Source organism: Pantoea sp. GM_Pan_3 (assembly GCF_026541045.1).
GTDB classification, from domain to species: Bacteria; Pseudomonadota; Gammaproteobacteria; order Enterobacterales; family Enterobacteriaceae; genus Pantoea; species Pantoea anthophila.
The window spans coordinates 230,383-345,725 of the sequence record NZ_JALNVA010000001.1 but is presented as its reverse complement, the minus strand read 5'-3'; the positions used below and the strand labels follow the sequence as shown (position 1 = coordinate 345,725).

97 protein-coding genes, 1 tRNA gene, 3 pseudogenes and 1 other annotated feature (2 of these 102 only partly in view) are annotated in these 115,343 nt (G+C 54.8%); of the genes and pseudogenes, 47 read left to right on the top strand and 54 right to left on the bottom strand.

The genetic code is table 11. From position 1 onward, the window contains the following. Together OXR04_RS01445 and OXR04_RS01440 are read left to right on the top strand one after the other, a co-directional pair. Positions 1–1,032, top strand: partial view of an amidohydrolase gene (locus tag OXR04_RS01445; RefSeq protein WP_009089385.1) — the 3' portion only. The gene continues 123 nt to the left of window position 1, outside the view; only the last 1,032 of its 1,155 coding nucleotides appear in the window; its start codon lies beyond the left edge, outside the window; it ends in the stop codon at positions 1,030–1,032. Next, positions 1,029–2,333, top strand: coding sequence for an MmgE/PrpD family protein (locus OXR04_RS01440; RefSeq protein ID WP_267371440.1), 1,305 nt, complete (start codon positions 1,029–1,031; stop codon positions 2,331–2,333). Before OXR04_RS01445 ends, OXR04_RS01440 begins: the two co-directional genes overlap by 4 nt. Here OXR04_RS01440 and OXR04_RS01435 read toward each other — a convergent pair. From OXR04_RS01435 to OXR04_RS01420, 4 genes are read right to left on the bottom strand one after another with little or no spacing between them, the layout of a single operon-like run. Beyond that, on the bottom strand, positions 2,315–4,624 hold the full coding sequence (locus OXR04_RS01435; protein WP_267371442.1) for a molybdopterin-dependent oxidoreductase: 2,310 nt from the start codon (positions 4,622–4,624) through the stop codon (positions 2,315–2,317). The two genes, OXR04_RS01440 and OXR04_RS01435, sit on opposite strands and share 19 nt — an antisense overlap. A 32-nt stretch (positions 4,625–4,656) precedes the next feature. Beyond that, positions 4,657–5,418: an amino acid ABC transporter ATP-binding protein gene (locus OXR04_RS01430; protein WP_046102157.1), complete on the bottom strand. Its 762-nt coding sequence runs from the start codon at positions 5,416–5,418 to the stop codon at positions 4,657–4,659. Beyond that, positions 5,411–6,334, bottom strand: a complete 924-nt coding sequence (locus OXR04_RS01425; protein ID WP_009089381.1) for an amino acid ABC transporter permease — start codon at positions 6,332–6,334, stop codon at positions 5,411–5,413. Before OXR04_RS01425 ends, OXR04_RS01430 begins: the two co-directional genes overlap by 8 nt. After that, positions 6,331–7,227 (bottom strand): ABC transporter substrate-binding protein, encoded by an 897-nt coding sequence (locus OXR04_RS01420; protein ID WP_009089380.1) that lies wholly within the window; start codon positions 7,225–7,227, stop codon positions 6,331–6,333. The genes OXR04_RS01425 and OXR04_RS01420 overlap by 4 nt, the downstream gene beginning before the upstream one ends. A gap of 643 nt (positions 7,228–7,870) precedes the next feature. Between OXR04_RS01420 and OXR04_RS01415 the strand changes: the two genes are divergently transcribed. Further along, entirely contained in the window at positions 7,871–9,793 is a 1,923-nt protein-coding gene (locus tag OXR04_RS01415; protein ID WP_267371448.1) for a methyl-accepting chemotaxis protein, read from the top strand. A 210-nt stretch (positions 9,794–10,003) separates the two neighbouring features. Here the strand turns inward: OXR04_RS01415 and OXR04_RS01410 are convergent, their stop codons facing one another. Further along, a complete protein-coding gene (locus tag OXR04_RS01410) occupies positions 10,004–10,264 on the bottom strand; it encodes a hypothetical protein (protein WP_009089378.1) in 261 nt (86 codons plus the stop codon). A gap of 224 nt (positions 10,265–10,488) precedes the next feature. On the opposite strand from OXR04_RS01410, the gene OXR04_RS01405 reads away from it, so the two are divergent. Further along, a complete protein-coding gene (locus OXR04_RS01405) occupies positions 10,489–11,187 on the top strand; it encodes an RluA family pseudouridine synthase (RefSeq protein ID WP_267371451.1) in 699 nt (232 codons plus the stop codon). Positions 11,188–11,203: 16 nt separating this feature from the next. Here OXR04_RS01405 and OXR04_RS01400 read toward each other — a convergent pair whose 3' ends face one another. Next, positions 11,204–11,743 carry a DUF2058 domain-containing protein gene (locus tag OXR04_RS01400; protein ID WP_267371454.1) on the bottom strand — a complete coding sequence of 180 codons (540 nt, stop codon included), beginning with the start codon at positions 11,741–11,743 and terminating at the stop codon, positions 11,204–11,206. Positions 11,744–11,882: 139 nt separating this feature from the next. Between OXR04_RS01400 and OXR04_RS01395 the strand changes: the two genes are divergently transcribed. From OXR04_RS01395 to OXR04_RS01385, 3 genes are all read left to right on the top strand, one after another. After that, the gene (locus tag OXR04_RS01395; RefSeq protein ID WP_009089375.1) at positions 11,883–12,515 is read left to right on the top strand and encodes a TetR family transcriptional regulator; all 633 of its coding nucleotides are present in this window, start codon (positions 11,883–11,885) and stop codon (positions 12,513–12,515) included. Positions 12,516–12,598: 83 nt separating this feature from the next. Further along, positions 12,599–13,981, top strand: a complete 1,383-nt coding sequence (locus tag OXR04_RS01390) for a D-arabinono-1,4-lactone oxidase (protein ID WP_267371457.1) — start codon at positions 12,599–12,601, stop codon at positions 13,979–13,981. A gap of 8 nt (positions 13,982–13,989) precedes the next feature. Further along, positions 13,990–14,820, top strand: coding sequence for a glycosyltransferase family 8 protein (locus OXR04_RS01385; protein ID WP_009089371.1), 831 nt, complete (start codon positions 13,990–13,992; stop codon positions 14,818–14,820). A gap of 68 nt (positions 14,821–14,888) precedes the next feature. On the opposite strand, the gene OXR04_RS01380 is transcribed toward OXR04_RS01385, so the two are convergent. Continuing rightward, the gene (locus OXR04_RS01380; RefSeq protein ID WP_267371460.1) at positions 14,889–16,010 is read right to left on the bottom strand and encodes a Gfo/Idh/MocA family oxidoreductase; all 1,122 of its coding nucleotides are present in this window, start codon (positions 16,008–16,010) and stop codon (positions 14,889–14,891) included. A gap of 333 nt (positions 16,011–16,343) precedes the next feature. Here OXR04_RS01380 and OXR04_RS01375 point away from each other — a divergent pair. Beyond that, a tRNA-Asn gene (locus OXR04_RS01375) sits at positions 16,344–16,419 on the top strand. 162 nt (positions 16,420–16,581) lie between these two features. Here the strand turns inward: OXR04_RS01375 and OXR04_RS01370 are convergent. Further along, positions 16,582–17,547 carry a helix-turn-helix domain-containing protein gene (locus OXR04_RS01370; RefSeq protein ID WP_267371463.1) on the bottom strand — a complete coding sequence of 322 codons (966 nt, stop codon included), beginning with the start codon at positions 17,545–17,547 and terminating at the stop codon, positions 16,582–16,584. Between the two features lie 903 nt (positions 17,548–18,450). Here OXR04_RS01370 and OXR04_RS01365 point away from each other — a divergent pair. The 5 genes from OXR04_RS01365 to OXR04_RS01345 are packed head-to-tail and all read left to right on the top strand — an operon-like array spanning position 18,451 to position 23,957. Beyond that, positions 18,451–20,058 carry an ABC transporter substrate-binding protein gene (locus OXR04_RS01365; protein ID WP_267371466.1) on the top strand — a complete coding sequence of 536 codons (1,608 nt, stop codon included), beginning with the start codon at positions 18,451–18,453 and terminating at the stop codon, positions 20,056–20,058. A gap of 53 nt (positions 20,059–20,111) precedes the next feature. Next, complete coding sequence (locus tag OXR04_RS01360; protein WP_267371469.1) at positions 20,112–21,071, top strand: ABC transporter permease; 960 nt, start codon at positions 20,112–20,114, stop codon at positions 21,069–21,071. Further along, positions 21,071–22,018 carry an oligopeptide ABC transporter permease gene (gene opp4C, locus OXR04_RS01355; protein WP_181405400.1) on the top strand — a complete coding sequence of 316 codons (948 nt, stop codon included), beginning with the start codon at positions 21,071–21,073 and terminating at the stop codon, positions 22,016–22,018. The genes OXR04_RS01360 and opp4C overlap by 1 nt, the downstream gene beginning before the upstream one ends. Further along, positions 22,015–22,995: an ABC transporter ATP-binding protein gene (locus OXR04_RS01350; RefSeq protein ID WP_267371472.1), complete on the top strand. Its 981-nt coding sequence runs from the start codon at positions 22,015–22,017 to the stop codon at positions 22,993–22,995. The genes opp4C and OXR04_RS01350 overlap by 4 nt, the downstream gene beginning before the upstream one ends. After that, positions 22,992–23,957, top strand: coding sequence for an oligopeptide/dipeptide ABC transporter ATP-binding protein (locus OXR04_RS01345; RefSeq protein ID WP_140925563.1), 966 nt, complete (start codon positions 22,992–22,994; stop codon positions 23,955–23,957). Before OXR04_RS01350 ends, OXR04_RS01345 begins: the two co-directional genes overlap by 4 nt. A gap of 18 nt (positions 23,958–23,975) precedes the next feature. Here OXR04_RS01345 and OXR04_RS01340 read toward each other — a convergent pair whose 3' ends face one another. The 6 genes from OXR04_RS01340 to OXR04_RS01315 all read right to left on the bottom strand — a co-directional run bounded on the left by OXR04_RS01340 (position 23,976) and on the right by OXR04_RS01315 (position 31,699). Beyond that, positions 23,976–25,184: an MFS transporter gene (locus tag OXR04_RS01340; protein WP_267371477.1), complete on the bottom strand. Its 1,209-nt coding sequence runs from the start codon at positions 25,182–25,184 to the stop codon at positions 23,976–23,978. Continuing rightward, entirely contained in the window at positions 25,181–26,131 is a 951-nt protein-coding gene (locus OXR04_RS01335; RefSeq protein WP_267371479.1) for an aminotransferase class V-fold PLP-dependent enzyme, read from the bottom strand. The genes OXR04_RS01340 and OXR04_RS01335 overlap by 4 nt, the downstream gene beginning before the upstream one ends. Then, positions 26,082–26,531, bottom strand: a complete 450-nt coding sequence (locus tag OXR04_RS01330; RefSeq protein WP_267371482.1) for a hypothetical protein — start codon at positions 26,529–26,531, stop codon at positions 26,082–26,084. Before OXR04_RS01330 ends, OXR04_RS01335 begins: the two co-directional genes overlap by 50 nt. Positions 26,532–26,784: 253 nt before the next feature. Beyond that, a complete protein-coding gene (locus OXR04_RS01325) occupies positions 26,785–27,792 on the bottom strand; it encodes an NADP-dependent oxidoreductase (RefSeq protein ID WP_267371484.1) in 1,008 nt (335 codons plus the stop codon). A 239-nt stretch (positions 27,793–28,031) separates the two neighbouring features. After that, positions 28,032–30,263: a catalase/peroxidase HPI gene (gene katG, locus OXR04_RS01320; RefSeq protein WP_261766077.1), complete on the bottom strand. Its 2,232-nt coding sequence runs from the start codon at positions 30,261–30,263 to the stop codon at positions 28,032–28,034. A gap of 413 nt (positions 30,264–30,676) precedes the next feature. Then, positions 30,677–31,699 carry an LLM class flavin-dependent oxidoreductase gene (locus OXR04_RS01315; protein WP_046102167.1) on the bottom strand — a complete coding sequence of 341 codons (1,023 nt, stop codon included), beginning with the start codon at positions 31,697–31,699 and terminating at the stop codon, positions 30,677–30,679. A 219-nt stretch (positions 31,700–31,918) separates the two neighbouring features. On the opposite strand from OXR04_RS01315, the gene OXR04_RS01310 reads away from it, so the two are divergent. The 3 genes from OXR04_RS01310 to OXR04_RS01300 all read left to right on the top strand — a co-directional run bounded on the left by OXR04_RS01310 (position 31,919) and on the right by OXR04_RS01300 (position 34,954). Then, complete coding sequence (locus tag OXR04_RS01310) at positions 31,919–32,692, top strand: PhnD/SsuA/transferrin family substrate-binding protein (RefSeq protein WP_267371491.1); 774 nt, start codon at positions 31,919–31,921, stop codon at positions 32,690–32,692. A gap of 153 nt (positions 32,693–32,845) precedes the next feature. Beyond that, positions 32,846–33,760, top strand: a complete 915-nt coding sequence (locus tag OXR04_RS01305; RefSeq protein WP_267371494.1) for a ketopantoate reductase family protein — start codon at positions 32,846–32,848, stop codon at positions 33,758–33,760. A gap of 132 nt (positions 33,761–33,892) precedes the next feature. Next, positions 33,893–34,954 (top strand): LacI family DNA-binding transcriptional regulator, encoded by a 1,062-nt coding sequence (locus OXR04_RS01300; protein WP_267371496.1) that lies wholly within the window; start codon positions 33,893–33,895, stop codon positions 34,952–34,954. A gap of 98 nt (positions 34,955–35,052) precedes the next feature. On the opposite strand, the gene tmaR is transcribed toward OXR04_RS01300, so the two are convergent. From tmaR to dacD, 3 genes are all read right to left on the bottom strand, one after another. Then, positions 35,053–35,379, bottom strand: a complete 327-nt coding sequence (tmaR, locus tag OXR04_RS01295; RefSeq protein ID WP_004571340.1) for a PTS system regulator TmaR — start codon at positions 35,377–35,379, stop codon at positions 35,053–35,055. 160 nt (positions 35,380–35,539) lie between these two features. Then, positions 35,540–36,598, bottom strand: a complete 1,059-nt coding sequence (locus tag OXR04_RS01290) for an FUSC family protein (RefSeq protein ID WP_009089353.1) — start codon at positions 36,596–36,598, stop codon at positions 35,540–35,542. A gap of 261 nt (positions 36,599–36,859) precedes the next feature. Beyond that, the gene (gene dacD, locus OXR04_RS01285) at positions 36,860–38,023 is read right to left on the bottom strand and encodes a serine-type D-Ala-D-Ala carboxypeptidase DacD (protein WP_009089351.1); all 1,164 of its coding nucleotides are present in this window, start codon (positions 38,021–38,023) and stop codon (positions 36,860–36,862) included. A 528-nt stretch (positions 38,024–38,551) separates the two neighbouring features. On the opposite strand from dacD, the gene OXR04_RS01280 reads away from it, so the two are divergent. The 5 genes and pseudogenes from OXR04_RS01280 (at position 38,552) to tssD (ending at position 42,262) form a co-directional block, all read left to right on the top strand. Further along, positions 38,552–39,073, top strand: coding sequence for a DUF2778 domain-containing protein (locus OXR04_RS01280; protein ID WP_267371515.1), 522 nt, complete (start codon positions 38,552–38,554; stop codon positions 39,071–39,073). A gap of 242 nt (positions 39,074–39,315) precedes the next feature. Continuing rightward, positions 39,316–39,534 (top strand): annotated as a pseudogene (locus OXR04_RS01275) (type VI secretion system tube protein Hcp); the annotation flags it as partial. Positions 39,535–39,824: 290 nt separating this feature from the next. Further along, positions 39,825–40,517: a hypothetical protein gene (locus OXR04_RS01270; protein ID WP_267371518.1), complete on the top strand. Its 693-nt coding sequence runs from the start codon at positions 39,825–39,827 to the stop codon at positions 40,515–40,517. Positions 40,518–40,880: 363 nt separating this feature from the next. Then, on the top strand, positions 40,881–41,570 hold the full coding sequence (locus OXR04_RS01265) for a hypothetical protein (RefSeq protein ID WP_267371521.1): 690 nt from the start codon (positions 40,881–40,883) through the stop codon (positions 41,568–41,570). A gap of 215 nt (positions 41,571–41,785) precedes the next feature. Next, positions 41,786–42,262 (top strand): type VI secretion system tube protein TssD, encoded by a 477-nt coding sequence (tssD, locus tag OXR04_RS01260; protein ID WP_267371523.1) that lies wholly within the window; start codon positions 41,786–41,788, stop codon positions 42,260–42,262. 55 nt (positions 42,263–42,317) lie between these two features. Here tssD and OXR04_RS01255 read toward each other — a convergent pair whose 3' ends face one another. Further along, complete coding sequence (locus OXR04_RS01255; RefSeq protein ID WP_195910796.1) at positions 42,318–42,467, bottom strand: hypothetical protein; 150 nt, start codon at positions 42,465–42,467, stop codon at positions 42,318–42,320. Positions 42,468–42,534: 67 nt separating this feature from the next. On the opposite strand from OXR04_RS01255, the pseudogene OXR04_RS01250 reads away from it, so the two are divergent. Continuing rightward, a pseudogene (locus OXR04_RS01250) lies at positions 42,535–42,647 on the top strand (enterohemolysin); the annotation flags it as partial. Here the strand turns inward: OXR04_RS01250 and OXR04_RS01245 are convergent. After that, a pseudogene (locus OXR04_RS01245) lies at positions 42,644–42,863 on the bottom strand (Arm DNA-binding domain-containing protein); the annotation flags it as partial. The pseudogenes OXR04_RS01250 and OXR04_RS01245 sit on opposite strands and share 4 nt — an antisense overlap. 130 nt (positions 42,864–42,993) lie before the next feature. Between OXR04_RS01245 and sbcB the strand changes: the two are divergent. Continuing rightward, complete coding sequence (sbcB, locus tag OXR04_RS01240) at positions 42,994–44,421, top strand: exodeoxyribonuclease I (RefSeq protein WP_265138937.1); 1,428 nt, start codon at positions 42,994–42,996, stop codon at positions 44,419–44,421. A 56-nt stretch (positions 44,422–44,477) separates the two neighbouring features. Here sbcB and OXR04_RS01235 read toward each other — a convergent pair whose 3' ends face one another. The 5 genes from OXR04_RS01235 to ltnD all read right to left on the bottom strand — a co-directional run bounded on the left by OXR04_RS01235 (position 44,478) and on the right by ltnD (position 49,549). Further along, positions 44,478–45,833, bottom strand: a complete 1,356-nt coding sequence (locus tag OXR04_RS01235; RefSeq protein WP_267371528.1) for a GntP family transporter — start codon at positions 45,831–45,833, stop codon at positions 44,478–44,480. 126 nt (positions 45,834–45,959) lie between these two features. Then, complete coding sequence (locus OXR04_RS01230) at positions 45,960–46,745, bottom strand: HPr family phosphocarrier protein (RefSeq protein WP_265138934.1); 786 nt, start codon at positions 46,743–46,745, stop codon at positions 45,960–45,962. Next, positions 46,745–47,389 (bottom strand): aldolase, encoded by a 645-nt coding sequence (locus OXR04_RS01225; RefSeq protein ID WP_267371531.1) that lies wholly within the window; start codon positions 47,387–47,389, stop codon positions 46,745–46,747. Before OXR04_RS01225 ends, OXR04_RS01230 begins: the two co-directional genes overlap by 1 nt. After that, on the bottom strand, positions 47,382–48,644 hold the full coding sequence (gene otnK, locus OXR04_RS01220) for a 3-oxo-tetronate kinase (RefSeq protein WP_276047068.1): 1,263 nt from the start codon (positions 48,642–48,644) through the stop codon (positions 47,382–47,384). Before otnK ends, OXR04_RS01225 begins: the two co-directional genes overlap by 8 nt. Next, entirely contained in the window at positions 48,644–49,549 is a 906-nt protein-coding gene (gene ltnD / locus OXR04_RS01215; protein WP_267371536.1) for an L-threonate dehydrogenase, read from the bottom strand. Before ltnD ends, otnK begins: the two co-directional genes overlap by 1 nt. 253 nt (positions 49,550–49,802) lie before the next feature. Between ltnD and ygbI the strand changes: the two genes are divergently transcribed. Continuing rightward, entirely contained in the window at positions 49,803–50,564 is a 762-nt protein-coding gene (gene ygbI, locus OXR04_RS01210; protein WP_267371538.1) for a DNA-binding transcriptional repressor YgbI, read from the top strand. Positions 50,565–50,614: 50 nt separating this feature from the next. Here ygbI and OXR04_RS01205 read toward each other — a convergent pair whose 3' ends face one another. After that, on the bottom strand, positions 50,615–51,973 hold the full coding sequence (locus tag OXR04_RS01205) for an APC family permease (protein WP_009089331.1): 1,359 nt from the start codon (positions 51,971–51,973) through the stop codon (positions 50,615–50,617). A 402-nt stretch (positions 51,974–52,375) separates the two neighbouring features. After that, a complete protein-coding gene (locus OXR04_RS01200; RefSeq protein ID WP_181161925.1) occupies positions 52,376–53,794 on the bottom strand; it encodes a glutamine synthetase family protein in 1,419 nt (472 codons plus the stop codon). Positions 53,795–53,995: 201 nt separating this feature from the next. On the opposite strand from OXR04_RS01200, the gene puuD reads away from it, so the two are divergent. Genes puuD through OXR04_RS01185 form a run of 3 tightly spaced genes read left to right on the top strand, consistent with a single transcriptional unit; the run spans position 53,996 to position 56,607 of the window. Then, a complete protein-coding gene (puuD, locus tag OXR04_RS01195) occupies positions 53,996–54,760 on the top strand; it encodes a gamma-glutamyl-gamma-aminobutyrate hydrolase (RefSeq protein WP_267371543.1) in 765 nt (254 codons plus the stop codon). Further along, positions 54,753–55,310: an HTH-type transcriptional regulator PuuR gene (gene puuR, locus OXR04_RS01190; RefSeq protein ID WP_267371546.1), complete on the top strand. Its 558-nt coding sequence runs from the start codon at positions 54,753–54,755 to the stop codon at positions 55,308–55,310. Before puuD ends, puuR begins: the two co-directional genes overlap by 8 nt. A 19-nt stretch (positions 55,311–55,329) precedes the next feature. Then, positions 55,330–56,607 carry an FAD-binding oxidoreductase gene (locus tag OXR04_RS01185; RefSeq protein WP_140029014.1) on the top strand — a complete coding sequence of 426 codons (1,278 nt, stop codon included), beginning with the start codon at positions 55,330–55,332 and terminating at the stop codon, positions 56,605–56,607. 164 nt (positions 56,608–56,771) lie between these two features. On the opposite strand, the gene OXR04_RS01180 is transcribed toward OXR04_RS01185, so the two are convergent. Continuing rightward, on the bottom strand, positions 56,772–57,599 hold the full coding sequence (locus OXR04_RS01180; protein WP_140925580.1) for an NAD-dependent epimerase/dehydratase family protein: 828 nt from the start codon (positions 57,597–57,599) through the stop codon (positions 56,772–56,774). A gap of 179 nt (positions 57,600–57,778) precedes the next feature. Here OXR04_RS01180 and hisL point away from each other — a divergent pair, with 179 nt between their 5' ends. The 12 genes from hisL (at position 57,779) to OXR04_RS01120 (ending at position 67,858) form a co-directional block, all read left to right on the top strand. Further along, positions 57,779–57,826, top strand: a complete 48-nt coding sequence (gene hisL / locus OXR04_RS01175; protein WP_100396937.1) for a his operon leader peptide — start codon at positions 57,779–57,781, stop codon at positions 57,824–57,826. Then, positions 57,802–57,922, top strand: a sequence feature (His leader region). Its footprint overlaps the gene before it by 25 nt. A gap of 48 nt (positions 57,923–57,970) precedes the next feature. Beyond that, positions 57,971–58,870: an ATP phosphoribosyltransferase gene (gene hisG / locus OXR04_RS01170; protein ID WP_009089318.1), complete on the top strand. Its 900-nt coding sequence runs from the start codon at positions 57,971–57,973 to the stop codon at positions 58,868–58,870. A 3-nt stretch (positions 58,871–58,873) separates the two neighbouring features. Further along, on the top strand, positions 58,874–60,178 hold the full coding sequence (hisD, locus tag OXR04_RS01165) for a histidinol dehydrogenase (RefSeq protein WP_267371552.1): 1,305 nt from the start codon (positions 58,874–58,876) through the stop codon (positions 60,176–60,178). Then, on the top strand, positions 60,175–61,251 hold the full coding sequence (gene hisC / locus OXR04_RS01160; protein ID WP_267371555.1) for a histidinol-phosphate transaminase: 1,077 nt from the start codon (positions 60,175–60,177) through the stop codon (positions 61,249–61,251). Before hisD ends, hisC begins: the two co-directional genes overlap by 4 nt. Continuing rightward, positions 61,248–62,315, top strand: a complete 1,068-nt coding sequence (hisB, locus tag OXR04_RS01155; protein ID WP_009089312.1) for a bifunctional histidinol-phosphatase/imidazoleglycerol-phosphate dehydratase HisB — start codon at positions 61,248–61,250, stop codon at positions 62,313–62,315. Before hisC ends, hisB begins: the two co-directional genes overlap by 4 nt. Then, complete coding sequence (gene hisH / locus OXR04_RS01150) at positions 62,315–62,905, top strand: imidazole glycerol phosphate synthase subunit HisH (protein WP_111208232.1); 591 nt, start codon at positions 62,315–62,317, stop codon at positions 62,903–62,905. Before hisB ends, hisH begins: the two co-directional genes overlap by 1 nt. Then, positions 62,905–63,642, top strand: coding sequence for a 1-(5-phosphoribosyl)-5-[(5-phosphoribosylamino)methylideneamino]imidazole-4-carboxamide isomerase (hisA, locus tag OXR04_RS01145; RefSeq protein WP_267371558.1), 738 nt, complete (start codon positions 62,905–62,907; stop codon positions 63,640–63,642). Before hisH ends, hisA begins: the two co-directional genes overlap by 1 nt. Continuing rightward, a complete protein-coding gene (gene hisF / locus OXR04_RS01140; protein ID WP_009089307.1) occupies positions 63,624–64,400 on the top strand; it encodes an imidazole glycerol phosphate synthase subunit HisF in 777 nt (258 codons plus the stop codon). The genes hisA and hisF overlap by 19 nt, the downstream gene beginning before the upstream one ends. Further along, positions 64,394–65,005, top strand: a complete 612-nt coding sequence (gene hisIE, locus OXR04_RS01135) for a bifunctional phosphoribosyl-AMP cyclohydrolase/phosphoribosyl-ATP diphosphatase HisIE (protein WP_009089305.1) — start codon at positions 64,394–64,396, stop codon at positions 65,003–65,005. Before hisF ends, hisIE begins: the two co-directional genes overlap by 7 nt. Before the next feature lie 114 nt (positions 65,006–65,119). Then, on the top strand, positions 65,120–65,596 hold the full coding sequence (locus OXR04_RS01130; RefSeq protein ID WP_058956675.1) for a YbaK/prolyl-tRNA synthetase associated domain-containing protein: 477 nt from the start codon (positions 65,120–65,122) through the stop codon (positions 65,594–65,596). Positions 65,597–65,662: 66 nt separating this feature from the next. Then, entirely contained in the window at positions 65,663–66,454 is a 792-nt protein-coding gene (locus OXR04_RS01125) for an ABC transporter substrate-binding protein (protein WP_267371565.1), read from the top strand. Positions 66,455–66,559: 105 nt separating this feature from the next. Then, positions 66,560–67,858 carry a succinylglutamate desuccinylase/aspartoacylase family protein gene (locus OXR04_RS01120; RefSeq protein WP_267371568.1) on the top strand — a complete coding sequence of 433 codons (1,299 nt, stop codon included), beginning with the start codon at positions 66,560–66,562 and terminating at the stop codon, positions 67,856–67,858. Between the two features lie 35 nt (positions 67,859–67,893). Here the strand turns inward: OXR04_RS01120 and gndA are convergent, their stop codons facing one another. From gndA to wbaP, 22 genes are all read right to left on the bottom strand, one after another. Beyond that, entirely contained in the window at positions 67,894–69,303 is a 1,410-nt protein-coding gene (gndA, locus tag OXR04_RS01115; protein WP_009089298.1) for an NADP-dependent phosphogluconate dehydrogenase, read from the bottom strand. Between the two features lie 153 nt (positions 69,304–69,456). Continuing rightward, the gene (locus tag OXR04_RS01110; RefSeq protein WP_181161919.1) at positions 69,457–70,671 is read right to left on the bottom strand and encodes a hypothetical protein; all 1,215 of its coding nucleotides are present in this window, start codon (positions 70,669–70,671) and stop codon (positions 69,457–69,459) included. A 16-nt stretch (positions 70,672–70,687) separates the two neighbouring features. Then, complete coding sequence (locus tag OXR04_RS01105; protein WP_140029025.1) at positions 70,688–71,812, bottom strand: glycosyltransferase family 4 protein; 1,125 nt, start codon at positions 71,810–71,812, stop codon at positions 70,688–70,690. Further along, positions 71,812–72,714, bottom strand: coding sequence for a glycosyltransferase (locus OXR04_RS01100; RefSeq protein WP_140029026.1), 903 nt, complete (start codon positions 72,712–72,714; stop codon positions 71,812–71,814). The genes OXR04_RS01105 and OXR04_RS01100 overlap by 1 nt, the downstream gene beginning before the upstream one ends. Then, the gene (glf, locus tag OXR04_RS01095; protein WP_140029027.1) at positions 72,711–73,865 is read right to left on the bottom strand and encodes a UDP-galactopyranose mutase; all 1,155 of its coding nucleotides are present in this window, start codon (positions 73,863–73,865) and stop codon (positions 72,711–72,713) included. Before glf ends, OXR04_RS01100 begins: the two co-directional genes overlap by 4 nt. Next, positions 73,865–75,769, bottom strand: coding sequence for a DUF4422 domain-containing protein (locus OXR04_RS01090; protein ID WP_267371576.1), 1,905 nt, complete (start codon positions 75,767–75,769; stop codon positions 73,865–73,867). Before OXR04_RS01090 ends, glf begins: the two co-directional genes overlap by 1 nt. 11 nt (positions 75,770–75,780) lie before the next feature. Continuing rightward, on the bottom strand, positions 75,781–76,518 hold the full coding sequence (locus tag OXR04_RS01085) for an ABC transporter ATP-binding protein (RefSeq protein ID WP_140029029.1): 738 nt from the start codon (positions 76,516–76,518) through the stop codon (positions 75,781–75,783). Further along, positions 76,518–77,285, bottom strand: a complete 768-nt coding sequence (locus OXR04_RS01080) for an ABC transporter permease (RefSeq protein WP_140029030.1) — start codon at positions 77,283–77,285, stop codon at positions 76,518–76,520. Before OXR04_RS01080 ends, OXR04_RS01085 begins: the two co-directional genes overlap by 1 nt. A gap of 305 nt (positions 77,286–77,590) precedes the next feature. Continuing rightward, complete coding sequence (galE, locus tag OXR04_RS01075; RefSeq protein WP_140029031.1) at positions 77,591–78,604, bottom strand: UDP-glucose 4-epimerase GalE; 1,014 nt, start codon at positions 78,602–78,604, stop codon at positions 77,591–77,593. A gap of 42 nt (positions 78,605–78,646) precedes the next feature. Further along, a complete protein-coding gene (gene galF / locus OXR04_RS01070; RefSeq protein WP_140029032.1) occupies positions 78,647–79,549 on the bottom strand; it encodes a UTP--glucose-1-phosphate uridylyltransferase GalF in 903 nt (300 codons plus the stop codon). Between the two features lie 279 nt (positions 79,550–79,828). Continuing rightward, positions 79,829–81,169: a lipopolysaccharide biosynthesis protein gene (locus OXR04_RS01065; RefSeq protein WP_009089269.1), complete on the bottom strand. Its 1,341-nt coding sequence runs from the start codon at positions 81,167–81,169 to the stop codon at positions 79,829–79,831. Next, entirely contained in the window at positions 81,166–82,389 is a 1,224-nt protein-coding gene (locus tag OXR04_RS01060; protein ID WP_267371587.1) for a glycosyltransferase, read from the bottom strand. The genes OXR04_RS01065 and OXR04_RS01060 overlap by 4 nt, the downstream gene beginning before the upstream one ends. A 4-nt stretch (positions 82,390–82,393) precedes the next feature. Next, entirely contained in the window at positions 82,394–83,656 is a 1,263-nt protein-coding gene (gene wcaK / locus OXR04_RS01055) for a colanic acid biosynthesis pyruvyl transferase WcaK (RefSeq protein WP_033736181.1), read from the bottom strand. A 157-nt stretch (positions 83,657–83,813) separates the two neighbouring features. Beyond that, complete coding sequence (locus OXR04_RS01050) at positions 83,814–86,030, bottom strand: phage tailspike protein (RefSeq protein WP_267371591.1); 2,217 nt, start codon at positions 86,028–86,030, stop codon at positions 83,814–83,816. An 82-nt stretch (positions 86,031–86,112) separates the two neighbouring features. Further along, entirely contained in the window at positions 86,113–87,147 is a 1,035-nt protein-coding gene (locus OXR04_RS01045) for a glycosyltransferase (protein ID WP_009089262.1), read from the bottom strand. A 46-nt stretch (positions 87,148–87,193) separates the two neighbouring features. Beyond that, entirely contained in the window at positions 87,194–87,946 is a 753-nt protein-coding gene (locus tag OXR04_RS01040; RefSeq protein WP_046102193.1) for a glycosyltransferase family 2 protein, read from the bottom strand. Positions 87,947–88,015: 69 nt separating this feature from the next. After that, positions 88,016–88,933 (bottom strand): glycosyltransferase family 2 protein, encoded by a 918-nt coding sequence (locus OXR04_RS01035; RefSeq protein ID WP_009089259.1) that lies wholly within the window; start codon positions 88,931–88,933, stop codon positions 88,016–88,018. Between the two features lie 114 nt (positions 88,934–89,047). Next, complete coding sequence (locus OXR04_RS01030) at positions 89,048–90,184, bottom strand: EpsG family protein (RefSeq protein WP_009089257.1); 1,137 nt, start codon at positions 90,182–90,184, stop codon at positions 89,048–89,050. A 277-nt stretch (positions 90,185–90,461) separates the two neighbouring features. Beyond that, positions 90,462–92,639, bottom strand: coding sequence for a tyrosine-protein kinase Wzc (gene wzc, locus OXR04_RS01025; RefSeq protein ID WP_009089255.1), 2,178 nt, complete (start codon positions 92,637–92,639; stop codon positions 90,462–90,464). A 12-nt stretch (positions 92,640–92,651) separates the two neighbouring features. Then, positions 92,652–93,086 (bottom strand): protein-tyrosine-phosphatase, encoded by a 435-nt coding sequence (locus tag OXR04_RS01020; protein WP_009089253.1) that lies wholly within the window; start codon positions 93,084–93,086, stop codon positions 92,652–92,654. 9 nt (positions 93,087–93,095) lie between these two features. Next, positions 93,096–94,235, bottom strand: a complete 1,140-nt coding sequence (locus OXR04_RS01015; RefSeq protein ID WP_009089251.1) for a polysaccharide export protein — start codon at positions 94,233–94,235, stop codon at positions 93,096–93,098. 287 nt (positions 94,236–94,522) lie between these two features. Then, entirely contained in the window at positions 94,523–95,956 is a 1,434-nt protein-coding gene (wbaP, locus tag OXR04_RS01010) for an undecaprenyl-phosphate galactose phosphotransferase WbaP (protein ID WP_009089249.1), read from the bottom strand. 797 nt (positions 95,957–96,753) lie between these two features. Here wbaP and OXR04_RS01005 point away from each other — a divergent pair. Then, entirely contained in the window at positions 96,754–98,325 is a 1,572-nt protein-coding gene (locus OXR04_RS01005; RefSeq protein ID WP_267371599.1) for a TerC family protein, read from the top strand. A 13-nt stretch (positions 98,326–98,338) separates the two neighbouring features. Here OXR04_RS01005 and asmA read toward each other — a convergent pair whose 3' ends face one another. The 3 genes from asmA to udk form a co-directional block, all read right to left on the bottom strand. Continuing rightward, positions 98,339–100,162 carry an outer membrane assembly protein AsmA gene (gene asmA, locus OXR04_RS01000; RefSeq protein ID WP_058956687.1) on the bottom strand — a complete coding sequence of 608 codons (1,824 nt, stop codon included), beginning with the start codon at positions 100,160–100,162 and terminating at the stop codon, positions 98,339–98,341. Between the two features lie 12 nt (positions 100,163–100,174). Beyond that, positions 100,175–100,756, bottom strand: coding sequence for a dCTP deaminase (dcd, locus tag OXR04_RS00995; protein ID WP_009089244.1), 582 nt, complete (start codon positions 100,754–100,756; stop codon positions 100,175–100,177). An 81-nt stretch (positions 100,757–100,837) separates the two neighbouring features. Beyond that, the gene (udk, locus tag OXR04_RS00990) at positions 100,838–101,479 is read right to left on the bottom strand and encodes a uridine kinase (RefSeq protein WP_009089240.1); all 642 of its coding nucleotides are present in this window, start codon (positions 101,477–101,479) and stop codon (positions 100,838–100,840) included. A 284-nt stretch (positions 101,480–101,763) separates the two neighbouring features. Between udk and OXR04_RS00985 the strand changes: the two genes are divergently transcribed. From OXR04_RS00985 to OXR04_RS00965, 5 genes are all read left to right on the top strand, one after another. Next, a complete protein-coding gene (locus OXR04_RS00985) occupies positions 101,764–102,378 on the top strand; it encodes a phosphatase PAP2 family protein (protein WP_009089238.1) in 615 nt (204 codons plus the stop codon). A 163-nt stretch (positions 102,379–102,541) separates the two neighbouring features. Beyond that, entirely contained in the window at positions 102,542–105,877 is a 3,336-nt protein-coding gene (locus tag OXR04_RS00980; RefSeq protein WP_267371604.1) for a diguanylate cyclase, read from the top strand. A 75-nt stretch (positions 105,878–105,952) separates the two neighbouring features. Next, positions 105,953–107,305, top strand: coding sequence for a molecular chaperone (gene yegD / locus OXR04_RS00975; RefSeq protein WP_111208251.1), 1,353 nt, complete (start codon positions 105,953–105,955; stop codon positions 107,303–107,305). A 377-nt stretch (positions 107,306–107,682) separates the two neighbouring features. Further along, the gene (locus tag OXR04_RS00970; RefSeq protein WP_140029038.1) at positions 107,683–108,387 is read left to right on the top strand and encodes a hypothetical protein; all 705 of its coding nucleotides are present in this window, start codon (positions 107,683–107,685) and stop codon (positions 108,385–108,387) included. Further along, positions 108,384–108,815, top strand: a complete 432-nt coding sequence (locus OXR04_RS00965; RefSeq protein ID WP_267371607.1) for a hypothetical protein — start codon at positions 108,384–108,386, stop codon at positions 108,813–108,815. The genes OXR04_RS00970 and OXR04_RS00965 overlap by 4 nt, the downstream gene beginning before the upstream one ends. A 164-nt stretch (positions 108,816–108,979) precedes the next feature. Here the strand turns inward: OXR04_RS00965 and OXR04_RS00960 are convergent, their stop codons facing one another. Continuing rightward, a complete protein-coding gene (locus tag OXR04_RS00960; RefSeq protein ID WP_167428794.1) occupies positions 108,980–110,323 on the bottom strand; it encodes a carbohydrate porin in 1,344 nt (447 codons plus the stop codon). 208 nt (positions 110,324–110,531) lie between these two features. Next, the gene (locus tag OXR04_RS00955; RefSeq protein WP_267371611.1) at positions 110,532–111,491 is read right to left on the bottom strand and encodes an aldo/keto reductase; all 960 of its coding nucleotides are present in this window, start codon (positions 111,489–111,491) and stop codon (positions 110,532–110,534) included. A 240-nt stretch (positions 111,492–111,731) separates the two neighbouring features. Between OXR04_RS00955 and OXR04_RS00950 the strand changes: the two genes are divergently transcribed. Both OXR04_RS00950 and OXR04_RS00945 read left to right on the top strand, forming a co-directional pair. After that, positions 111,732–112,964 (top strand): MdtA/MuxA family multidrug efflux RND transporter periplasmic adaptor subunit, encoded by a 1,233-nt coding sequence (locus OXR04_RS00950; RefSeq protein ID WP_267371614.1) that lies wholly within the window; start codon positions 111,732–111,734, stop codon positions 112,962–112,964. Then, positions 112,964–115,343: the 5' portion of an MdtB/MuxB family multidrug efflux RND transporter permease subunit gene (locus tag OXR04_RS00945; RefSeq protein WP_267371616.1), read on the top strand. It continues 743 nt past the right edge of the window; only the first 2,380 of its 3,123 coding nucleotides appear in the window; its start codon is at positions 112,964–112,966; its stop codon lies beyond the right edge, outside the window. Before OXR04_RS00950 ends, OXR04_RS00945 begins: the two co-directional genes overlap by 1 nt.

Below are 115,343 nucleotides of genomic sequence, written 5' to 3'. Positions count from 1 at the left end.
GAGCAACATCAGATACGTATTGTTAACCTGCCGCTGAAAACCGGGCTGGTCGCAGAGATTGGTCAATCGCCAGGACCGTTAATCGTGCTGCGGGCCGATATCGATGCGCTGCCGATCGAAGAGCAATCAGGCGTCAGCTATCAATCCGAACGTCCCGGCGTAATGCACGCCTGCGGTCACGATTTTCACAGCGCGGCGGCGCTGGGCGCGGCGATCCTGTTAAAACAGCAGGAATCCGCGCTGCCGGGCCGGGTACGGATTCTTTTTCAGCCTGCAGAGGAGACTGGTCAGGGCGCACCTGAAGTGATTGCCAGCGGCGCACTGCACAATGCCGTCGCAATTTTTGGTCTTCACAACGATCCCTCACTGCCGGCGGGCGCAGTCGGCACCCGACCCGGACCGCTGACCGCTGCGGTGGATCGTTTTGACATCGCCATTACCGGGACGGGCAGCCATGCCGCTAAACCCGACCAGGGTAACGATCCGATTGTTATCGCTGCACAGATCATCTCAGCCGCGCAGACCCTGATCAGCCGCAATGCCCCCTCTGCCGATAACGCTGTGGTCTCCATTACCCAGATACACAGCGGCAGTACCTGGAATGTCATTCCGGAGAGTGCCTGGCTGGAGGGCACGGTGCGTACATTCTCACAACAGACGCGTGAGCAGCTTGAGCAGCGCTTCAGGCGTATTGTAGCGGGTATCGCTTCGGCCTTTGATGCTCAGGTCCGCTTTAACTGGCATGCCGGGCCACCCTCAGTGGTGAATGATGCCCACTGGGCGGCATTTGCATTACGGCAGGCGGAGGAAAGCGGACTCAGCGCACGCGTGGTGGAAGCCAGTCCGATCGGCGAAGACTTTGCCTTTTATCAGCAGCAACTGCCGGGCGCCTTCATCATGGTGGGCACCGGTGAACCTTATGCACTGCATCATCCCGCTTTTCGCGTCAATGATGCGGTATTGCTGCCGACAGCACATTATCTCGCCGACCTGGCAGTGGCAGCACTGATCTCCCCGGAGCGATCACAATGAATCTGAGTGCGGCACTGGCGGACCAACTGCTTGACAGCCAGCCTGATGCGACTGCGCGCAGGCACGCACGTGAAGGCGTGCAGGATTTTCTGGCGGTAAGCTGGCCGGTATTACAGGGTGACGTGCCGGATAGCGGCCTGCCAGCCCTGCGCGCCCTGTATCATGACGGAAGCGTGCGCTCGCAGGCGCTGCTGCTGGGCTATGCCGGGCATGCGCTGGACTACGATGATTTTCATGTCGATTTTCGCGGTCATCCCAGCGTAGTGATCCTGCCAGCCCTTTTCGCCTGGCAGCACGACCAGCCGACAAGCCTGAACGCGTTTCTGGATGCTTATGTCAGCGGCGTGGAGATGGCGGGCCGTCTCGGACTGGCTGTCAGCCAGCAGCACTATGCGCTGGGCTACCACAATACAGCGACACTGGGCACCGTGGCCGCGGCAGCGGCACTGGCTCGTTTGCTGGCGCTGGATAGCGTTGCCACCATGACTCTGCTGGGCATTGCCACGACGCAGGCGAGTGGCTTGCGTGCGCAGTTTGGCTCCGCGGTTAAACCGCTGCACGCTGGCTTCGCGGCAGAGCGCGCAGTGGTAGCGGCTCAGCTGACGCTGGCCGGCATCGATGGCCGTAAAGAGGGAGTGCTGGAGGCCTTTCTGACCGCCACCAGTGCCGGTCAGGCACAACCGGAGAAACTGCTGGAGAACTGGGGTATGCCCTGGCGGATTAGCTCGCCCGGCCTGGAATTTAAACCTTTTCCGACCTGCGCGGGAACGCACAGCGCGGCAGAGGCCGCACGGATACTGCGTCAGCAGTGGCTGGAAGCCGGAAACCCGCTCGATAGCCTGCTGAATCAGATTGAAGCGATCACCGTTGCCTTTCCCCCGGGAGGTGATATCGCCGCGTCGATTCAGCATCCCCTTAACGGCCTTGAAGCGCGGTTCAGCCTGGAATATGTGATTGCCGCTATGCTGATCTATGGCGATCTGCGTCTGTCAGATTTTGCCGAAGGCGCGCTCAATCATCAGATTATGCCACTGGCCGCCCGGGTTCGCCGCGCCCCGGATAACAATGCGCCGCCCGATGCGATCAATCCTGCTCTGCGCTTTCATGACGTCACACTAACACTCAGGGATGGCACCCGGCTTCATCAGCGCCGCACGCGCCAGCAGTCACTGGCGGAGGGCGTCGATGTTAACCGTAAACTGCAACGGGCATTAAAAAGGCGCTCGCCTGACCTGCTGGCCGCCAGTGAACTGCGTTCAACGGCAGATCTGCAGCAACTGGCTCAGGCACTGACTCGCTGAACCGACCCATGTGGTGGGATGAAAGCCTGCACCGGTGTCACCTCTCCGGCATATTTACGCACCTGAACCACCGTAATCTGCCCGCTGCACCCCTGCGTGAGTGATGATGTCCCGACATCCAGGGTGAGGACATTAGGATTACCATGACGACAAAGCGGACGGGCCGCCGTGGGATCGATCGGATCGTACCAGGCGCCGGTTGGCAGCTGAACTACGCCGGTCAGGAGGCCATCCGTGAGGCGTGCGCTGGCCAGCACATGGCCCCGTTCGTTGTAGAGTTCAATGATGTCATCCTCCGCGATGCCCAGCGCGGCGGCATCCTGGCGATTCAGGCTGCAGACCTCCCGCCCGCCCCGTTTGGCCCCCTGACTGTAATCGCCAAAGTCGAGCTGGCTGTGCAGGCGTGTCGCAGGCTGATTGGCTATCAGCCAGAAGGGATAGTCGGTACTGGGTTTTTGCTGCGGTTCGCGCCACACCGGATGGCCAGGGCAGTTTTCATAACCAAAGCTGGCAATCTTCGCCGAAAAAATCTCAATCTTACCGCTGGGTGTTGGCAACGGCGCGCCGTCGGGATTGGCGCGAAACGCATTGATCATTCGTCCCCCGTCTTTGAGCTGAGGTAACGTCAGCATGCCCTGCTGCCAGAACTCACTGAATTCAGGGGTCTGCACCGGGTGAGCAGCCAGTTTCTCCCGGAGCTGTTGATAAAGATGCTGCAGCCAGCCACGCGCATCCCGTCCTTCGCTGAACGCCTCTTCCCTGCCGAGTTGCCGGGCCAGCTCACGAAAAATTGTGTAATCATCGCGCGCTTCACCATAAGGCTCAGCAACCGGATGCATGGCGATTAAATGGCGATCGGTGGGGGCGCCGCCAATATCCTCGCGCTCCAGCGTCATGGTAGCGGGCAGAACGATATCCGCGTGACGCGCACTGGCGGTCCAGGCACTTTCATGCACGATCAGCGTATCCAGCTGGCAAAATGCCTGACGCAGCCGGGCCAGATCCTGATGATGATGAAAAGGATTGCCACCCGCCCAATAAGCCAGACGGATATGTGGATAGGTCAGCCGCTGGCCATTGTAATCAAACGATGCGCCGGGATTGAGCAGCATATCGGCGATACGGGCCACCGGAATAAAGAGGTCGATGCCATTTTTTCCCTGTGGCAGGGCCGGGAAACTGACCAGGTTATGGTGTTTGCCATAGTGACCCAACGCCCCCAGTGCATAGGTAAAGCCACCACCAGGCAGCCCAGGCTGCCCCAGCGCCGCTGCCAGCACCAGACCCAGCCAGACCGGCTGTTCGCCATGCTCGGCGCGTTGCAAGGCATGGGCCACCGTCACCAGAACGCGCTTACCTGCTAGCTGTCGCGCGAACTGCGCTATCCGGTCACTGCTGATGCCACAGATGCTGGCTGCCCACTGCGCGTCACGCACCACGCCATCCTCTCTGCCGCAGAGGTAAGCCACCATCTGCGGCCAGCCGACACAGTAGCGAGCCAGGAAAGCCTCATCGGTTAATCCCCCGGCGATCAGCACCGACAGCACACCGAGCATAAATGCGGCATCCGTGCCAGGCCGTAGTGCCAGCCACTCGCCCTGCGCCTCCTCAGGCAGATCGCTTTGCAATGGGCTGACTGAGATAAACCGTGTGCCGCGCCGGGCCGCCTGCTGCATAAACCCACGCTCGGTATGTTCACTCAGACCGCCGCTGGCCACCTGCGCATTTTTCAGCGCCAGCCCGCCAAATGCCACCACCACCTCGCTGTGATGCGCAATTTCCTCCCAGCTTACGCCACGTCGCGCGATTTCATTCATGTCGCCGACAATGTGGGGTAACAGTACCGAGGCCGCTCCGGAACTGTAGCTATTCACCGAGCGCACATAGCCGCCCAGTGTTGTGTTCAGAAAACGATGCACCTGACTTTGCGCATGATGAAAGCGCCCTGCACTTGACCAGCCGTAGGAGCCGCCAAAAATCCCTGCAGGCCCATACGCATTTCCGACCCGTTTAAGTTCCTGTGCTACACGTTGCGTCGCCTCTTCCCAGCTGACCGTCACATACTCGTCTGCCCCACGGCGCCGATCCGGGCCGGGTCCGTTTTCCAGCCAGCCGCGTCGAATCATCGGCCGGGCCACCCGTGCCGGGTGGTTCAGCGCACGATGAAAGTTTTGCAACAGAGGACTCGGATCGGGATCGCTCCGGAACGGCTCAATCAGCAGATGCTCGCCACTGCGCTTTGCCTGAAAAGCCCCCCAGTGGGCGCTGTGCATAACCGATTTCTGCGTCATCCTGATTTCTGCCTTTGTAAAAGAAACGGTGCTCAGAGCACCGTTGCAATAAAGTTTCTGACACGTCCATTGTCCGGATCGTCGAGTACCTGCTGCGTCGGGCCAGCCGCCACAATTTTGCCGCCCTCCATAAAGACAATATTGTCTGCAACCTCCCGGGCAAAGCCGATTTCATGCGTGACCACGACCATGGTGATCCCGGAATGCGCCAGCTGCTTAATCACCTGCAGGACCTCTCCCACCAGTTCAGGATCAAGCGCGGATGTCGGTTCATCAAACAACATCACGCCCGGATCCATCGCCAGCGCACGGGCAATCGCCACACGCTGCTGCTGACCGCCAGAGAGATTCTGCGGCCACTCCGCTTCGCGCCCCGCCAACCCTACCTGCTTCAGCAGCGCCAGTGCTTTACTGGTCGCCTGCTGGCGGGACTGCTTTTTCACCCGCATCGGTGCATCAATGATGTTCTGCAATACGGTGCGATGCGGGAAGAGATTGAACTGCTGGAACACCATGCCAATCCCGGCACGCTGGCGCGCAATCGCACGGCTGCTGAGTTCATGCAGCGCCTGGTCTTTCTGTCGGTAACCCACCATCTCGCCATCAATGCGGATAGTGCCGCCATCCAGTTTTTCAAGATGATTAATGCAGCGCAGCAGGGTGGATTTACCGGAGCCGGAAGGTCCCAGAATCACCGTGACCGATCCGGCAGGAATATCCAGATTTACATCGTCGAGGATGGTCACACCGGAGAAACGCTTGGTGACCCTGCGCAGGGCGATTGCTTCAGCCATTGCTTACGCTCCTTTGCGTTTTCGGCAGTGAAAAGCGCGGCATAGCCAGCCACGCACGGCGCTTTTCACGCCGCGTGACGCTACGCCCAAAGTAACGCTCCACATAGTACTGGCCCACCGACAGCACCGAAGTCATCAGCAGATACCACAGCGTCGCGACCAGCAGGAGCGGAATCACTTCATAGGTGCGCTGATAGATAATCTGCGCTGAAAACAGCACATCCTGCAGAGAGATAACGGACACCACTGCGGTGGTTTTCAGCTGGCCGATGATTTCGTTGCCCGCGGGAGGCAGAATGGCACGCATCGCCTGCGGTAACACGGTGTGACGAAAAATCTGTGCCGGGCGATAGCCCAGCGCGCGCGCAGCTTCAATCTGGCCATTGCCTACGCTCTGGATACCGGCACGCACAATTTCTGCGGCATAAGCGGATTGATGCATCACCAGGGCGATGACCGCCGCACTGAAGGGGCTGACCAGCGCGTTAGACTGCGCGCTCCAGATCTCTCCCAGCCCCGGAATGGCGAGTGCGATTCGGGGGTAGAGTGCGGCAATGTTGTACCAGAGAAACAGCTGCACCAGCATCGGAACGCCGCGGAAAAACCAGGTGTAAGCCCAGCTCACTGCGACCAGCACCGGATTGGATGAGAGGCGCATCAGCGCCAGCAGCGTGCCAAATGCAAATCCCAGCACCACCGAAATTGCGGTAAGCTGCAGTGTCATCAGCACCCCCTGCAGAATAGAGGGAGCCGTAAAGTTTTCTGCTATCACGCCCCACTCAAAACGGGGATTGTTCACCATAGAATGCGCCATCGCCGCCAGGCATAACAGCACGACCAGCGCACTCAGCCAGCGTCCGTAGTAGCGTTTACCGACGATTTTCAGTTCGTTGGTATGGTCCTGAATTTCACTCATTTAAAAATCTCTTCGTTGCGACGGGCTTCGGTCACGGCACCAAAACCGATGCCCCACTTATCGAGGATTTTCCGGTAGCTGCCATCTTTAATTAAGGAGTTCAGTGCGGCCTGCACGGCGGGTTCCAGCGGCGAAGCTTTTGGAAACGCGACAGAGACCGGGGCATCGCTGACGGTGATTTCTCCGCTCATGGTCAGCGGTTTGATGACGTTAACCTGCCACAGCAGTCCTTCATAAGGCCCCAGGAACATCGGAACACGCCCGCTGACTACGGCCTGCACGCCCGCCGGGCGATCCGGGAAAATCGCTACTTTGATCGGCTGTTTACCGGCCGCCTCGCAGGCCTTGCTGGCTTCCTCCAGCCGCGTGACCTGCGTGGTGCCGGATCCCGCCCCCACCTCTTTCCCGCAGACATCGCTGAGCGATTTGAAAGGCGTAATGCCGGCATCTTTTCGCGCAATAATGCCGAGCAGGCTGGCGTTGTAATAACCGACAAAATCGATCTGTTTCAGACGGGTCGGCGTGGCGTTGATGTTTGACAGTGCCACGTCGTATCGTCCGGTTTTCAGACCGGGAATAATATTGTCAAACCCACCAGTGTCACGCCACTGCACGGCAATGCCCAGACGCTCCCCTACCGCATTCATGATGTCAATTTCGCGACCGGCGAGGGTTTTGTTGTCTTCTTTGTAAAATGTTGTCGGCGGTGTATTGGGGTTAGTGCCTGCGATGATGTAGCCACGTTTAAGGAAATCATCAGGTATCAGGCTTTTCAACGCCGGATCGGCGCTGACATGCAGACTGATTTCGGTCGGAACCGAAGGTTCGGCAGCAAAGCTGGTGTGTGCACCGATCGCGAACGCGAAAAGGGTTATGCCTTTTGTAATTTTCACTGGAACCTTTCTCCTGATAATTAAAATGTTCCCCCAGAGGGAAAAATCATCGTGATTTATTGTCAGTCCTGAAGAGCGGATTAACTCTGCTCTTCAGCACTATTATCATCCTCTTAACCTTCTGTTCTCATTCTCAGTGAAGACAGACAGCGATCACAAATGCTTAAAACGGCAATATTTTGCTGAAATCCGGCAATGCAGAGAGTCGGGTGGGTGTGCAGAAAGTGACAGGCAAGGAATAATGGTCAACCGTGAATACCGTAGTGAGTCAGACAGTCAAAAGAGTGAGCATGAATAGCATTGCATTGATCACTGCAGTGCAACAGATTCACCTCTGCTGGTGACTGATACTTTTTAAGGTTTAAATAAATTGATCTTAATCAATAAAGTCTTCTTCAGTTAACGTAAAGAAATTTTGCTCAAACAATTCCGTTTTTAATAATGAAATCAATATTTTTTACAAGCAACCCCAAATTAGCAGGCTTATTATTCCCTTTAAAAACAATGGAACTCTAATTAAGAAGATAAACTGAAATATATAATTTTTATTAAAGCTTCACCCCACCCTGACGATAAGAAGAAGATGCAGAGATTATTTAATCGCCTCTCTCCCGCTTCAGAAACCTCATTAAAGGTGAAACTTATGGGCCTTGCTCAACACATCTCCGGTATTAAAATTGGGAAAAAACTGGGTGCCGGTTTTATCATCGTCATCGCCGCCTCTCTGGCTATTACCTGGCTCGCTTTCGATTGCTTCAGCCGTATCAAAGATAACTCGGCACGACGCACCATCACTGTTCAGATGGTAAACACCTTAAGTAATGCGCGCCTTAACCGCACACTCTACCAGTACACTAAAGATCCGGAATTTGCCGCCCGTAACGTACAGGCGCTGAAGGAGTTGGATACGCTGTATCAACGCCTCAGTGGCTTTCAGTGGGACGAACTCGGTCAGCAGAAAGTCGCGCTGATGGGGCAGTTGCTTAACGATTATCAGAAGCAGCGACAGAAATTTGTCACCGCCGCACAGACCACTTCTCACGCCTTTGATGCCATTAAACCGGACGCCCTGATTGCCCTTGCGCATCAGTCGGAGTCGCTGGATCTGGCACTGACCCCTGATGCCGGATTACCGGTCATGCGTCTGGCCGCCGCGCTGTTTGATGCCGCAAACATTGAACAGGCGTTCCTGGAAAAACCGTCTGAGGCCAGCAGAGCGTCGGTTGTTGAGGAGTTCACGGCGATCACCACGCTGAGTGAGCAGCTGGACAGCTTTGCACAGCCTGCAATTAACGAGGTGTCCCGCACGGTTCTCAGCACCCTGGCGCAGCAGCGCGAGGCGTTAACGCGCTATGTCGATGCTGCAGAGAAAGAGAAAAGTGAGTCGGCGGGTCTGACCACCAGCGCTGAGCGTCTTAATGCGGCGGTTTCCGATACATTCGCTTTCCAGTCACAGCTCTCTGCGGAATTTATTAAACAGGCAGAGTGGCGCATTGCCTTTGCCGCACTGATTTGTGTGGTACTGAGTCTGCTGATCGCCTGGCGGATCACCCGCAGCATTACCCAGCCTCTGAAAGAGACGCTGAGCGCCGCGCAGCGTATTGCCGGGGGAGATTTAACCACCTCGCTGACCACAACACGTGGCGATGAATTCGGTCAGCTGATGCTGGCGGTCGATGCCATGAACAGCAGCCTGCAGAACATCATCACCAACGTGCGTGACGGCGTCAGCAGCGTGGCACGTGCCTCAGCGGAAATCGCAGCAGGCAATACCGATCTCTCCTCCCGTACAGAACAGCAGTCTGCGGCCGTGGTCCAGACCGCAGCCAGTATGGAAGAGCTGTCGTCGACGGTTAAACAGAATGCGGAAAATGCGCATCATGCGAGTCAGCTGGCGACAGAGGCGTCAGTGAATGCCGGTCGTGGTGGCGAGATCATCCGTGATGTGACGGTGACAATGAACAACATCAGCCAGAGTTCGGGCAAAATTGGTGAAATCATTCACGTCATCAACAGCATCTCCTTCCAGACCAATATCCTGGCGCTCAACGCCGCGGTCGAAGCCGCACGTGCCGGTGAACAGGGACGCGGGTTTGCGGTGGTCGCGGGTGAAGTGAGAAATCTGGCACAGCGCAGCGCGCTGGCGGCCAAAGAGATTGAGACGCTGATCCGTGAGTCACTGGACCGGGTCAGTGAAGGGTCCGGATTTGTAGAACGCGCAGGGTCCACCATGGATGATATCGTCCGCTCCGTCAGTCAGGTGAAAGATATCATGGGCGAAATCGCTGCGGCCTCGGACGAGCAGAACCGGGGGATCTCCCAGATCGCCGTGGCGATGGCCGAGATGGACACGACGACCCAGCAGAACGCCGCACTGGTTGAAGAGTCCTCGGCCGCAGCGAGTTCACTGGAAGCACAGGCAGAGGAGCTGGAAAAAACGGTGGCGGTCTTCCGCCTCTCTGGTGCTCAGCACGCCGTCAGCCGCCCCGCGCCGGCTTCAGCGCCTCGCCTTGTTCCGGCCGTGCCGCTTAAGGCTTCTGCAGAGAGCAGCTGGGAAAGTTTTTAACAGGGTATCGTCTGGCCAGTCCTGATCAACAGGGCTGGCTGCGCGATGATCGTTCAGGCTGAGGGGAGATCAAAAGGGTCTGGCGAGAGGAGTGTCGTCCATGACAGTTTCTCCGGCCGGTATACGCTTTCGCGCAACCTGTGAGGTTATTCGCTTCGTCGTTTTCCGGCCGGAGCCGGACTACGTCCACTGGTGTCAGTTCAGTTACAGCTAGTTCAGTTCGTCGTTCAGGCCTGTAAGTGTCTGCAGATACGGCACCTGTTGCTGGGCAATCGCCGGAGACGTAAAACTGCTCAGCCAGCTTCTGGCCTCGGAGATTTGCGTCAGCCGGTCGGGGTTGCTCTCGGATTTCGCCATGTATCCCAGTTGAGTAAAGAGTGATGCGATACTGATTTCTTTCTCACCCAGGGCAAGGCTCAGTGCCGCTTCGCCAATAATTACGTGGCCTTTCTCGTCGTTTTGAATTAACACAGAAAATCCTCCATTGGTACGAATTGAAAACAACCTCACCAGAGACTGTAGTCGTAAAAGGGAGAACTGCCCGAATTTATCACTAAAAATCGCGCAAGTTGCTGAACAAAATACTAAATGTTTTTTTGGCATCCCTTCAGTTTGTCTCTGCCCTGCCAGGCCGGGAGTCGTCACTCAACACGCAATCGGTTATGATCCTCTGCCCTTCATCGTCCGGTTTCACTATGTCTGCCATTATCGATACGTTTATTGCTCCGCCCTGCCATGACGAGATCACCCTTCTGTTTCAGGATGATCATCTGCTGGTGGTGAATAAACCCAGCGGGCTGCTCAGCCTTTCCGGTAAGAATCCGCAAAACCTCGATTCAGTGCATCACCGGCTGGTCAGACTGTTTCCGGGCTGTACGCTGGTGCACCGGCTCGATTTTGGCACCTCGGGACTGATGGTCGTCGCGCTGAATAAAGCGATCAACGCGGCGCTCAGTCAGCAGTTCAGCCAGCGCAGCGTGAGCAAAACGTATCAGGCGCTGCTGTGCGGCCATCTGGCTGAGGATGAAGGTGTGATTGATGCCGCCATCGCGAAAGATCCGGCGCAGTTTCCCCGCATGACAATCTGCCCGCTGCAGGGCAAGCCTGCGCGATCGCGCTTCCGGGTTATCGCGCGCAGCCACTGGCAGGGACGAGAAGGGATGGAAGTGGCGGTTACACGGGTTGAGCTGATGCCGGAAACGGGGCGTACCCATCAGCTGCGCATTCACTGTCAGCAGCTGGGGCACCCGATTCTGGGCTGTGATCTCTATGGCGGGCAGGTGCTGCCGGGCGCTGAGCAGGCGGAGAGGCTGATGCTGCACGCCAGTGGATTAGCGTTTACACATCCGGTCAGCGGTGAGCCTCTACACGTCTCAGCCGCCAGCCCCTTCTGACTGCCTCAGTCCGCGGTTACCACATCAAGTCGTCCGGTACTTTGAAATCGGCATAGGGATCATCTTCGTCCTGCACGTCTTCGCTCAATGCGCTGTTCAGGACGATAGCACTGGCATCACGCTGGGCAATTTTATCCGCCACGCTGGCCGGGATAATGGCGTACTGGCTTTCGCCATTTTTGTCAGCAGTCAGGCGGGCAATGGCGAGACGGCCATTAATCAGCTGGGTCTGCGTCAGCTTATCCACCACGATTTTTTTAATCAGGTTGTTGTCGGTAAAGTTAAAGCTGATGTCGCCTTTTGCCACCTCGATTTTATTCATTTCAATCAGCTGTTTGACCTGTGCTTTGTACTCTTTCGACAGGACGACCAGTTTCTGCTGCTCGTTAAGTTGCTTATCGCGCTCAAGCTGCGCTTTTTTGTTGTCTTCGACCGCCGCTCTGGCTTCACGCGCCTGAACCCGGGATTTCTTCGCTGTGCGCTGAACCTTATCCATTTTTTTGCTGGATACCAGACCTGCTTTCAGCATCTGCTCTTGTAAGGTGAGTTTTGTCATTGTCGTCTCTGAATCTGTTAAATATTGTCCGGGATTATACCTGTAATCTTTCGGGCTGTGCCAGGCTGACGCCGCGATTGCGGGCTACGCCTCAACACTGTGCTACCATTCCCCGGTCAGAATCACCTTATTGAGCACCATGTCCGAAATTACGAAACGCAAAAATGACCCGGAAGGGCTGAAAAAACGCATCATCGCAGGCGCACTGAAAACCTTCGCAGAGTTTGGTATGCAGGGTGCCAGACTGGAGCAGATCGCCGAACACGCTCAGACCACTAAACGCATGGTGGTCTATCACTTCGGCAGCAAGGAGCAGCTCTACATCGAAGTGCTGGAGCAGGTCTATCAGCAGATACGCGCGCATGAAACCGATCTGAACCTGGCCGCAATGACGCCGGAGCTGGCCATGACCCGCCTGGTGGAAGCGAGCTTCGATTACCACGTTGCCCATCCCGACTTTATGCGGCTGGTCTGCAGTGAGAACCTGCTGCGCGGTCGCTACATCACGCAGTCACCGCAGATTAAAGCGCTTAACCGCAGCGCGCTGGATCTGCTGGATGACATCCTGGCCCGCGGTCAGCAGGAGGGCGTGTTTATCGCCGATGTGCAGACCATCGACGTTCATCGTCTGATCAGCAGTATCTGTGTTCATCACGTCTCAAACCGCTACACCTTCAATGCCCTCTTCAGTCCGGATAACAGCGAAGAAGAGAGTATCCGGCGCAATCGTCAGCTCGCTGTCACCGCCACACTGCGCTATATCCGCAAATAATTGCTCACCGCTCTGGCTCCGCTTACTCATGGTCTACGCTTAGTAAACATTCGTCATTAAATTGCCATAAAAGGAACGCTGTTGTGAGCAGAGACGCACGCCTCTATCCGCTTCGCCAGACTCATGTTGAACCCGATGATGATGCGCTCTGGAACTGGGCGCAGAACGCTAAAATCGGCAGCCGTCATCAGGTTCAGCGCCCTGCCAGCGAAGCGGAATTACAGACGCTTATCCGGGAGTCACGCGGCCAGATTCGGGTCATCGGCAGCAAGCTCTCCCCCGGACGGATGCTGCACGTCAGTGAAGATGATTTACTGCTCGACCTCAGCGCGCTCAGCGGTCAGCTCGCCAGCGATGAGGATAGCGTGACCTTTGGGGGTGCCACCCCGCTGGAACAGGTTTATCGCACCCTGACCCGCATGAACCGCATGCTGGCGTCGTCGCCGGGTGTGATTGCCATTCAGACCCTGGCAGGGGCGATGGCCACCGGCACGCACGGCCAGGGATTGCAGCAGAGTTCGATTGCCGATGAAGCACTGGCCATCCGCATGGTGCTGGCCGACGGCAGCGTGCGCGAGTTTGTCCGGGGCGACGCGGATTTCCCGGCAGCTCAGGTCTCTCTGGGGGCGCTGGGTATTGTCACCGCCGTGACGCTGCGCACCGGGCCATACCGCATCTTCACCTGCCATAAGAACGCGGTCTCTGCCGATACGCTGGAAGAGGATCTGCTGCGCTGGAACAACGACTACCCTCTCAGCAAAGCCTGGTGGTTCGTTGACGACAATCTGATGCATGTCTGGAACGCCCATGAAGCCAGCGAGGAGGAGTGCCAGCGCTATGAGCAGCAGGGGCGCAAAGTGGTGGAACATGAGGGCGAAGCGGATGACAGTCTGAACGAGACGATCGATCAGACCCTGGCGCATATGCACCGCGATACTCAGATTCAGGGGAAAGGCGGCAAGCAGTTTCGCACCGTGACCCGTTTTCGCGACTTCACGGATGTTACCGGTGACATCTATCAGCTCTTCTGCCGGGGCATTGCGGTGCCACAGATCAACGTGGAGATCGGCGTCCCGCTGGCAAAAACGCCAGCCATTATCCGCCGGATAAAGCAGTGGTACGCAGAGAACCGGCCGCATATGCACTACCCGATTATCCTCCGCTGCACCGGCGCCTCCTCGGCCTGGCTCAGTCCGGCCGCCGATCAGCCCACCTGCTTTTTCGGCTTTGTCGTCTATTACGCCGACGATGGTTCGCTGTCGCAGGAGGGACTGCATTTCCTGACGGAGGTGGAGAAACTGCTGGCCGAAGAGGGAGGACGCCCACACTGGGGCAAATATTACGATGAAGAACGCTACAACTGGCGTGAGATCTATCCGCAATGGGACGCCTTCCGCGCCCTGCGCAGCCAGCTCGATCCACAGGGACGACTGGGTAACGACTACATCACGCCACTTTTTGACTGAGGAAAGCCATGTTTGCCTGGGTAACGCTGTTAACACAACCCGATTATCTGGTGGGCGTACAAGCGCTGCACCGTTCGCTGCAACAGAGCCACAGCCAGTGGCCACTGGTGGTGATGACGACTCCCGCCATTTCTGAGGCGGACTGTCAGCGTCTGCAGGATGCAGGCTGCGTGATTGAGCCGGTTGAGCCACTCTATCCGCGTGAAGATCTGGATCAGCACTACGCCTCGGCGCAGTTCGGCGAGGTCTGGACCAAGCTGCGCGCCTGGCAACTGACGGACTATGAGCGCGTCGTTTTTCTGGATGCGGACATGCTGGTGCTGCAGAACATGGATGAGCTGTTTACCCTGGATCTGGGTGATAATCTGCTGGCGGCCTGCCACGCCTGCCGCTGCAATCCCAACCAGATCGCCTCCTATCCGCCGGAATGGCAGCCGGAGCAGTGCCACTACACCTGGCAGGCACGCGGTGAGACAGCACCACAGAGCGTGGATCTGTACCTCAACGGCGGTTTTCTGGTGCTGAAGCCCGATAATGCGGTGTTTGAGGCGATGGAAAAACGTATCGCCGCCATTGATGACCTGAGCGCCTATCCTTTCTCGGAGCAGGACCTGCTGAATGAAATCTTTGCCGACCGCTGGAAGCCGCTCTCTTATATCTACAATGCGCTGAAAACGCTGCCGTTTCAGCACCGCGGGCTCTGGCAGGACGATGAGGTGAAAAACCTGCACTACATATTGGCCAAGCCGTGGAAGCGCGATCTTAACCAGCCTGAGAGCCAGCGCGATCGCTTCTATGCGCTGGATAAGCTGTGGTGGGAGAAAAGCGGCCTGATCTGATTTTAAAGGGCGGGAAGCTCTCTTCCCGCCCTGTCCCCTTCTTATCTGACACCCTTCCTGATCTGCCGTTACACTTCCACCCAGCGTCGCTGCTCAGCAGAGTGCGCTATCGCTTCCAGCACCTTCTGCACCTGTAACCCCTCGACAAAATCGGGCCACATGCGGTCGTCCGCCGCGATACCGTTAATCAGATCGCGGACCTCTACCGTTTTCTGGTCGTTAAAGCCGATGCCATGTCCGGCTGAAACACAGAAGTTCGCATAGTCAGGATGGGCGGGTCCTGTCAGGATCGTTTTAAATCCCTGTCGCCCGGCGGGCTCGTCATGCAGATAAAGCTCAAGTTCAGCCATGCGCTCCTGGGTGTAACGCAGCGTGCCTTTGGTTCCGGTCACAACATAGGTCAGGCCCATTTTCGCGCCGCAGGCGATACGCGAGGTTTCAATGACGCCGTGCGCGCCATTGCGGAAGCGAAGCAGCGCACTGGCCTGATCTTCGTTTTCCACCGGTAACTGACGTCCGGGCGCTTTCGGGTCGGGTCGTGCGGTGATGACCGTCATCATGTCACCGCTGACTTCGGCAATATCACCGACCAGATAGTGCGCCATGTTGACGATATGCGCCGCCAGATCGCCCAGCGCACCCAGCCCTGCCAGCGCTTTCTGACAGTGCCAGTCGAGCGGTGTCTCCGGTCTGGCAAGATAATCCTCGTTATGCGTGCCGTAAAAATGGACCACCTCGCCAATTTCTCCGCGGGCAATGATCTCTTTCGCCAGCTGGCTGGTCGGGTTCTTCATATAGTTAAAGCCGACCAGCGTTTTCACCCCCGCCGCCTGCGCAGCGCTTACCATCTCCTGCGCATCCGCCACGCTTAAGGACAGCGGTTTTTCTGAGTAGACATGCTTGCCGTGGCGTATCGCCGCCAGCGCCATCTCTTTGTGCAGAAAATTGGGCGCGCAGATATCCACCACATCAATGGCGGGATCGCTGACCAGCTCGCGCCAGTCTCCCGTAGAACGCGCAAAGCCAAAGGTGGCTGCCTGACGGGCCGCCAGCTCTGGATTTACCTCGGCCAGCATCTCCCGCACGATCTCACCTTTCAGCGCAAACACGGTCGGGGCCTGAGCATAAGCAATCGCGTGGCAGCGCCCGATATAACCACTGCCGATCATGCCGATTCGGACTTGTTTCATTTCAGCTCCGGATATTCATTTCAGGGTTGAAATGAAATCTACGTTTCGTTTTATCTGCTGACAAAGGCGTAATGAAAACTTTGTGACGGCAGTAAAAAACTATCCGGGCAAACCACGCCTCGTGCCGCCTGGCAAGGGAGGCAGAACGGTAAAACACCTCATAAATACCTCAGTCTGCCGCACGGGCTGTTACACCCCTGTTCAGCGTCTGACGGACTTCTTCTGGTGTATTAAACGCCGCACTGGCGACTATTTCAGCAGTCGCGCAGATTTATGAAAAAGAGCTTTGACATGGCTCAGCGTGGCCGTTACTATGCGCCCCGTTCAAACGATTCCTCTGTAGTTCAGTCGGTAGAACGGCGGACTGTTAATCCGTATGTCACTGGTTCGAGTCCAGTCAGAGGAGCCAGATTTAAGAAGCCTGCTTACGAGCAGGCTTTTTGCTTTTCAGCATTCAGAGATCATCAGCACCGGGTTGCCCCGACACCATGCAACAACCTGCCTGGATGCGCAGCGGCGCGGTGGCGGCAATCAGCCAGATGCTGCGCCAGAGTGGCGTTGAGATAACGCATCACAAACTTTGCTTTTCCTTTGCCAGCAGGGAGCGAGGTGAGACGCCAAAGGCTTTGCGGAAGGCGTGGCTGAAATGAGAGAAATCAGAGAAGCCGAAATCCAGTGCCGCCTGTGACACACTTTTTACCTTTCCACGTTCGATAGCCTCGCGGCTTGCCCGCAGTCTCTCCTGCCAAATCACTGCCATCGGCGTTTTTTTATGGCGGGCGAAAGCGCGCGTGACGGTACGAACGGAAACGTGGTGTGCCCGTGCCAGACTTTCGATGTTCAAATCAGGCTCGACAAGTTGCCGCCTGATGTAATTCATCATGCGGGCATAGAGATCGCGCTCAGCACTGACGTTGTCAGGATCCTGCAATTCCAGACTCAACACCAGTAGATCCAGCAGCGTCTGGGAGAAACGACCAGAAATTTCCGGGTTGTCCAGATAGCTGGGCATTACCGTCGCCTGACGCAGCATTTCACGCAGCGGGATCACGCCGGGGCGGCGGTCATCCAGCACCACAGCAGTGAGGTTTTCAATCCCCGGCAAACGACCACTCAGCAGATGTCGTGGGACCCGCACCAGATGGTTATCGTGTCCACCCAGACTGAAACGGAAAGTCTGTGCGGCGTCGTAGAGCACCAGACTATCCGCCACCAGCGCCGCCTTGCGTCCACCCTGCTCAAGCTGGCCGTATCCTCCCTGCATATAGCCCAGCCACAGATCATCATCGGGGCCTTGTCTCAGATATCGGGCGGTGCGATCCCAGCGGTGCAAAGGTGCGGACAACGAACAGATATCCACCATGCCCACGCCACGCACCGCAAGCCGGGCGTCAAAGTCGACCCCTGCCATGGGCACGCTGGCTGCCGGAATGCAGTGACGTAACACGACGTCGTTCCAGTATTCGAAGCGGCGTGACTCGGCAACGCCAACGGTCGAATAGTGGGTGCTGCCCGCAGACTGCATGAAGCTATTCATACTTGCTCACCTCGCGACGTGAATCCCGCATAAACAACAGAAACATGTTCAGAGGCAGCAACTATCGTGCCAGCAGGACGATTCCCCCTCCCTCTCCCACGCATTTCTTCACTAACTCACTCAAAACAGGCCTTAAAGCCTGTCGTCTCAACTCGCCTGCCATCCTGTAGCTGGTGGCGTCGGGAAGCGGAAGCCTGACTCCAGGCATGTGCATTTGCACTAAGACGGAGCACCATGTCAGGGGCCTTTTCAGGCTGCGCGCCCGTTGTCCCTGCCAGTCAAGGCCTTCTGATTTAGATTGATTATCAGCCAGTTATGGCAAAGTCGATACTGGTCTGGCATCCGCACAAATTTCCCACAACCCATATTCAACAAGTTTTTGTAAGAGTCTTTTCTGTGAATGATATTAGATCCCTTTGTCTGACACCTTTCACTTAAGCATTCTGATTTTCCAAATCTCCTGGTCTCTATCTTTTGATCAATCCCGAAGATCTACGTCTCTGGAAGCTCAGAACTCACACATCTCACGCATGTTGGGGCCGTATGACATCCACGAAGAAAGCCAGCGGCAAATTGCGGTATCGCGGCTTTCCAGCCTGACGCATTAAATCAGCATGGACGACTGAACTTTTTCACGTACCGTAACATTGATCTGAGTCGCATCCTGATAATAAAGAGAATTACTCCCAAGCTTATCCATAAATAACATAAGGACATTTTGTTATTTGTTATAGCGTTTGATTGTTAGACACCGGATCAGGGTGAGATTAATTTTCAGTTTTTGTAAATGCACATTGCCATTATATTGTTGAGGGATCTCTTTTGGTCAGTTTAATAAACAAACAAAATATTCAGTTCAGACTTAAAATAGCACTCTTCAGCAGCCTGACAGCCTTCAGCGCGATGACGTTTGCCGAAGACGCCCTTAAAGAAGGCATTACCCCGGCCACCGATTCCAGCCAGATTCCGGCAGCGGCGAAACTGCGCAAAGATACGGTGGTGGCAGGCATTTCTGAACCTCAGGGGATTTTTAACCCTTACTTTTTTGTCAACGGCTGGGATGAAAATGTCACCAACGTTATTTTTTCACGCCTGATTGACTGGGACAGCCACGGCAATCTGGTGCCGGGTCTGGCAAAAAGCTGGACGGTAAGCCCGGATAACAAAGTCTATACCATCAAGCTGCGTCCTGATTTGACGTTCAGCGACGGTTCCCCACTCACTGCCAAAGACGTCGCCTTTACCCTTACCGTCCTGTACGATCCGAAATATGATGGCGACACCGACATCACCCTCGCGAATATAGCCGGGGGCGCGGAATATAAAGCAGGAAAAGCCGACAGTGTCAGTGGCCTGAAAGTCATTGATCCTCTCACGCTACAGATCACCACCACCCAACCTGGCGCAACCACACTGGCAAAAATTGGCGGGCCGGTGCTGTCGGAAGCTTATTACGGCAAAGGCTATCAGCGCGGCAATCTTGACTATCTGCGTACCCTGCATGGCAAACCGCTGGGCAATGGTCCCTATGTCTATGATAAATATATCCCCGGGCAGGAAATTCGCTTTCATGCCAATAGCCACTTTTATCGTGGCACACCGCCGACGCCTCGTTTTATTTATCGCGTCACAAACCCATCAACCAATTTCCAGTTGTTCCAGACCGGTGAAACGGATTACGACGCCTTTACGTCACGACCGGATGATATTGAACAGCTGAAACTGCTCGGCTTTGCCAATATCAACCTCTACGGGTCCAGTGATTACAGCAAGGTCGAGTTCAATGTTCGTCGCCCGGCGTTGCAGGATGTGAAGGTGCGTCAGGCACTGATTTATGGGCTGGATCGTCAGAAGCTGATCGATGTGGTGTACCAGGGGTATGGCAAGGTTGCCGTGGAACCTATCGCACCCATCTCCTGGGCGTATAACCCGGATGGCGTGAATCCCTACAAATACGATCCGGCACAGGCGAAAAAGTTGCTTGATGAGGCGGGCTGGAAACCCGGAGCCGATGGTATTCGTGTGAAGGACGGAAAACGTCTTGAACTGACCTTACTGGCGAGCAAAAAGGTGCTGAACGACGCGCTCATCCCGATCGCTAAAGAGAACTGGAAACAGATTGGTGTGCTGCTGAAACCCCAGGTGGTGGACTTCAACGCCCTGATGGCCCAGCGCAAGGCGGGCAATTACGACCTGGCATCCTTTAGTACCAGCACGCTCAACGATCCGCATGACGGGGTATGGGATTACTACAGCATCGAGGCGAAGGAGTCCGGCTATAACAATCCGCAGGTGGATAAACTGATTAATGAAGGCAACGCGGTGCTGGATGTGGCCCAGCGCAAGCCGATTTACCATCAGCTGTACAAAGTGCTGGCAGATGACCCACCGGTAATTCTGCTCGGCTATCGCCAGATCCTCTCCGCCAGTAGCGCCCGCGTGACCGGCTTTAAACCGGATATTTATAACGGCCTCACCGGCAGTCTGCCGGACGTCAGAATCGTTAAATAACCTTGCCAGCTGTTCAGCCGTCAGGACTGCCTGACGGCTGATATGAGAATACCATGCGAAATTTTATCCTGAGGCGGCTGCTGAACACCCTGCCCATGCTGCTGTTTGCTTCCTTTATCATCTTTATGTTATTTGCAAAGACACCCGGTGACTTTATCGATGGCAACGTGACGCTGACTGCAGCGCGCGCGGCCGAACTGAAAGCGATTTATGGCCTTGACCAGCCCCTGTTCACCCGCTATCTGCACTGGCTTGGCCAGCTGTTAAGGGGTGATTTAGGGTTTTCTCTGCAATACCAGATCCCTGTGACTCAACTGCTCAATCAGTATGTCTGGAATTCATTTCTGCTCGCCAGTGTCGCCCTGGTGTTTTACTGGGGGATCGGCCTGGCCGCCGGTATCGCGTCTGCACTCAGACCCAACGCGTGGTTTGATCATCTGGTCAGCGTGCTGGTGTTTGCCGCGATGTCTTTTCCGACCTTTTTTCTCTGCCTGCTGTTAATCAAATGGTTCGCGGTAGATCTGCACTGGTTGCCGGTCGGCGGCATGACCAATACCGGAAGTGATGACAGCGGCTGGGCCTATATTGTCCAGGTGGCGGCCCACCTGATGTTGCCGGTGCTGGCACTGGTGATGCTGCAGGCGGGCAGCCTGACGCGTTATTTTCGTGCCAGCATGCTCGACGTCATCAAAATGGATTTTATTCGTACTGCCCGGGCAAAAGGTTTGCGCGAACGTACAGTGATCATGAAACATGCATTACGCAATGCGCTGCTCCCCATCATTACCCTGCTTGGTTTTGAGCTGCCGGGCCTGTTCTCAGGTGCCATTATCACCGAAAAGGTCTTCAACTGGCCGGGTGCGGGGCATATTCACATCGATTCGCTCGCTGCCCGAGACTATCCGGTGCTGATGGGCTTTACGCTTTTTCTGGCAGTGTTAACTATCCTTGGCAATCTGCTCGCCGACGTGCTTTACGCGTGGGCTGACCCACGTATTCGGGTGAAGTCATGATGGTCCGTTCACTTTTTTCCACGCAACGCCGCCTGCGCAACGCGGTGATCCCGGCGCTGGCGCAGGCCACACCCTCACCCTGGCGCCAGGCCTGGCGGGTATTACGGCGCAACCCTCTGGCGATGGTGTGCCTGGTTTTACTGATTATCATGGCGTTCTGGTGCGTGCTGGGGCCGATCTGGTCGCCGTGGCAGGATGACACCACAGATGCGCTGATGATCAACAAACCGCCAGGGGCGCAGCACTGGCTGGGAACTGATTTTCTCGGGCGGGATGTCTACACCCGTCTGCTCCTTGCCGGGCGCATTTCACTGACCATTGGCCTGCTGACGATGTTGCTGTCGGTGACGCTGGGTTATCTGCTTGGTGCCGTGTCGGGCTACGCGGGTGGCCTGACCGACAAGCTGATCATGCGTCTGGCCGATCTGGTCATGACCATTCCCAGCCTGCCGCTGCTGATTGTCGCTGGCGCCATGCTGTCAGAGCTCGATTTCTCCGCGGATGCGCGCATCTATATGGTGGTTATCATGCTGAGTCTGCTGGAGTGGCCCAAACTGGCGCGGCTGGTGCGCGGACAAATCCTTTCGCTGCGCGAGCGTGATTTTATGCTGGCAACGCATGTGCTGGGCCTGTCCTCACGTCGCCGTTTGTTTGGTCACCTGCTGCCGAATACCATCCCGATTCTGGTGGTCATGGCGACAATGGCGGTGGCAAACGCCATTCTGAGCGAGTCTGCGCTGAGCTACCTTGGTCTTGGCGTCGTCCCGCCAACCCCCTCATGGGGCAACATGATGGATGCCGCTAATAGCCTGATCGACTTCCAGCGTCGCCCGTGGCTGTGGATGCCACCGGGCATCGCCATCTTTGTCACCGTGGTTGCCATTAACGTACTGGGGGATGGTTTGCGTGATGCGCTCGATCCCCGCATGAAACGGAGCCTGAAATGAGCCAGCCGCTAATTACCTTTGAGCAGTTATCCGTCTCCTTTGCCTCGGAACATGGCCGTGTGCAGGCCGTGCAGGAGGTCTCTTTTACCCTCTATGCAGGACAGACACTGGGTATCGTGGGCGAATCCGGCTGCGGCAAAAGTGTTACCGCCATGTCGTTGATGGGACTGTTGCCGCCGCAGACTGCGCGCATTGATGGCGGAGCCATCCGCTTCCAGGGGCAGGATCTGCTCACACTCAATCCTGCCAGGATGGCCGACCTGCGCGGCAACCAGCTGGCAATGATTTTTCAGGAACCGATGAGTGCCCTGAATCCGGTGCTGACTATTGGCGAGCAGCTGTGCGAGCCGTTGATTCGCCATCGGGGGGAATCGCCTGAAGCCGCCTGGCAGCAAGCGATCGCGCTGATTAGCCAGGTCGGACTGGCGCGCGCCGGAAGTCTGATGACCAGCTATCCGCACCAGCTTTCCGGCGGCATGCTGCAACGCATTATGATTGCGATGGCACTCAGCTGCCAGCCGAAATTGCTGATCGCTGATGAGCCAACTACCGCGCTGGATGTCACCGTTCAGGCCCAGATTCTGCGTCTGCTGCGCGATCAGGCCCGTGCCAGCCAGATGGCACTGATGCTGATCACCCACGATCTGGGCGTCATTGCCCGTATGGCTGAGCAGGTAGCAGTGATGTACGCCGGTCGGATTGTTGAATATGGCCCCACCGCAGAGGTATTGCGTGATCCGCTGCATCCTTATACCCGGGGGCTGATCGCGTCCCGACCGGTTCCCGGCGAGCGGCGACGTCGGCTCTACTCCATCCCCGGTCAGGTGCCGGACCTTGCCGCGCTGCCCGCATTCTGCGCTTTTTTTGATCGCTGCGAACGCGCCAGCGAAATTTGCCAGACAGGCATACCGCCGCTGGTGGGGCAAACGCGGCAGGCCGCCTGTTTTCATCGTGAAAAAGTGGAATCTTTCGCATGAGTGATGAGTACATGATTGAAGTGGATGCACTGAAAAAGTACTTCCCGATACGTGATGGCCTGTTTGGTCAGGAAACCGGACAGCTGCGCGCCGTTGACGGTGTCAGCTTTCACATCCGCCCGGGCACCATCTTCGGTCTGGTCGGCGAATCCGGCAGCGGCAAAACCACCGTAGGTCGGACATTGCTGGGGTTATATGATAAAACCGCTGGTACGATTAAGTACCACGGACAGGACCTGTCGACGCTGACGGCGCGGCAAATGCAGGCGCTGCGCCCCAAAATCCAGCTGGTGTTTCAGGACCCCTACAGCTCACTCAATCCACGTAAGCGTATCGGCGATGCCATTGGTGAGGCGCTACTGGCACACAAACTCTGCACCAGAGCGGAGTTATATGACAGAGTGATCGCGGTGATGAAGATTTGCGGACTGGCTCCGCAACATTACCCGCGTTTCCCACACGAGTTCTCGGGGGGGCAACGCCAGCGCATTGGCATTGCCCGGGCACTGATTCTCAACCCGGACTTTATTATCGCCGACGAGCCAATTTCAGCGCTGGATGTCTCCATTCAGGCTCAGATTATCAACCTGTTTTCCGATCTGCGTGATAACCACGGCGTTACTTTCCTGTTTATTTCACATGACCTCGGTGTAGTGGAACATCTTTGCGATGACGTAGCGGTGATGTATCTCGGGCAACTGGTGGAGACCGCCAGCCGCGATGCCCTGTTCAGTCAGCCGCTGCATCCTTACACGCAGGCGCTACTGGCCGCCGTACCAACGCTCGACCCGCAAAATGAACCCCCCGAGGTGATTAAGGGGGAGATTCCGGATCCGTCACGGCCTCCCTCCGGCTGCCGCTTCTCGTCACGTTGCCCGCGGGCGGAAGCACAGTGCCGCGAGGCAGTGCCTGAGTTACGAGAAGTGTTACCCGGGCACCAGGTGGCGTGTCATTTAATTTAACAACATCAGACGCGGGATTCAGGAGCCTCTGGCTGTTACCACCCTGTTTTTCTGGCGAATGCCGGTAAGGTATAAAGCACATCCCAGCAGGGCGAACAGAATCAGTAAATAGAAGATGGCGGATGGCGGGATAAGATGACTATTGAGCAGGTAGCCGAACAGAATCGCGTTAGCTCCGCCCCCTAGCATTGCAATATTTTGCACACCGAAATAGGCCCCTTTCATATCGTCTCTGGCAATAGAGTCGATAAAAAGAAACTCCGACGGCACAAGCACCACCTCGCCTAATGAAAAAAGTACGGTACCGACAATCCAGAACAGGGTCAGCTCAGAGACGTGATAGAAATATAAACCCATCACCAGTAATCCGGTTCCGATCATCACGCTAAATACCATATTTTTTCGGGTAATCTTTTTGCCAATAACGTACTGCAACAGAATGACCGTTGCTGCGTTGATACTGACAATCAGCGTAATTAACCTCAGCGCTTCTGCCTCGCTGACCACATAGCCCAGATACTGCGATAAATACGTCGCAAAACGGGCATAGACCAGTGCACTGAACAGCCCCCCCAGGGTAAAAAGCTGCAACCGATAATCGCTGATTAACACGCTGACTGTCTCCCTGAGGCTGGTTTTCGGCCCGTTAACGGGAGAGGTGATGTGCAGATGCGCATCGTAACGTCGGTAATAGAAGCTGAGTATGCAGAGCGAAATAAAACTCAATCCTGCGGACAGCCACATCGGCGCATGTACGGCATAGTGACTGGCAAGAATACCGAGAACCGGCGCACTGCAAAAAGCGATATTGATCAGGGTATAGGTAACCGAAAAGGCGGCGCCCCGTTGGTTCTCAGGCAGTAAGCCTGACAGAAGCGATTTCACTGCGAGGTGCATGGTCGTGAAGGCGACCTCAATCATGACCAGTAAAATAAAAACCTGAATGAAATGTTGGGCCCGCGTTAATAAGCCATAGACAATAACCGAGATGAGCGTCGCCAGAAAAAGCGACCGCTGAGGAGTGAACCGATCAACCAGCATGCCGCACCAGACACCCGCCACCGTGGCGATCACCAGACTGCCTCCCAGTGCATAGCCTGTCATCAGCGGATTAAACTGCAGCGTCTGTGAGAGATAAATAGGGAAAAACGTGAAGGTGAGTGCTCTGCTGAAATGTAATATGAAATCCAGAATAAAAAGCGGCCATAAAAAGGCAGTCCTGATCATAGTGGCATTGCTCCTTCAGATAATAAGGTAAGACTTTCCAGCGCGGCAACACGGTCAACGGGATGTCCCAGCGTTTCAAGTGTGAGCGCTAATGCATTCACCAGGCGAAAAACATTTTCTGCACGACACTGTTCACCCATCTGACCAATACGTAACAGCGGTGAACCAAATGACGCTGAGATCTCAATCTTATGCTCTACAAGAAGATGTTCAATCAGATCTGGAGAGGCTATCCCGGCAGGAAGAAAAAATCCGACTACCGCATTTAATCTGGTCACTTCCGGAGCTGCCAGAGCCAAGCCCAGCTGAAGCAAAGCGTGTTGCAGGCCTCGTGAACTGTTGCGATGACGAATGATGCGAACAGAAAGAGTTTCGGCGTTTGACAGGCGCAATGCTTCATGCAGGGCAAAGAGCCCATTAACCGGAGCAGTATAGTGATAGCGATGATGATGCCAGAACTCTGCCGCCAGCAGCGCATCGTAACACCAATGCCGGGGCGTAAAAGTACGCTGAACAACCTGTCCCCATGCCTCCGCTGAAAAGGCGATCAATGAGACCCCTGGAATTGATGAAAGCCCTTTTTGTCCCCCGCAAAAGAGAACATCAAGCTGCCACTCATCCATCAAAACCTCCGTAGTACCAAGCGTACAGACGGCATCCACCACCACCAGCGCACCATGCTGCTTACAAAGCGCAGCTATCGCAGCAAGTTCAGGATTAATTGTGGTAGAGGAGGTTTCACCATGAACCAGGGTAACAACATGAAAAAACTGCTGCTTCAGCAACTCACGAAGCCTCTCCAACGGGAAAGCGTCTCTGCCATCAAATTCGAATAAGGTGACGGTCGCCTGATGACGGCGTGCCATTTCGTACATGCGCAATCCAAAATGTCCGGAGCTAATAGCCAGAACTTTCGACTGCGAATGTATAAGGTTGCCTATGGCCATCTCCGCTGCCGCCGATCCCGGGCCAGAAAGCCCAAAGATCCATGGGGTTGTTGTCTGGAAGGCGTAGCGCGTCATCAGGAATGCCAATGATCGCGTTAATTTTAAACGTCCTGCGTAGTTCAACCAACTCCTCTGGCTTAATACCCTGGCCTGCGGTGTAAGATTGGATGGGCATCAAGGCCAGCTCTTGAGAGGAGGTGAGCATCCCACCGTACATATGGCCGCCATACAACGTATTGATCACTCTGTCACCCGCCACCAGGCCCACATCGTAAAGCGTCTGAACGCCCTGCTGGATCATATTTTGCCAGTCATCATGGGAATACGGGATAAAACGTGCTTTACCGCCGCTGGCCCCTGAAACCAGTACTTCTCCAGAGGCTAATGCATGACTTCCCATATCATGGCAATTCGGAGGCGAGCCTGCTTCCAGTGCCTGTTTAGTGAGGATTGGGAGCTGACTCACCCCATTAAACATCTATTAAAAGAGAAAACCACAACAGGATAATTTAAAATCAGAGTTGTTATAAATATTTTAAATGCATCATCATTTCTGCCTTTAGCAAAGGCATGTGAATTAATGACTGGCGAGTTTCTTAAGGCACGTAAAAAAACGTGTCTGCATCATGATTCAGCACGCCATTAATCCGTATTTATTCTATGCTGACAATAGCTTTTCCGGTATTACCACCTTTCAGCATGGAAAGAAAAGCGTCGACACTATTTTCAAATCCAAAGGTGACCGTCTCTTCCGGGATCACTTTTCCGCTTTGGATATGCGGGATAATTGCCGCTTCCAGCTCCTGCTGCAGGTTTTTATAATCCCGAACCAGAAAGCCCTTAAGTGTCAGACTTTTGCCTACCACATCAAATAAATTCCGTGGTGCAGCAGGAGGGCTCAAAGCACTGTATTGAGACACCGCACCGATAAGTGCGATCCGACCCTGTTCGTTAAGTGCAGCAATGGCGGCTTCAAGTTGTTCTCCGCCTACGTTATCCAGGAAAACATTAATGCCTTCAGGGATGACTTCATGCAACTGGCTACTGATATTGCCGGGCTGATAAACAAATGCATCGGTATACCCCAAACGCTCTGTCAGAATCTTAGCCTTCTCAATGCTCCGTGTGCTGCCTATGACACGCTTTGCCCCCAGTAACCGGGCAAACTGTGCCGCCGCAGAACCTACCCCCCCTGCTGCCGCTGAGATATAGATGGATTCCCCAGCCTGTAGCTGGACTATTCGGGTTAGCGCCACCCAGGCGGTAAGCCCTGTTCCCCCCAAAACACTCAGCCAGGCCCGTAAAGGCACGCCCTCAATGGGTTGGATTACTCTGACCTCATCAGGTTTTACCTGAGCATAGGTGCGCCAGCCCTCTCGATGAAAAACCCAGTCACCCGGCACAAGACGCGGGGTAGCAGACTGGACCACCTGCCCGATCGTTCTGCCTTCCAGCGGCGTATTCAGTTCCCAGTCTCCATCCATGCACTCTCTCATATAAGGGTCGACTGAAAAATGCACATTTTTGACCCAGGCAGCCCCCTCCTCCAGCGGTTCCAGAGGTTGCTCAACAAAGCGAAAATGCTCAGCTAACGGCTCGCCATTCGGGCGAGAAACCTGATAGACAAAGGTGTTCGTTGCTTCATACCGATCCTTACTCATAACCGCACATCCATCAGCTTTGTTAATAATAATGTCACCCTACTCCCTTAAATCTCCTTTTCCAAAATACCGATTAAGCAATAACATTTATGTTTTTTGTTCAACTCTGTTTCATCGCTGGCAGGCTGGTGAAAGATAATGTCCGACAGAAGCTTTGGAATTGCTGTCTCGCAGCTGTTTTCAGACACAAAAAAACCCGCTGACATCAGCGGGTTCAGATTTCACAACATCAACAGCAATCAGAGTTCAAAGCGATCCAGATTCATCACTTTGGTCCAGGCGGCCACAAAGTCTTTGACGAATTTTTCACGGGCGTCGCTGCTGGCGTAAACTTCCGCCGAGGCGCGTAACACCGCGTTGGAGCCGAACACCAGATCGGCGCGGGTCGCGGTGTAGCGGGTTTCACCGCTGACGCGATCGCGTCCGATAAAGGACTCGTTGCTCGCATCGGCAGCCTTCCACTCGGTGCGCATATCCAGCAGATTGACAAAGAAGTCCGTGTTCAGCGAACCCACTCTGTCCGTGAAAATACCGTGCTGGCTGCCATCGAAATTAGCGCCCAGAGCACGCATCCCGCCCACCAGTACCGTTAACTCCGGCACGGTCAGGGTCAGCTGCTGCGCCTTGTCGATCAGCAGGTTTTCGGTGGTGGTTTTGCCGAAGCCGGTGCCGTAGTTACGGAAACCATCGGCACGCGGTTTCAGCAGGTTGAACGACTCAATGTCGGTCTGATCCTGACGCGCATCGACACGTCCTGGCGTAAAGGGCACATCAACGGTCACGCCTGCCGCTTTCGCCGCCTGCTCAACCCCGACCACACCGGCCAGCACAATCACATCCGCCAGCGAAGCCTTGTTCACTTCACGCTGAACCGCTTCCAGCGTCGGCAGCACGCGCGCCGCAACGGCGTTAACGTCCCACTCGCGCTGCGGCAGCAGTGCCAGTCGGGCACCGTTGGCACCACCCCGTTTGTCGCCACCGCGGAAGGTTGACGCCGAGGCCCAGGCAACGGAAACCAGCTCGCTGACGCTGAGGCCGGATGCGGCAATCTTCTCTTTCAGCTGCGCGATATCCGCGACGGTCGGATGATAAACCGGTGCAGGCAGCGGATCCTGCCAGATCAGATCTTCCTGTGGTACTTCAGGTCCGATGTAGCGCGCTTTCGGCCCCATATCACGATGCGTCAGCTTAAACCATGCACGGGCAAACGCTTCGTTGAACGCCTGCGGGTCGTTGAGGAAGCGACGCGAAATTTTTTCAAATTCCGGATCAAAACGCAGCGTCAGGTCGGTCACCAGCATGGTCGGCTTGTGTTTTTTCGCCGTGTCAAAGGCATCCGGGATAATTTCCGGCGCATTGACCGCTTCAAACTGGATAGCGCCTGCCGGGCTGCGCGTCTGCACCCACTCATATTTGAACAGGTTCTCGAAGAAATAGTTACTCCACTGGGTAGGCGTCTGCGACCAGATCACTTCCAGGCCAGAGGTAATCGCATCGGCACCTACGCCGCTGCCGTGGCTGTTAACCCAGCCCAGACCCTGCGCTTCAATCGGAGCGGTTTCCGGATCGACACCGACATGGCTGGCCGGAGCGGCACCGTGGGTTTTACCCAGCGTATGGCCACCCGCAATCAGTGCCACGATCTCTTCGTCGTTCATGCCCATGTTGCCAAAGGTGGCACGAATGGCCGGGGCGGCAGAGGCGGGATCGCCACTGTGTTCCGGGCCTTCCGGGTTCACGTAGATCAGACCCATCTCGGTCGCGCCAAGCGGTGACTGCGCCAGCGATTCCGGATGACGGTGTTCCAGCCAGGTCGCTTCTTCGCCCCAGTTCACATCCATATCCGGTTCCCAGACATCTTCACGTCCGGCACCAAAGCCAAAGGTGCGGAAGCCGGAATTTTCCAGCGCGACGTTACCCGCCAGGATGTAGAGGTCGGCCCAGGAGATCTTCTGACCATACTTCTGTTTTACCGGCCACAGCAGGCGACGGGCTTTATCCAGGCTGACGTTGTCCGGCCAGGAGTTTAACGGAGCGAAACGTTGCTGACCACGACCTGAACCACCACGTCCGTCCACGGAGCGATAGGTTCCGGCGCTGTGCCAGGCCATACGAATAAAGAGACCGATATAGCTGCCCCAGTCAGCGGGCCACCAGGCCTGTGACTCCGTGAGCAACCCTTTGATGTCCGCTTTCAGCGCTGAGTAGTCTAATTTTGCAAATTCTTTGCGGTAATCGAAGGATTCATCAAGGGGGTTTGAACGGGATGAGTGCTGATTCAGCAGGTCAACGCGCAGCTGATTAGGCCACCAGTCACGGTTCGTTGTTCCGCCGCCCGGCGCCTGATTTGGCTGCGCTGACTTCCCTGCATGAAAGGGGCATTTGCCCGCTGGTGCTTCACGGTCAGCTTCACGGTCGGCTTCGACGATTGGCTTTGCATCTTTTGCATCTTCATCAATGGAATTGCTCATGGTCACACCTCTTTTTGTATTTTCATCGCTACTCTATAGAGGATTTTCAGGCAGGCACACCTGTCTTATCCTATATGATTGATAGCTTATCCCTTTGAATAAGGTCTTATTTAACAGCTCCCAACGATGGCAAACGGCTGTTATCCGCGTCACCTTCAGCGAAACGACACCGTTCTTCATCAGACTATTCTGACAAGCCGCGTTTAACAACCGGCTGGTGAAAGAGTTGCTGACCGGTGACGCAATCCGGTGAATAAAGCGTGCGTGATCTGTTGCCAGAACAGCCTGGAAAAGGCGTGGGGATACTGAGAAAAAAGAACAGGCAGAGCGGAAGAGAAAAGAGGTGGGGCTGACGAGGGGATCGGATCAGGGATAAAACCGCAGCGCCCTCCGCAGGAGAGCGCTGCCAGTCATTAACGCCAGCCCAGCTCCGGGGCGACGTACTTCAGAATCGCTTCAATCACATGGGCGTTATAAGCCACACCCAGCTGATTTGGCACGGTAAGCAGCAGCGTATCGGCTTCAGCAATCGCCTCATCCTGCGCCAGTTGCTTAATCAATACCTCTGGCTCAGCGGCATAGCTGCGGCCAAAGATGGCGCGGGTTTTCTCATCGAGAAAACCGACAGAGTCACGGTCGTTGCCGCTGCGGCCAAAGTAAGCGCGGTCCATGTCGTTGACCAGCGCAAAGATGCTGCGGCTGACAGAGACACGTGGGGTATGCTGATGCCCCGCCGCTTTCCAGGCTTCACGATAGGCGCGGATCTGCTTCGCCTGCTGAATGTGGAACGGCTCGCCCGTTTCATCATCTTTCAGCGTCGAACTCTGCAGGTTCATGCCCATTTTCGCCGCCCACTCCGCCGTTGCGTTGGAGCCGGAGCCCCACCAGATACGGTCGCGTAACCCTTCAGACAGCGGCTCCGGGCGCAGCAGACCTGGCGGGTTCGGGAACATTGGCTGAGGGTTCGGCTTAGCAAAGCCTTCTCCGCGCAGCACCTCCAGAAACTCCTCGGTGTGACGACGGCCCATATCGGCATCGCTTTCCCCTGGTTTAGGTTCAAAACCAAAGTAGCGCCAGCCATCAATCACCTGCTCCGGTGAGCCGCGGCTCAGACCGAGCTGCAGACGACCGTTGGAGATCAGATCGGCCGCGCTGGCATCTTCCACCATATAGAGCGGGTTTTCGTAACGCATGTCGATTACGCCAGTGCCGATCTCAATCCGGCTGGTGCGTGCCGCGACCGCCGCCAGCAGCGGAAACGGTGAGCTGAGCTGACGAGCAAAGTGGTGGACACGGAAGTAAGCGCCATCGGCACCCAGCTCTTCCGCGGCAACCGCTAAGTCGATCGACTGCAGTAATACATCCTGCGCCGTGCGGGTGGCTGACTGTGAAGAGGGGGTCCAGTGACCAAAAGATAAGAAGCCGATATTTTTCATCTGTCATTCTCCTGACGGGATAAACGCCCGTGGATGTAAGGCAATTTCTGATAGGCAAAGGTTACGCCCTCCGCGCCACAACTGATAGTCAATATCTTTCAGCGCTATATTCAGGAATTTCGACATAGCCAGGCTGATTATCTGCTTTGCTTATTTATCCCCTGGTGCAGCCCGATCTTCGCGCGGGGGGACTACCCTATCCTGACCGGGAGAAACCTGATGACTAACCGGCTCGCGCTGCCCATGTACGCGATTCACCCGCCTGCCACCCGGGCGCTGATGCAGGCCATTAAGACGCTGCTGGCGCGGCGCGGCATAGAAACGCAGCCGGTCTGGCCTGACGACCTGCAGGCACACTGGCAGGATGCGCATCTGCTGCTGAGTCAGACCTGTGGCTATCCACTGGTCACCCGGCTTACCGCGGTCCAGCCTGTCGGCACCTTTCACTATCGGGCGCCCGGCTGCAGCGGTCGCGACTACCGCAGCTGGCTGGTGGCGCGGGATAAACAGGCGACGCTGACCGATTTCAACGGTCAGCGGGCGGTGGCGAACAGCCTGGACTCTCACTCCGGCTATAACGCACTGCGGTTTGTCGCGGCGCGTCAGGGCGTCACCTTTTCTCAGCTCATCCTGAGCGGGGGGCATCGCCGGTCGCTGGCTGCGTTGCAGCAAGGCGATGCCGATATTGCTGCGATCGACTGCGTCAGCTGGGCGCTGCTGGCGCGTTATGAACCGGAAGCACTGGATGGCCTGCATATTATCGGTGAAACACCCCTGGCACCCGGACTGCCGCTGATCACGGCAGCGTCAACCTCCTCCACCCGGCTGGCACATCTCCGGCTGGCGCTGCATCAACTGGTGCAGGAGACGGCCTGGCGTGGCGTCTGCGACGACAATCTGATCGGCGGATTCAGCCCGGCAGAGCGGGACGATTATCAGATTGTGCTGGACTGGGAGCATGACGCGGCTGCGCAGGGCCTCCCCCGGCTTTAACGTTTTATACCCTTCCGGCCCGCCGCTCCGTCAGCGGAAGCCCTGCTCTGCCCTTTGGTGACGACCCGCATCGATCCTTTCCTGCTGACGTCAGCACTGGTAAGCCCGCTCACACCGCTTTAAGGTAGAGGTTTTCAGCAACGGGAGATGCAGATGCGCATTCTGATGGCAGGAGCCGGCGCGACCGGCGGATATTTTGGTGCCCGACTGGCTCAGGCGGGTCAGGACGTCACGTTTCTGGTGCGCGAACGCCGTTTTCAGCAGCTGCAGACGAATGGGCTGGTGTTAAAGACGCCGCAGGGAACGGAAAAGCTGGAGCCGCAGCTGATTCAGGCCGGCTCGCTGAGCGGCCACTATGACCTGATCATGATTACCGTAAAGAGTTTTGCGCTTGAACAGCTCATGGAGGATATCGCGCCTGCGGTCGGCCCTGACACGCTGATCATGCCGATTCTCAATGGGATGCGACACATCGCGACACTGCAGCAGCGTTTCGGTGACGATAAGGTGATAGGCGGCCTGTGCAAAATCAACGCCACGCTGGGTGAGAGCGGTGAAGTGATCCAGATGACACCGCTGCATCAGCTTTACTACGGTGCGCTGGATGGTAATAACGATGCGCGCCTGCAGCGGGTTGACGCCGCCCTGCGCACCGGTCAGGTCGATAACCGCTTCAGCGATAACATTATGGATGAGCTGTGGGAGAAGTGGCTGCTGCTGAGTACGCTCGGAGCGGTCTGCTGCCTGGCGCGTGGCGATACACAGCAAATCCTGACCACCCGCGGCGGCGAAGCGCTGCTGCAGGGGATCTTCAGCGAGATTCTGGCGGTGATTTCCGCCGAAGGGTATCAGCCGCGTCCGGCCGTCACCGCCCGCATTTTTGAACTGCTGAATAACCCGGAGACCCCGATGACCTCCTCGATGTATCGTGACCTGACTCAGGGATTTGATATCGAAGCCGATCAGGTGATCGGTGACCTGCTGCTGCGGGCAAAACGAAAAGGTCTGATGACTCCGCTGCTTAACGCGGTCGATGTGAATCTGCAGGTCTATCTGCAGCAGCGCTAAGTCGGATAGCGGTAATCCGTTCTGACCGGGGCCGCATGGGTCCCGGCTGGCAAAAGAGTGAATGTGTAATGAGCAGCAGCAGAGTGGCAGGAAATTTTGTTACACTCGGCGCTTCATCTTTTGGAGAGTGCAATGACTTCCCGCTCCGTGACCCTTGATGATGTCGCGCAACTGGCCGGCGTCTCATACCAAACCGTTTCACGTGTTTTAAACCGTTCTGAACAGGTGTCAGCCCGCACGCGGGAAAAGGTTGAGGCGGCGATGCAGCAGCTCAATTATGTGCCTAATCGCGTGGCACAGCAGCTGGCAGGCAAGGCGACGCGCACGCTGGGTCTGGCCACCAGCGATCTGGCGCTGATGGCACCGGCTCAGATCGCCTCGGCGATCCAGCAACGGGCCGCCGCCGCGGGGTATCATCTGGTGATTGCGATGGAGAGCGGTCATGATGCGGCCGCTACCGTGAATGAACTGCTGGCGCAGCGGGTCGACGGACTGCTAATCAACCTGCCGCTGGCGGCGGATGAGGCGCAGCAGATTCAGCTGTTGTGTGGCAGTAAGCCGGTGCTGTTTCTGGATGTCGAACCGCGTGCCGCGGTGGCGCAGTGTCAGTATCCGAACGCCTCCGGCGCGCGTGCCGCGGTTGAACATCTGGTGGCGCTGGGTCATCGCCGGATTGGCCTGCTCAACGGGCCGCTGCGGTCGGTCTCGGCGCGTCAGCGTGAAGCGGCCTGGCTTCAGGCGCTGGCTGACCATCAGCTTACCCCGCACTGCTCTCTGCGCGGCGACTGGAGCGCGCAGTCGGGCTATCAGGCGCTGATGTCGCAGCTGCCGGACGCCCTGCCCCAGGCACTGCTGGTGGCGAACGATCAGATGGCGCTGGGTGCCATGCGGGCGTTGCATCAGTATGGCGTGGCGATTCCGGGCGAGATCTCAGTGATTGGTTATGATGACACTGCGGAAAGTGCCTGGTATCAGCCGCCGCTGACCACGGTGCGCCAGGATTTGCATTATCTGGGCGCGCAGAGCGTTGAGCGGATGCTGGCCCGTCTGCGCGGCGAAGAGGTTTCTGACGCTGCGCTGGAAACCACGCTGGTTATCCGGGAAACCACCGCCCCGCCAGCCGATAACCCGCTTGATTTAGTCGCGCTGTCCCAGCAGCTCCAGGCGATCGCCCGTCGGCTGGCCGGCCAGTAGCACCAGGCTTTCCCGGCCGCCATAAAAAAAACCCGCGCCACCGGGGTGGATGCGGGTCATCTTCAGTAACCGGAGCCGCTGCGCTCCGTTATCGGCTATCAGGCTTTCGGATGTTCACCCACGCCCATGGCTTTGATCTTTTTCGACAGCTCGCGACGCTCTTTCGAGAGGTCGGCGTTTTTGATGATGTACTCATCCACGCGATCTTCATAATCCACGCGCATGCTGGCGATGATCTCCTGAATAGCCTCAACGCTCATGCCCGGCTTGATGTATTCGCTCAGGTTGTCGAGCAGCAGAACGCGCTTCTGGTTGTCACGAATTTTCTTCTCGTTGTCGACAATTTCACGCTGCAGTTTGTTTTTGCGGCGGAACATACGCACGAACTCCAGTACGTCCTGAAATGACTGCTTGGCATTTTCCATGATGGCACCTTTCTTTAAGCCTGCTGACGCAGGGAGAGAGTCAAAACGATCAGCTTAGCGGCTAGCCCGCCAGGTAAGCAATTTTCACAGCTAAATTCAGACTGGCTCTTATCTTAGCGCAAAGAAACCCCGTTTCACATTAAGTCATTGTCTGAGGTGATTATTTGCGCAGCGCCATCCGCATCAGATCGGTCATCCGCTCCAGCTGTTTCGCCAGTTCCAGCGTCAGCCAGACGTAGCCGTAGATCGGCGTCTCCTCCAGCGCGTCGCTGCCCGCCTCCGCAATCAGACGCCGCAGTTCATCACTGATTTCAGTCAGTTCGTGACTGTTGGCGACCACCTCTTCCGTTTCCCCCTCGATTGCCATGACGGACAGCGCCCGCAGGGTGTTCTCGGTCATCTGCTGGGTGCGGCGTAAGGCGGGTGCGTTGAGCATAATCAGGTGGCTTTCACGCGACGCCCACCAGGCATTAATCTGCATCTCAATGGTGTAAACCATATTACGGTTAATGGTCTGAATGGCTTCAAGCACCGACTTCGGGATGCGCGTCTCTTTGCTGGACGGCTCCAGCAGCGCCCGCATTTTGATGACGCTGCTCAGCAGCTTGCCCAGCGGCTTGTTAAGGCGCGGCTTTTCGACCAGATTGGGTGAGAAACCGGCGTGGTAGATTTTTGCCATCTCCGCCAGCGTGTCAGAGAGCTGGATGCGCCAGTGGGTATAGGCGCGCTGCGCCCAGATGGCGGTGAACAGCAGCGCCATCAGCGACCCCAAAATCACATCCCCGCCGCGCCACAGCGCCATCGTGAAGTCACCGGTCGGTGCCCCGACGACGACGCTGAGCGTAATCCCGATCAGCAACGCCATATAGGGGTGCTTGCCCAGCGTCAGGAAACCACTGATGAACATGATCATGCCGCACCAGGCCAGCATCATCGGCATGGAGATCAGCTCCAGCTTCAGCGCAATCAGACCGGAAATCGAGCCGGCTACGGTGCCGCTGATGCGCTGCAGGGCGCGTGGAAAGACGTTTCCCCACGTAGAGATGGGCCCCATCACCACCACCAGCGTAATCAGGGGCCAGGTGCCTTCAGGGATATGAGTGGCCCGGACAAAGATAAAGCAGAGCAAAAAGGCGATGGCAATGCGCACGCCATGGACGGCGCGATAGTGACGGTAAAACCAGAATTCCAGTTTTGAAATGGGTTTATCAGAACGCAAAGTGACTTTCCGGTTGCGGGATTATGTTGTCGCTATCTTAACCCCGAACGGGGTTCAGGCTTAGCCTGCGCCCGCTATTTCCAGACCATTTTGACGTTATCTTACAAATATCAACATCCGGCTCACATTGCCGCCCGTAAATTAAAAACAATTTATTACTGCTCGTTAACTTTGACGGACGCCGGATCAGACGGGAAGCTGCTCCCCTGTAAAAACGGGCAACTCAGAGGCTGCCCGTTTCAGTGGTGACCCATTGACCGATCAGAACTTCTGTTTGAGATAGTCGGTCAGGCGGGTGATGACACCGGCGGGTTCAACCGCACTCAGCGCCACCAGCGGATAGTGGGCGATCTCCTGATCTTTATCCATCACCTGAATTTCACCGATCACCTCATTGGCTTTCAGCGGCGCTTCCAGATCTTTGCGGTCGATGACATATTTCGCTTTCACGTTCTGGACTTCACTGCGCGGCAGCGACAGATAGATATCCTCTGCAGTGCCGACCTCGACCTGATGCGGATTGCCGTACCAGACGTTTTCGCTGCCAATCTTCTTACCGGCGTGGAACAGCTGAACGGTATCGAAGGTGTTCTGGCCCCAGACCAGCAGTTTACGTGCCTGCTCTTCACGCCCTTTCGCGCTTTTCCCGCCCATTACGACAGCAATCAGGCGATGCTTACCCACCACGTTGGAGGCGATGATGTTAAACCCGGCCGTTTCGGTGTGGCCGGTTTTCAGCCCGTCGACATGCAGGTTATTGTCCCACAGCAGACCATTACGGTTGTTCTGGGTGATGCCATTCCAGGTCAGGGTCTTCTCACTGTACATCGCGTAGAAGTCAGGCTCACCGTCAATAATCGCGCGGGAGAGTTTCGCCATATCCAGTGCGCTGGAGTACTGACCCGGCGCATCCAGACCGTGCACCGTTTCAAAATGGGTATTCTGCAGGCCGAGTTTCTCAACATAGTGATTCATCATGCCGACGAAATTTGCTTCGCTGCCTGCGACATAATCGGCCAGGGCCACGCAGGCGTCATTCCCGGAATCAATGATGACCCCGCGGCTTAAATCCCGGACGCTCAGCTTATCGCCGGGCTTCAGGAACATCAGCGAGGAGCCTTTGAACACCGGATTTCCCGCCGCCCACGCATCTTTTCCCACCGTAACCATGTCGTCACGGCTGATTTTCTTCTGGTCAATGGCGCGGTCGACCACATAGCCGGTCATCAGTTTGGTCAGGCTGGCGGGATTGCGGCGCTCATCGGGATTACCGGCAGTCAGAACCTGCCCGGTCATGGCATCCATCAGCACCCAGGAAGCGGCATCAATCGCCGGCGGCGTCACAGGAAACGGGATCGCATCGGCCTGTGCCAGCGAGGCCCAAAAAACAGTAGCGGTAACGGTGAACAGCAGACGCCTTTTCAACACTTCATCCTTAATTACACGGGAGAGAAAATTTCTAAAACGAAACGGAAACAGCCGCACGTTTTACGGCAAAAGCGTTGTGAAGGTTTGAATAAATTGAAAAAAAGTATGAACCGGCGTGCCTCTGCGTTATTCGGGACAGCCCTTAACTTCTGACGCGTGACAATAGGGTTTGCCATAGAGACAGGCCCGGAACCGCTAAAGTGGTTCGGTCACGCTGAATCATCAAGGCGTGTAACAGACAACGATCTTCACTCACCCTGCTGCGTGCAGAGGCGCAGAGAGCGGATAGAAATACGGGAGTATCTCACTTCAAATCTTATGCTTACCTCTGATTCCCTTAATTGCGCAGAACATAGGTGCAGTTATTTTAAAAGTATTGACAGCCCGTATCAGATCACTTTTCTGTTTACAATATAACCTGAAGACCTTATTTATAGTGTGGGTAATTACTTTGCTATAGGCAGGTGGCAGCCAGAGATTTATCCGGTGAGTAATTAACTCTCACTTTTTGCTAAGGGATTGAGCATGGCACTACATGGAAAAATGATTCTCAATGGCGCTGATTACGCGCCATTTAATCTGTACGGCGTTGGGGTTTTTATGGCGCACTCCGGGCTGGGCGTCTATCGAAACAATGCGAATTGCGCAGCTATTCCAGACGTTGGCCCCACGCCTCCCGGTAAATACTGGATTGTTGATCGCAGAGAAGGTAACTGGTTCTCTCAAAAAAAAGCAGAAATCCATGATGGACTGAATAAGCTGGTGGGTCGTCGAGAGTTCGGCAGAACTGATTGGTTTGCTCTCTGGCGCGATGACTGGGCGATAGATGATTATACATGGATAGAGGGGGTTAAGCGGGGAAATTTCCGGCTCCATCCAGGAACCGTGTCTAAGGGCTGCATTACCATTGCACACAATTCAGATTTTGCAATGATCAGAAATGCTCTGATGAATACTTCTCTTATTTCTGTTCCCTGTAAACGGTCACTTATGGCACGCGGCTGGGTGGAGGTGGTGGCCGGTGGCTATAAAAAAATTTGCCCGTAATTTTGTCAGATTAGCTTATTTTGTAGTGCTGTTTTATTGCACTGGCCATGGTTTGCCTTCGCCAGAATGTTACATTGACTATGAAATGGCCAGGAAATTAGCATTAATTATCAATGATAATGAAAATGCTGATTCTATATATGATGCCTATTCATATATAGACTTATTTATAATACTGACTATCAGCACTCTTTTTTATATCGTAACAATGAAGTTAATCAGAAGATTAAGGAGCACTTAGAATGCCAATTCCTCCCTATATGTGGCTTAAGGACGACGACGGCGCAGATATTAAAGGTTCCGTTGACGTGCAAGATCGTGATGGTAGTATCGAAATTATCGGGCTCAGCCACGGTATAAATCTGGCTGCAGACAGCGCAAACGGTAAAATAACGGGTACGCGGCAGCATTCACCCATGATGATTGAAAAAGAGGTTGATAGCTCTACGCCCTATCTCTACATTCCTCTTTTATGATTACGAAACAGTGACCACATCAAACTGATTTTGAATGATAATTTTTCGGTCAAATAAAACCTGGTACACATATTGTTACGCATTCAAATGTGTTTGATCGGTAGACCAACCTGCCCCATTTTTAGAAGATGGGATGTAATGGCTCACAACAGCCAAAATCCTGGCCATAACGTTTACAGGCTGCCATATAACACGACAATTAATTCTTTACTGATTAGGCTTTCCCCTTTAAGTTGTATGGACATAGGGAGAAAATTAACCAAAAGGAATGGGCCATGCACTATAGTAAAGAAATTATTTCTTATTTACAGTTAAATAACATCCTCGCGTCAAAACTTGATCACGCATTGATCGGCGTTAGATACGCGGTTGCCAACCAATTTGATATGATAGGAGCAGGTGCGCAGCGCGCATTATACTATACATCTTGTCTTACAAAAGAATATCAGGATGTTTGCCAACAGCAAAAAAACGAGGACATAAGGTTCATTAAAAGTGTAAATAAGATTTTAAGCCATAGCGACACTATCATTGAAATGCTTGAAATCTATTTTGAATCGATATTTAGACTTAGGAATAACAGTCGGATAGATCACATTAAAAAATCACTAACGGCAGTAAATATACATATAGCAGCCAGTAATTTAACTCAGCACGGGTTTGCTTTAGCGGTAACGGCTTTTGTCGCTGCTGGCATGAAACTGAGTATTGATATGAGTATATTGATGGGAAATAGGGCTGCCACTGCTGTTGCTATTCCTGGAATGTATGGGATAGTTCAGAAAGCAGCTGATTGCGCAAATCGCCTCAATTATGTATTGCCTGAATATTACGCTGCTTTATATGCCAATGAACTGGAAATGATGTATTTTTTGATCGATCCTTTATTTGAAACATCAGGGGCACTCAGAAGTCCACACCCGTCTGATGATGAAATCTCTAATATAATTAATAATATGATCCGGTAATTAATTTATGAAATATTACATATTTAGGTTTATCAGAAGAATCTTTAAATCAATGAATGCGGTTTATGGGCCGCCTCTTCTTGTTCTTGTATTTGCAATGATCTATGTAAAAACACTTCCAGACGGGCCGTACTGGCCTATACCTATATTCGTATTGTTAGTAATAATATTCTTTCCAAAAATTTTCAAATAATGACATTTTTCCTCAAATTAACTTTCAAAGAAATAATATGTCTACTCCAGCACATTTATGGTTACGTTTTCAGGCTGCTGCATAACGCAAGCAACGAGTTGTTTACTAATTGGCCTTTTCCGTTTAATTTATATGGACACAGAGCATAACTTAACCAAAAGGAAATGGGCATGCATTACAACAGAGAAATTATTAATTATTTACAGTCAAATAACATCCTCGCGTCAAAACTTGATCACGCATTTATCGGCGTTAGAAACGCGGTTGCCAACCAATTCCATTTGATAGGATCAGGTGCGCAGCGCGCATTATATTATTCGTCGTGTTTCACGCAAGATTACCAGGACGTTTGCCGACAACAGAAAACAGAAGATTTAAGATTAAAGCGAGGCGTAGAGCATCTTTTCGAACATGGCAACTTAGCATATGACATGCTGAAATTATATTTTGAAGAAATATTCCGTCATAAAACAAATGATCAATTGGAATATATTAAAAAAGGCTTGATGGCGGTTAACGTTCATATCGCCGCCAGCCATCTGACAAGTGCAGGAATGGCATTAGCTGCAGCTACTACTGTTGCTGTTGGATTGAATTTAAGCCTAAATATGAGCGCGTTAATTGGTGGGAAAACTGCCGGCCTCACTGGAATTGCGGGTATTTATGGAGTAGTCCAAAAAGCTGCAGATAGCGCACGCCGCCTGCATTATACTGCACCTGATTATTATGCCGCGCTATATACCCAAGAACTGGAAATGATGTTTTTCCTGATCGAGCCTTTATTTGATAGAGCGCAGGTTTTTAATAAAGGAACATCAGATAAGGATATAATCAACATCGTCAGAAAGATGATCGGGTGATTATAAAAATGAAAAATATAATTAAATTACTTATAAAGAGAATTTTCAAAACCTCACTCACATATTATGGCCCAGCCGCATTAACAATAATTTTTTCATTCACATTTCTACATTTTTTCCCCGACGGCCCATTATGGCCCATACCAGTATTTATCGCATTGATAATAATCTTCGTTAAATGGTAAATTATAAATCAATATTTAGAAGGAACTAAAATGACCCCAGCGCATTTATGGCTTGAAGATGAAAAAGGTTCACCAACCGCAGGTAGTTGCCCAATGCCATTAAGGTCAGGCTCAATCGAGTTAAAATCATTCTCACACGGCGTAACTATCCCTGTAGAGCCCAACTGGGGAAAATTAACAGGTACGCGTGTGCACAGTCCCATCACAATAGTCAAAGAATTTGATCAAACAACTCCGCTGCTCTACAGGGCAGTCTGTGAAGGCCGGACAATGAAGAAAGGCACTATCAGAATGTATCGCATTCTGGAATCCGGGATCGAAGCCGAATATTTCAATATCATTCTTGAAAATGTCAAATTTACGACAGTCGCACCCTACCTTTCCCCCAATGGGTTGAGCAGCACGCATCCTGAAACGCTGGAATTGCGCTATGAGGCAATCACATGGAAATACATTGACGGCAATATTATTTACCGCGATACATGGAATCAGCTAGCCACATATTAAAATAAAAAAAGCCCGGTGAATGCCGGGCTGGTATCGGACAAAGGAAACCAAATAATCACGCGATAAAACTATCATTGACAATATTATTAATGGTTTTATAAACAATTCCCCGGTCTGCTATCCCATCAGCAACGGTATTTTCAGCAACTTCCAGCGTCATGGCCGCGCGTTCGCGCTGCGCCTGCACCCAGCGACGTATATCCATCACAACACGATAAATACGTCGCGGCGGGTGCCATAGGCTGCACGGCCCAGGATACGACCACTGCGCCTCCCGTCACCAGGTGCGCAACTCCCTGTTATGGGCCAGATACGTCAGCAGTTGGCGTATCTGGCTGTACAAAGCTGGTCACGCCTGTACTGCCCGGACGTGATTTTAGGCGTTGGGAACCAGCCTGAACTCAACCGCTGTGGTTTACCATTCCACCTGTAGCGATACTGAAACAGGATCACGCCCTTTGGCGATATGTGTCCCCAGCCCATCAGGATCTGAAATTTCAGCCGGGCCGGATTATGGTTTACCATGTAGGGAGCGTAATTAAGGGTCACTCAGCGCCTTAATAATTTCTGGTACAGAGCAAAATGTGCTTCTGGTACGCATCCGGAACACGATGTTGCCGGTATAACAGCGAACAGCAACGAAAGGCAAATGTGAACAAAGCCAGGCAATGAAATGATGAAAATTTTTTTAAATCAGCAAGTTAATGAAAAATGACGAACGGTAACGCACATTGAAAAACGACCCCGGACAACCTACCTTCCTCTTTCACGATTACGAGACCTTCGGCACCAGCCCGTCTCGCGACCGCCCTGCTCAGTTTGCCGGGCTGCGCACTGACAGTGACTTTAATCCGGTGGGTGAACCCGAAGTCTTCTACTGCCGTCTGCCTGATGACTATCTGCCGCAGCCCGAAGCGGTGATGATTACCGGTATCACGCCTCAGGTGGCGATGACGCGCGGCGTGAATGAAGCGGAGTTTGCTGAACGTATCCATTCCCTGTTTACCACGGAACAAACCTGTGTGGTGGGCTACAACAACGTGCGCTTCGACGATGAAGTCACGCGCAATATTTTCTATCGCAACTTCTACGATCCCTATGGCTGGAGCTGGCAGAATGGCAATTCCCGCTGGGACCTGCTCGACGTGATGCGTGCCTGCTATGCGCTGCGGCCGGATGGCATCAACTGGCCGGAGAATGAGGAAGGCTTTCCCAGTTTCCGGCTGGAGCATCTGACCAAAGCCAACGGTGTGGCGCATGAAAATGCGCATGATGCGATGTCGGATGTGTACGCCACGCTGGCGATGGCGAAGCTGGTGAAAGAGAAGCAGCCAAAGCTGTTTGAGTTTTTGTTCACCCATCGTAACAAGAACAAGCTGATGACGCTGATCGACATCCCGCAGATGAAGCCGCTGGTGCATGTCTCAGGTATGTTCGGTGCCGCGCGCGGGAATACCAGCTGGATTGTGCCGCTGGCCTGGCATCCCGATAACCGGAATGCGCTGATCGTGGTGGATCTGGCGGGTGATATGTCACCGCTGCTGGAACTGGATGCCGCTGCACTGCGTGAGCGTCTCTATACGCCGAAAAACGATCTCGGCGATCTGCCTGCCGTGCCGGTTAAACTGGTGCATATCAATAAGTGTCCGGTACTGGCCCCGGCCAGCACGCTGCGCCCGGAAGATGCTGCCCGGCTGGGCATCGATCGTCAGCACTGTCTGGCGAATCTGGCCCTGCTGCGCCAGCAGCCCGACGTGCGGGAGAAACTGGTGACGCTGTTTGCCGAAGCCGAGCCGTTTACGCCATCAGACGACGTAGACACGCAACTCTATGATGGCTTCTTCAGTGATGCGGATCGCGCGGGGATGAACATCATCCGCCAGACCGCCCCGGCGAATCTGCCTGCGCTGGACCTGACCTTCGAGAGTGCGCGGGTGGCGAAACTGCTGTTCCGCTACCGGGCGCGTAACTTCCCCGGCACGCTGGATGATGCCGAGCAGCAGCGCTGGCTGCAGCATCGGCGTGAAGTGCTTAACAGCGATCGGGTGCAGGCGTTTATGCAGGAGCTGGAGTCGCTCGCCAGTCTGCATGAAGCCGATGCGGAAAAACTCGGACAGCTGAAAGCGCTCTATCTCTACGCGCAGGATCTGGTCTCCTGAATCCTGAATGCCGCCCGGCATCCTCTGCCGGGTCTGGCACCGGGCTGTGTCGTGGATTACAGCAGCGTCCACGCCAGCCAGGTCAGGGCGAAACCGCTCAGCCCCATTAAGGTGGTCAGTACCGTCCAGGTGCGCAGGCCGTCAGCCACTGACAGCCCGAGATAGCGCGTCACCACCCAGAAACCTGCGTCATTGACATGTGACAGTCCCAGCCCGCCAAAGCAGGCCGCCAGCGTCACCAGTACCCGCTGCATGTCCGATACGCCGGTCACCGCCTGCGTCAGCAATCCGCTGGTTGTCAGGATCGCCACGGTGGCGGAGCCCTGTGACGCACGCAGCGCCAGCGACAGGATGAACGCAGCAGGCACCAGCGGCAGATGCAGCGTCTCAAGCGTGACCGCCAGCGCTTTGCCGACGCCCGACTCCACCAGCACTTTGCCGAAAGCGCCACCGGCACCCGCCACCAGTATCACACTGGCGGACGTGGGGATCGCCCGGCCGGTCAGGTCTTCCAGCTTATCTTTGCTCCAGCCACGGCGTACCCCCAGCAGCCAGGCCGCCAGCCCCAGGGCAATCAGCAGAGCAATGGGTGGGGTACCGATTACGGTCATCACGCTCCGCAGCAGATTGCCCTCATCCATCAGGGTGTGGAACAGCGTGCCCAGCACAATCAGGACAATCGGCACCACAATCAGCCCGCTGATGGTCAGCGCGCCAGGCGGTGCGGGCTCATTCTTCTTTTCCTGTCCCTCGGGTTTTGCCATCTGCAGCTGTTCGAGCACGTCCACTGACAGATGATAGTGGCGACGGTTCATCACCTTCGCCACGTAGTAGCCGATGATCCCGACCGGAATCGAAATGGCGATACCCAGCATCATCAGCCAGCCCATGTCGGTGTGCAGGATCCCCGCGGCGGCGGCGGCACCGGGATGGGTCGGCAGCGCCACGTGCACCGTCAGCATCACGCCCGCCATCGGCAGGCCAAACTTCAGGGGTGAGACCCGCGCCACTTTGGTAAATCCATAGATCAGCGGGATAACAATGATGAAGCCCACTTCAAAAAAGACCGGGATTCCGAGGATAAAAGCCGCCATGGTCAGGGCCGCCACGGTCCGTTTTAACCCCAGCGTCTTACTGAAACGCTGCGCCAGCGACTCGGCGCCCCCAGAGGCTTCGATGATCGCGCCGAGCATGGCACCGAGAACGATAATAATGGTGATGTGACCGAGCAGCCCGCCCATACCGGTAACAATCGTCTCCATGATTTTTTCGGCCGGGATGCCTGTGGCGATCGCCACCAGCAGACTGACAATTAACAGGGCGACAAACGGATGGACTCTAGCTTTGATCACCAGCAGCAACAGGATCACAATGCTGGCGGTCGCTATGGCTAACAGCAGTGCGGTGGACATAGTAAGCCTCAGAAATGTTTATATTTTTTAGGTTATCGGGGTACAGGGAGAGCAGGTGCAGGGCCGGAAAAAGGGCAAGCCGCTCCCTGCCGGTGCCGGAACACCGGTTTTTTACAGCGCGTTAAATCAGGCTTTTATCTTCCAGGGCGCAAACCAGCCCAGCCCCTCGGTAGTGCGACCGCGCGGGATATACTCGCAGCCCACCCAGCCGCTATAGCCGACTTCATCCAGCAGCGAGAAGAGGTACGGATAATGGATTTCACCCTCATCCGGCTCATGACGGTCCGGTGCTGAGGCGATCTGCACGTGGGCATAGCGCCCGGCATAGTGACGAATCAGATGCGTGAGATTGCCATCCACACGTTGTGCGTGGAAAAGGTCGAGCTGAGTAAAGACGTTAGGGCGATCGATCTGTTCTGCCATCTCCAGCGTCTGATACTGGCTGGCGTAGAGATACCCCGGTTTGGTGGTCGGATTCAGGGCTTCAATCAGCAGGTTGATGCCGTGGGGCGCGAAGCGCTCCGCGGCATAACGCATGTTGTGAATGAAGGTGTCGGCATAGTGCTGACGGTCAGCACCCGGCGGCACGGTGGCCGCCATGACATGCACCTGCGGGCAGTTCAGCGCCAGCGCATAGCTCAGGGCGCGATCGATGTCTGCTCTGGCATCCGCTTCCCGGCCAGGAATGGCGGTGACGCCCCACTCACCCGCTGCGACGTTGCCGGGGGCGGTATTAAAGAGCACGAGCTGTAGCTGATGCTCATCCAGCCACGTTTTGATCTGGCTGGCGGGATAGTCATAGGGAAACATAAACTCTACGGCGCGGAAGCCCGCGTCAGCCGCCGCCGCGAAGCGCTCCGCGAACGGCAATTCCGTAAACAGGGTGGTCAGGTTAGCAGCAAACTTTGGCATTATCGGCTCCTTAATTCCGCCACTTCGGCAGCATTGAGATAACGAATGGGCCGGTCACCCAGCGTAAAGATTAACCGGGCCGTCTCTTCCAGTTCTTCCGTGTTATCGGCGGCTTCCTGCAGTGATTTTCCCACCACCACCGGGCCATGATTCGCCAGCAAAAAGGCGCGATAGCGGGGGGCCAGCCGTGCCAGATCCTCCGCCAGTCGCCCATCGCCGGGCTTATAATAGGGCACGACCGGCACATCCCCGACACGCATCACCACATAGGGGGTGAACGGCCGGATACAGTTGTCCGTGTCCAGCCCCTGCAGACAGGAGAGCGCCGTCAGGTAGTGGCTGTGCAGGTGCACCACCGCCCGGCAGTCGGGATTATTCAGGTAGAGCGCGCGGTGGAAAGCGATCTCTTTGGAGGGTTTGTCGCCAGAGAGCCACTCCCCCTCCGGCGTCACTTTTGCCAGCCGATCAGCCTGTAACTCGCCGAGGCACGAGCCGGTCGGCGTCGCCAGCAGATTACCGTCTTCAAGTAGCAGGGAGAGGTTGCCCGCCGAACCGGTGGCATAGCCGCGCTGAAAAAATGAGGCCCCCAGCCGCACCATCTCATCACGCGCCTGCTGCTCAGTTAAAGAGAAAGATTTAGTCATAGGTAAACTCCGTTTGCGCGCGGCGGAAAAAGTTTTCGTCGCCAAAATTCCCCGACTTCAGTGCCAGAGAGAGCGGCTGGTGGATATCACGCACCCAGGGCACGCCCGGCGAAATTGTCGGGCCGATGTGAAAGGCGGTCACGCCCAGCGTCTGGGCTACCACACCGGAGGTTTCTCCCCCGGCCACAATAAAGCACTGCCAGCCGCGCCGTTTCAGCTCCCGCGTCACGGCGGCAAACAGCTGCTCAACGGCCTCACTGCTGCGCTGCGCACCATAGCGCTGCTGGATCGCCTGCAGCTGCTGTGCGTCGGTGGTGGCATAAAGCAGCGGAGCCAGAGAGTGCTGGCTGTTGGCTTCTGTCCAGTCACAGAGCTGGCGGGCATACTCATCCACACCCTGCAGGCAGGGTTCGACCTGTACTTCGCAGGCCGGTGCCTGCTGGCGATAGAGGCTGACCTGCCGGCAGGTCATCTGCGAACAGGAGCCGGACAGCACCACGGCGCGCCCACCCTGCGGACGCCCTGCCTGCTCTGCCTGAGCATCCGCCCCGGCTCTCGCCCACTGCCGCGCCAGACCGATAGCCAGCCCGGAACCGCCGGTCACCAGCCGCAGATCGCTGAGGGCCGCGCCCAGCGTCAGCAGATGCTGGTGATGCAGCGTGTCGATCACCACGTAGCTGACGCCCTGCTTTGCCAGCTGATGCATCGCCTGCCGGACGGAGTCGGCACCCTGGTCGACCTGCGTGGCCGCGATCAGTCCGGCTTTGCCCGTCGCCTGTGACGTCATCAGACGCAGCAGGTTGCTCTCGCGCATGGGCGTAACCGGATGATGGCGCATCCCCGACTCCGACAGCAGCTGGTCACCAACAAACAGATGGCCCTGATAGACCGTGCGGCCATTGACCGGCAGAGCCGGACAGATAACGGTCTGCGTCTCACCCAGCGCCTTCATCAGGGCATCGGTCACCGGACCAATATTGCCCTGGGCGGTGCTGTCGAAGGTGGAGCAATATTTAAAGTAGAAGCGCTGGCAGCCCTGCTGCTGCAACCATGCCAGCGCAGCCAGCGATTGAGCAACCGCCTGCTCTGCCGGACAGGAGCGACTCTTCAGGCTGATAACCATTGCCTGGGCATCGGTGGCGATTTCACCGGCGGGAATGCCGTTGAACTGAATGGTGCTCAGCCCGTTCTGCACCAGAAAGCTGGCAATGTCGGTGGCACCAGTAAAATCATCTGCGATTACACCAAGACGCATCATCCCTCCTCCTTCGCCTGCGGCAGCGTTATGCCGCTGAAGATCTTGATCACGGCGCTGTCATCCTCACGACCATAACCGGCGTTGCTGGCTTCGGTGAACATAGTAAGCGCGGTGGAAGCCAGCGGCAGCGGAAAATGCAGTGCTTTGGCGGTGTCGGCCACCAGGTTAAGATCTTTCACAAAGATATCGACAGCCGATTTCGGGCTGTAGTCACCGTCTACCACATGCTTCATACGGTTCTCGAACATCCATGAATTACCCGCAGCATGGGTGACCACCTCATACATGGTTTCCAGTGGAATGCCTGCCCGTGCCGCCAGCGCCATCGCTTCTGCTCCCACCGCGATGTGAACGCCTGCCAGCAGCTGATGGATGATTTTGACGGTGGAGCCCGCCCCGATCTCACTGCCCACGCGATAGACTTTGGCCGCGACCGCATCCAGTAACGGTTGCAGCTGGCTAAACGCCGCCTCACTGCCGGACGCCATGACCGTCATCTCACCGCTGGCGGCTTTGGCAGCCCCGCCGGAGACCGGTGCATCGAGCATCAGCAGCTGATATTGCGCCAGCTGCTGCTCAATCTGCTGCGCGTCGCTGGCTGACAGCGTGGATGAGACCATCACCACGGTCCCCGGACGCAGCTTTGCCGCCAGGCCATTTTCACCAAACAGAACCGCGTTCACCTGCTGTGCATTGACCACCAGCAGCAAAACAGCATCGAGCTGGTCAGCAAAGGCAGATGCCGAGGGCTGCGCATCGCGCGCACCTGCCCGGCGCAACGTCTCAAGTGCGGCCGGATTTAAATCGACGCCCCAGGTGTTGAGACCGGCGCGCAGGCAGGATTGTGCAGCCCCCATGCCCATGGATCCTAACCCGATAACACAGATGTTCTTTGCTGGCACGTTACGCCCCCTGTTAAATTAAGTGATTATTTGTTTGTTACTGTTAATCGTGCCAGCATCCGGCGACTGAAAATGTGTCACGTCTCACAAAAAACATCATAGCTTCGTCAGAGAACAATTTTTAACACGGTCGGGCTTCCGTGTTCTGTCTGGGAATCTGAACATACTCTCAGCCCTGACCCTGTGATTATCTGTTCTGATAAACCGTGAAATACTCTACAATGTGAAAAAATGGTAAATAGCAGGAGCAGGTATGATTCCGGTTGAACGTCATCAACAGATTCTTGCACTGGTGGCCGATCGTGGCGTGGTGAGCATTGCCGAGCTGACGGAGCGGCTGGGGGTCTCACACATGACGATACGTCGTGATGTGCAGAAACTGGAGGAACAGGGTGCGGTGCTGTCAGTCTCCGGCGGCGTACGCACTGCCGATCGGCTGGCGGCTGAGCCTTCACATCTCACCAAAAGTACCCTCTTTAACGATGAGAAATATGCGATTGGCCGCGCCGCCGCCCGGCATATTCCCCGCAATAGCTGCATCTATCTGGATGCCGGCACCACCATGCTGGCCCTGGCGAGAGAGGTAGTGGATCGTGATGATTTACTGGTGGTGACCAACGATTTCATGGTCGCGAATCTGTTGATGGAGGGCAGTCAGTGCAGAGTGATCCACACCGGCGGAACGGTCTGCCGGGAAAACCGCTCCTGCGTCGGCGAATCGGCAGCAAGAAGCCTGCGTCATCTGGCGATTGATATCGCGTTTATCTCCGCCTCCTGCTGGGGGCCGCGAGGCCTGTTTACGCCCGATGAAGATAAGGTCACCGTGAAGCAGGCGGTCAGCGAGGTGAGCAGTAAGCGCGTGCTGCTCAGTGACAGTTCGAAGTACAGCCGGATAGCGACATTTCTGGCGTTGCCGCTGGAGAGGTTTGATCAGATCATTACCGACAAAAAGTTGAGTGAAGCGGCGCTGGAACAGTTAAAGGCGGGGAGCTGGGAGCTGGTACTGGCAGGTTAGGTTATTGCCGCCTTCCCGGAAGAGCCGGAAAGGCGGCAACGTCGTCGCGATTAAATCTCTTCGCTGAACTGCGGCACCGGATTACGGAAGCTGCGGGTCACGAAGGCCAGGTAGATAATCCCGATGGCGGCCCAGATCAGGCCCAGCACCATAGAACTCTCTTCCAGGTTCACCCATAGCGCACCGACCGTCAGCGCACCGAGCAGCGGCAGCAGCAGATACTGAACGTGATCTTTCAGCGTGCGGTTACGCTTCTCACGGATCCAGAACTGCGCGATCACCGACAGGTTCACAAAGGTAAACGCCACCAGCGCACCGAAGTTGATCAGCGCCGTCGCCGTGACCAGGTCGAAGTTAATCGCCATCAGCGCAATCGCGCCCACCAGCAGCACGTTGAGCGACGGGGTACGCCATTTTGGATGGATGTAACCGAAGAAACGCTCCGGGAACACGCCATCACGACCCATGACATACATCAGGCGCGAAACGCCCGCATGCGCCGCCATACCGGATGCCAGCACCGTGACCACCGAGAAGATCAGGATGCCGACCTGCAGCGCTTTACCGGCGACGAACAGCATGATTTCAGGCTGTGACGAGTCCGGGTCCTGGAAACGGCTGATGTCCGGGAAGTAGAGCTGCAGGAAATAGGATGCCGCGATAAAGATCACACCACCGATCAGCGCCGTCAGGAAAATCGCGCGCGGGATGGTGCGTTCTGCATCTTTGGTCTCTTCCGACAGCGAACTGATACCGTCAAAGCCGAGGAACGAGAAGCAGAGGATCGTCGCACCGGTAATCATCGGCACCACGTGCGCATTCTCAGACCAGAACGGTCTGCTGCTCACCAGAGTGCCCGAACCCACGCCGCTTGCCACACCGTAGATCACCATGCCGGTGATACCGAGCATGACAACAACCTGCAGCACCACAATGACGCTGTTGAAGTTGGCGACAGTTTTGATGCCCTTGAGGTTAGAGAGCGTCATGAAACCGACCAGCAGTACCACAAAAATCCACGACGGGATGCCGGGCACCAGCGACTCAAAGTAGTTTTTTGCCAGCAGGATGTTGATCATCGGCATGAACAGGTAGTCCAGCAGAGATGACCAGCCAACCATAAAACCGACGTGCGGACTGATTGCCTTCTGAGCGTAGGTATAAGCGGAGCCCGCAGAGGGGAAGCGGCGTACCAGCTTACCGTAGCTCACGGCAGTGAACAGAATCGCAATCAGCGCGAAAGCATAAGCAGTGGCAACGTGACCATCGGTCAGACCAGAAACAATACCAAAGGTATCGAACAGGGTCATAGGCTGCATGTAGGCTAAGCCCATCATGACGACCGGAAGTAACGTTAGCGTTTTTTTGAGTTGCGCACGCTGCGGTGCGGCGGAGGTATTAAGCGACATGCTTCAGTCCCCCATGTGCGACAACCTGGCTGGGCTGGGTCACAGGGCAACTGCGCATTAAGCGACAGGGAGTAGGGTTAGCGGTTAACGCGGCGCCGTAATCATCACGAAAACGCGTGCCAGCATTGACTGGCAGTGTGGTAAACATCCCCATCTTTGTAATCCTCAATCTCACGCGTGTGCGTGTTTTCAGTGTTTATCTATCCGGGTGCGTGCCCGGCCTCGGTTAAGTCAGCAAAAATGCTCTGTTAAAACTGAATGCAAAAAAATAACCGGCGCTTAAAGCGTCGGTTATCGTCTGATTTTGCAGGCCGCGTATTCTGCCCAACCACGGGCAGAAATTCAAGCCGTCGGGGCATCATAAGCAAAAAAAGCAATTCAGATTAGCGATTAACGCCCCGGTCAGGCATTTTTCAGCATCCAGTCAATTTCCGTGGCGGTGATCAGCCGTTCAAACTGCATCAGCTCATGGTGTTTGCAGCTGTGCCAGACGCTGGCAAAGCGTTCGCCGAGTAACTTCTGCAGCGGATAGCTGCTGTCAAATTCATACAGGGCATCGCTCTGCCGGATCGGCAGGGCCAGGCCTTCCGCATGATGCCCATTGCCGGTCACCGGCTGCGGCAGCGGCAGTTGCGTATCCAGTCCGTGCAGCATACCGGCAAGAATAGCAGAAACCACCAGATAGGGGTTGGCATCCGCCCCGGCCACCCGATACTCAATGCGATGGTTGTCGATATCCCCACACGGCACACGCAGCGCGACGGTGCGATTGTTATGGCCCCATGAGGCCTGTAACGGCACATACGCATCCGGCACAAAGCGGCGATAGGCATTCACGTTGGGCGCCAGCAGTGCCATCGACGCGGGCATCAGGTCGATCATGCCAGCCAGCGCCCGCTTCATCAGCGGCGAATCACTGCCGTCGTCACAGGCGAAGGCGTTATGATCGGCGGCATCCAGCATGCTGATGTGCACATGCATCCCGCTGCCCGCATACTCTTCATAGGGCTTAGCCATAAAGGTGGCGGTCATACCGTGGTTCTCCGCCACCTGCCGGATCAGCCGCTTAAGCTGCACCGCATGGTCGCAGGCGCGCAGCACGTCGCGGGTATGATGCAGGTTGATTTCAAACTGTCCGGGCGAGGCTTCCGCCAGTGCGCCATCGGCCGGTATCCCCTGCTGACGCGCCAGATCGTCAATATCACGCAGCACATCCGCAAAGTGGTCGAGATTATCGACCGAATAAACCTGGCTCTGCATGTTGCGTTCATCACTGCCCGGCGCACAGGGCGGCTGGATGAACCCTTCAGCATCGCGCTTTTTGTCAACCAGATAGAACTCCAGCTCTACCGCTACCACCGGAAAGAGGCCTCGGTTGCGCAGCTGTTGCCACAACCGGTTGAGGACATTTCGGGGTTCAACGTCAAAGGGAGTGCCATCTTGGTTGCACATGGTTAACAGCAGCTGCGCAATGTGTTGAGGATCGGAGGCGGAGGGAACTAAGGTGCCGCTGACCGGCAGGCAGAGATTGTCGGGTTCGCCCAGTGACTGGCCAAGTCCCGCTTCTTCCACCGTATTGCCGAGGATATCCATGGCGAATACCGAGGCGGGGAAATAACACCCTTTTTCCAGTTTGGGCAGCGCGGAGACCGGAATACGCTTGCCGCGAAACACACCATTTAAATCATTTAACAGGATGTCGACATACTGCGTTTCAGGATGGCGCTCCAGCCAGGTTTTCACCTCAAGCTGGAACGCGCTGGTTCGTTTCTCTTCACTGTGAAGCGTGAAGTCTTCCACTTCTACCAGGTTAGTCATGATCTCACCCGCCCCTGTAAGGTTTGCGTAATGCTCAAAATAACGGCCACACCACTAACATAGCGCCAACATAAAAAGTGTGCAAATGTAACAAATCTGTTTGAAGAACAAACAGCAGATTGCTAGATTGAAAAAATATTGAACAATTAACCGCCAGACGTGCCCTTTCGGTAGATATTTCGAACAGCGAAGCGAGGACGTGAGATGGGCATTATTTTTGACAAGCCGTTGATTGGCGTAGTGATGTGCCAGAAGGATACCGGCGGTCATCCGACTCAGACGGTGCATAACAAATATTGCGATGCACTCGTTCAGGCAGGAGGCGTACCGCTCGCCCTGCCCCACAGTCTGATTAACGCCCCTCATCTATTAGAAAATGCTATGGCTGTGCTGGATGGTCTGCTGCTGACCGGCAGTCCCAGCAATATCGAACCCTGGCACTATGGCGAGGCCGGTGAGGAGCCGCACGCCGATCCGGGTCGTGACCGCCTCGCCTTTCAGCTGATCACCTGGGCCACCAGCCACAAAATGCCGATGTTTGGCATCTGCCGGGGACTGCAGGAGCTGGTGGTGGCGAATGGCGGCAGCCTGTGGCGGGATCTCAGCGCCCGGCCTGACGTTCAGCGTCATCATGAAGATGAGACGCGCCCCCTGGCTGAGCAGTATGCGCCGGTGCATCAGGTGACCGTCGAACCGGACGGCGTACTGGCGACGCTGTTTGCCGACAGCACCCTGGAGGTCAATTCTCTGCATCATCAGGGCATCCGCGAGCCGGGACCGCAGCTGCGCATCGAAGCACGCGCAGCCGATGGTCTGGTCGAAGCCGTGAGCCTGCGTCATCACCCTTTCGCCCTGGCGGTGCAGTGGCATCCCGAATGGCAACCGGAAACGACGCCGGGATCGCAGGCGCTGTTCAGCGGATTTATACAGGCTGCCATTCGTTATCACAGGGGAAAAGACGATGAATGATGCCACGCTGGCACCGGGACGGCGGCTGGCGGAGATCCGGCAGACGCTGGGGCTGTCGCAGCGCCGGGTGGCTGAGCTGGCCGGATTGACCCACAGCGCCATCAGCACCATCGAACAGGATAAGGTCAGCCCGGCGGTCAGCACCCTGCAGAAACTGCTGAAGGTCTATGGCCTCTCCCTGTCGGAGTTCTTCTCCGATCCCAGGCCGGATGCAGAGCCGAAAATTATCGTCCGGCCCGGCGAACTGCTGGAGATTGGCAGTCAGGGGGTCTCGCTGAAACTGATCGACAACGGTAAAGCCCAGCGTTCGCTGGGGATGCTGCTGGAAACTTACCAGCCCGGTGCCAGTACCGGTGAGAAGCTGCGTCATCCTGGTGAAGAGACCGGTACGCTGCTGGAGGGTGAAATTATCCTGATGATCAACGGGCAGCGCTTTCATCTCTCTGCCGGAGAGAGTTATGTGATTGATACCGGCTTACCGCACAGCTTCACCAACAGTGCCGATATCCCCTGTCGCATCGTCAGTGCCCACACGCCCGCTAACTTTTAGGCGCATTCAGGAGGTTGTTATGAATTATGTGGAGAGTTATTACGCGGCAACCGCCAATGCCCATGAACCCTGGCCGACGCTGCAGGAGAGCATCCAGTGTGACGTCTGCATTATTGGCGGCGGCTTTACCGGCCTCTCTGCGGCGCTGCATCTGACCGAAGTTGGCTATGACGTGGTCGTGCTGGAAGCCGCACGCATCGGCTTTGGTGCCAGCGGACGTAACGGCGGCCAGGTGGTCAACTCCTACAGCCGCGACGTGGATGTGATTGAGCAGCGCTACGGCAAAGAGAGCGCCCGCATGCTGGGCAGCATGATGTTTGAAGGCGCAGCGATCATCCGCGATCGCATTGATCGTTACGCGATTGACTGCGATTACCGGCCCGGCGGCATCTTTGCCGCCCTGAACGCACGCCAGATGGCACATCTGCAGAAACAGAAAACCCTGTGGCAGCAGTATGGCAATCACGATCTGGAGCTGCTCGATGAACGGGGGATCCGCCGCGAAGTGGCGACCGAACGTTATGTCGGCGGGCTGCTGGACCGGCGCGGCGGCCATCTGCACCCCCTGAACCTGGCGCTGGGCGAAGCGGAAGCGATACGGCGACATGGCGGACGCATCTACGAACAGTCTGCGGCCCTGAAGGTGGTTTATGGCTCACCGAATCGGGTAAAAACCGCCCACGGTGAGGTCAGCGCCACCTTTGTCATCTTCGCCGGTAACGCCTATCTCTCGCCGCAGCTTGAGCCGCGACTGAGCAGGAAAAGCATGCCGTGCGGTTCACAGATTGTGGTTACCGAGCCGCTCTCACCCGATCAGGCGTTGTCGCTGCTGCCGAACAACTACTGCGTGGAAGATTGTAACTACCTGCTGGATTATTTTCGTCTGACGGCGGATAACCGGCTGCTCTATGGCGGTGGCGTGGTCTATGGGGCACGGGAACCGGCAGATATTGAAGCGTTGATCCGTCCCAAACTGCGCCGCACCTTCCCTCAATTGCAGAACGTCAGGCTAGACTTTAGCTGGAGCGGCAATTTCCTGCTGACGCTCTCGCGCATGCCGCAGTTTGGCCGGCTGGAGAACAATGTCTATTTCATGCAGGGTGACAGCGGTCATGGCGTGACCTGCACCCATCTCTCCGGCAAGCTGATCAGTGAAGTTTTACGCGGCGATGCTGAGCGTTTTGACGCCTTTGCCCGCCTGCCGCATCTGCCCTTCCCCGGCGGCAGACGCTTTAAGGTGCCGCTGACGGCGATGGGCGCGGTGTGGTATGCGCTGCGGGACAGATTGGGGGTGTGAGGTAAGTGACGGTCACCGCTGCCTGCCCGACTGAACTACCGGATTTCAGACGGGCACGGTTTTTCCCCTAAATCCTGCTAATAGTATGTTGTAACTACAAAGCAGTCAGAACAGGAGAAGATGCAGCGGGAGCAGCCGGCTCCCGCAAAACGGTGTTCAGCGCCCTACTCCAGCGGCATCTTCACCGGATCGTCATAGCGATACTCAAACCCCAGCTCGCTGCAGATACGCGACCCGTCAATCAGCTTACCGGTTTCTTTCACTGCCTCGGGCGCGAACTGAGGCGGCTGCAGCCCAAGCTGGCGCGTCACCGCCGGGTAAAAGGTGTCGCGTGAGGGGTGCTTCAGCGCACAGAGGTTATAGGTGCGGCCTCCTTTCGGCGACTGCAGCAGCAGCGTAATCGCCTCAACCACATCGTCGAGGTGCACCAGATTGACGCCCTGCGAACCATTAGCCACATCCTGTTTCCCCGCCAGGAAGCGTCCCGGATGGCGTTTTGGCCCGACCAGCCCCGCCAGACGAACCACATCGACGCTGGTGCCAGGCAGATCGTGCAGCCAGTTTTCCAGTTTCACCAGCGTCTTTCCGGCGACGGTTTCGGCGTTCAGCGGGCTGTTTTCCCGCTTAGGCCCGGAGCTGCTGCCATACACAGAGGTGGAGCTGGTAAAGATAATGCGTGGCACCCTGTAAACCAGCGCGGTGTCGACCACATTCTGCACCGCCTGCAGATAGGCCTCGCCCCCTTCTGCTGTGCGGCTGGCGGGCAGCGTAACGATCAGCGCATCAACATTGAACAGCGGTTCGATATCGGCGGCATCACACACCAGCTCAGGCGTCAGCTCCAGCTGAAAGGCCTCAATGCCGCAGCGGCGGGCCGCCTCAACACCGTCCGGGGTAGTTTTACTGCCTGTCACCTGCCAGCCCCGCGCCGTTAACGCCGTGGCCAGCGGCATGCCCAACCAGCCCAGTCCCACAATCGCGACCTTCTTCATATTGACTCCTGACGTAAAACATCCACCCTGACTTCACCGTAGTTTGCCCCCGGATTGCAAACCAGGACAACCTGTTTCAGTGCTTTCCGAACCGGGTCTATAAAAAAGTGTTGCCAACGGCACGCATCTTCGCTAGGTTAAACCCCACAAATGAATACTCATTCATCGACGAGATTATTATGACACGCGTTCAGTTTAACCATCACCACCACCATCATCCTGACTAGTCTTTCAGGCGATTGGTGCTGGAAGACTTTCAAGATCTTCCAGTGGTGCGAACGCAAGAGAACCCCCGGAAGATCGTCTTCCGGGGGTTTTTTTATGGGCTGACGTAATCACACATTCAGGACAGGATTAAGAGGACAGGAACCATGTTAGATAACACCCGTTTACGCATAGCTATGCAGAAATCTGGCCGTTTAAGTGATGATTCACGCGAACTGCTGGCGCGCTGCGGCGTTAAAATCAACCTTCAGCAACAGCGCCTGATTGCGTTTGCGGAGAACATGCCCATCGACATCCTGCGCGTGCGCGATGACGATATTCCTGGCCTGGTCATGGATGGCGTGGTCGATTTAGGCATCATCGGTGAGAACGTGCTGGAAGAGGAGTTACTCTCACGCCGGGCGCAGGGTGAAGACCCGCGTTATTTTACCCTGCGCCGCCTCGACTTCGGCGGCTGCCGCCTGTCGCTGGCGATGGGAACCGATGACGAGTACACCGGTCCGCAGTGCCTCGACAACGCCCGTATCGCCACCTCCTATCCGCACCTGTTAAAGCAGTACCTCGATAAAAAAGGCGTCAGCTTCAAAACCTGTATGCTGAACGGTTCCGTTGAAGTTGCGACCCGCGCCGGTCTGGCTGACGCCATCTGCGACCTGGTCTCCACCGGGGCCACGCTGGAGGCCAATGGCCTGCGTGAAGTGGAAGTGATCTATCGTTCAAAAGCCGTCCTGATTCAGCGCGATGGCGAGATGCCTGCCGCCAAGCAGGAGCTGATTGACAAGATGATGACCCGTATTCAGGGCGTGATCAAAGCGCGCGAATCGAAGTACATCATGCTGCACGCGCCGAGTGAGCGCCTGGAAGAGGTGATCAGCCTGCTGCCTGGCGCAGAGCGCCCGACCGTTCTGCCGCTGGCGGGTGATGTCAGCCGCGTGGCGATGCACATGGTCAGCAGCGAAACCCTGTTCTGGGAAACGATGGAAAAACTGAAGTCACTGGGTGCCAGTTCAATTCTGGTGCTGCCAATTGAGAAGATGATGGAGTAAGCCATGGCCTTTTCTACCCCGATTGAATGGCAGCAGTGCACCCCGGAACAGCAGCAGGCGCTGCTGTTACGTCCTGCGATTGCCGCCTCTGACAACGTCACACAGACGGTGCGCGACGTCCTGGAGCAGGTGAAGTCCGGTGGTGATGAAGCGCTGCGCCAGTTCAGCGCCCGGTTCGACAAGGCGCAGGTTGACCATCTGCGCGTGACCCCGCAGCAAATCGCAGAAGCCAGCGTCCGTCTGAGTGACGCGCTGAAGCAGGCGATGGCTGTGGCGGTGAAGAATATCGAAACCTTCCACAATGCCCAGATCCTGCCGCCCGTGGATGTGGAAACACAGCCCGGCGTGCGCTGCCAGCAGATTACCCGTCCGGTAAAATCGGTCGGGCTCTATATCCCCGGCGGTTCCGCCCCGCTCTTCTCAACCGTGCTGATGCTGGCAACCCCGGCACGCATCGCCGGATGCGGGCGCGTGGTGCTCTGTTCACCTCCGCCGATTGCCGATGAGATCCTTTATGCCGCGCAGCTGTGTGGTGTTGAAGAGGTCTTTCAGGTGGGCGGCGCGCAGGCTATTGCCGCCATGGCTTTCGGCACGGAAACGGTGCCGCGCGTGGACAAAATTTTTGGTCCGGGCAACGCGTGGGTCACCGAGGCAAAACGTCAGGTGAGTCAGCGCCTGGATGGCGCGGCAATCGATATGCCGGCAGGCCCCTCTGAAGTGCTGGTGATCGCCGATGAGGGGGCGACGCCCGCGTTTGTCGCCTCTGATCTGCTTTCACAGGCGGAGCACGGCCCCGACTCACAGGTGATTCTGCTGACGCCTTCCCTGAAGCTGGCTGAGGCAGTTGCGGACGCGGTTGAACAGCAGCTGGCACAGCTTCCGCGTGCAGCCACCGCCCGTCAGGCGCTGGAGAGCAGTCGCCTGATCGTGGCGCGTGACCTTGAAGAGTGCGTGGCGATTTCTAACCTCTACGGCCCGGAGCACCTGATTCTGCAGACCCGTCAGCCGCGCGAACTGGTGGACACCATCACCAGCGCCGGTTCCGTCTTTCTGGGCGACTGGTCGCCGGAGTCGGCGGGGGATTACGCGTCAGGCACTAACCACGTCCTGCCAACTTACGGTTACACCGCGACCTGTTCCAGCCTGGGACTGGCCGATTTTCAGAAACGCATGACGGTGCAGGAGCTGACGCCGCAGGGTTTCCTGAACCTGGCCGCGACGATTGAAACCCTGGCCGCCGCTGAGCAGCTGGATGCCCACAGGAATGCCGTCACCCTGCGCGTTGCCGCACTGAAGGAGCAAGCATGAGTCAGGATATTGAGCAGCTGGCGCGCGCCAATGTGCGCGCTCTGACCCCCTATATGTCGGCGCGTCGTCTGGGTGGTAACGGCGATGTCTGGCTTAACGCCAACGAGTTTCCGCTGCCGGTGCCGTTTGAGCTGTCGCAGCAGACGCTGAACCGCTATCCCGAGTGTCAGCCGAAAATCGTGATTGAGCGCTACGCCGCCTACGCAGGCTTAACCCCCGAGCAGGTGCTGGTGAGCCGCGGCGCGGATGAAGCCATTGAACTGATCATGCGCGCCTTCTGTGAGCCGGGTCATGATGCGATTCTGTTCTGTCCACCGACCTATGGCATGTACAGCGTCAGCGCCGAAACCATCGGCATCGAATACCGCACCGTTCCCGCGCTGGACGGCTGGCAGCTGAACCTGCCCGCGATTGCAGAGCAGCTGGAAGGCGTGAAAGTCGTTTATCTCTGCAGCCCCAACAACCCGACCGGCAACCTAATCAATCAGGAGGATATCCGTCAGCTGCTGGCGATGACCGCCGGAAAAGCGCTGGTCGTGGCCGATGAGGCTTATATTGAGTTCTGCCCGCAGGCGACCCTGACCGGATGGCTCAAGGATTATCCGCATCTGGTGATCCTGCGTACGCTCTCGAAAGCCTTTGCGCTGGCAGGCCTGCGTTGTGGCTTTGCGCTGGCGAATAAGCCGGTGATCGACCTGCTGATGAAGGTCATTGCCCCCTACCCGCTGGCGACGCCCGTGGCCGACGTTGCGGGTCAGGCACTCAGCGAGCAGGGTATCGCCCTGATGCGTGAGCATGTGGCGCAACTGAATGCCAGTCGCGGCTGGCTGCTGGAGGCACTGGCTCAGCTCAGCTGCGTGGAGCAGGTTTTCCCCAGTGAAACCAACTATGTGCTGGCGCGCTTTACCGATTCGCCTAAAGTCTTCAAAACCTTATGGGATCAGGGCATTATCCTGCGTGATCAAAACAAAAACCCAGGCCTGTCGGGATGCCTGCGCATCTCCATCGGCACGCGTGAAGAGTGCGAACGAGTGATCGCCGCGCTGCAAGCCTTTTCTGTGGAGCAAGCATGAGCCAGAAGACCCTTTTTATTGACCGCGATGGCACCCTCATCTCTGAGCCGCCTGAAGATTATCAGGTTGACCGACTGGATAAGCTGGCGTTTGAGCCAGACGTTATTCCGGCGCTGCTGGCGCTGCAGGCCGCCGGTTATCGGCTGGTGATGATCACCAATCAGGATGGTCTGGGCACCGCCAGTTTCCCGCAGGCGGACTTCGATGGCCCGCACAATCTGATGATGCAGGTACTGACCTCACAGGGTATCGCGTTTGATGATGTGCTGATCTGCCCGCATATGCCTGACGACCACTGCGACTGCCGCAAGCCGAAAACCAGAATGGTGGAAGCCTGGCTGGCGGAGGGCGCGCTCGATACCGCCAACAGCTACGTCATCGGCGATCGCCTGACTGACGTTCAGCTGGCGGAGAATATGGGCATTCAGGCTATCCGCTACGGCGCAGATGGCCAGAGCTGGCAGACCATCCAGCAACGCCTGACCCAGCGCGACCGCCATGCGCTGGTGCAGCGCAACACCAAAGAGACGCAGGTTCGGGTTGAACTGTGGCTGGACCGCGAAGGCGGCAGTAAGATCAATACCGGCGTGGGCTTCTTCGACCACATGCTGGACCAGATTGCGGTGCACGGCGGTTTCCGCATGCACATTGAAGTGAAAGGTGATCTCTACATTGACGATCACCACACGGTGGAAGATACCGGTCTGGCCCTGGGGGAAGCGCTGCTTAAAGCACTGGGCGACAAACGCGGTATTGGCCGTTTTGGCTTCGTGCTGCCGATGGACGAATGCCTGGCGCGCTGTGCGCTCGATATCTCCGGCCGTCCGCACATCGAGTTCAAAGCCGAGTTCAACTACCAGCGTGTGGGTGACCTCAGCACCGAGATGGTCGAGCACTTCTTCAGCTCGCTCTCTTACGCCATGATGAGCACCCTGCATCTCAAAACCAAAGGCAAGAACGACCATCACCGTGTCGAGAGCCTGTTCAAAGCCTTTGGTCGTACGCTGCGCCAGGCGATTCGCGTAGAGGGTAATACCCTGCCGAGTTCGAAAGGAGTGCTGTGATGAACGTGGTGATCATGGATACCGGGTGCGCCAACCTCTCCTCAGTGAAATGGGCGATTGAACGTCTGGGCTACCGCCCGGAAGTCAGCCGCGATCCTGATGTGGTCCTGCGCGCCGACAAACTGTTTCTGCCGGGCGTTGGCACCGCGAAGGCGGCGATGACGCAGCTGGAAGAGCGTGACCTGATCGATCTGGTGAAAGCCTGTACCCAGCCGGTGCTGGGGATCTGTCTGGGGATGCAGCTGCTGGGACGCGGCAGCGATGAAAACGGCGGTGTGCCGACGCTGGGCATTATTGATGAACCGGTTTCGTTGATGGACACGCAGGGTCTGCCGCTGCCGCACATGGGCTGGAACCAGATTACCGCGCAGGCGGGCAATCACCTGTTCCGCGGCATCGACGATGGCAGCTATTTCTACTTTGTTCACAGCTACGCCATGCCGGTCAACGCCAGCACCATCGCACAGTGTCACTACGGCGAAGCCTTCACCGCAGCGGTGCAGAAGGATAACTTCTTCGGCGTCCAGTTCCACCCGGAGCGTTCGGGCAAAGCGGGCGCACAGTTGCTGAAAAATTTCCTGGAGATGTAATGATTATCCCCGCGTTAGATTTAATTGACGGCAAAGTCGTTCGTCTGCATCAGGGCGATTATGGGCAGCAGCGCGATTACGGCAGTGACCCGCTGCCGCGTCTGCAGGATTACGTTCGTCAGGGCGCAACCGTTCTGCATCTGGTGGATTTGACCGGCGCGAAAGATCCGGCGAAGCGTCAGATCTCCCTGCTGAAAACCCTGCTGGAAGGGGTGGATGTGACGGTGCAGGTCGGTGGAGGCATCCGCAGCCGTGACGATGTGCACGCCCTGCTGGAAGCCGGTGCCAGTCGTGTGGTGGTGGGTTCCACCGCCATCAAACAGCCGGAAGAGGTCAAACGGTGGTTTGCCGAGTTTGGCGCTGAGGCGATCGTGCTGGCGCTGGATGTGCGTATCGACGCCAGTAACCGTAAAGAAGTGGCCATCAGCGGCTGGCAGGAAGCGGCCGGCGTGATGCTGGAAGAGGTGATTACCGATTTCCAGCAGGTGGGACTGAAGCACGTGCTCTGCACGGATATCTCCCGTGATGGCACCCTCACTGGCTCCAACGTCGCCCTCTATCAGGAAGTGACCGCACGCTTCCCGTCCATCGCCTTCCAGTCTTCTGGCGGCATTGGCGAACTTAATGATATCGCCGCCCTGCGCGGCAGCGGTGTTCAGGGCGTCATTGTCGGTCGTGCGCTGCTGGAAGATAAATTCACTGTTTCGGAGGCGATCTCATGCTGGCAAAACGGATAATTCCCTGCCTCGATGTGCGTGACGGCCAGGTGGTCAAAGGCGTACAGTTTCGTAACCACGAGATCATCGGTGACATCGTGCCGCTGGCCCAGCGCTATGCTGCCGAAGGGGCCGACGAACTGGTGTTCTATGACATCACCGCCTCCTCCGATGGCCGGGTCGTAGACAAGAGCTGGGTGTCGCGGGTAGCGGAAGTCATCGATATTCCGTTCTGCGTGGCGGGCGGTATCAAAACCCCGGAAGACGCGGCGCGTATCCTGGAATTTGGTGCGGATAAGATTTCGATCAACTCACCGGCGCTGGCTGACCCGACGCTGATCACCCGCCTCGCGGATCGTTTCGGCGTGCAGTGTATTGTGGTCGGGATCGACACCTGGTTCGATGAGAGCAGCGGCAAATATCAGGTTAATCAGTACACCGGTGACGAAGCGCGCACCCGCGTGACCCAGTGGGAAACGCTGGAGTGGGTGCAGGAAGTGCAGAAGCTGGGCGCGGGTGAAATCGTGCTGAATATGATGAATCAGGATGGCGTGCGTAATGGCTATGACCTGGTGCAGCTGAAGAAAATGCGGGATGTCTGCAAGGTGCCGCTGATCGCCTCTGGCGGCGCAGGTACGATGCAGCACTTCCTGGAAGCCTTTACCGAAGCCAATGTTGATGGGGCGCTGGCCGCCTCGGTATTCCATAAGCAGATTATTAATATCGGTGAGCTGAAGAGCTTCCTGATCGACAACGGAGTGGAGATTCGCGCGTGCTAACCGAACAACAACAGGCTCAGCTCGACTGGGACAAAACAGAGGGCATGATGCCGGTCATCGTGCAGCACAATGTCTCAGGCGAAGTCCTGATGCATGGCTACATGAATCCGGCGGCACTGGAAAAAACGCTGGCTGAAGGCAACGTCACCTTTTTCTCCCGTACCAAAAACCGTTTATGGACCAAAGGTGAAACCTCCGGCAACTTTCTGCAGGTAGTGAGCATTACGCCAGACTGCGACAACGACACGCTGCTGATCCTGGCCAATCCGATTGGCCCGACCTGCCATCTGGGCACCAGCAGCTGCTTCTCCCCCGCGGCACCGGAGTGGACCTTCCTTTATCAGCTGGAGCAACTGCTCGCTTCCCGTAAGACAGCCGATCCGGAGAGCTCTTACACCGCCCGCCTCTACGCCAGCGGCACCAAGCGTATCGCGCAGAAAGTGGGTGAAGAAGGGGTGGAAACCGCGCTGGCGGCAACCGTCAATGACCGGCATGAGCTCACCAATGAAGCCTCAGACCTGGTCTATCATCTGATGGTGCTGTTGCAGGATCAGGATCTCGACTTCAGCACGGTGATCAATAACCTGCGCGACCGCCATCAGTAAATGTGCAATAACCTGCTCAGAATACCGTTTTTATGCGGATTCTGAGCAGGATTCTTCTCACATCCTGCACCGCTCCCCCTTCGTGAACACCGCCCATCTACCCGGGAGAAGACCATGACCACCCATGAAAAGTTAATCGCCCTTCTCGACCAGCATCAGGCGCGCTATCGCCTGATGGAGCATGAGGCGACCGGTAAATGTGAAGCCGTCGCGGCAATACGCGGCACCGAAATCGGTCAGGGCGCGAAAGCGCTGGTCTGTCATGTCAAAGGCAACGGCGTTAAACAGCATGTGCTGGCCGTGTTACCCGCCGATCGGCAGGCCGATCTGAATAAGGTTGCCGACGCGGTGGGCGGACGACGCGCGTCACTGGCCAGTCCGGCAGAAACCGACCAACTGACCGGCTGCGTATTCGGGGCGATACCGCCGTTCAGCTTTCATCCCGACCTCCGACTGATTGTGGACCCCGCGCTGTTTGAACGTTATCCGGAGATCGCATTTAACGCCGGTCTGCTGGAGCGCTCAGTGATCCTGAACACCGAAGACTACCGGGCGCTGTGCAAGGCTGACGTGATAGAGATAACGCAATAATTGCCATCCCGGCAGCCCGGCGATACTCTGCATAATCACTCATCACGACAGAATAAGAGCAAAATCATGAACATTTTCACTCAACGCCTGCGTCAGACGCTGGCTCTCACCCTTCTGGCAGGCTGTGCATTTGGCGCGCAGGCAAAAATTGAACAGGTGCGTTTCGCGGTTGACCCGACCTATCCGCCGTTTGAATCGAAAACGCCCCAGGGCAAGCTGGTCGGCTTTGACATTGATCTGGGCAACGCACTCTGTAAACAGATGCAGGCGAAATGCGTCTGGGTCGAAAGCCAGTTTGACGGCATGATCCCCGCGCTGAAAGCACGTAAGTTTGATGCCATCCTGTCAGATATGGGCATCACGGAAGAGCGCCTGAAGCAGATTGACTTCACCGTCCCGCTCTACGACACCCATACGCAACTGATTGCCCGAAAAGGCGCAGGCATACTGCCCACCGTTGAATCGCTGAAAGGGAAAACGGTCGGCGTGCAACAGGGAACGGTTCAGGAGCGCTATGCCCTGGCAAAATGGCAGCCTCATGGTGTGACCGTCGTCCCTTATGGCGATCAGGCCCAGGTAGAAAGCGATCTGGTTTCAGGCCGGCTGGACGCGGTCTTTACCGATGCGGCACAGGCCGCTATCGGATTCCTCAAACAGCCACAGGGCAAAGCGTTTGAGCTGGCCGGTCCGATTATTCAGGCTCCGATCATCGGCCCCGGCACGGCGATTGGCCTGCGCAAAGGTGATACTGAGCTGAAAACCGCGCTGGATAACGCCTTTGCCGACATCAAAAAGAACGGCACCTTTGATGAGATTCAGAAGCGCTACTTCGCCACGGATATCTCTATTCAGCAGTAGTGTCGCGGGCCCCATTTTCGTCCTCACCGCGATCCGGCACTATACTCTAACCTTTTCGGGACGGCGCGCTGTCGTCCTTTGCCGATTAAAGGACATTAACACGGTATGCATCAACAACATCATCCACTGTTAAGCGCCTCTTTAGGCACCCAGCGTGAAATCATCAGCTTTCACTTTGCTCAGGATCATGAGCGTCAGGTCTATATCCAGGCGGCATTGCACGGCGATGAACTGCCGGGGATGGCGGTGGCGTGGTTCCTGAAACAGCGGCTGCAGGCGCTGGAATCCGCCGGGCAACTCAAAGCCGCCTTTACGCTGGTGCCGGTTGCCAATCCTCTGGCACTGGGCCAGCACTGGCACGGCACTCACCTCGGACGTTTTCATACCCTCTCCGGTCAGGATTTTAATCGCCGTTTCCCCTCACTGGGCACCACCCTGGCGGCCGGGCTGGCTGAGAGCCTGACCCAGAGTGAATCGCAGAACAGAAGCCTGATCCGCGAGGCGATCGATCGCCACTACCGCGATACCGTCCCTAAGACCGAACTGGATGCACAGCGCTACACGCTGATGCGAATGGCCAGCCAGGCCGATCTGATGATTGACCTGCACTGCGACTGGGAAGCCGTACCGCATCTCTACACCACCCCGCATGCGTGGCCGGATATTGAGCCGCTGGCACGCTGGCTGGGCAGTGAAGTGCAGTTGCTGGCGCAAATCTCCGGCGGCGAACCCTTTGATGAAGCCTGCTGCGAACCCTGGCTGACGCTGGCGGAGCGGTTTGGCAAAGCGTATCCGATGCCACGCGGGCTGCTGCCGGTGACGCTGGAGTTGAGAGGCGTTCGTGATGTCTCGCCTGAGCAGGCGGAAAAGGATGCGGATGCCATTATTTCAGCGTTGCAGGAGGGGGGCTATATCGGCTACAGCGAACCTTCGATTTCGGTGGAAGTGGCCGCACCCGTTATTGGCGGTGATGAGCTGGTCCCGGCGAGCGCAGGCGGGGATGATGTGGTGGCCATCAATGACGGCCCCATCGGTTTAACCGTACCCGATGCGGCTGAAGCGCCGGGAGAGACTGGCGTGATCAAAGAACGCCATAGTGAGGGTTCTGCGGCCTCCTCCCCTGCCCTGAAAAACCCGCCGACACCTCTGGCTGGCTGTGAATATATTCACTCGCCGGTGTCAGGATTAATCCTCCATCGTAAACCGCTGGGCGCAGAGATTCGTCCGGGAGAGGTGGTGGCTGAGATTGTCGATCCACTGACGGACCACATCACCCCGCTGGTGGCGGAGCATGGCGGTATTCTCTATGCACGGCACTGGGTGAGGTTTGCCACGGCAGGTATGCTGGTGGTGAGGCTGGCGGGAGAGAAAGAGATTCGCAGCGGAGATTTACTGGTGGGATAAAAAAAGGGCTTCCCGAGGGAAGCCCTTTTTAGTGATTAATCTAACCACTCGGTGTGGAACACACCGTCTTTATCAATGCGCTTGTAAGTATGGGCACCGAAGTAGTCACGCTGCGCCTGAATCAGGTTAGCAGGCAGGACTTCTGAACGATAGCTGTCGTAGTAAGCAATCGCTGCCGAGAAGGTCGGCGTCGGGATACCGTTCTGGATGGCGTAAGAAACGACATCACGCAGCGCCTGCTGATACTGATCCGCGATATCTTTGAAGTAAGGCGCCAGCAGCAGGTTAGCAATGCCCGCGTCTGCTTCATAAGCATCAGTGATCTTCTGCAGGAACTGGGCACGGATGATGCAGCCAGCACGGAAAATCTTCGCGATTTCGCCGTAGTGCAGATCCCAGTTGTTCTCTTCTGATGCCGCACGCAGCTGTGAGAAGCCCTGCGCATAAGAGACGATTTTACCCAGGTAAAGAGCACGACGAACTTTCTCGATAAACTCAGCTTTGTCGCCGGTGAAGGCCTGCGCCTGTGGTCCGCTCAGGACTTTAGACGCCGCGACACGCTGGGTTTTCAGCGAAGAAAGATAACGCGCGAAGACAGATTCGGTGATCAGGGACAGAGGTTCGCCCAGATCCAGCGAGCTCTGGCTGGTCCACTTACCGGTGCCTTTGTTCGCTGCTTCATCCAGAATCACATCAACCAGGTATTTACCGTCTTCATCTTTCTTGGTGAAGATATCTTTGGTGATGTCGATCAGGTAGCTGCTCAGCTCGCCGTTGTTCCAGTCGGTGAAGGTTTCAGCCAGCTCTTCATTGCTAAGACCCAGCGCACCTTTCAGCAGTGCGTAAGCTTCAGCAATCAGCTGCATGTCGCCATATTCGATGCCGTTGTGAACCATCTTCACATAGTGACCCGCGCCATTAGGACCGATGTAAGCCACACAGGCTTCGCCATCTTCCGCACGTGCTGCAATCTTATCCAGGATTGGCGCAACCAGCTCATACGCTTCTTTCTGGCCACCAGGCATGATAGATGGGCCTTTCAGTGCGCCCTCTTCCCCACCGGAAACACCGGTACCGATGAAGTTGAAGCCCTGGTCAGACAGCTCTTTGTTACGACGGATAGTATCTTTGTAGAAGGTGTTACCACCATCAATCAGAATGTCGCCTTTATCCAGGTGTGGAGTCAGAGAGGCAATAGTCTTATCGGTCGCTTCACCCGCCTGAACCATCAGCAGGATACGACGAGGTTTTTCCAGCGATTCGACAAACTCTTCAACGGTGTAAAAAGGAGCAAGTTTCTTGCCCGGGTTCTCAGCGATGACTTCATCAGTCTTTTCGCGTGAACGGTTGAAGATTGAAACAGTGTAACCGCGGCTCTCAATGTTAAGAGCCAGGTTGCGGCCCATCACTGCCATACCTACAACGCCGATTTGTTGCTTGGACATTACATACTCCTGTCTGATTTTGAGACTAATAATCATTCAAAAATGCACATTTTCATAATACATGATGCAAATCAAAAATTACATCGGCTTGTAAAATCAAGCACTAACAGACAAAAAACAGAACGTATTCTTGTCCGAATTCCAAAGTGGGACTTATATTCTATTGCGAAGCTGTTCTAATTCTTCTTCACAGACCCTGACACGTTCAATGTAACGTTTAAGTTCAGAGGCGATGCTTTCCTTTTCTTTCTTAAGGTTTTCGTAAAGGTCTATTGCTGCGTAAGTATCAAGGATAGATTGCTTAGCTTTGCGCTGTTCATATTCAAGCCGGCCGTGCAGGTCCAGTATGATAGGTAACAATACGTCTGACGGATTTAAAGGGGGGGTTGTATCCCCATACTCAGCATCAAAACTGATTAATGCTTTATCTATAGCATCATCAAATTTAGACATTACATTGGGGTCAATCCAGTAATCGGTTAACAGGAAGGCAAGCAATTTTTGCTGGTCAAAATTCATTTTTTCCGGATTATCAGAGAAAGCTTTTTCCAGATCACTTTTATCATCGATTATGTTTGAGCACTGCTGCCATTCACATTTACCTGCACAAAAAACGGAGGCTCCATCAATTAAAGCTTCAATTCCAACGCCTGAGTTTATGGTAATAACTGACCTGGATTCCCTGATTAAGTGATGAATATTGCTATTGGTTCTGATCACCCAAGGATTACTTTGCGTCAGCAATGTAATCGTCTCTTCGACAGCAAAAGACTGGCAAAAAGGATGTCGTTTAACGAATAAATAGATTTGTTTTTTTCGGGCAACATCGGCCGCATCCAGTAGTAACTGCACGCCATCATAACTGCTGTGAACAGCTACAGGATCATTTTGAACCTGCATCGGATAGAAAACAAAACCTTTCACATTTTCAGGCAACGCTTCATCAGACTGAGGATATTTTGACTCGTTTTTTTCAATAAACTTTAACTTCCATTCATTTAAAATCCTTTCAACTTCATTTCCATCAAACTTATTGATACTTTCTTTATATTTATCAAAATTTAGCGAAATATCGGACCAACCGGAGTAACCGCTAAAATCCATTGAAAACAACGGAGTAACTGCCGCTTCTTTCATCCTTACAACGTTCTGTTCGTTGCCCCAGGAGTGATAAGAAAATGTTAACGTTCCCTTTTCTGGCTTTCTGGGGGCCTCATCAGCACCAAATGGCACCTCTCTGAAATAAAGAGGAATTTTTCTTTCCGTAAGAGCCAGGATCAGGTTGGTAATAAAAAATCTATGCTTGTGTCCATCGACCGGGTTTTTCATCCAGGAGACAGGAACTTCTACAATGATTTTTGATGGCATTGCTCTCTCTCCTTTGTCACTCAAGTTCATTGTATACCCCCAGTGTTTTCTTTATCACATACGTTGAACAAAAACGCGACATTACCCAAGCCCGAGCATTGATTCCAAAATTAACTCTAAGTTGTTTATTCGTAATTAACATTTCAAGTTTATATACGAGATCATCAATGTCCTTATCGACGATAAAACCTGTATTATTGTTAACAATAATACTGCTACACCCCCCCATATCGTAAGCGATTGAGGGACGCCCAACAGCCGCAGCTTCTATCAAAATCCTTGGCACGCCCTCGGCATAAACTGATGGTAAAGCAACGATGTTTGCCCTTTCAATAAGCGTTTTAACATCATCGCGCTGACCAAGCCAGATAATATCCTTGTCATCAGACCATTTCTTGATAACATTACCAGGAATAGCATCAGGGTCTTTCTTGACAGTAATACCTGCAACAACAAGGTTAAAATGTATGCCTTTTCGCAGGAGAACTTTTCTGGCTTCAACCAAATCAGAAAGACCTTTACTCCAGATAAGGCGACTGGCAAACAATACGGTTGGAGGTGAATTATCGGGTTCGTTAAGATATTCAAACTTCTCAGTATCGATTCCGGCACCATCGATAACAATTGTTTTACCAGAATCGATTCCAGTAATTGATATTATTTTATCGCGGTCCAGTTGGTGTTCAAAGATAAAGAAGACATCCTTTTTTTTACTAACCCAACGGTAAAAAGTTGAAACATTATATTTTAGTATTCTATATTTTTTTGCATTCGAGGAGAATACACGACCCAACCCAACAAAGCTTAACACCAATTTCTTCCTGAATACTTTTGCATAAAAACCACCAACAAGACATGGTTTAATAGTTATGCAGTGCAAGATATCAGGATCGATTTTTTTGAGGATTCGAAGCGACCGCAATAAATCTTTGATAATGATAATGGGATTGAGAGATTGCTCTGACATCCTGGAGTCATGGGGCTTGATACCTGACGACTCGAAATCACTGAAAATCTTTGGATTCTCGAAATTGCAGATTACATGAACTTCATATCCATCTTCTTTTGCGGCCAGCGCCCGTTCTTTCCAATGTAAATTGAAATACCAATCAGAATTAATATAAAAACAAAGCTTTTTCATTAACGCCTGCCATTTTTAAGACCTTTCGTCGCAAAGAGCAAACCATCAATCACACCTCTGGATAGAGACGTAAGGTAACTAACCTTACTTTCTGACTTAACAGCCATCAAATAATATTTCGTTATCCGCATCAAGATAGAAACAACGCTAAATGGTTTTTTGTCAGGAAAGATATAACGCGATGATATTAAATTGCGTGCTAAATAGTAAATTTTCCATGGCATCATAGCAGAACTGGATTCAACAACATCGTGATGAAAAACCAGATCGGGATTATATAATAACTTACAACCTTCGATATGTAATTTCCATGAATAGAATACATCATCGAAATAGATAAAAAGTGATTTATTAATGAACTTATATGTCTCTTTAAGCGTATCAAACGCTACGAAAACACCTACAAATGAAAATGCCTGAATCTCTGTAGAGACGAATTCAACAGCTTCGAATTCAGAATTTTTACCAGAATAATGTAGTAAATCACTAACAGTATTAGGTATTTTCTTCCACGGAATATTCATTTTACAACGCGCACCACGCGTATCCAGAACGCAGGTTGCAATTGCCTGAGCGTTTTGCCTGTCACTCGCAACGAATTTTTCCAGTAAAGTTGAATCCGGATAGGCGTCGTCATCGAAAAACAGCACCCAATCCGGGGTGCTGTTCAATGCTATCCATTCAGAGCCTCTGTAAAAGCCACCAGCCCCGCCATCATTGACTTCACTTGAAATTATTTTTAGCCGTGGGTCGTTCAGACTGTTTAACCAGTCAGAGGTTGCATCTGTTGATGCATTATCCACTATAACTATTTCATGAAAGGACAAAGGTTCTACCGCAGCCCAACACTTTTTAAGTTTTTCGAGACGATTGTAGGTGACGATTAACGCGGCAATTTTCATCTGGGATTGACCGAGAAAACGGGCATCTTATGATCCTTGTCCAGCGCCTCGCGGTATTTTTCAACTACGTCCAGAGCTTCTTTTATCGTTACATCCATATCCAGATACCGATAAGTGCCCAGGCGCCCTATGAAAGTAATATTCTCTTCTTTTTCAGCTTCATCGAGATATTTATTCAGCAGTTGCATTTCGCCCATCTGCCGGATTGGATAGTAGGGAATGTCCTTTTCAGTGCAGGATCTGCTATATTCTTCGTAGCATACAGATTGCTCATGATGTTCCCATGGCGCAAAGTATTTGTGCTCAGTGATTCGCGTATAGGGAACATCGACTTCCCCGTAGTTCATCACCGCGCAGCCCTGGTAATCACCTTCAGCTTCAAAACGCTTAAAGTCTAACGTTCGGTAACCTAAACGGCCTGACTTGAAATCGAAATACCCGTCTAACGGACCACTATAAAATATATGGTCATAATTCTCTTTTTCATCACGATCAAAAAGGGTATTTAATTCAACAGTGATATTTTCATGGTTGAGAATCGATTCAACGATAGGGGTATATCCCTCTTTCGGCATCCCCTGGAACTTATGATTGAAATAGTTATCATCATAGTTGAATCTTACAGGCAATCTTTTCAATATAGAAGCTGGCAACTCTTTAGGTTCCATTCCCCATTGTTTAATGGTATAGCCTTTAAAAAAAGCTTCATATAACTCTTTACCTACAAAGCGTAATGCCTGTTCCTCGAAGGTTTGAGGATCAGTAATGTTTTTATCACCTTTTGATTCAATGAGCTCTTTGGCTTGCGTCGGGTTGCAGGTTTTACCAAAAAACTGATTAATCGTATGGAGGTTGATAGGAAGAGAGTAAACGCTACCATTCACGGTTGCCTTAACACGGTTAATGTAAGGCATCATTTCACAGTGAGCGTTAATATAGTCCCAGACCTTTTCATTATCAGTATGGAAAATATGAGGACCATAAGTATGAACCATTACACCCGTATTAGCATCTCTTTCGCTATAACAGTTACCGGCTATGTGGTTACGTGCATCAATAATGCGTACTTTATGTCCATCTTCTGCCAGTTCACGACCAATCACCGCACCTGAGAAGCCAGCACCAACAATTAAAATGTTCTTTTTCATAATTAACCTAAAACCACACGACGGATTTTGTAATAGTTACGAGCGATCATTTGCCTGCGCTTACTTCCAACCGGAGCAAATCTGTTGAAATAAGGCATAATCTTTCTTTTAACTTTGGTCTGAAACAGAACCTGCTGATTAACTGTTGCAGACTGAGTTGTAAAACCGCTTTTATTCAATCGATCATAGACTTCTTTTTGCCATGGTGTCCCATTGATATAAGACATGAAATTATCGAAGAAATCTACATGAGGCGCATCCCACGGTTTGTTTTCCCCGGCGAAATGAATCATCTTAGGCTGCGTTCGTGATTTCAAAAAACCCATGTAGGTTTCGAATTTCAAATTCGGGAAAAAGTCATCGGTATTTCCATTACCATGATACACATTCCATTCACCGGGAAGATAATGAACACGGTCATAAAATACCTTATTCATAATATCCTGATCGAGGAACCAGTATCTCCGCGCCTTCATCGCTGTCATCAGACTGGCAAACGTATTTTCTTTTCTCATTTGTGAAATATTAAAAAGAATAATTCCAGCCTGGAAATAGTTTTGGGTTTCTTTCATCCCTAGTATCTGCTCCAGATACTGGCCAGCAGTCAGGTTGGCAGGTTCGTCAATGTGTGCAATGGCACCGAACTTAACGAAGCCCTCCATGACAATATCGCGGACTGCAGCAATTAAGTTGTCTCCAACTTCAGTATGAACCAGTTCGGCGACGTCACTTTCTACGATGGTATCAGCATCTATAAAAAGCACTTTTTCAAATTCGCTGAATATAGAAGGTATAAACAGTCTGGCATAAGTAGCAGCACTGAAGTGAGCCCGTGTATAGACGCTTTTCATTTCGCTGAAAGCATTTACATCAAAGAATCGTAGTGAAAAGTTGTTACGACCTTTCAAAAGAGAGATAAAACGAGATTTGTTTCTTTGCGAAACACCGTTTTCCAGGATTACAATATCGTAATTATCACTTTCACTACTGTTCTTTATAATTGAATTGATTAGCGCCCCGCCGCTCAGTGAATAATTATCATCGAAACAGATTACCACAGGGATATTATTGTGACTAAAAGCAGGTTCAAGCTTTCCGTTAAAAGTTTCGGTTTTTACAAAGGTTCTCTGGAGCTCTTTCTTTTTCAGGCCAGACACTTTTTCTTTGTGAATCAGAAAAATGTTGAAAAGACGTTCGGAAATATGTCCAATGACGCGCTTTTCCTGACCGTTGTAATTTCTCATCGAGAAATTATTTTCGAGATCGTTGAATATGCTAAACAGCCATTCCGAGTATTCGGCAAAAAGCTCAGATTTCATAACAAACATATTAGTATAGTAGCCATCATGGTCACTATTAAAAACCTTAACTGCCGCAGCATATTCAGGGTACAGGTATAACAAACTGTCTATCGCTGACTGATAGTCCTCGATATGCAGATGCTGTGAAATTTTATAATGCTCATAGTTATTTTTACTTCCTGCCTGTCTGACACTCCATTTCTTAGGCAATAAGATATCATTATCAGCAATAGCATTAATTATCGACTCTTCGTTCAGACCGAATTTTACTTCGTATTCTTCAGATATAATTTCGTCATTAACTACGCCCCACACGTCTTCAGGATAATCCTGTTTATCCGAAAAATTCAGGTGGCGTCTATAGTGCATAAAACCAACATATTCAGAAGATAGATCATTCTTCCAAACCCAGTATTGAGCAGTCAACTCACAATAAAATGGATTTTTGATTGAAATATTTTCGCCCGAATCGTCGCCATCACAGCAAATATCATTATAGCTATTAGCCTTGCCAACATGTATGGGTTTGATTACGGAAGATGAGAGAAATGCGCTTGGTTTATGATGACTTGTATAAAGTTTAACTTTATCTTTGCGAATACTCATTCGATGTTTCCTTACATTGAAGATTGATATTGTTTTAAAACATTCTCTGCGCTGCCGCTGGCTTTTAATCGGTGATTTTCAATCCAAATGACACGATCACAAATCTTCTCAATATCGCTAAGGTTATGACTTACAAATAAGATCGTCACGCCTTTAGATTTGAAATCATTTATAGTTTCTATACATTTTTTTTGAAATGCATAGTCCCCAACAGCTAGCACCTCATCAATAATAAGGATATCAGGATCTACTTGCGTGATGACAGAAAAGCCTAATTTGGCAAGCATCCCGCTTGAATAAACACGTATTGGCTCATCAATAAACTCGCCCAATTCAGAAAACTCTATTATTTTATCAATTCGTTCATTCAATTGTTTACGTCGCAACCCTAGTAAAGTTGCATTGAGTCGAATATTTTCCCGCCCGGTTAGCTCTGGATGGAAACCTCCGCCCAATTCCAGCATTGAGGCAACCCTACCATTGGTTCTAACAGTCCCGGTAGTAGGTTTAATTACACCAGCTACCAGCCCGAGCGAAGTACTCTTACCAGCTCCATTGCGGCCAATAAGTGCTACGGACTCCCCTTTCTCAACAGTAAAAGTTATATCTTCTATTGCCAGATAACTCCTGCCAGAAAGGAGCGTTAATGCACGCTTAGGATTAAAAATCAGCTCTTTGATTCCAGAACCAATATGATGATACAAAGGATAGCGCTTTGTTACAGATGTAAATTCTATTGCCAGTTCCATTATAAGATCTCTGCAAACCGAAATTTTAATTTATTGAATACCCAGGAACCAACAACGATAGTGACTATTCCCATACCATATAAAGAAAGTATTTTTTCATAGTCAACATTACCGTTCATAAACAGTTCTCTCCAACTCAATACCATATCCGCTAAAGGGTTATATTCCACAAGCCATTGGTAATTAGCCGGAATCATGTCTCCTGCATAAAGTATGGGAGTACAGTAGAAAAGCAGCATAATTCCGAGTGTTACAAATCTTTCTAAGTCCCTAAAAAAAAGATTCAGTGTTGAAAGAAATAGCGCTATTCCATATGAAAACAACAATTGCGCAACACCTATTAATGGAATGCCATATATCCAGTTCCAATGCGGAGTCATATCATATATAAATAAGAAAACAATGATAACGGGGATCGTACATAAAAAGTGCAGACATTCCATCATAACATTACTAAAAGGAATAACCGATCGAGGGAATACCGTTTTTTTGATTATTTGAGCATTTGCAATGAATGAGAAGAGGGAGTTAGAGGTGGTACTTGCAAACCATTGCCATGGGAATAATCCGGTAATAATGAAAATCGTGTAGTTTGGAATCTGAACACGCATGATAAGCTTGAAGATGAAGTAATAAATCATCGCAAAAAGCAAAGGATTTGCTATTGACCATAAATAACCTAAGAAACTACTTTTGTAACGAACCTTAAGCTCTTTCTCAGTGATAACTGTTACCAAATCAATGAGATAACCTAAACTATACTTCATAAATTACGCTCTGTTTTCAACTTTAAAAATGTTTAATTTATGTTCACCAGATGCACAAACCACGCTACCGCCCCTGGCTTGACAGCTACCACAAGACTATTTAACAGGCCAGATTTTAGAATTGTTTCTCAATATTACAGAGGAGCTTATTAGATTTTGTTAATCTACCCTTTTATGAAAAAAAGTCTGATATTAAACCTGCGATATTATCATCTTCCTGAGACAGTTCAAAGCCTGCAGGTTTACATGTTTCATAACGTAAAAAAGCCTGTCCATAGACAGGCTTTTTCAACTATTTCAACATTTTATTTAAACCCATCCGGGTTTTTACTCTGCCAGTTCCACGTATCGTGCATCATCTCATCGATGCCACGTGTTACGCGCCAGTCGAGCTCACGGTTCGCCAGGGACGCATCCGCCCAGAAGGCAGGCAGGTCGCCGTCACGACGCGGTTTGATTTCAAACGGAATCGCTTTGCCGGAGGCCTGCTCAAACGCCTTGATCATCTCCAGAACCGAGAAGCCTTTGCCGCCGCCGAGGTTAAAGGCGGTGTAGCCCTCAACTTTGCTCAGATGGTCCAGCGCCTTCAGGTGTCCTTCAGCCAGGTCGACCACATGGATGTAGTCACGCAGGCAGGTGCCGTCTGGCGTATCGTAGTCACCGCCAAACACACCCAGCTTCTCCAGACGACCAATCGCGACCTGTGCGATGTAAGGCAGCAGGTTATTCGGGATGCCGGTCGGGTCTTCGCCGATTTCGCCTGACTCATGCGCGCCAACCGGGTTGAAGTAGCGCAGCGCAATCGCCTTAAACTTCGGCTCTGCCTTAGCAAAGTCGCGCATGACGAACTCGATCATCAGCTTAGAAGTGCCGTAAGGACTGGTGGTGCCGCCAATCGGGGTCGTTTCCACATAGGGAACCGGTGCATCCGCGCCGTAAACGGTGGCCGATGAACTGAAGATGAAGTTCCACACGCCCGCGTTACGCATCTCTTCCAGCAGCACTACCGTACCCGCGACGTTGTTCTCGTAGTACTCCAGGGGCATACGCGTCGACTCACCGACCGCTTTCAGCGCGGCGAAGTGAATGACGGCGGAAATGCTGTTTGAGGCAAACAGGTCGCGCAGGCAGGCGCGGTCACGGATGTCGCCTTCGACGAAGGTCGCTTTCTTCCCCGCCAGCTTTTCAACGCGGTAGATCGCTTCGCGTGAGGCATTGCAGAGGTTATCCAGCACCACTACATCATCACCGCGCTGCAGCAGCGCCAGTACGGTATGGGAACCGATATAGCCAGCCCCGCCCGTTACCAAAATAGCCATGTGCACTCCTTGTAAGCTGCCGCGCAGTGCGCGGCAAAATAATTACTGTTGTTTTGCCAGGATGTTCTGAATCGCTTCGCGGAAATCGCGGCCCTGGGCGTTGTTACGCAGTCCGTAAGAGACGAACGCCTGCATGTAACCCAGTTTACGACCGCAGTCGAAGCTGTGGCCGGTCAGCAGTGAAACATCAACAGGTTTGTTTTTGCTCAGGCTGGCGATCGCATCGGTCAGCTGGATACGGCCCCAGGCGCCAGGTTCAGTGCGCTCCAGTTCAGCCCAGATGTCAGCAGAAAGCACATAGCGTCCTACCGCAGCCAGGTCAGAGCCCTGCTCAGCCGGATGCTCTGGCTTCTCAACAAAGTCAGTGATACGGCTGATATCGCCTGGGTTGTTGATCGGCTCTTCAGTGGTGATCACCGAGTACTCAGAGAGGTCGGAGGCAGGCATATGCTGTGCCAGAACCTGACTGTGGCCGGTCTCTTCAAAACGGGCAACCATCGCGGCGAGATTATAACGCAGGTGGTCAGCAGTGGAATCATCCAGCAGCACGTCCGGCAGCACCACGACAAACGGATTATCACCGATCATCGGACGGGCGCAGAGAATCGAGTGGCCCAGACCCAGCGGCTGTGCCTGACGCACGTTCATAATAGTTACGCCTGGCGGGCAGATGGACTGCACTTCGCTCAGCAGCTGACGCTTCACACGCGCTTCCAGCAGCGCTTCCAGCTCATAAGTGGTATCGAAGTGGTTCTCGACCGCATTTTTCGATGCATGCGTGACCAGCACGATCTCTTTAATACCTGCGGCAACACATTCGTCAACGATGTACTGGATCATCGGTTTGTCGACGACAGGCAGCATCTCTTTCGGAATGGCTTTAGTCGCAGGGAGCATATGCATACCGAGGCCCGCAACCGGGATTACTGCTTTAAGCTTGGTCATATTTATTCCGTTTAATAAAATGAAGATGTGGGTCGATTATGCAGGATCGGCCAGAAGTGCAAGTATAATCTTTATCTGAAAATCTAACAGTAACTCTCTGTCATAACATGGAAATTCGGCATTTTGCCCATTGCCAGCCGCCCCATAAACTGAACAAAGACAATCAGTAAACGAACCGGAGCCTGGCGATTGTCGCCCCGCTTTTTCCAACGGCTGAGACCAGCTATAAATGAAAAACGGGCTGCCCTGAGACTGCCCGTTGATAAAAGTGTTTCGCGATCAGAGCCAGCCTTCAAACCACTCCGGCATGATGAAGAGATTGAAGTGGTTCACCAGCACCATCAGGCCGACAAAGACCACCGACACCGCCACCCACTGCCGGGCATAGGGCATAAAGCGAATGCCAATCACCGGCTTGATAAAGAACGGGTGGGCCAGAGCCGAGATCAGGATCTGCGAGATGGAGAGTGTCAGCGCCACATAGAGCACGTTAGGCCAGATAAAGGTGGTCGCCAGCACGCCCAGCACCACGATACTCGCCACAATGTTCCAGTAGAACTCGACGTTGGTGCGTCCGTTAGCCTGCGAAATGGCACCGGTCAGTCCCCCCATCGGCCGCAGCATACCGAACAGCAGCATCAGCGGGATCAGATGATAAACCTGCTCGTGTGACGCGCCATAGAGTATACGGACGATCACCGGCGAGAAGATGCCAATGACCAAGTACATCGCGCTGCTGAACAGCATGATCCCCAGCGTGCCCTTGAGGAACAGCTTTTTCAGCTGCTCGGCATCGTGCTGCTTCTCAGCAAAGCGCGGCAGCGCCAGACGGTTGATGACCGGCGTCACCAGTTTCAGCGGTTGCAGCACCAGCTCTTTCGCCAGCGAGTAGACACCCAGCATCTCTGCGCCCATCACCTTACCGACCACCAGCGCATCCGCCTGGGTGCGCAGCTGGTTAATGGTCTGGGAGCCAAGCTGGTAGCTGCCGTAGCGAATCGCCCCGAAGAAGGTCGCTTTGTCGAACTCCCACGTCGGGCGCCATGACTTCTCCCCCAGTGCAATCATGCAGAGGATACGGGTAAAGGCGTTGATAAACAGGCCGAGAATCGCTGCCGCTACGGTCAGTGAAGTGAACTCCAGCATTGCCACCACACAGAGGAAGGCAAACAGCTTGGTGCCCATCTCAATCTTCGCCAGCGACACCATCCGCTTGGTCTTGATGTAGTGCGCCTGATACTGCGACAGGTGTCCCAGCACGAGGAAGTTGAGACTGGTCAGCATGATCAGCCCCGTCAGCTCCGGCAGGTGATAGAACCAGGCCACCGGGAAAGCGATCAGCAGCATGATCAGGCCGGTGCAGAGACTGAGTGATACGTTAACCCAGTAGATGGTGCTCTGCTCACGGCGGGTGATGTTCTGGCGATGCACCAGATAACTGCTCATCCCCATATCCTGCAGGACACCCGCCACCGCCAGAATGGCGTTGATGATGGCCAGCAGTCCCAGCTCGTGGGTTTCCAGTTTGCGGGCGAGAAAGCTCAGCTGTGCAACCTGCAGCACCGCAGAAAAGCAGGTGCTGCCAAACAGCCAAATCGCCTGTGACTTAAATCCACTCACGCCAGTCGCTCCAGAATCTGTGCCAGTTCGCCATAGGCGATATGCTGATTGAACTCCGTCTCAACTTTATGCCGCGCAGCAGCGACCACCGGGGCCACATCCACTTCGCCCTCAGAGAGCTTAAGCAGCGTCTCTGCCAGCGCCTCGGGATCGTCCTCTTCCACCAGCCAGCCGGAGACGTTGTTCTCAATCAGTTCGGGAATACCGCTGTGGAAGGTGGAGACCACCGGCAGGCCGACCGCCATCGCCTCCATCAGCGCAACCGGAATCCCTTCCATGTCGCCATCGGCGGCAGTTTTGGAGGGCAGCAGGAAGATGTCCGCTTCGCTCAGCGCGCGACGGATCTCCTCCTGCGGTTTGAAGCCCGGCATACTGACGCAATCTTCCATCCCCTCGCGGGCGATGAAATCACGCATCATCTCATCCTGATCGCCATTGCCGATGATGGTGTACTGGAACTGACCGCCCCGCTGCTTCAGGATGGCGCTGGCTTTCACCGCCACATCCAGTCCTTTCTTCTCGGTCAGACGCGCCACCGAGACGATACGCAGCGGCTTGTGAAATGCCTGCCGCGGCTGGAAGTTAAACTTCTCTGGCTCAATCCCCATGCGTGTCACATGAATTTTTTCCGGCGGGCAGCCCATCTCAATCAGCTTGTTTTCCCACAGGTGGCTGATTGGCAGCATCAGTTCGCTCTGGCGGAACAGGTTGACGTAGTCGAGCTTGTGCTCTTCCAGAATGTGACGACGGGAAATATCGGCGCCGTGGAACACGGTCGCCTGCTTGCCCTTCATTACGCCCAGCTCACGCAGCTTATTCGCCAGCGCACCGGCATAGCCGAAATGCACCAGGAAAACATCCGCGGTGAACGTCTGCTTCGCATTAGCCACGATCGACGGCAGCAGCAGCTTGCTGGACTGCGCGCCATATCGACGCATGTTCAGCGAACGCAGCAGCGACGGTTTGGTCACGTTCGGCAGCACCAGCCTGATGCGCTGGTTGAGCTTATCGACAATCGAGATCTTCTCTTCCGGCAGCAGATAATGCGTCTTCGCCGCCAGACCATACTCATCAAACGCGGCGTGCCGGTTCACTAAATCGCCGGGAAAGACTGAAATAATCTCCACCTCGTAACCGGCATCAATAAAATGGGTTACCTGATTCAGAACGAATGTCTCAGAGGCAACCGGGAAACGCATGGTGAAAAAAGTCAGTTTCATCACATTACCCTAATACTTTGAGAATCTCTTCAGTGATCCGGTTGCCAATTTCCCTTTCATTCGCAACGGCCGTATTGACCTTCAGCTTAATGTTGTCGTAGTCGGCAAGCACACTCTTCACCTTGTCGATCAGCGAGCCATCCATCAGGCTTTTCACATCGGTTGCCATCTGCGGCAGACCCAGCTGGTTCATCACACCCATCGACTTGTGCTCATAGTTGATCGCCACGGCCGGGGTGCCAAAGTTCATGGAGATAATCGCCGAGTGCAGGCGGGTACCAATGGTCAGATGGCAGTGGCTCAGCAGGATGCCCAGCTCCAGGTCATTAAACTCATCCATGATGACATGGTAATGCTCAGGCTGCTCCACGTGATCGCGCAGGGTCAGCGCCACCATGCGGTCATCTTTGGCATAGCTGTCGATGCCGGTACAGGTGGAGAACGCCACGACCTGGTAGCCTTCTGCGATCATCGCATTGATCACCCGACCAAAGGCTGCTTCATACTCTTTCTGTGTGACGCCCAGACGTTTATCAAACGGCGCCAGTTCGCGCACGGTGATGGCGATGGTTTTACGGCTGCTGATAATCCCCTGCCAGTGAAGCAGGTTATGGCTCGGATTTTCCACTTCCCGCGCGCGCACCAGGAATGCGGTGTCGACGCCGGCCGCGACTTTCGAGCTGGTCACGCCATCACGTTTCATCAGATCGAGGCTGACCGACTCACGCAGAACCAGGCTGTTAACGCGGTCAAAAACAAAGTTCGCCAGCGCATTGACGCGCGGGTTCTGGAACGGACCCACCGAGTGACCAATCAGGTAAATAGGCTTTTTCGCCATCAGCGCACAGAGCGCGTGGTCAAACTGGGTGACGCCATAGAGATCGACGAAGAATGACCCGCCAACCTGAATAATGGCGTCATATTTCGCCAGGCTTTCGGTAAAGGCTTTGAGGTGCGGTGGCACGGCAAACGACTTAAATACGCCGCCCTTGCCCAGGTGCGCCATCATGATGTCGGGCATCAGACGGTTCGCGACTTTACGCTTAAACGAACCGACCAGACCTTTGCCTGACTTGCTGTTGTGCAGAAACAGCGCATCCTGCTGAATATCCTGCTGGAGCAGATAACCGGAGCTGGTTGGATAACGGCTAATCACATCAATGTCTAAATCACTGCGTGCAGACTTCATAGAATCAATCAGTCCACGAAGAATCGCGCCATCCCCACGATTCCCACACGTATGGTTACCCACCAATAAAATTTTCATAACAACTCCGAATAAATTTTTTTAATTCTGTAAGCCGCCCGGATCCGTCATGGGCAAAATGAGCTCTGTTCAAAATAATGCTTACGGGATAACGCACCCAAAGGTACCGCTCCTGTTAAAACCGGCCGCCTCCGTTGTGGCGGCCGTCATGCAAGGGTTATGACTTAATGGCAAAGTAAGGCAGGGCAACCTGTTTCCCGTTGATGACCACGGAAACAAAGCCTTCCGGCTTACTGGTATCGACCTGGTCAGCGGAGAGCGGACGCGACGCCATCAGCAGGTCGCCCTGCTCGTTGGCTCCGACACCCGCTTTGCCGTTGTGCAGACTGAAGCGCTGCGGCGCGCGTTTGGTCTTATCGCCCGCCGGCGGATTGCCTGGCTCCATCCGCGCGTTAACGCGCGCGCAGCGACCGGTAACAAAGCGATCCTTGCCGGTGGTTTTCACCAGCACGGCGGCCGACGGCGTCCAGCCCGCCAGTTTGACGAAGAGGCGAACGTCGGTGTCATGTTCAGCGACATAGCGCACATCGAGGACCGGGCTGCTGCCTTCGGCTGACCAGCTCGCTTCAGAGAGGTCTTTCTTGCGCTGCACGTGGATCACGGCGCGGCCACCGGTGGTTTTGTCGCTGATCAGGTTCATCAGGGGCTTGTCGCCGCTGCCGTTGCTGAACTGCGCCTGACCAAAGATTTCGATCTCCCAGGAGTCGCCCACCGTGGGTGAGTAGAGGCTGCCGAGATCAAACCAGGTCTCCTGGTTGGTGTTGTTCTCCAGACGCCAGCGCGAGGTGATGTAGTTGTATTTCAGGCTGCCATCCAGCGCGACGCCGTAAGATTCAACGCGGGTCGACCCCATCTCCCAGATGCTGAGCAGACGATCGCCCTGCATCGAGTTATCGATCCAGCTGCCCGACTGCAGGCTGGTCTGGCGCATATTCAGACGGGTGTTGTGGGCGATCAGCGGGTTCTTACAATCCTCCAGGCTCAGCGCATCAACGATCCACTGACCGTTGGAGAGATCGCCCGGGTTGTCACAGTGCTCAATCCAGCCATTGTGGATAATCGACTGACCGCAGCGCGGCAGGTTGAGGACTTTGCCCCCACGGCAGTACTGCGCGTTGAAGTTCGACAGCTCGATAGCGGTGCTGTGGTCCCATTTGCCCTGCTTCTGTCCTGACCAGCCCGATTTGATGACGTCGCCGCTGCAGCGGGAGGCGTACCACTGGTCGATTTTACAATCGAGGGTATCCTGCAGGCTGATCGCGGTACCGCCGACGGCGTTAAAGCGCAGGCAGGCACCCCGGAAATATTGTCCGCCCGGACAGATGTTATGGAAAAAGCCCTGCTGGTTCGGACTCTTATCGCTGTTGCCGTTGAAGATCAGGTTGGAAAGCTCGACCCGGCGGGCATTCATCTGGAAGACGAACTCTGACTTACCATCGGAAACGAGGGTGGTCGCCGGGAAGTAACCAAAGTTGACCATCGCACCGGACATGCGGAAGAAGTTGAGATACTTGTCGCCCAGGTTGCAGGCGGAGACCATAAAGGTTCCGGCCGGGAACTGAACGCAGATCTGCTGGTTCGCCTGCTGCGACCACTGGAACATCGCCATAATGGCGGGTGCCGTATCGGTTTTCCCATCGGCGATCGCACCGAAATCAAACAGCGTCAGGCGGTTGAAATCGTCTACTACACGACGCCAGTGAAAGCCTTCACCGGCAAAGTTGACGCCGCCATCATTCTGCGCGGGCTGGAAGCTGCCGACGAACTCGCCGCCGCCCACTTCCCGTCCCTCGTGCCAGCTTTTGAGTTTGATCTTGGCCCCTTCAAACAGCGGACGGGTCTTGCGTAACTCCGCCACGGACGGGATCTCGCCAATCAGCTGATAACCCGCCGGCTGAGACAGGCGCTGACTGAAATCAGCGGCGCCCGGGCGACTGACATCCGCGATGTTAAACAGGGTCTGCCCGTTATTATCTTCTACCGTCATCGAATGCGAAGGATCGGCAATCAGCGCAGCATTATCCTGAATAAACTGCGCAAAGTTGCCCTTGTTCAGCGCGATAGGCTGAGCAATCTCGGAGACCTTACCGCTGGCGTCACGCAGGAAGACCGGAATCTGGTTGCCAGGCTTGCTGGCATCCACACCGGCTTTACCAATCCAGAGCTTACCCTCAAAGCTCTGCCAGAACTGCGGTGGCATCGCGTAGACATTTTCCGGCGTCAGGATCGGCACGTCTCCTTTCGGCACGGCGGTGGCATCAACCGGTTTCAGGGCAATGCCGTTACTTTTAGCAGCGTAGCTGGAAAAGGTGCTCACGGAGAGAGCCCCCACCAGAGCGGAGGCGGCGGTCTGTAACACTTCTCTTCTTTTCATGCATCAATTCCCGTAGTCAATAAGGCCATTGGCCATGGCGGTGTCCCTGAGGCACGTCGCAAGTGAGCGTTTCCAGCTCCGGTTAAACCAATGACAGCCAGCTTTTTTTGATCTGATTACCGTCGAATTTCAGCGCAGTCTGTTTCGTTTTTTCGCTCATGGCATAGAGCAGCGCATCATCTGTCGCCAGCTGCTCCATTCGCGCCAGAAACGTGGCTTTGTCATTCATGGGCACCAGGAAACCATCTTCGCCGTGGTTGATGATCTCCTGAGGCCCGGTCGGGCAGTCGTAGGCAACGACCGGCAGTGACCAGGATTTGGCTTCGAGCAGCACCAGCGGTAATCCTTCATAGCGGGAGGTCATCAGCGCCATGTCGCTGTCGCGATAGTAGTCATTGATGTTGCTGACCTTGCCGACAAACTTCACGCTGTCCGTGATCCCCAGCACTGCCGCCTGATCGTGCAGCTGCTGACGCAGTTCACCATCACCGGCAATCACCAGCGTCCAGTCCGGGTGTTTTCTGGCAAAGTCACGCCAGATATCCAGCATCAGGTCAAACCCCTTCTGGTTATCCAGACGTCCGACGGCCAGCGCCTGACGGGAGCGGGTCTGGCGCTGATAGCCTTTGTAAACCACCGGATTGGGGATTTGCATGCTGGGAATGCGCCAGCGGCTGAACACCTGATGATCTTTGTCGGTCAGAACAATCACGCGGTCGTAGTAGCGCAGCAGCAGGAACTTGAGGAACTTAATCGGTTTGCTGAAGGAGTTAATGGCGATGTGTTCGCAGGCGTAGGCTTTGCCACGCTTCTTCTTCATCAGCAGCAGATTCCAGAAGGCGAACATTACGCTGAGGCGGCCCATGCTGATCAGGAAGACGGTGTCGAAACCCTCTTCATGGATTCGGGCAACCGCGCTTTTGATGGGGTTACTCTGCCCTTCAAAGCTGACAATCTCTTTGACATGCTCAAACGGGTAGAAGGTTTTTCCGCTGCCTTCCAGCGAGTAGATGGTGACGTCATGCGTTTCGCCAAGACATTCTGACATGAAGTTACAGATGTTCTCGGTGCCCGCATAGGAGTAAGCATCTTTGATCACCAGGACAATTTTTTTCATGAAACGCTATCCACCTCAAATTTTAAAGACAATCCTGCCGACGGGCTTAACGATGCTTAAGGGTAAACAGCACACCATTCACCATATACCAGGCGTAATAGTAATAGATTTTTAAAGGATTGTTTTTATAGATAATTCTTAATAATTCGAGGTGCCACTGGGCCGCTTTATTCTTATTACGTGAAAGGGAATCCCCTAACTCGTAATAGTTGACCAGAATCGTCTGAATTACGCGTGCCTGCTTGTAGCGGGTGAACAATTCATAGAGAAACAGGAAATCTTCGTGCCCTTTGCGCTGGAAGAAGAGTCCCTGAGGCGGGCGGCGGAAACAGACGGAAGAGAAGCAGACGCGATACTGCTTTTTCACGAAATTTTCCTGCTGCAGATAAGGTTTGCCGTAGGTGATGTCGTGCTCAGCTTTGCGTGTTTTGTAGTGATACTCGGTAATGACAAAATCATCACCGGCCTCAATGGCGGCCACCTGCTGAGTCAGCTTATCCGCATGCCATTCATCATCACTGTCGAGGAAGGCGATAATCTCTTCCGTGGCCGCACGCAGCCCGACGTTGCGGGTCTCTGCTGCGCCCATGTTGACCGCGTTGTCCAGAATGGTGATGCGCGGGTCCTGGCAGTGCTCACGCACAAACGCCAGCGAGTCGTCAGTGGATTTATCGTTGACCAGATAGAGGTGCCAGTCGGTATAGTGCTGGTTGATCACCGATTGCACGGCGCGTAATACCGTCTGACGGGCATTATACATAGGCATCACAATGCCAACGGTTCCAACAGAAGTCTTCATCTTCAACCCTGAATTAAATGAAAAGAGAGTGGCTCCTGATATCAGGAGCAGAGCGGGACGCGCCGCGCGTCAGGAGATCGCTTTCTCACCACCGAAACGTGCTCTGACCTTGTCTTTGACCCGGTTCATGAAATAGGCACGGTTATCTTTGTTAGTGAGGAAGAAGTAGCGGGCAAAGCTCAGGCTCGCCATCAGCGACTTGCCATCCATCTTGTAGCGCAGCGGCAGCTTAAAGGCTTTGTAGGTGTGGATATCACGCGGGGTCAGATGCGGCTTCATGGTATCAAGCCAGAACATCGAATATTTCACCGATTCGCCTTTGTGCTTGGAGCCAAATTTGGTGACCAGATGATAGTTCGCCAGCGGCGCGGCAATCATCACGAAGTCATAGCCCATGCGGTCGGCACGAATGCAGAAATCATAATCCTGATGGCGGATATAGCGGGTATCGAACTGAATTTTTGCCGCGTCTTCCCGCTTCAGCACGATGGTGCTGGTCTGGATAAAGCCGTAGCAGCCGAACAGATACTCGGCGACGGTTTCGTTTTTGCCGGGTGGCTGCATCGGCATCACTTTCAGGAACGATCCATCCTGATAGATATTGACCTGACTGAAGATGACAAATTTCTGTCTGCCCTGCCCCTCCAGCTGCGCGATTTTCTCGCTCACCTGCTGCAGTTTGTCAGCGGCCCACTCATCATCGGCGTCCAGGAAGCTGACATAGTCGCCGGTGGCCAGCTCAATGCCTTTGTTGCGCGCACCGGCACCGTTAAGTTTCACCTCAGAGAGCACCAGATTGATATCCAGCTCCTGATAGCGTTCGCTGCGAACAACGTCCGCCAGCGCGGCGGCATCCGCCGACTTATCATCAACGATGATGACCTCAAAATTGCGATACGTTTGAGCTTTAACGCAATCCAGCGTCGTGACAATCGATTCTGACGCGTTATAAGCCGGAATTACGATAGAGAAACGAATGTCCTTCATGGCCAGCACCTCATCAAAATAATTCAAAAATAAACAGTTCAGTCGACAACCGTCGAAGAAAAACCGGGGATCTGACAGGCGGCTGCCTCTCTGGAGAGTCCAGCCGCCCGGTAATCAGTGAATCAACCAAAACTCCCGCGCCACTTCATAGCCGGTCACCGCCTGCTTGGTTGAAATGGTGTTGTAGTAGAGGTAATAGAGCAGGAAGAACACCAGCATGCCAAACAGCGCGGGTTTCCATGACCGTCTGGCCTGATAAATCAGCGAGGTCAGGATGATCGGTTCAACCTGCTGCAGATAGTTAGACAGACGCGAACCGGATGGGAAGTTGTACAGGAAGATCCTGATCGCGCCGCCGATGGCAAAACTTAAAATCAGCAGATAGTTAAGACGATACTGGGCGTAATTTTCGCGCTTCAGTTCATCGGTCAGCATGAAATAGAAAAACACAAACACCAGCATAATGTTTTTCAGGTTCGACACCGCCAGGATACTGCCACCCATCGCATAAGAGGGGTCATTGTTATAGCCCGACGCCCTCTCACCCAGCGATCCCAGATGTCCGGCAATCAGGGCAATAAAGCTGGAACCGCCCACGACGGAGAGCGGCAGGCTGGCCACGATGATGATCACCGGCCACCAGCGCCAGTCACGAATAAACAGGAACGGCACCAGCGTCACGACCATGATCCCGGTGTTGTGACTGGTGAATGACAGCACGAAGAAGGCAAACGCCCACCAGTAGCGCTTGAGATAGATCGACCACAGGACGCCAAGGAACAGCGCCGAGCTCAGGCCAAAGCGAATCTGGTTGATGTCTTTGTTGATAAAGATGTGCGCCGAATAGAGCATCAGCGCCAGCACCGGATAGGGTGACATCTTCCGGAAAAAGTAAGTGTTAATGAAAACGGCAATCGCACAGAAGACAAACAGAAAGATGCTGGCGTTGTGCGAAAACAGGCTGGTCAGCCAGGCGATCGCAAAAATCAGCGGTTCATAACGGAAAAATGCGACGGTTTTAAAGAAGCCGTTAATCTCGATACGTCTGACAAAGTCTTCAAAGAAACTCCGATACTGGAAATCATCCATGCCGGTGCCGAGACCGCGAATCCCCCCGAAAACAATCAACAGTATGGCGGCCACACAGAGCAGCCAGGTCAGAATATGATTTGTGCGTTCGTCTTTTTTTAGCGCGATTTCAAACAGCGCAAGCAGCAGTAAAAAGCCTGATACATACCAATAGGGAGCCATGGTGTGATTCCTTAATTCCACAAGTTCTCATGCCAGCAATCATCCTGCTTCGCCTTCCCGGCCGGCTTTTCCGCGAGCCAGAGAGCACGATCACAAATGACGTGCGGGCGATGCCCTGCTGGAGATGAAGTCTGTTGAGTGACGCTCGCCATGCGATTTATCGTTTTATCGCTTTTCCGGGTCCGGACAGAATAACCTGTGTCAATTGATGCGTGTCGTCATTCAAAGGGACGATAAAAAGGGGCGGTCAGACCGCCCCCTGTTGCTTACTCAATGATCAGCTTTTGTTGGTCTTGCCGTAGTCGTAGGCGTAGTAGTCGTACCCATAGCCATACGCGTTGGCCGCTTTACGCACCACGGCGTTGAGGATCACACCTTTAATCTCAATACCGTTCTGGGCAAAGCGTTTGAAGCTGACGTCCACTTCTTTCGTGGTGTTGGCTTCGAAACGCGCCACCATCAGCGAGGTGCCTGCCAGCTTACCGATAATTGACGCATCGGTAACAGCCAGGATAGGTGGCGTATCGATTAATACCAGGTCGTAGTTCTTGCTCGCCCAGTCCAGCAGCTCACCCATGCGACGATGCATCAGCAGCTCAGACGGGTTCGGCGGCACCTGACCACGAGGCAGGAAGTCGAAACCGTATACACCCTGCTGAATCAGCGCCGGGCTGAACTCCGTTTTACCGGACAGGACGTTGGACAGGCCTGATTTGTTATCCGCGCCCAGCAGCTCGTGGGTGTAGCCACGACGCATGTCGCCATCGATGAACAGGACACGCTGGCCCGCTTTCGCGACCAGGGTCGCCAGGTTGGCACAGATAAAGGTTTTACCAATACCCGGGCTGGCGCCGGTGATCATCAGGATGTTGTTTTTCGCTTCCATCATGGCGAAGTGCAGGCTGGTACGCAGACTACGAATCGCTTCGATAGAGAGGTCGGTCGGGTTACCCAGCGCCAGCAGCGTTTCGTGCGGGTCGGTTTTCACCTTGCTGCCGCGACGCGCCAGGGCTTCGGTATCCTTTTTACGCTGCCAGTCTGACAGAGGCACGCTGGCATAGACATTCATGCCCAGCTCTTCCAGCTGATCCGGGTTCTCGATGCCGTGATGCAGCAGCGCTTTCAGCAGAACCAGACCGACCGACACGAACAGACCCAGAATCAGGCTTGCGGCGATGATCAGCATCTTCTTCGGTGCGACCGGCGCGTTTGCTGTCTGCGCGCTATCGATGATGCGGACATCACCCACGGTGCTCGCTTTACTGATGCCCAGCTCCTGCTGACGGTTCAGCAGCTGCATGTAGATCTCCTGACCAGACTGAACGTCACGGGTCAGACGCAGGATTTCCTGCTGAGTCTGAGGCATGCCAGAGATTTTCTTGTTCAGCTGAGCCTGCTCATTCTCCAGCGTTTTACGTTTTTCCAGCAGCGCACGGTAGGTCGGGTGATCTTTGGTGAACAGCTGAGAGACTTCCGCTTCACGGAAGGTCAGTTCGTTCAGCTGGCTCTGCACGCTGACAGAGGAGTCCAGGGCAGATTTCGCTTCCAGTGACAGGTCAACCGATTCGTTCTGACGACGGAAGGCGTTCAGTTTGTTTTCTGCATCATCCAGCTTGCTGCGAACGGCAGGCAGCTGAGTGCGCAGGAACTCCAGACTTTTCTCGGCCTGCTCAGACTTGCGCTCAACGTTCTGCAGCAGATAGTTGTTCACGATCTGATTCAGGACTTTACTGATCTGCTCCGGATCTTCACCCAGGTACTCCAGACCCAGCACGCCGGTATCTTTACCTTTGTCAGCCACGGTCAGGTTGGAGAGAACAGAACGGATCGCCTGCAGGTCGTTCAGCTTGGTGACGGTGAAGCTGGTGCCTTCGTCAGCATGGATCTCGCTGACCAGCATGGTGACGTCGCCGTGCGACTCCAGCTGACCGACTTTACCTTTAAACAGCTCATCACCATCTTTAGAAACGGTGTAGCTCTGCGGGCCGGTCACTTCCAGTTCCACGTTACGCTTGTCGATGGTGCGTGGGATTTCCAGGCGGGAAATCGCGATGCTGGCAGGTTTATTCCCCATCAGGCGCGACAGACCCTTACCGATAACCGGGAAGTAGTTCTGCTCAACCACGGTATCCAGACCCAGATCGTCAACCGTTTTGCCGATGACCATACGGGATTCGAGGATCTCGATTTCCGTATCAGACGCCGGTGTCGGTGGCAGAATGCTGTCAATTTCGTTCAGAACGGTGCTGGCGTTCTTCTGCTCAACCTGAACCAGCGCATCTGCGCTGTAAATCGGTGTCGCAAACAGTGTGTAGAGTGTTCCCGCCAGCATGAAAAAAGCGGTAACGGCAACAATGATCCAGCGATGATCAATTAGCTGTCCCACAAGATGCGCCAGATCCCATCCATTCGACTCCTCTCCCGGCGCGGTTCTGACCTTATTTTTTATATTCATGGATAATCCCAACTATCGGCTTAATACGTTGACCCACTTCTGGGTAGCGTTTTCCAGTAACCCGTAAATCTCTTCAAAGGCCTCACGGCTTTTTCGATACGGATCCGCAATTTCTTTCTGATTGAGCCAGTGCCCAAGCAGCATGGTTTTGCCACGCGCAGCGGGGTCGATGCGATTCACCTGTTCAATCTGTCGCTTTTCCATCACCAGAATCAGATCGGCCTGACGGCACATCTCGGCCGTCAGCTGCTGTGCCTGGTGACCGTCCAGCGACAGACCCTGAGCAGCGGCGACGTCAGAGGCTGTCTGGTCGGCCGGGTGGCCTACCAGCGCCCCCAGGCCAGCAGAGCGAACATCCAAATCGGGCAGCGCGCGTTTAAACAGGCGCTCTCCGGTGGGAGAGCGGCAGATATTGCCGACGCAAACGACTAACACGGACGTAATCATGGTCAGACCTTAGTTCGACCAGTTGCGGATACGCAGCGCGCTCTCGCTCACATCGTTGATACCCGCAATGGTTGGCAGTAATTGCGAGATCACACGGTTCCAGCGCGTCAGCGGTGTGGAGGTGACATAAACGATGTCGTAAGGCTGAAGCTGGAAATCGGTGCCCATCACCATGGATGCCGCATCTTTGGTGTTCAACTGATAGATGTTGGCAATCTTGCTGCGATCGGTACCGTGCAGTGGACGGATAACGAAGACACCGGTGGCGTCAGAGGTGGTCTGATCCATCCCGGCCGCATTGCCCAGCGCTTCCGCCAGCGTCATGCCGCTGCGGTCCATTTTCAGGGTCGCCTGCTGCTTCACTTCGCCCATGACGAAGATTTTCAGATCGTCATTACGTGGAACGTAGAGGATATCGCCCGGATAGAGGAGATGGTTCTGGCTCAGGTCGCCATTCTGCATCAGCGCCTGCAGAGAGACTCGCTGCTCACGACCGTTGTGCGTCAGCACGACGTTACGCCAGTCTGCATCGGCAGCCAGGCCGCCCGCGGCGTTAATCGCATCCAGAATCGTCAGCGGCACGTTGGTAATCGGCTGCTGGCCTGAGGTGGTGACAGAACCGGTCACGTAGGCTTTCTGTGATTTGAACGAGGCGATGCTGACATCAACCTGAGGACTTTCGATGTACTGTGCCAGGCGGCGGGCGACTTCGTTACGAACGTCGCCGACGGTACGGCCCGCGACACGCACACGACCGATGTAAGGATAGAAGATGGTGCCGTCTGAGTGTACCCAGTTGCCGGTGTCGCTGGCGCTACGATACTGACCGGCTGGGGTGGTCAGCTCCGGGTGATCCCAGACCGTGATGGTCAGGACATCGCCCACACCGATACGGTATTCGTAGTTCTGAATTTCGTTCTGGAGAGTCGGGTTCGCCTGGGCCACCAGTGGCTTAGGACGCATCTTCTCAACCAGTGAAGGGGTTAACGGAAAGACGTTGACGTATTTGTCGATGTCAAAGTTGCTATCCTGCTGCTCAATGACATCTTTTCCCGACGTAGAAAGGCGCTGACCTGGTTCGATCGTACACCCGCTGAGGAATGTGGCGGATACCAGCAAGGGTATCAATTTCATTTTGATTGTAATCATTTAGATCTTCGCTATCAGTTATTTATTGATAGAGGCGAAACCGCCGCTGTGTAAGCGTCCAACAAAAAAAGTAAATCCTGCCTGACTTAAGCTCTGAACCTGTCGTTCATTATCCTTGCTCCACTTGTTATACGTTGTCGCCATCTGTCAGGGCGAATCTGCGTGCCGTGCATCATAGTAGACCAATAATGCACGACGATATCCCTGACGATGGCGCCAACAACGACACGCCTGACAACGGCACAACACCTCTGAGTGCGCGTTAACGCACTCCTTTCGACTCATACTTAATACGCACCGTCACGTTTCAGGACGACACCCACTGTTTTGAACAGAATGGCGATGTCATTCCACAGTGACCAGTTTTTTACGTACCACGAGTCGAAATAGACGCGGGTTTCATAGTCAACATCATTACGACCGCTGACCTGCCACAATCCCGTCATGCCTGGCTTAGCCATCAGGTAATAATCAACATCACCAGCATAACGGCAGAGTTCATCTTCAATGACCGGACGAGGACCGACCAGGCTCATATCACCGCGCACCACATTCCAGAGCTGAGGTAACTCATCCAGACTGGTTTTACGAATGAAGTGGCCCACTTTAGTAATACGTGGATCATTTTTAAGTTTGAAATCTTTATCCCATTCCGCACGTGCGATCGGGTCAGTACGAAGGACCTCTTCCAGCACTTCTTTGGAATTAATCACCATCGAACGGAACTTCAGGCATTTAAATTTACGGCCATTCATTCCTACACGTTCGTGACCATAAATCGGCGGTCCACCATCACGGCCGACCAGGAAGCCGAGCACCAGCAGCGCAGGCATCAGCATCAGAATAATCGACAGCGCACCGACAATATCGAATGTCCGCTTCAGGAAGCGAGATGTGCGTTTCGCCAGGTTGTTCTGAACACGCAGAATCATCACTTCATGGCTGAAGATGTAGGCCATGTCGGTCCCGTAGAGCGGCACACCGCGCAGGGTCGGGATAACGGAGACGGAACGGCAGTTGTGCATCGCCAGCGATTTCAGCCACATATCGCGGTACTGACTCTGCTCAAACTCCACCGCCACGATGAACTGGGTTTCACTGCTGGCCAGATGCCAGAGTTCCTGCTCGTCGCGCAGCACCGGCACGCCATTCATGATCTCCTGCGGGCAGGTTCCATCAACGTCATAGAAGGCCACCACGTCAAAGCCCATCACCTCTTCGCTTTGCAGCGCCTGCCAGGCTTCGTGGGCATTTTTGCTGCTGCCAATAATAATGGTCTGTTTTTTCCACAAGCCATTTTTATTAAGCAGACGTTTTGCCAGGGCGCGACAGGTTGGAATGAAAATCAGCGCCAGTACCCAGGTCAGCAGCCAGACAAAACGCGACATCTGCCACTGCGACAGCGCGGTAATCGACAGGTCAATAACAGAAAATATAAGAATGGTACGAAAAACTTCTTTTAATTCGAACCAGAAAGGTTTGCGGTAAGTGTAGTGACGAAGTCTTACCCAGAACCAGCCGATGCAAATAATTGACAGACAAATGTGCGTGGCAATTTGTAGATTCATTTCTTTTTCAGAAATATCTGCCAGCGGCGAATCTGACTGAACATTAATTAGCATCATCGCTATAAATAAAGCTGCGTTGAAACAAATTAAATCTGAACAGGCCAGCGTTAATTTGGTAATAAGACTTTTAAACGTAAATTGTGTATCGCGCATATTTAACTCTTTATTTTATTTCCTTTAACCCGCAACGGCTATCGCCTGTTTAATCGCTGAACGATGAAGCCTCTTCAGACTGAGCCGTTTCTAAGGGGAGCTCCTGCGGCGTTTACGCCCATGATCTTAACCATAAATCCAATAATATTGTGATGAATACCAACAGATTACTCTGACTTTAATCACCGCCAGCGCTGCTCATTTTATCAACGAAAAACACGATTCAGGCACGCTACCGCCCTTGGCTGTCGCTGCCAATATCGCTGTCATCATTCATATTGCTCCCCATAATGCGTCAGCGTTACCGGAACGCATCATACAGACGTTCGCGCTCAAATTACGCAATCCGGACATTGCGATTAATGTCGAATCGGCACGCAAATTACGACTCTGGGGAAGAGTTTGCTAACTTGTTGCTATACTAGTTATTACTGGCTTGTTTACAAGCAGGTCCCACCATCCCTGGACTATTTTAGGAAAAAGACTACCAGCGATTAGTATTGAAGCCAGACAGGCAGTGCAATCCTTTCGTAATAATTCGGATTAATGCCATACTCCCGCTGCGATAAATCGCATAAGCCCCGCAGGTGAATATCGTTTTCACGGTGCAGAATGAGTAAGAATTATCTCCCCTCCCCTCTGCAGAGTTAATCAAACCGTCACACCGTTATGCTCATCTTTTGCACGATAAATCCGGGCTATCCGGCTGTAACGCCCCTGCCCTGCCATTTGTACCGGGCTTCGCACTCCACTATCATCAGAGAAAACGCAATTTAAAATATTCAGGTGAACACGAGATGCTGGACGTAATGGCGGATCCCTCGCTCTGGGCAGGATTAGTAACGCTAATCGTTCTGGAACTGGTTTTAGGTATCGACAATCTGATCTTCATCGCCATTCTGGTTGAAAAGCTTCCCGGGCCGCTTCGTGACCGGGCACGCGTGATCGGACTGCTGCTGGCGCTGCTGTGCCGGTTGCTGCTGCTGGCTTCGCTCTCCTGGCTGGTTACGCTGAAGGAACCCTGGGTTACGCTGGCGGGCCATCCCTTCAGTGCGCGCGATTTGCTGCTGCTGTCAGGCGGGATTTTCCTGCTATTTAAGGCCACAACAGAGTTGAATGCGCGGCTGGAAGGCCATGATGAAGAGAGCGGTCAACAAAAAGGCGGCGCTAAATTCTGGCCGGTGGTGGCGCAGATTGTGGTGCTGGACGCCATCTTTTCACTGGATGCCGTGATTACAGCCGTCGGGATGGTCAACGACCTGCCGGTCATGATGATTGCGGTCACCATTGCCATTCTGCTGATGCTGCTGGCCAGTAAGCCCTTAACCCGCTTTGTGAACAGCCATCCGACGATTGTCATCCTCTGCTTAAGCTTTTTACTGATGATTGGCTTCAGTCTGGTGGCGGAGGGCTTTGGCTTTGTGATCCCGAAAGGGTATCTCTACGCCGCGATTGGCTTCTCGGTAATTATTGAGGCGCTGAACCAGCTGGCTCACTTCAACCGCAGGCGGGTTCTCTCGGCGGGGCGCCCGCTGCGTCAACGAACGGCGGAGGCGGTGCTGCGACTGCTGCGTGGCGCGGCGGAACCGGCGGAGCTGGACGCAAAGACCTCGTCACTGATTGCAGACAGCGATGACAGCATGCTGTTTAACCGGCAGGAACGGGTGATGATTGCCCGGGTGCTGGGCCTGGGTCAGCGCCACGTCAACAGCATCATGACCTCGCGCCATGACGTCGAACATATCGATCTCAGTGACGACCCGGCAGAGATCATGTCACGCCTCGACCGCAATCAGCACACGCGAATCCTGATTACCGACCACTCCAGCGAACCGCTGGGTGTGGTTCACGTCATCGATCTGCTGCATCAGTCACTGCACAACGTGTCGCTCGACCTGCGCGCCCTGATCCGCCAGCCGCTGGTGTTTCCTGAACGCCTGACGCTGCTGCAGGCGCTGGAGCAGTTTCGCCAGGCGCACACGCACTTCGCCTTTGTGGTGGATGAGTTTGGTTCGGTGGAGGGCGTTGTCACCCTGAGTGATGTGATGGAAACCATCGCCGGCAATCTGCCGAACGAAGCCGGTGAAATCGACGCCCGTTACGATATTCAGATTCTGGCTGAAGGCCACTGGGTGGCTAACGGCCACATGCCACTGGAAGATCTGGCGCTCTATGTGAAGCTGCCGCTGGATGAACAGCGCGACTATCATACGCTGGCAGGATTACTGATGGATAAGCTGCAACACATCCCGCAGGCCGGCGATGCGCTGCAGCTGGGCGACTATCAGCTGAAAATCCTGCAGGTTGAAAACCACCGGGTTCAGAAGGTGGAGATCCTCTTCCAGCCCGCCGCTGATGATGAGGTGTAAGGCACTGCGCCCGTTACGGGCGCAGGATTTTCTTCAGGTTCTGTTTGTTCTCGTCATCTTTCTGACGATCGATCCACTGATTGAGCCGGGATTTCGCTTCACTCTGTAACCGGTCACGCAGCACGGCATCCACCGGCAGTGAATATTGCAGACTGTCCCAGTCGCCATACATACGCAGCGGAATCGGCTGAGCAGACAGCGTCTTCACCAGCGCGTCGTCACCCTGCCAGCCACTAATTTTCAGACCCAGCGTGACATCCAGCTGACGCTGCGCCAGATCCACCCTGCCCGCGCCCTGTAAGCCGAGATCCTGACCATTGCCTTCGATATCGCTGAAGCTGAGCACACCTTTATTCAGGGCGACCTGCGCACTGATCGACTCAATGCCTTCATCGGCCTTCTCTGTATTGCTGACTTTATCGCTCACCCGCGCCACGGCGCGCTGCACCATCTGCTGAAGGTTAATCTGAGCCAGCTTCAGGTTACTGGCGCTGATCGTCGCCCTGCCCTGCCAGCGACGTTTGGCCGCCTCGACATTCAGCGTGTCGCCGGCCAGTTCGCCATCAAGACTCAGATTGCCCTGCAGACTCTCCGGCAGCGCAAATGCCTTCAGCAGCGGCTGAATGGCAATCAGCCGGAGCTGGGGCTTCAGGGCCACCTGCGTCTCCGGCTGACGGATATCAATGCTGCCGGGGATCGAGAAGCTGCCATTGCCCAATTTGCCGCGCAGGGTGTTCAGGGTCATCAGCCCCTGCTGGTTGCTGGCATCGACGGTGAGGCCGGTGAGCGACAGTCCGCGCCAGACCGCACTGTCCGCCTGTAATTTCAGGGCCAGATCCATCTCGTTCAGCGGGGAATCGGCATTGCGGGTTTCACGCGGCGCAGCAATCACCGGCGACCGTGCGACGGTCGCGCGCTGCACGCCGGGCGTCTCGGCAACGGGGGCACCGTTCAGCAGATTATCGAGGTTCAGCGTGGTCGCTTTCAGATCCAGCGCCAGCCGTTGCGGCGGCGCAATATGGCCCTCACCCTGACCGGTCAGCGTGGTGTCATTAGCCGTGAGTTGCAGGTTGCTGAAGGCAAACTGCTGGCGGTCGCCATTCCATTCGCCCTGCAGGGTCAGCGAACCTTTAATGCCCTGAGGCGGGATATCGGCACCGGAAAGGGTGTAATCAAACTGCTGGAGCTGGCCGGTGAGACGATGAGGATACTGGGCGGCATCCAGCTGACCTTTGAGGGTGACAGTGGCGTTGCGCTGGTTGCGCATCAGCGTGGTGCTCAGCGCCAGCGTCGCCTGCTTGTTCGCGTCCTGCTCCATGTTCATGTTGAGGTCGCGAAAATTGTATTCGTCGCCGCCTGGCTGCTGCCAGATCAGCAGGCTGTCTGCCACCTGCAGTTTAGCGATGTCAAACGACCAGCCGCCGGAGGGAGCAACCGGATCGGCATCACGGGGTCCCTGGGGGGCATTTTTGCTCAGCCGGGCAGCGCTGTCTGGCGTGACGCGCACCACCGCATTTTTCAGCAACACCTGGCTGACGCTCAGCTGATGGGATAACAGCGGCCAGAGATCCACATCCAGCCGCATATTGTCGGCCGAGACCAGCGGCTGGCTGGCACCCGGCGCGGTCAGACTCATCCGGCCGGAGAGAATGCTCAGCTGCGGCCAGACGTGCCAGCGCAGATCGCTGCTGACCTGAAGCTGATAACCACTGCGTTGTTCGACCTGCTGCACCATATAGGCACGGAAGTCGTTGGGATTGACCAGCAGTACCAGCGCGCTCATTCCCGTTACGACCACCACTAACAGGATGGCCAGCGTGGTTATCACTCTTTTCATCAAATCCTCAGATCAGTCTTTGTCGATACGACTGGCGTCAGCGCCCTGCTGACCCCGATATTTGGCATCTTCACGACGGTTATAAGGGCGTGCAGCCGGGCCAGAAAGCGGCTCGAAACTCAGCGCGCCGATAAGCATACCGGGACGCAGCGCCAGCGGCAGTTTACCGGAATTGTAGAACTCCAGCACGATCCGGCCCTGCCAGCCGGGATCGATGCGGTGCGCCGTGACATGCACCATCAGTCCGAGCCGGGCCAGCGAAGAGCGACCATCCAGCCAGCCCACCAGATCGTCCGGCAGCGTCACCGACTCCAGCGTTACCGCCAGGGCCAGCTCACCCGGATGCAGGAAAAAGGCTTCGCCATCCGCCAGCACGATCTCATCGCTCATCACGCGATCCAGTGCCGCGCTCACTTCCTGTTTCGGGCCGCTCAGATCGATAAAGGCTGCGGTATGACCGCTGAAGGTACGGAACTGATTGCCCAGGCGCACATCGACCGTGGCGCCGTTGATGCGCTCGACCGGCGGACGCGGCTCAATCGCCAGCTTGCCGCTGTCCAGCCAGGCTTCGATATCGCGATCGCATAATCTCATTGCGGTAACTCCATGACATGAGTGTAGCAAACCGGCAGGCGTGCCTGCCGCCGGTCTGCCTCACGTCCTCAGGGACGTGAACTATTCAAAAAACTGGTTGATTTTCGCCTTGAGGATATCGATGGCGATACGGTTCTTCCCGCCGCGTGGCACGATGATATCCGCGTACTGCTTAGACGGTTCGATAAACTGCAGGAACATCGGACGCACGGTCTTCTGATACTGGCTCATTACCGAATCCATGGAGCGGCCACGCTCATTGACGTCACGTTTCATACGGCGCATCAGACAGATGTCGAGCGGCGTGTCCACGAAGATGGAGAAGTTGAGCTCCTGGCGCAGGCGCGCGTCGGTCAGCAGCAGGATCCCCTCAAGGATAATCACCTTCTTCGCCTTGAGGATCTGCGTTTCCTGGGTGCGGGTGTGCTCAACATAGCTATATACCGGCAGCTCAATATCCTGCCCGGCTTTGACGGCCTGCAGATGCTGCAGCAGTAAATCATGATCCATCGCGCTCGGATGGTCATAATTGGTTTTAACCCTCTCTTCCATGGTGAGGTGACTTTGATCTTTGTAATACGCATCTTCCGGGATAACCCCGATATGCTCGCCACCAACCTGATCACGGATTTCACGATAGAGCGTGCTGGCAATTAAACTTTTACCGGATGCGGAAGCGCCGGCAATGCCTACAATCACGCACTGATGGGACTTGTCAGTCATACTTTTTTAAGACCTGATAACTGGAGCCTGCCACTGGTCACACATTACGCGGGCAGCTGACGGGCCGAAATGGAGAGGGTGTGTTCGCGCTAAGTATAGGGATTTCGGCCTTTTGATGCCAGAGAAATGGCGTCTGCGACTTTTCAGACTTTCTCCTTTGGACGCCACTCATTTCACCGATAAACTAGTGTCACCCCCTACTCAGAAAAAAATGGCCTGCGCAGCGGGCCGTTCAGATAACCCGTGTCGCGAACGTGACGACCGAATGATGCATCAGGAGTTGTATGCACTGGAAGACTTTGACCTATTTTGGCGACAGCATGCTGTTGATTCCGACAGCGGTGATTATTGCGCTGATTCTGCCGTGGAAGAGTGATAACCGTCTTACGGTGTTTTACTGGATTGTGGCATTTGGCCTGGCCGGTCTGACCGTCAGCCTCTCTAAAATTCTGTTTCTGGGCTTTGGCATCGGCAGCGCCCGCTTCAACTTTACCGGCTTCAGCGGTCACAGCGCCATGTCTGCCACCCTGTGGCCAGTGATGCTGTGGCTAATCTCCGGGCGCTGGCCTGCGCTGCTGCGCGTGGCGGCGATTGGCGTTGGCTATCTGATCCCGCTGATGGTCGGTTTCTCCCGTCTCGTTATCCACGCACACTCGAAAAGTGAGGTGGCGACCGGTCTGCTGCTGGGCTTCACGCTGAGCACCGCGTTTCTGATCTCCCAGCGACGCACCGCGCTAAAGGGCTTCAGCTGGCCGCAAATCGGGGCCGCGCTGCTCGTGCCGTTTGTCCTGATGAGTCACGGTCGCGTTGCCACTACCCAGCAGTTTCTGGAGCGCTTCTCCGCCAGCCTGGCGGGTCTGGAAAAACCCTACACCCGGGCCGATCTTTTTCGCCAGTAATCAACAGGCTGCCCATCGATATTTCCCTGCCCGTCAATTCGCTGAATAACGGGCAAACTCGATTTCCTCCCTTTTTTCTTTGCCGAATGTGCTAGCATGCAGTCAGAGAATGACCGGTGCCTGATTCGCCATTGCGGAGCCCTGCACCCTGCCGGAAGTCTGCATGACGATTGAGATCTTTGCCCCGCAAAATAGCACACCTGGCCGCTGGCTCTCGGCCCTGCTCCTGGGCTGTGCGGTATTTGTCCTGACGCTGTTCTGTCTTGAACTGATCGTGGTGAGCGTGAAAATTTCACCGCTCTGGTTCCCGACCACCTTCATGACCATTGTGGTGTTTCGCTGCCCGTTACGTCAGCTGCCGCTGCTGCTGACGGCCTGCGTGCTTGGCACCGCAGCCGCTAATGCCATCGTCATCGGCCCTGCCCTCTCTAACATTAAATTCGCCCTGCTCAACCTGGTGCAGGCAGGCGTGGGCGGGATGCTGCTGCGCGCCCTGCTCGATCGGCGTGCGCCGCTGAATTCGCTGCACGACTGGGCACGGCTGGTGCTGTCGGTGGGCATTGTGACCCCGCTGCTCGGCGGGCTGATGGCGCTGTGGATGCTCAGGGTCAGCGGGCATGCGTCGTTTCCCTTCTTCTATACCTGGGTGATCTCTGAAATCATCGGCATGCTGGTGTTAGGCCCGATGTTACTGCTGATGCCATGGCCGCTGCGTCGCGCGCACTTCAGCGATCTGCGTCCGGCGGAGTGCGTGCTGACGCTGCTTATCACTTTAGGCGCCAGCTACCTGGCACTGCGTTTTATGCCGTGGCCCTTTACCTTTATCGTGGTGATCCTCTTCTGGTGCGCCGTTCGCCTGCCCAAGCTGCAGGCGTTTGTGCTGTTCTTCCTCAATGCCAGCTTTATCGCATTATTGCTGGCCTGTAACCTGGTCAGCGTGGTGAATAACAACACCGCGCTGGGCCCGGTTTCCAGCTGGTTACCCTTCCTGCTGGTCCTGATCCCCAGCCATATTATGTCGCTGGTGATGGATGCGTTCCGGCGCGAAAAGCTGCATATCACCGACAGTGAAACCCGTTTCCGTCATGCGATGGAGTACTCCGCGATCGGTATGGCGCTGGTCGCGCCGGAGGGTAACTGGCTGCAGGTGAACCGTTCGCTTTGCCAGATCCTGGGCTACCCGGCGGAGGAGCTGAAGCGGCTGACGTTTCAGCAGATTACCCATCCCGACGATCTGGCCCTCGACCTGCAGCATGTAAACCAGCTGCTGGAAGGTGAGATTGATACCTACACCTTTGAAAAACGCTATTTCCGCAAGGATGGCGAGATCGTCTGGGCGCGGCTGACGGTGTCGCTGGTGCGTGACGGCGACACGGCACCGCTCTATTTTATTGCGCAGATCATCGACATCTCCGAGCTGAAAAAGAGCGAGCAGGTAAACCGGCGCCTGATGGAGCGCATCACGCTGGCGAATGAGGCGGGCGGCATCGGCGTCTGGGAGTGGAACCTGCTGACCGGCGAGATGCTGTGGGACAAGCGCATGTACGCCCTGTTTGGTCTGGCTCCGCACGAGTCGCCCAGTTATGACCTCTGGCTCCATCTGCTGCATACCGCCGATCGCGAATATGCCGCATTGACGGTGCAGCAGGCGATAGAGCTGCGCAGTGCGTTCCATATGGAGTATCGCATCGTGGACGCGCAGGGTCAGCGCTGGATCCGCACGCAGGCGAACCGGCAGCTGAGTAAAGAGGGCCGTATCGAGCGTATGCTCGGCATCTGTCAGGACATTACGCCGCTGCGCGATCTTAATGAAGCGCTGTTTCAGGAGAAAGAGCGCATGGCGATCACCCTGGACTCGATCGGCGAGGCGGTGATCAGTACCGATGAAGCGATGCGCGTAGCCTTTATGAATCCGGTGGCAGAGAAGATGAGCGGCTGGTCTCAGGAGCAGGCCGCCGGCAAGCCGCTGAGCGAGCTGCTGCACATCACCCAGGGACAGACCGGCCCTGAGGTGGAGAATCTGCTACTGTGCCAGTTACCGCCGGAAAAAATCACCCCCGACCTGGATGAAGATCTGGTGCTGCACACCCCGGATGGCGGCCATATCGATATTCACTACAGCATTACGCCACTGCGCTCCGAGGCGGGTCTTGAACAGGGCGCGGTGATGGTTATTCAGGATGTGAGCGAGTCGCGAAAACTGATGAAGCGCCTGAGCTACAGCGCGCTGCATGACACCCTGACACGTCTGCCTAACCGGGCCAGTTTTGAGCTGCAGCTTAAGCGACTGCTGTTTGACGCGGCTGAACATCATCATCAGCACGTGCTGGTGTTCATCGACCTGGATAAGTTTAAAGCGGTCAATGACAGCGCCGGCCATGCTGCGGGCGATGCGTTACTGCGGGAACTTTCAGAGCTGATGCAGCACCATCTGCGCAGCAGTGATTTCCTGGCCCGACTGGGCGGCGATGAGTTTGCCCTGCTGATGGCCGACTGTCAGGTCGACCAGGCGCGTGACGTGGTGCAGCGGATTGTGGCCGCCGTAAACGACTATCGTTTCCAGTGGCAGGAACGCCGCTATCAGGTGGGGGCGAGCGCGGGCGTCACACAGATTTCCGCCGACAACTGCGTCAGCGGTGATGTGCTGTCGCAGGCAGACATCGCCTGCTACAACGCCAAACGCAGCGGGCGCGGACGGCTGGTCGTCTTTGAACAGCACCGCCTGCCGCTGCCGGGCAACCCTCAGGGAGTAGATGCTGCGATGATTGATGCGCTGCAAATTGAGCTGCCCGCCTGGGCTGTCGCCCCACCCAAAACGCCTCAGTCAGCCTTTATCTGGCTGCTGGAGGTCCAGCTATTGACTGCGGAGGGGATACTGGTGGATGAAACCCTGCTGCGTCATAACCTGCCGGATGAAACGCTGCGTCGCCGGCTCGATAGCAATATCATCGAGGCCTTTTTCCGCCAGGACGTCGGGACGCTGAATAAAAAAGGGATCCCGGTGATCCTGCCGCTGAGTGAAGAGCTGCTCGGTGACGCCGCTTTTGTGCAGCAACTCTGTCAGCGCTTTGTCGCCGCAGGTCTCGCCAGCAGCCGCTGTGGTTTTGCTTTTCCGGCCGCCAGCGTACTGAGTAAAAGCGATCGGTTCTATACCGCGCTGCTGCAGCTGCGTGAGTGTGGCTGTCGCATCGCGCTACACCATTTTGGCCGCAATCTGGACGCCTTTAATCTGCTGAGTGACGAAGTGGTCGATTACCTGGTGCTGGCACCGGAACTGGTTGCGAACGCCCACACCAGCCTGATGGATGAGATGCTGCTGACCATCATTCAGGGCCAGGCAACGCAGCGCCATATTTCGGTGCTGGCGGGTCCGGTTTCCGTTCCGGCGGTGCTTAGCACGCTGGCTGATCTTGACGTCGATGGCGTCTGGGGCAGCGCGGTAACCGAGCGTCAGCCGCTCCGTTCCCTGGCGGAAGATCGCCTCTTTGCTATCCGCTGATTCCCGCGCTGGCCGCTTGCCACCCTGCTGAAGCTGCGCTAAAGTCGCCCCCTTTTTTCCGGCATGGGGGCGAAAATGTTCATAGGATTCGATTACGGCACGGCTAACTGCTCCATTGCAGTGAGCGAAAATGGCTCGCCGCGTTTGTTAACGCTGGAAAATGGTCAGCGTCTGCTGCCGTCAATGATCTGTGCACCGACCCGCGAGTCGGTCAGCGAATGGCTCTATCGCCATCATCAGGTGGCAACCCCTGACAGTGAAACCACCGCGCTGCTGCAGCGCGCGCTGCGTTACAACCGCGAAGAGGATATTGAGGTTCAGCCCGGCAGCGTGCAATTTGGTCTGACCGCCCTGCAGCACTACATGGTCGATCCCGAAGATGTCTGGTTCGTTAAATCCCCCAAATCCTTTCTGGGTGCCAGTGGCCTGAAGCCACAGCAGATCGCCCTGTTTGAAGATCTGGTCTGCGCCATGATGCTGCACATCCGCCAGCAGGGTGAAAGCCAGCTCGGGCAGACCCTCGATCAGGCGGTGATCGGTCGCCCTGTCAACTTCCAGGGGCTGGGCAGCGATGAGTCGAACCAGCAGGCAGAGGGTATCCTGCTGCGTGCCGCCCACCGCGCCGGATTCCGTGACGTTGAGTTTCAGTTTGAACCCGTCGCCGCCGGACTCGATTTCGAAGCGACCCTGCAGCAGGAGACGCGGGTACTGGTGGTGGATATCGGCGGCGGCACCACCGACTGCTCGATGTTGCTGATGGGCCCACAATGGCGCAACAGAGCCGACCGTCGTGAAAGCCTGCTGGGCCACAGTGGCTGTCGCGTCGGGGGTAACGATCTGGATATCATGCTGGCCTTTAAGACGCTGATGCCGCTGCTGGGTCTGGGCGGCAACACTCAGAAGGGCACCGCCCTGCCCGCGCTGCCGTGGTGGAACGCGATTGCCATCAATGATGTGCCGGCGCAGAGCGACTTTTACAGCGCCGCCTGTGGGAAATGGCTGCGGGATTTAGTGCGTGACGCAGAACAGGGTGACATCGTGGCGCGTCTGCTGAAAGTGTGGCAGCAGAAGCTGAGTTACCGTTTAGTGCGCGCGGCGGAAGAGAGCAAGATTGCGCTGTCAGACGCCCCGGTGCATACCGCCTCACTCGACTTCGTGGCCGCCGCGCTGCAGACAGACGTGAGCGTGGGTCAGCTGCAGGAGGCGATCAGTCAGCCGCTGGAGAAAATTCTTGAGCAGGTGCAGCTCGCCTTAGCCACCAGCCAGATTAAGCCTGATGTCATTTACCTGACCGGCGGCAGTGCGCGTTCGCCTCTGCTGCGCGCGGCGCTGCAGCAGACGCTGCCCGACACGCCGATTGCCGGTGGCGATGATTTCGCCTCGGTCACGGCCGGTCTGGCCCGCTGGGCAGAAGTGTTGTTCCGCTAGGCTGGCACTGTAATACTAAAAACGGCACCTGAGGGTGCCGTTTTTTTTGCGGGTAACGCTGCCCCCACTGGCTCATTACCACAGATCCATTGCTCTGCCCGCGCCGTTCAGGGAAAAGCCTGAACCGGACGCTCTCTTACGGCAGGAACCCTCATTTCTGTTTTCAGCGATCTGCCACACGGACACGCTATTGCAACGTCGTTTAGCCTGTCACAGGAAGCGTTTATCTGTAAGGTCGCTTCGTTTTACCTGTTAAGCCACTATTGCTGGAGCTGTGTGTTCACAGCGAACGCTCCCTCTCCTTCACAGTGGTCCGGCGATCCCGTGTCAGAGAACATCAGACCGCTATAAATAGATAACGTATGGAGAGACTCAGGATGAGTAATCGGTCAGACATTATTGAAGGCGCTCAGGCACCTTATGCAAACAGGGGGCTGGTTTATACCGAAGTGCTGGGCTGGGTCGATCTAGGCCACGCGCAGGGTACAGATATTCGGGAGCTGTTGAGGTTAATCACGCAGGGTGAGTCCTCAGGAAAGCACTATTATGAGGTCAGATATTCGCAGGGCATGAGCGGAATCCGGGGCCAGTTTCGATCAGGAAAGATGACCACCTGGCAGATCCGACATGGCCGGCCTGGCTGGGAGCAAAAAAGTATCGCGCTGGCGATGATGATGAGCATAGCTCGAAAATTCGAGGATTTTCAGAGCGCGTTTCCCTATCACCTTGTTACTGACAGCGGTTTTAGTGGCGAAGACCTGGTCTCAGACCTGCTGGGTTTTTATCGTGTCGTGTCGATCCAAAACCCCTTTGAAATGCTACGTCCGGTGAGTAAAAATGAAGCGCTGAAACGCTGGGATTACTACGGTAACATCGGTCGCTGGAAAAATGAGACCTTCAGGCCCTTGTTGTTCCCGGACCCGGAGAAATTTCCTCATTCATCTCCCCGGAGGGGAGTGCTTCCCGCCTTCATGCGCACGGTGATTCCCTATCACGATTTTTTGTCTGGAAACGTCATTTTGCCCCGGCACGATAAAACATTCATGATTTTAGGCTCAGTTGAAAGCAGGATGGGATTATGAGAAGAGGCAGCGCCGTTCTGATGAGCGTCCTTGTCATGGGGATGGTTGTGGTGGCGATGGGATGGCCCTATGTAAGGATGGCTTTTGCCAGTAGCGCTCATTATTCCCAGCAGGATAAGCGCCAGTACAACTATTACACGCCCGATTTACTGAAAGAGATGCCTCGCCTTTCTGACAATTACGAATTCAGCTACAGCAATATCAGTGGTCCACAGGCTTTTGTTTATGGTCTTCAGTTTAAGGGTACAACCGATACCAGCAGAATCCGTGACTATCTGCTCTCCAGAGGATATGAAAAACAAAAGCAGTGCCAGACCAAAGCTGAATGCTGGCGATCCTCACAAAATCAGGACGTTGTTTCATTTTACAGTCTGGCTGAGTTAAACCTGGTGAGTGTTGAACTCTATCGACGCGGACATAATGAGTAAAACGTCAGAAGATAAAAACTGACGCCTGTAGCAAGGTATGGCGGACCGGGAATGGCCCGCCATAAATCTGTCCGCTATAGGGATTTTGCGTATGGCCTGTGCTCACCGCCTCAGATCGCTATCCCCGTCCAAATCGCCCTTCCGGATAAGGCCTGAGCAGTGGATCAGAAGGCAATATTGGCGCTGATACCGCCGATAAAGGCATCTTTGACTTCACTCACCGCACCCGGTGCTACGACATACTGCAGGTTAGGCCGCAGTGACATCCAGTTCGTCACTTTGGCGTTGTAGTAAACCTCATAGTTGTACTCTGACCCTTCCTGAATCGGCAGATAGGTCGGGCTGTCAAAGCGGCTCTCACCATTAGCCTGATTCTGCTGACGCAGTGAGCGGGTATAGTCGCTGTTCACATGAATGCGTGATGCGCCTACGCCAATCTCATCCTGCGGACGGGCATCAAACGGACCGGTCCAGGTCAAGGCGACAGACTGGTAGTTGTCGGTTTTCGAGGTCTTGTGATCGTTCATCACAGCCTGCACCCGCACGCCCAGACCACGATTCACATCGCCATCCTGCGCGGTCAGCTGCTGTTGTAACAGCAGATAGCCGCCATAGGCGTGAGCCTGATCCTGATAGCCGCCGTTGCGCCAGCTGCCATAAACATCCCCATCCACTGACGAGTAGTAGTAGCCGATGCGGTAGTTACCCGGTAATTTCTCCGGCCCGAACGTCGGTTTCCAGCCCAGTTCGACCGGCACCAGATTGCCTTCAGAGTTGCTGGTATCCAGCCGGAAGCCATCGCCGCGATCGTAGTTGGCGCGGTTCTGGTTGTAGAAACCCACCTGGAAGAACAGCTCAGGCGTCATATTGATTTTTACCCGACCGCCCCACTGCGAGACCGGCCAGTTGAACCAGCGGTCGCCACGCCAGTTACCCGCCTGGCCGCTGCCCAGCGCCAGGTTCTGGAACAGGTTGCCGTCGAAGTTATCGAAGTCCTCGCCCACGGTGACCCGCCCGGCTTTCAGATCAACCACATCGTTGAACAGCCCTTTGCGCAACCAGAACTGCGTCAGCCGCCAGGTCTGACCGCGACCGTACACCTCCTGAACCGATGAGAGCATACCGGTGCGTTTATCCGCCACCTGCTCAGAGAGATTCTGTCCGTCGCGGTTAGTGACGGTCATCTGAAACTCTGCATCCTGCCAGTTCAGCAGTTTTTCCAGGTCGAAGTTGGTGCCAAACGTCCACTGATCGCTGTAGCGCATGGTGGTGTTGGTATCTGCGCCGCCACCCAGATTGGCGGCACTTTCCATGGTGTAGTTAACGTCAAACTTAATCCCTTCGTCCTGCAGCTGCGTTCGGTAACCGTCCCAGTCACCAAACATCCATTCGGAATCCGGGCTCAGAGCGTCAGCCGCCATAGCGGGCGCGGAGAGAATAGCCAGGATCAGGGTGCCGGTTGCCACACGGCGCAGCGGAAAAGCGTGCTCTGCTTGTCTGTTTTTCATGGTGCGTTTTCTTATGTGAGTGACAGGAAGTGACGCGCAGAGGATAGTGCTGGATAAGCTTCAGTTTTTGTAAATACGTGCGCATAATTTCCTGAAACATCAGTTTATTAACGCATTTGTGATCGGGATCGCTGAATGGTTATTCTGCGGGCAGAATGCGCATTTTTTGACAGGCGTAATCGATAAAGGGGCGCTAGCGCCCCCTGAATCAGCGGCTGGCCTCGTCCAGCTGTGCAATCTGCTCTGGGGTCAGGGTCAGCTGTGTCGCCCCCACCAGGTCGTCAATCTGCTGAAGCGAGGTGGCGCTGACGATCGGCGCGGTAATCCCGGGACGGGCAATCTGCCAGGCGAGTGCGACCTGCGTCGGCGTCACCTGATGCGCCTCGCTGATAGCATCCAGCGCGTCGAGAATCCGCAATCCGCGCGGATTGAGGTATTTCTCTACCACGCCCTGCCCCCGTGCGCTTTTTCCGGCATCAGCCGCATCACGGTATTTGCCACTGAGAAAACCGCTCGCCAGCGAGTAGTAGTTGATGACGCCCAGACCCTGTGCCATGACCACCGGCTCAAGCTCCGATTCATAGGGCTGACGGTCATAGAGGTTATATTCAGGTTGTAAGGTCTCATAGCGCGCCAGCCCCTGGCTCTCACTTACCTGCAGTGCCTCCTCAAGCCGCGCCGCACTGTAGTTAGAGGCTCCGATGGCGCGCACTTTCCCTTCCCGGATCAGGCTGTCGAAGGCACTCAGGGTCTCGGCCAGCGGCGTATCCTGGTCGTCGCGATGCGCCTGATAAAGATCGATATAGTCAGTCTGTAACCGGCGCAGTGAATCTTCGACCGCCTGGCGAATATATTGCGGCTTCAGCCCGGTTTTCTCGGGTGACAGCTCCATGCCGACCTTGGTCGCCAGTACGATCTGGTCACGTTTACCGTTTTTTTTCAGCCACTCACCAATAATGGTTTCCGATTCTCCCCCTTTGTTGCCCGGTGCCCAGCGGGAATAGACGTCGGCGGTGTCGATAAACCAGAGTCCTTTCTCCACCAGCGCATCCAGCAGCGAAAAGGATGTCGGCTGATCTACCGTCCAGCCAAATACATTGCCGCCAAACGTCAGTAACGGCACCGCGATACCACTGTCACCTAACTGCCGGGTTTGATTCTGACTCATCCTCTGCTCCTTATTTGCCTGATAAAGGGTCTTTATCTCAGCATAGCAAAGGGATTTTCATGGCTTAATGACGATTGTGCTGCGATTAATGAAAGAACAGGCATAATTACGCCGTCCTGACAGATATCCTTAATTCCTTCAATTTCTGCCTGTCAGAGGCGACTACACTCTGTCGTTTGCAGGCTCCCCCTTTGATGCCTGCGCCTGGGACTACGTCACTGCTGGAGAGCATCAACAATCATGAGCACCCGACATCCTGTTATGAAAAAAACCCTGATCGTGCTGGCCCTGATCGCCGTGGCCGCTGGCGGCTATTACGTCTGGCAGCGCCCCGCTGAGCCGCAGAGCAGCCAGAGTAGCTCGCCAGCCCCACGCGGTAAGGGTGGCGATGACGGCGCACGCCGTTCGCTGGCACCGGTTCAGGCCGCTACAGCGACCCGCCAGAGCGTGCCGCAATATCTGAGCGGTCTCGGCACCGTCACCGCCGCCAATACCGCCACGGTGCGCAGCCGGGTGAATGGCGATCTGCTGGCGATCCATTTTACCGAAGGTCAGCAGGTCAAAGCGGGCGAGTTGCTGGCGGAAGTCGATCCGCGGCCTTATCAGGTAGCCCTCACCCAGGCGCAGGGCCAGCTGGCGAAAGATCAGGCGACGCTGGCTAACGCCCGCCGGGACCTGGCACGCTATGAAAAGCTGGCGAAAACGTCGCTGGTGTCGCAACAGGATCTGGATACCCAGCGCTCGCTGGTCAGCGAAACGCTCGGTACGCTGAAAGCCGATGAGGGCAGTGTCGCCAGTGCGCAGCTTAACCTCACTTACAGTCGGATCACCGCACCCATTGCCGGCCGGGTGGGTCTGAAACAGGTGGATGTCGGCAACTACGTGACCAGCGGCGACACCAACGGCATTGTGATCATCACCCAGACGCAGCCGATCGATGTGGTCTTTACCCTGGCAGAAAACAGCATCACGCCGATTCTGAAAGCGCAGAAAAGCGGTGAGCCACTGCTGGTGGAAGCCTGGGATCGCAGTAACCAGAATCTGATTGCCAGCGGTAAGCTGCTGAGCCTGGACAATCAGATTGATGTCACCACCGGCACCATCAAAATCAAAGCGCGTTTTGACAATCAGGATGACACGCTCTTCCCCAACCAGTTCGTCAATGTGCGCCTCAAGGTCAACACCCTGCAGGATGCGATTGTGATCCCGCCTGCCGCGCTGCAGATGGGCAACGAGGGCCACTTTGTCTGGGTGGTCAACAGCGACAACAAGGTCAGTAAGAAAAGCGTGATGGCCGGGCTGCAGGACAGCCAGAAGGTGGTGGTCAGCGCCGGTCTGGAAGCGGGTGAGCGTGTCGTCACCGATGGTCTGGATCGCCTGACTGAAGGTGCGAAAGTCGAGGTCGTGACCGCCCAGAGCAGTGCACCGGGCAGCAGCCGGGCCACCCTGCCGTCAAAAGGAGAGCGTGAGTAATGCAGGTCATGCCTCCCGATCACAGTGGCGGGCCGTCACGGCAGTTTATTCTGCGTCCGGTTGCCACCACGCTGTTGATGATTGCGATTTTACTGGCCGGGGTGCTGGGTTATCGCTTCCTGCCGGTGTCGGCCCTGCCAGAAGTAGACTATCCGACCATCCAGGTGGTCACCCTCTATCCGGGCGCCAGCCCGGATGTGGTCACCTCTTCCATTACCGCCCCGCTGGAGCGCCAGTTTGGCCAGATGTCCGGCCTGAAACAGATGGCGTCGCAAAGCGCAGGGGGCGCCTCGGTTGTGACCCTGCAGTTCCAGCTGTCGCTGCCGCTGGATGTGGCGGAGCAGGAGGTGCAGGCCGCCATTAACTCCGCCACCAACCTGCTGCCCAACGATCTGCCTAATCCACCGGTCTACAGCAAAGTGAACCCGGCCGATCCGCCGATTATGACGCTGGCGGTCACCACCAGCAGCATGCCGCTGACGCAGGTTCAGGACATGGTGGAAACGCGGGTGGCGCAGAAGATTTCTCAGGTCAGCGGCGTCGGCCTCGTCACCCTGTCGGGCGGTCAGCGTCCGGCCGTGCGGGTAAAAATGAATGCCCAAGCGCTGGCGGCGCTGGGTCTGACCAGCGAAAGCGTGCGCACCGCAATCAGCAATGCCAACGTCAACTCCGCCAAAGGGAGCCTGGATGGCCCGACCCGCTCAGTCACCCTGTCAGCCAATGACCAGATGAAATCTGCTGAGGATTACCGCCAGCTGATTATCAGCTATAAAAATGGCGCACCGGTGCGGCTTGGCGACGTGGCGACCATCGAACAGGGCGCGGAAAACAGCTGGCTGGGTGCGTGGGCCAACCGCGATGCGGCGATTGTGCTCAACGTTCAGCGTCAGCCCGGAGCCAATATCATCGCCACCGCCGACAGCATTCGCGCCATGCTGCCAGCGCTGACGGCGACGCTGCCAAAATCGGTGGAGGTGAAACTGCTCACCGACCGCACCACCAATATCCGCGCGTCGGTCAGTGACACACAGCATGAGCTGATGCTGGCGATGGCGCTGGTGGTGATGATTATCTACCTCTTTCTGCGCAATGTGCCGGCCACCCTGATCCCGGCAGTCGCCGTGCCGCTGTCGCTGATCGGCACCTTTGCCGCGATGTATTTCCTCGGTTTTTCGATCAACAACCTCACGCTGATGGCGCTGACCATCGCCACCGGCTTTGTGGTCGACGATGCCATCGTGGTGATTGAGAACATCTCACGCTATATCGAGAAAGGAGAAAAGCCGCTCACCGCTGCGCTGAAAGGGGCTGGCGAGATCGGCTTCACCATCATCTCCCTCACCTTCTCGCTGATTGCGGTGCTTATCCCGCTGCTGTTTATGGGGGATGTGATTGGCCGCCTGTTCCGCGAATTTGCCGTGACGCTGGCGGTGGCGATTCTGATTTCTGCCGTGGTCTCGCTGACGCTGACGCCGATGATGTGCGCCAGAATGCTGAGCGCAGAGTCGCTGCGTAAACAGAACCGTTTCTCCCGGGCCAGTGAAGCGATGTTTGACCGCATCGTGGCCGTTTACGGTCGCGGCCTGAGCCGGGTGCTGAATCATCCCTGGCTGACGCTGTCGGTGGCGCTGGGCACGCTGGTTCTGACCCTGGTGCTCTGGATGGTCATTCCCAAAGGCTTCTTCCCGCAGCAGGACAACAGCATTATTCAGGGTACGCTGCAGGCTCCCCAGTCCGTTTCCTACGCCAGCATGGCGCAGCGCACCCGCGACGTCGCCTCGGTCATCATGAAAGATCCGGCGGTGCAGAGCCTGACCTCCTTTGTCGGCGTGGATGGCACCAACGCCTCGCTGAACAGCGCGCGGCTGCAGATCAACCTGAAACCGCTGGATGAGCGCGACGACCGCATTCCTGAAATCGAGCAGCGCCTGCAACAGCAGGTCAGTCAGCTGCCGGGCGTCCAGCTGTGGCTGCAGGCGGTGCAGGATCTCACTATCGATACGCAGGCGAGCCGCACCCCCTATCAGTTCACGCTGCAGTCGGGTTCCCTGTCGTCGCTCAGCACCTGGGTGCCCGCCCTGCTGAACCGGCTCAGAACCCTGCCGCAGCTGCACGATGTCAGCAGCGACTGGCAGGATCAGGGGCTGGAAGCCTACGTCAATGTCGATCGTGACAGCGCCAGCCGCCTCGGCATCAGCATGGCGGATGTCGATAATGCGCTCTATAACGCCTTCGGCCAGCGGCTGATCTCCACCATCTACACCCAGGCCAATCAGTATCGCGTGGTGCTGGAGCAGGACAATCACGCCACGCCGGGCCTGCAGAGCCTGGACGCGATTCGCCTGAACAGCACCGACGGCGGCAGCGTGCCGCTGAGCG

What these genes read in the sequence shown, in the direction of transcription:
- OXR04_RS01440 (WP_267371440.1), top strand. Translation starts at nt 1,029, where the DNA reads ATGAATCTGAGTGCGGCACTGGCGGACCAACTGCTTGACAGCCAGCCT.
- OXR04_RS01435 (WP_267371442.1), bottom strand. Translation starts at nt 4,624, where the DNA reads ATGACGCAGAAATCGGTTATGCACAGCGCCCACTGGGGGGCTTTTCAG.
- OXR04_RS01430 (WP_046102157.1), bottom strand. Translation starts at nt 5,418, where the DNA reads ATGGCTGAAGCAATCGCCCTGCGCAGGGTCACCAAGCGTTTCTCCGGT.
- OXR04_RS01425 (WP_009089381.1), bottom strand. Translation starts at nt 6,334, where the DNA reads ATGAGTGAAATTCAGGACCATACCAACGAACTGAAAATCGTCGGTAAA.
- OXR04_RS01415 (WP_267371448.1), top strand. Translation starts at nt 7,871, where the DNA reads ATGGGCCTTGCTCAACACATCTCCGGTATTAAAATTGGGAAAAAACTG.
- OXR04_RS01405 (WP_267371451.1), top strand. Translation starts at nt 10,489, where the DNA reads ATGTCTGCCATTATCGATACGTTTATTGCTCCGCCCTGCCATGACGAG.
- OXR04_RS01400 (WP_267371454.1), bottom strand. Translation starts at nt 11,743, where the DNA reads ATGACAAAACTCACCTTACAAGAGCAGATGCTGAAAGCAGGTCTGGTA.
- OXR04_RS01395 (WP_009089375.1), top strand. Translation starts at nt 11,883, where the DNA reads ATGTCCGAAATTACGAAACGCAAAAATGACCCGGAAGGGCTGAAAAAA.
- OXR04_RS01385 (WP_009089371.1), top strand. Translation starts at nt 13,990, where the DNA reads ATGTTTGCCTGGGTAACGCTGTTAACACAACCCGATTATCTGGTGGGC.
- OXR04_RS01380 (WP_267371460.1), bottom strand. Translation starts at nt 16,010, where the DNA reads ATGAAACAAGTCCGAATCGGCATGATCGGCAGTGGTTATATCGGGCGC.
- OXR04_RS01370 (WP_267371463.1), bottom strand. Translation starts at nt 17,547, where the DNA reads ATGAATAGCTTCATGCAGTCTGCGGGCAGCACCCACTATTCGACCGTT.
- OXR04_RS01365 (WP_267371466.1), top strand. Translation starts at nt 18,451, where the DNA reads ATGACGTTTGCCGAAGACGCCCTTAAAGAAGGCATTACCCCGGCCACC.
- OXR04_RS01360 (WP_267371469.1), top strand. Translation starts at nt 20,112, where the DNA reads ATGCGAAATTTTATCCTGAGGCGGCTGCTGAACACCCTGCCCATGCTG.
- opp4C (WP_181405400.1), top strand. Translation starts at nt 21,071, where the DNA reads ATGGTCCGTTCACTTTTTTCCACGCAACGCCGCCTGCGCAACGCGGTG.
- OXR04_RS01350 (WP_267371472.1), top strand. Translation starts at nt 22,015, where the DNA reads ATGAGCCAGCCGCTAATTACCTTTGAGCAGTTATCCGTCTCCTTTGCC.
- OXR04_RS01345 (WP_140925563.1), top strand. Translation starts at nt 22,992, where the DNA reads ATGAGTGATGAGTACATGATTGAAGTGGATGCACTGAAAAAGTACTTC.
- OXR04_RS01340 (WP_267371477.1), bottom strand. Translation starts at nt 25,184, where the DNA reads ATGATCAGGACTGCCTTTTTATGGCCGCTTTTTATTCTGGATTTCATA.
- OXR04_RS01335 (WP_267371479.1), bottom strand. Translation starts at nt 26,131, where the DNA reads ATGGCCATAGGCAACCTTATACATTCGCAGTCGAAAGTTCTGGCTATT.
- OXR04_RS01330 (WP_267371482.1), bottom strand. Translation starts at nt 26,531, where the DNA reads ATGGGAAGTCATGCATTAGCCTCTGGAGAAGTACTGGTTTCAGGGGCC.
- OXR04_RS01325 (WP_267371484.1), bottom strand. Translation starts at nt 27,792, where the DNA reads ATGAGTAAGGATCGGTATGAAGCAACGAACACCTTTGTCTATCAGGTT.
- katG (WP_261766077.1), bottom strand. Translation starts at nt 30,263, where the DNA reads ATGAGCAATTCCATTGATGAAGATGCAAAAGATGCAAAGCCAATCGTC.
- OXR04_RS01315 (WP_046102167.1), bottom strand. Translation starts at nt 31,699, where the DNA reads ATGAAAAATATCGGCTTCTTATCTTTTGGTCACTGGACCCCCTCTTCA.
- OXR04_RS01310 (WP_267371491.1), top strand. Translation starts at nt 31,919, where the DNA reads ATGACTAACCGGCTCGCGCTGCCCATGTACGCGATTCACCCGCCTGCC.
- OXR04_RS01305 (WP_267371494.1), top strand. Translation starts at nt 32,846, where the DNA reads ATGCGCATTCTGATGGCAGGAGCCGGCGCGACCGGCGGATATTTTGGT.
- OXR04_RS01300 (WP_267371496.1), top strand. Translation starts at nt 33,893, where the DNA reads ATGACTTCCCGCTCCGTGACCCTTGATGATGTCGCGCAACTGGCCGGC.
- tmaR (WP_004571340.1), bottom strand. Translation starts at nt 35,379, where the DNA reads ATGGAAAATGCCAAGCAGTCATTTCAGGACGTACTGGAGTTCGTGCGT.
- OXR04_RS01280 (WP_267371515.1), top strand. Translation starts at nt 38,552, where the DNA reads ATGGCACTACATGGAAAAATGATTCTCAATGGCGCTGATTACGCGCCA.
- OXR04_RS01270 (WP_267371518.1), top strand. Translation starts at nt 39,825, where the DNA reads ATGCACTATAGTAAAGAAATTATTTCTTATTTACAGTTAAATAACATC.
- OXR04_RS01265 (WP_267371521.1), top strand. Translation starts at nt 40,881, where the DNA reads ATGCATTACAACAGAGAAATTATTAATTATTTACAGTCAAATAACATC.
- tssD (WP_267371523.1), top strand. Translation starts at nt 41,786, where the DNA reads ATGACCCCAGCGCATTTATGGCTTGAAGATGAAAAAGGTTCACCAACC.
- OXR04_RS01255 (WP_195910796.1), bottom strand. Translation starts at nt 42,467, where the DNA reads ATGGATATACGTCGCTGGGTGCAGGCGCAGCGCGAACGCGCGGCCATG.
- OXR04_RS01235 (WP_267371528.1), bottom strand. Translation starts at nt 45,833, where the DNA reads ATGTCCACCGCACTGCTGTTAGCCATAGCGACCGCCAGCATTGTGATC.
- OXR04_RS01230 (WP_265138934.1), bottom strand. Translation starts at nt 46,745, where the DNA reads ATGCCAAAGTTTGCTGCTAACCTGACCACCCTGTTTACGGAATTGCCG.
- OXR04_RS01225 (WP_267371531.1), bottom strand. Translation starts at nt 47,389, where the DNA reads ATGACTAAATCTTTCTCTTTAACTGAGCAGCAGGCGCGTGATGAGATG.
- otnK (WP_276047068.1), bottom strand. Translation starts at nt 48,644, where the DNA reads ATGCGTCTTGGTGTAATCGCAGATGATTTTACTGGTGCCACCGACATT.
- ygbI (WP_267371538.1), top strand. Translation starts at nt 49,803, where the DNA reads ATGATTCCGGTTGAACGTCATCAACAGATTCTTGCACTGGTGGCCGAT.
- OXR04_RS01205 (WP_009089331.1), bottom strand. Translation starts at nt 51,973, where the DNA reads ATGTCGCTTAATACCTCCGCCGCACCGCAGCGTGCGCAACTCAAAAAA.
- puuD (WP_267371543.1), top strand. Translation starts at nt 53,996, where the DNA reads ATGGGCATTATTTTTGACAAGCCGTTGATTGGCGTAGTGATGTGCCAG.
- puuR (WP_267371546.1), top strand. Translation starts at nt 54,753, where the DNA reads ATGAATGATGCCACGCTGGCACCGGGACGGCGGCTGGCGGAGATCCGG.
- OXR04_RS01185 (WP_140029014.1), top strand. Translation starts at nt 55,330, where the DNA reads ATGAATTATGTGGAGAGTTATTACGCGGCAACCGCCAATGCCCATGAA.
- OXR04_RS01180 (WP_140925580.1), bottom strand. Translation starts at nt 57,599, where the DNA reads ATGAAGAAGGTCGCGATTGTGGGACTGGGCTGGTTGGGCATGCCGCTG.
- hisG (WP_009089318.1), top strand. Translation starts at nt 57,971, where the DNA reads ATGTTAGATAACACCCGTTTACGCATAGCTATGCAGAAATCTGGCCGT.
- hisD (WP_267371552.1), top strand. Translation starts at nt 58,874, where the DNA reads ATGGCCTTTTCTACCCCGATTGAATGGCAGCAGTGCACCCCGGAACAG.
- hisC (WP_267371555.1), top strand. Translation starts at nt 60,175, where the DNA reads ATGAGTCAGGATATTGAGCAGCTGGCGCGCGCCAATGTGCGCGCTCTG.
- hisB (WP_009089312.1), top strand. Translation starts at nt 61,248, where the DNA reads ATGAGCCAGAAGACCCTTTTTATTGACCGCGATGGCACCCTCATCTCT.
- hisH (WP_111208232.1), top strand. Translation starts at nt 62,315, where the DNA reads ATGAACGTGGTGATCATGGATACCGGGTGCGCCAACCTCTCCTCAGTG.
- hisA (WP_267371558.1), top strand. Translation starts at nt 62,905, where the DNA reads ATGATTATCCCCGCGTTAGATTTAATTGACGGCAAAGTCGTTCGTCTG.
- hisF (WP_009089307.1), top strand. Translation starts at nt 63,624, where the DNA reads ATGCTGGCAAAACGGATAATTCCCTGCCTCGATGTGCGTGACGGCCAG.
- OXR04_RS01130 (WP_058956675.1), top strand. Translation starts at nt 65,120, where the DNA reads ATGACCACCCATGAAAAGTTAATCGCCCTTCTCGACCAGCATCAGGCG.
- OXR04_RS01125 (WP_267371565.1), top strand. Translation starts at nt 65,663, where the DNA reads ATGAACATTTTCACTCAACGCCTGCGTCAGACGCTGGCTCTCACCCTT.
- OXR04_RS01120 (WP_267371568.1), top strand. Translation starts at nt 66,560, where the DNA reads ATGCATCAACAACATCATCCACTGTTAAGCGCCTCTTTAGGCACCCAG.
- gndA (WP_009089298.1), bottom strand. Translation starts at nt 69,303, where the DNA reads ATGTCCAAGCAACAAATCGGCGTTGTAGGTATGGCAGTGATGGGCCGC.
- OXR04_RS01110 (WP_181161919.1), bottom strand. Translation starts at nt 70,671, where the DNA reads ATGCCATCAAAAATCATTGTAGAAGTTCCTGTCTCCTGGATGAAAAAC.
- OXR04_RS01105 (WP_140029025.1), bottom strand. Translation starts at nt 71,812, where the DNA reads ATGAAAAAGCTTTGTTTTTATATTAATTCTGATTGGTATTTCAATTTA.
- OXR04_RS01100 (WP_140029026.1), bottom strand. Translation starts at nt 72,714, where the DNA reads ATGAAAATTGCCGCGTTAATCGTCACCTACAATCGTCTCGAAAAACTT.
- OXR04_RS01090 (WP_267371576.1), bottom strand. Translation starts at nt 75,769, where the DNA reads ATGAGTATTCGCAAAGATAAAGTTAAACTTTATACAAGTCATCATAAA.
- OXR04_RS01085 (WP_140029029.1), bottom strand. Translation starts at nt 76,518, where the DNA reads ATGGAACTGGCAATAGAATTTACATCTGTAACAAAGCGCTATCCTTTG.
- OXR04_RS01080 (WP_140029030.1), bottom strand. Translation starts at nt 77,285, where the DNA reads ATGAAGTATAGTTTAGGTTATCTCATTGATTTGGTAACAGTTATCACT.
- galE (WP_140029031.1), bottom strand. Translation starts at nt 78,604, where the DNA reads ATGGCTATTTTGGTAACGGGCGGGGCTGGCTATATCGGTTCCCATACC.
- galF (WP_140029032.1), bottom strand. Translation starts at nt 79,549, where the DNA reads ATGACCAAGCTTAAAGCAGTAATCCCGGTTGCGGGCCTCGGTATGCAT.
- OXR04_RS01060 (WP_267371587.1), bottom strand. Translation starts at nt 82,389, where the DNA reads ATGAAACTGACTTTTTTCACCATGCGTTTCCCGGTTGCCTCTGAGACA.
- wcaK (WP_033736181.1), bottom strand. Translation starts at nt 83,656, where the DNA reads ATGAAAATTTTATTGGTGGGTAACCATACGTGTGGGAATCGTGGGGAT.
- OXR04_RS01050 (WP_267371591.1), bottom strand. Translation starts at nt 86,030, where the DNA reads ATGAAAAGAAGAGAAGTGTTACAGACCGCCGCCTCCGCTCTGGTGGGG.
- OXR04_RS01045 (WP_009089262.1), bottom strand. Translation starts at nt 87,147, where the DNA reads ATGAAAAAAATTGTCCTGGTGATCAAAGATGCTTACTCCTATGCGGGC.
- OXR04_RS01040 (WP_046102193.1), bottom strand. Translation starts at nt 87,946, where the DNA reads ATGAAGACTTCTGTTGGAACCGTTGGCATTGTGATGCCTATGTATAAT.
- OXR04_RS01035 (WP_009089259.1), bottom strand. Translation starts at nt 88,933, where the DNA reads ATGAAGGACATTCGTTTCTCTATCGTAATTCCGGCTTATAACGCGTCA.
- OXR04_RS01030 (WP_009089257.1), bottom strand. Translation starts at nt 90,184, where the DNA reads ATGGCTCCCTATTGGTATGTATCAGGCTTTTTACTGCTGCTTGCGCTG.
- wzc (WP_009089255.1), bottom strand. Translation starts at nt 92,639, where the DNA reads ATGAATATAAAAAATAAGGTCAGAACCGCGCCGGGAGAGGAGTCGAAT.
- OXR04_RS01020 (WP_009089253.1), bottom strand. Translation starts at nt 93,086, where the DNA reads ATGATTACGTCCGTGTTAGTCGTTTGCGTCGGCAATATCTGCCGCTCT.
- OXR04_RS01015 (WP_009089251.1), bottom strand. Translation starts at nt 94,235, where the DNA reads ATGATTACAATCAAAATGAAATTGATACCCTTGCTGGTATCCGCCACA.
- wbaP (WP_009089249.1), bottom strand. Translation starts at nt 95,956, where the DNA reads ATGCGCGATACACAATTTACGTTTAAAAGTCTTATTACCAAATTAACG.
- OXR04_RS01005 (WP_267371599.1), top strand. Translation starts at nt 96,754, where the DNA reads ATGCTGGACGTAATGGCGGATCCCTCGCTCTGGGCAGGATTAGTAACG.
- asmA (WP_058956687.1), bottom strand. Translation starts at nt 100,162, where the DNA reads ATGAAAAGAGTGATAACCACGCTGGCCATCCTGTTAGTGGTGGTCGTA.
- dcd (WP_009089244.1), bottom strand. Translation starts at nt 100,756, where the DNA reads ATGAGATTATGCGATCGCGATATCGAAGCCTGGCTGGACAGCGGCAAG.
- udk (WP_009089240.1), bottom strand. Translation starts at nt 101,479, where the DNA reads ATGACTGACAAGTCCCATCAGTGCGTGATTGTAGGCATTGCCGGCGCT.
- OXR04_RS00985 (WP_009089238.1), top strand. Translation starts at nt 101,764, where the DNA reads ATGCACTGGAAGACTTTGACCTATTTTGGCGACAGCATGCTGTTGATT.
- OXR04_RS00980 (WP_267371604.1), top strand. Translation starts at nt 102,542, where the DNA reads ATGACGATTGAGATCTTTGCCCCGCAAAATAGCACACCTGGCCGCTGG.
- yegD (WP_111208251.1), top strand. Translation starts at nt 105,953, where the DNA reads ATGTTCATAGGATTCGATTACGGCACGGCTAACTGCTCCATTGCAGTG.
- OXR04_RS00970 (WP_140029038.1), top strand. Translation starts at nt 107,683, where the DNA reads ATGAGTAATCGGTCAGACATTATTGAAGGCGCTCAGGCACCTTATGCA.
- OXR04_RS00965 (WP_267371607.1), top strand. Translation starts at nt 108,384, where the DNA reads ATGAGAAGAGGCAGCGCCGTTCTGATGAGCGTCCTTGTCATGGGGATG.
- OXR04_RS00960 (WP_167428794.1), bottom strand. Translation starts at nt 110,323, where the DNA reads ATGAAAAACAGACAAGCAGAGCACGCTTTTCCGCTGCGCCGTGTGGCA.
- OXR04_RS00955 (WP_267371611.1), bottom strand. Translation starts at nt 111,491, where the DNA reads ATGAGTCAGAATCAAACCCGGCAGTTAGGTGACAGTGGTATCGCGGTG.
- OXR04_RS00950 (WP_267371614.1), top strand. Translation starts at nt 111,732, where the DNA reads ATGAGCACCCGACATCCTGTTATGAAAAAAACCCTGATCGTGCTGGCC.